Below are 113359 nucleotides of genomic sequence, written 5' to 3' on the forward strand. Positions count from 1 at the left end.
ACGATCCGGCCACCGCCAGACTGGTCTATGACAGCGACTTCGGCGCAACGCTGGTCGAACCGTCGCCGCAGGGTTTCGGCCGCAATTACCTGGGCTACTGGGAAACCCGCAACCTGCGCATGGTCGCCAACATCCGCGACGTACTGGGCCAGTACCCCGGCACGCGCATGCTGGCCATCGTCGGTGCATCACACAAGTGGTACTACGAGGCCTACCTGGACCAGATGCACGATGTGCAGCTGGTTGATAGCACGCCGCTGCTGCGCTGAGGGCCGCGTAACCGTGGCGTCGAGCGTGCTCGACGTCGCGCTCCGTAGAGTCGAGCTTGCTCGACTGCTTTTCCCGAAGCAGTCGAGCAAGCTCGACTCTACAACGGCGGATTCAAGCACGTTCGACGATTCAACGGCGGGTTCAAGCACGTTCGACGATTCAACCGCGGGTTCAAGGCACCGTCGAGCAAGCTCGACGCTACGAACGGCCGCGCCGTGCCAGCATCGCGCTGGCCGCCACGATGCACCCCAGCGTGACCAGCAGCGCACTCACCACGCCCCATTGCAGCACCGGCACCAGCGCCTGGGCCTGCGGATCGATGCGCAGCTGTTCCAGCCGCAGCCAACCGGCCAGCGCCAGCACCCAGCCAATGAAAGCCGGCGCGTAGGCGCCGATGGTGTTGCCGATCCAAGCATTCATGCCGTACTCCCATGAGAACTGCGATGGCGGCATTGTTCCGCCCCGCCCTCTCACAGGGTGAGACACCCTCAGTCGCGCGCGTCTGCCGCCACCGACCAGCCCTCGCCCAGGGCGGCCATCAGGGCGGCGCTTGCCTGCAGCTGGCGGCTCTGGATGTCCTGCAGCCCCAGTTGCGCCTGCCGCGCGTCGGTCTGTGCGGTCACCACGTCCAGATAGCTCACCGCACCACCGGCGTAGCGGTCACGGGCGATCTGCTCGGTACGGCGGGCGGCCTGCACGGCTTCTTCCTCGTGGCCGCGCTGGTCGGCCAGGCCATGCAACTGCACCAGCTGGTCCTCCACCTGACGGATCGCCGCCAGCACCGTGGCCCGGTACTGCGCCGAGGCCGCATCGAATTCGGCATAAGCCTCGGCCTTGGCGGCCTTGCGCCGGCCGCCGTCGAACACCGGCAATGCCGCCAGCGGGCCCAGCGCCCAGTAGCGGTTGCCGGCATCCAGCAGCGCGCTGCTGCCCGAGGTCTGGCCACCGAACAGGCCGGTCAGGCTCAGCTGCGGGAACCATGCCGCGCGCGCCACGCCGATGCCAGCGTTCGCAGCGAACACCCGGCGCTCGGCAGCGGCAATGTCCGGGCGCTGCTGCAGCAGGGCGCTGGGCAGATCGGCGGGCACCTGCGGCAGGGTCGGCGCCTGTGCCATTGCCGCCACGCTGAAGCCACTGGCCGGCGCCCCCACCAGCTCGGCCAGCGCGTGCCGCAGCATGGCCTGGTGCACCTGCAGCGCATCCAGATCGGCCTGCGCGCTGGCCAGCTGATGGCGTGCGCGCGCCACATCCAGCTCCGAGGCGATCTCGCCCTGGAAGCGGTCCTGGGTCAGGCGCAGCGCCTGCTGGTAGTCGTCGATGCTGTCGCGCAGGATGGCCTGCTGTGCCTCGGTGTTGCGCAGTTGCAGGTAGGTGGCGGTCAACTGCTGGGACAGGCTGAGCCGTGCCGCGGCCAGGTCATCTGCACTGGCCTGCGCGCGCGCATGCCCGGCCGCCGCCGCGTTGCGCAGCCGGCCCCACAGATCCAGATCGAAGGACAGCGAGAACGTGGCCGCATTGCTGTCATACACCGCTGGCTGGGTGGCACTGCGCAGCGGCTTGTCATCCGACTGGCGCTGGCGCATCGGGCCGGTACTGAAGCCGACCTGGGGTGGGCGTGCCGAGGCGGCCTCGCCCGCGGCAGCGCGTGCGGCATCGTAGTGCGCCACGGCCAGCGCCAGGTTCGGGTTGGCCTGGCGCAACTGCACCTGCAACTGGTCCAGCACGGGGTCGTTGAATGCCCGCCACCAGTCCCGCGCCAGTGCCGGCTGCGCCGCAGCAGCGGTCGGCTGCTCGTAGGCCACCGGCACATCGACCGCAGGCACCTGGTAGGTTGGCGCCAGCGAACAGCCAGCCAGCAGCAAGGCCAGCGACGCGGCAACGCCGCCCTCAACCGCGCGCATGGGCCGGCTCCTTGACCGCGGCCACCACGCGCACGTGATCGCCCTCGCGCAATGCATCGGGTGGGTTCGGAATCAGCCGCTCGCCGGCCTTCAGGCCATGGTCGATGCGCAGCGTGCTGCCCAGGTCGCTGGCGATATGGATGTCGCGCAGATGCACCACGTCGTGCGCATCCAGCACCGCCACCTGGGTGCCCTTGGCACGGAAGATCAGCACCTCGGCCGGTACGCTTACGCCGTCGGCGCCGCCCTGCAGCGGCAGGGTCACCTCGGCATAACTGCCGGGCAGCAACGCACCGTCGGCGTTGTCCACCACGAACTGCGCCAGCAGCGTGCCCGAGCTGCGGTCGATCGCGCTGGAATCGCCCTGCAGCGTGGCGGTGAAATGGCGGCCGGCCAGACCGGGCACCTGCAGCGTGGCCTGCAGTCCCGGCTGGATGCTGGCCGCACTGTTCTGCGGCACCGGCACCATCAGCCGCAGGCGGCGGGTATCGGCAATGTTGAACAGTTCGCGGCCACTGTCATCGGCGCGGATCAGCTGGCCCACGTCGGTCAGGCGTGCGGTAACGGTGCCGTCGAACGGCGCGCGCAGCGTGCGGTAGCGCCCCAGTTCCTGCAGCCGCGCATAGTCGGCCTGCGCCGCTTCCACGCTGGCCTGCGCGGCCACGGCATTGGCCTGCTTCTCATCGGCTTCCTGGCGCGATACCGAGTGGCTGCCCAGCATGCCCTGCCAGCGCTCGGCACTGACCTTGGCCAACGCTGCATCCGCCTGCGCCTGCAGCAGGTGCGCATGCGCCTGGGCAATCTGCTGGTCCAGTTCCGGGCTGTCGATCACCGCCAGCACCTGGCCGGCCTTCACCGACTGGCCGATATCGGCGTTCCAGGATTTCAGGTAGCCGCCCACGCGCGCATGGATCGGCGCCTCGGTCCAGGCCCCCAGGTGCGCCGGCAGGGTCAGCGTGCCCGCTTCGCCCTGCGCACCGGCGGTGACCACCTGCACGGCCGGTACGGCCTGCTGTTCGGTCCATTCGCCCACCGCATGGGCCTGCTGCGCACGCAGCGCCAGGCCAGCGGCCACGACCGCCACGGCAATGGCAGCCCCCAGGATCAGACGGCGGCGCAGCGGCGCCTGCGGCAAGGAAGCATCAGACATGCAGGGGCTCTCCGGCGGGGGCGGTTTCGGACTTGCGGGAATGGGCCAGGGCAAACACCACCGGCACGAACAACAGGGTGGCGCAGGTCGCCAGCAGCAGGCCGCCGATCACCGCGCGGCCCAGCGGCGCGTTCTGTTCGGTGGACAGTGCGGTCGGCAGCATGCCCAGAATCATCGCCAGGGCGGTCATGCACACCGGGCGGAAACGGGTGAAGCCTGCTTCCAGCGCGGCCTTGGCGGCATCGCCATGCTCGGCCAGGCGCTCGCGGCAGAAGCTGACCACCAGGATCGAATTGGCCGTGGCCACGCCCATGCACAGGATGGCCCCGGTCAATGCCGGCACCGACAGCGTGGTGTGGGTCAGGAACAGCATCCACACCACCCCGGCCAGGCCGGCGGGCAACGCGGTGATGATCACGAACGGATCGGTCCAGGACTGGAAGTTGATGACGATCAGCAGGTAGATCAGCACGATCGCGGCCAGCAGGCCGTAGCCCAGGCCAGTGAAGGCCACATGCAGCGCATCGATCTGGCCATGCAGGCCGACCTGGGTACCCCGCGGGCGCTGGCCGGCCATGCCATCGATCACGTGCTGCACGTCGGCCGCCACGGCACCCAGATCGCGGCCCTGCACATTGGCGTACAGATCCAGCGTGGGCTGCACGTTGTAGTGGCTGACCACCGCCGAGCTGGAACCGCGCTGGATCTGCGCCAGGCCGCCCAGTACCTGCGGCGTGCCACTGCTGCCGGTCACCGGCAGTGCCTGCAGCGCCGCCAGGCTGTCCATGCGGTACTGCGGGGTGGCGGCCACCACGCTGTAGGAGATGCCGTTCTTCGGGCTGAGCCAGAACGTGGGCGCCACCTGCCCGCTACCGGCCAGGGAGGCCACCATGCTGTTGGTCACATCGCGTTCGGTGATACCCAGCCCGTTGGCACGCAGACGATCCACGTCCACCTGCAGGGTCGGGTAGCCATCGGGCTGCTGAAGGCGCAGGTCCACCAGCCCCGGCACATGCCGCAGGCGGCGCTGCAGTTCCTGCGCATAGGCGCGGTTGCCGACGGCATCGGGCCCGGCAATGCGTACATCCAGCGGCGCGGGCGAACCGAAGTTCAGGATCTGGCTGCTGGTATCGGCCGGCAGGAAGGCGAAGCTGGTGCCGGGGAAGGCCGACGGCAGTACTTCGCGCAGACGCTTCTCGTACGCGGCGGCATCGCCGTGGCCCGGCTTCAGTGAGACCTGGATGTCACCGTCCTGCGGCCCGATGGTGCCGCTGGCGCTGTAGGCCATGTTGATGCCGGTCATCGGCAGGCCCAGGTTGTCGACGATGGCGTCGATCTCGTGCGGCGGTACCACCTGCCGGATGCGCGCTTCGATGCGGTCGAAGGCCGCTGCGGTTTCCTCGATGCGCGTGCCCAGCGGCAGCCGCACGTGCAGCGACAATGCACTGGCTTCGGTGGCCGGGAAGAACTCCTGGCCCAGGGTGGGCAGCAACGCAAAGGACACCAGCACGCAGGCCATGAAGCCGACCAGGAAGCGTCGGCGGTTGGCCAGGGCCAGCCCCAGCAGCGCGTGATAGCGATCGCGCACGGCGGAGAACCCGGCCTCGAAGCGCTGCTGCCAGCGCACCAGCATCGCGGCCAGACGTGCGCGGCGATGCTGCGGGTGGTCGCCCTCATGGTGGTTCAGGAAGGCATCTTCGGGGTGGTGCCCCACACCCCCTTCCACCCGGTGCGGCTTCAGCAGGTACAGCGCCATGGTCGGCACCAGGGTGCGCGACAGCACGAACGAACTGGCCATGGCGAAGATCACCGCCAGTGCCATCGGCCGGAACAGATAGCCGGCAATGCCGTCCAGCAGGAACATCGGCACGAACACGATGCAGATGCACAGCAGCGACACGAACGCCGGGCCGACGATCTGCGCGGCGCCGTCCAGGATAGCCTCGCGCACGCCCTTGCCCTGCTCCAGGTGCCAGTTGACGTTCTCAATGGTGACCGTCGCATCGTCCACCAGGATGCCCACCGCCAGCGCCAGGCCACCCAGGGTCATCACGTTCAGCGTCTGCCCCGCCGCCGAAAGCAGCGCGATGGCCGACAGCACCGCCAGCGGAATGGACGCGGCGATGATCACCGTCGAGCGCCAGCTGCCCAGGAACACCAGGATCATCACGCTGGTCAGCAGTGCGGCAATGATGCCCTCGCGGGCCACGCTGCCGATCGATTCGCGCACGAAGGTGGAGGCATCGCCCAACAGCGAAATCTTCAGGGACGGCGGCAGGGTCTCGCTGATCTGCGGCAACATGTCGCGGATGCGGCTGACCAGGGTGAGCGTGGATGCATCGCCGTTCTTCAGGGCGGCCATCAACACCGAATGGCCGCCGTTCACCCGCACGATGTTGGTCTGCGGCGGTGAGCCGTCGCGCACGTGCGCCACCTGGCCGATGGTCACCACTGCACCGTTCACCGTGCGGATCGGCAGATCATTCAACGCCTGGATGTCAGTGGGGCTGTTGTTGAGCAGCACGGTGAACTCATTGCTGCCCAGCTTGGCCGTACCCACCGGGGTGATCTGGTTCTGCGCCGCCAGCGCGTTGCCCACGTCCTGCGCCGACAGGCCCTTGGCGGCCAGCGCCTGCGGGTCCAGATCCAGGGTGATCTGCCGCTGCTTGCCGCCGTAGGGCGCGGGAATGGCCAGGCCGGCAATGGAGGTGAGCGGGGGGCGCACGCTGTTCTGCGCCAGGTCGCGGATCTGCGATTCACCCAGCGTGGGGCTGGAGAACGCCATCTGCAGCACCGGCACGGTGGAGGCGCTGTAGTTGAGGATCAGCGGCGGAGTCATGCCGGCCGGCATCTGCTTGACGATGGTCTGCGAGATGGCGGTGATCTGCGCATTGGCCGTACGGATATCCACGCCCGGCTGGAAGAACACTTTGACCACGCCCATGCCGGCCAGCGACTGCGATTCGATGTGCTCGATGTCATTGACGGTGGTGCTGAGCGCGCGCTCGTAGGGCGAGATCACGCGCCCGGCCATCGCATCGGGCGACAGGCCGGTGTACTGCCAGACCACGGCCACGACCGGAATGCCGATATCGGGAAACACATCGGTGGGCGTGCGCAGCGCGCTGAGCGGGCCGACAATGCAGATGAAAATGGCCATCACCACGAAGGTGTAAGGCTTGTTGAGCGCGGTCCTGACCAAGCCGAGCATGCAGCTCTCCAACAGTGCCACTGCCCACCGCGGGCAGCGCAGGCCGTGAAGTATCCGTGCTGGCGCCTAAAACAAGGCTGTGCCGCGCATGAAACATATTTCATGAAAGGGGTGTTCGGCAGGGCTGCGCCCTGCACCCGCTCAACGTCAACTTCAACGTCAAAAGCGGCATTCCGTGGGATGGCGGGGCGGTGTCGGATTACGGGGACGCCGCAAGTACGTCCTTGTAGGCTTGGCAGCCGCATCCATGCGGCTGACACCCCGCAATCCGACACCGCCTCACCTTTGACAGATTCCGGCGATCTGGTAGATCCACGCCATGCGTGGATGAATCTCAATCGGAATCGAAGATTTCGAATTGAAATCGAAAAGCATCCACGCATGGCGTGGATCTACTGGCCACCGGCCAACTGTCGAAGGCGGGGTGGGTCCGGTTGCGGGGGCGTGAGCGCCATGGATGGCGCGACCGAGGCTACATGGACGTACTTGCGCCGTCCCCCGCAACCGGACCCACCCGGCCAACCCACGGATACCCAGCTTTTGACGTTGCCGTTGCATGGAGCGGGTGCAGGGCTGCAAGCCCTGCATAAACACTCCCCCCTACAACACCTGCGGCCGGCACAGCAGGCTGAAGCTGGCGCCGCCCAGTGGCGACTGCCCTACCCCCAGCCGGAAACCGTGCAGGCCGGCGATGGCCGCCACGATCGACAGCCCCAGACCGAAGCCGCCGCCCTGGCTGGCCTCGCTGCGATGGAAACGCTGGAACACCAGCTCACGCTCGGCCTCGGCGATGCCCGGCCCGGAATCTTCGACCACGATGCACGTCGCCCCGGCCTCAGCACGCGCCGACAACTGCACGCGTCCGCCTTCGGGCGCAAACCGGATCGCGTTGTCCAGCAGGTTGCCGATGGCTTCGAACAACAGCCCGCGATCACCCACCACGCTGGGCAGGTCCGGCGCCAGTTCCAGCCGCAGCCACTGCCCCTTCTCCTCGGCCAACGGCGCGTAGAACGCATGGATTTCCTGCAGCAGCGCTTCCGGCGCCAGCTCGACGAAACCGGAGCGCCGCTGGTGGTCCTCCAGCTCGGAAATGCGCAGCAGCGCGCGGAAGCGCGCCATCAACGTATCGGTTTCATCCAGCACCTGGTCCAGTGCCACCGCCTGCGCATCGCCCTCGCCCAGCTGCTGGCGCAGCCGATACAACTGCGCGCGCATGCGGGTCAGTGGCGTGCGCAGGTCGTGGGCAATGTTGTCGCAGACCCCTTTCACCTCGGTCATCAACTGCTCGATGCGGTCCAGCATGGCGTTGACGATGGCCGCCAGCATGTCCAGCTCGTCACGGCGATCGGCCACCGGCAGGCGTTGCCCCAGGTCACCGGCAACGATGCGCGCGGTGGCCTGCTCGATCGCCTGGATGCGCCGCAGCGGGCGCCGCCGCAGCAGATGCCAGCCCAGCAGGCCCGGCAGCAGGGTCAGCGATACCCCCCACAGCAACGCGTCCAGGATCAGGTGGTTCACTTCGTTCAACGGCCCGCTGTAGCGCACCAGCACCAGCACGCGGTCATCGCGGGTGGGCATGGCCAGGCCGAAGCCGCGCTTGCCCACCGCCGTCGGATCGGACAAGGGCAATCCGCTGACCCGGTGCACCTGGCCATCGAGCGGCAGCTGCGCGGGCAGCGCCTTCAGCGGGCCCGCCAACGGCGTGCCTGTTGCACTGAACACCCCATAGGCATCGATGCCGTGCACGTCGTAGCGGCGGTTCTCGCGCAGCGCCTCGCACAGTGCATCGCCGGTGAAGTGTTCGAACAGATGCGCACGCTGCAGCAGCGCCGACTGCGCCAGGTCATCCAGGTAATGCGACACCCGCCAGTACAGGACACCCAGCAGCACGCTGCACCACGCCACGAACAGCAGGCTGTACAGGCCCAGCAAGCGGCTGCTGGACGAGCGCCAGCCGTCAGACAGCTTCGCTGAGGACATAACCCGAACCCCGCACGGTGCGGATCATGGAAGGGCCGCCGGGCAGGTCGAGCTTGCGCCGCAGGCGGCCGATGTGGACATCGATCAGGTTGGTGCCCGGGTCGAAGTGGTAACCCCACACTTCCTCGAACAGCATCATGCGGGTCAGCACCTGGCCGGCATTGCGCATCAGGTATTCCAGCAGCTTGAACTCGGTCGGCAGCAGGCTCAGGGTGCGCCCACCGCGCTGTGCGGTGCGCGCCAGCAGGTCCAGCTGCAGGTCACCCACGCGCAGCGCGGTATCGTTGCCGGCCGGTTGCTGGCGGCGGCGCAGCAGCACCTCCACCCGCGCGGCCATTTCATCGGAGGCAAACGGCTTGGTCAGGTAATCGTCGCCGCCCGCGCGCAGGCCGCGCACGCGCTCATCCACGTCCGACAGCGCACTGAGCATCAGCACCGGCGTGTTCACGCCGATGCGGCGCAGGGTGGTCACGATCGCCAGGCCATCCAGCCCCGGCAGCATGCGGTCCAGGGTGATGGCGTCGTACTCGCCACTGGCCGCGCGCACCAGGCCTTCGCGCCCATCGGCCACCCAGTCCACCTGCAGGCCATGGCTGCCCAGCTCCGCCACGATTTCCTGGGCAGTGATGGCATCGTCCTCGATGGTCAGTACGCGCGACATGGGGTCCTGGGGTGCTCAGACCCGCCCATGCTCGCCAAATCGGCCGGGGCGGGCAAATGAAACATCCTTCATGCGGGCCCTTGGTACGGGCCGGTTCAGCCGCCGTCGCCGTCTTCGGGTGGCAGATCTGCAGTCAGGCCCTGCACCTGCACGTTGTTGCGGCCCAGCGCCTTGGCCCGGTAGCACTGCGCGTCGGCGGCGGCCACCGCCTGGTCCACGCCCATGCCCGGCGCCAGCGGCGCAATGCCGATGCTGGCGCCGATGCGCAGCACCGCCTTGTCCCACGGAATGGCCAGCGCGGCCAGGGTGTTCAGCAGTTCACCGGCAATGCGTGCAGCGCGACGCGGGCCGCAGCCGGACAGGATCACCGCGAATTCGTCGCCGCCCAGCCGGGCCACGACGTCCGAATCGCGCACGCCATGGCGCAGCACGCTGGCCACCGCCCACAGCACCGCATCGCCGGCCAGATGGCCCCAGGTATCGTTCACCGGCTTGAAGCGGTCCAGGTCGATGTACATCAGCGACGCGGCCTGGCCGGTGCGCTCGACATGGGTGATCGCCTGCTGCAGGTGCACCTCGAAGCCACGGCGGTTGCTCAGTTCGGTCAGCGGGTCCATCTCGGCCAGGTGCCGGGCCTCGCGCTGGCGGGCGCGCTGCTGGGTGTCATCGCGCAGCACCCACACCGCACCGCGCACATGCCCTTCATCGTCGCGCAGCCAGGCCCGGGTCAGGTCCACCGCCACCGTGGCCGTGCCCAGGCGCAGCAGCAGGTCGGCATGCAGGTCCACCGCATTGCTGTCCGGGTCCAGCAGCACCGCCACGTCCAGCACCGAGTTCGGTGCGTATTCGGTGGTCAGCGCCAGCACGTCCTTCACGTTGTGCCCGGCCAGGGTCAGCGCGCCATCACCGGACAGCATGCGCACCGCGGCGGCATTGGCGTATTCGATGCGCCCCTGCAGGGTCACGCTCAGCACCAGGTCGGCCACCGCGTCCAGGGTGATGCGGCTGCGCTGCTCGCTTTCAAACAGGCGCTGTTCGCTGCTGCGCTGGCCGGTGATGTCCTGGATCTGCGACACGAAATGCAGCGGCTCGCCACGCTCGTTGCGCACCAGCGAAACGGAAAGGCGCGCCCAGATGGTGTTGCCATCGCGGTCCAGGTAGCGCTTTTCCAGGTGGTAGTGGTTGCGCCGGCCACTCAACAGGTCCTGCACCAGCTGCAGGTCGGTCTGCAGGTCGGCCGGGTGGGTCAGGCGCTGGAAGTCGACCTGCAGCAGTTCTTCGCGCGGGTAGCCCAGGATGCGGCACAGCGCATCGTTCACATCCAACCAGCGCCCTTCCAGCGACACCAGGGCCATTCCCAGCGCCGCGGAGGTGAACGCGCCGGCGAACTTGTCCGCCGCCAGCCGCGCTTCGGCACGCGCCTGCAGGATCTCGGTGATGTCGATGGCCATGCCGACATAACCGATGCGCTCGCCGTCGGCGCCGTCCATGCGGCTGATCGACAGGCGCACCTGGCGGCGCTGGCCGTCCTTGCGCAGGAATGTCCACTGCCGCGAAAAGGTCTGGCCCTGCGCCTGTGCGGTCAGTGCCTGGAACACCGACGGTGGCTGGCCATCGGCGTCGGCCAGCGGGGCCAGGTAGGCACGCATTTCGTCCGGCTCATGGAACACGCCGGGGTTGAGCTTGCCGACCACCTCACTGGCGGCATAGCCCAGCAGGCGTTCGGCGCCGGTGTTGAACAGGGTGATCAGCCCCTCGGTATCGGTGGCGATCACCGCCACTTCGTCGGAGGCATCGACCACCGCCTGCAGCCGATGGCGCATGTCGGCAGCGTCCTGTCGCGCCATCTGCAGTTCGGTCACGTCGGCATGCGCGCCGGCCATCCACAGCGGGCGCCCCTGCCCGTCCCATTCGTACACGCGGCCACGGTCGTGGATCCAGATCCACTGGCCGTTCTTGTGGCGCATGCGCAGCAGGCAGCGGTAATGGTCGCTGTGGCCCTGGAAGTGCGCCTCCAGCGCCGCGTCGGAATGGGCCAGGTCGTCGGGGTGCACCAGCGCGATGAAGGTTTCCTGGCAGATCGGCTCCAGCTCGTCCAGGCGGTAGCCGACGATCTCGGCCCAGCGCGCGTTCACCCGCATCTGCCCGGTCTGCACGTTCCATTCCCAGGTGCCGGCGGCGGTGCCTTCGATGATCATCGCCAACCGGCGGCGTTCTTCGGACAGTTCCTGCAGGCGCCGCTCCAGCAGCGCGTTGGCGTTGGCGTCGTGGACGTGCCCGGTCATCGGCGCCCCCGCGCGGAACGGCGGGCACAGCGAAGCGGCAGCCCGGCGCTGCAGCCTGCGGTCGCGTTGGCGGCTCGTGCTGGCGTCATGGCCCTCCCCGGCGCCCTGCAGGGCGGCCCGCGGCCCCCCATGGGCGCCAGTGTGCGCACGCCGGGGAGGGCCGACAAGTCCCCCCGCCACGGCAGGCGTGGCCGGGGGGCGATGGCTCAGCTGCGCTTGGCCCGGGCGAAGGCCTCGGCCAGGGCATTGTTGGCCGGCGGCGCCGAGCTTGCGGGACGCGCAGCGCCCTGCCCCTGGCCGCGGTTGGGGCCGCGGTTTGCGCCGCCATCGCGCCGCGCCGGCCCGCCCTGGCCGCGCTCATCGCGCGCACCGGGGCGGCTGGTGGCCTGGCCCGGGGTATCGTCCAGGCGCCGGGTCAGGGCGATGCGCTTGCGCGCCACGTCCACTTCCAGCACCTTCACCTTCACGATGTCGCCGGCCTTGACCACCTCGCGCGGGTCCTTCACGAAGGTGTCCGACAGCGCCGAAATATGGACCAGGCCGTCCTGGTGCACGCCGATATCGACGAACGCGCCGAAGGCGGCCACGTTGCTGACCACGCCTTCCAGCACCATGCCTTCGCGCAGGTCCTTGATGTCTTCCACGCCCTCGGCAAAGCGCGCCGCCTTGAACTCGGGGCGCGGGTCGCGGCCCGGTTTTTCCAGCTCTTTCAGGATGTCGCGCACGGTCGGCACGCCGAAGGTGGCGTCGGTGAACTGTTCCGGCTTGAGCCCACGCAGGAAGCTGCCATCACCGATCAGCGCCTTGATCGGGCGCGCCGTACTGGCCACGATGCGCTCGACCAGCGGGTAGGCTTCCGGGTGCACGGCCGAGGCGTCCAGCGGCTGGTCGCCATCGGCAATGCGCAGGAAGCCGGCACACTGTTCGAAGGTCTTTTCACCCAGCCGCGCGACCTTCAGCAGGTCCTTGCGGCGCTTGAACGGCCCGTTGTCATCGCGGTGGCGCACGATGTTCTCGGCCACCGTGGACGACAGCCCCGACACCCGCGACAGCAGCGCGGCCGAGGCGGTGTTCACGTACACGCCCACCGCGTTCACGCAGTCCTCCACGCGGGCATCCAGCGCGCGCGCCAGGCGGTACTGGTCCACGTCGTGCTGGTACTGGCCCACACCAATCGCCTTGGGCTCGATCTTCACCAGTTCGGCCAGCGGATCCTGCAGGCGGCGGGCAATGGACACCGCGCCACGCAGCGACACGTCCAGGCCCGGGAATTCCTTGGCGGCGAATTCCGAGGCCGAGTACACGGATGCACCGGCTTCGCTGACCACCACCTTCTGCAGCTTGGGGTTGCCGATGGCCTTGATCGCCTCGCCGGCCAGCTTGTCGGTTTCGCGGCTGGCAGTGCCGTTGCCGATCGCGATCAGTTCAACGTTGTGCCGGGCGCACAGCTGCTTGATCGTCTGCAGCGACTGATCCCACTGCCGCCGCGGCTCATGCGGGTAGATGGTTTCGGTGGCCAGCAGCTTGCCGGTTGCGTCGACCACGGCAATCTTGCAACCGGTGCGGATGCCGGGGTCCAGCCCCAGCACCGTCTTCGGGCCCGCCGGGGCAGCCAGCAGCAGATCCTTCAGGTTGTCACCGAACACCGCGATCGCTTCGGCCTCGGCCTTTTCGCGGGCCTGGTTGAACAGGTCCAGCAACAGGTGGGTATGCAGCTTGGCCCGCCAGGTCAGGCGGCAGGCGTCCAGCAGCCAGCGGTCGGCCGCGCGGCCCTGGTCGGCGATGCCGGCCTTGCGCGCCACGCGCCCTTCGGCGTACTGGTGGCCGGCCTCGGCATCGCTGCCCGGGTCCAACTCCAGGAACAGGATTTCCTCGCGGCGGGCACGGAACAGCGCCAGCAGCCGGTGCGACGGAATCTTCGCCAGCGCTTCGGCATGTTCGAAATAGTCGCGGTACTTGGCGCCCTCGTTTTCCTTGCCCTCGGCCACGCGCGCGCGGATCACGCCGGTATCGCCCAGCCAGGTGCGCAGTTCGCCCACCAGCGCAGCATCCTCGCCCCAGCGCTCCATCAGGATCGCGCGTGCGCCTTCCAGCGCCGCCTTGGCGTCGGCCACGCCCTTGTCGCTGTCGATGAAGGTGGCGGCGAAGGCCTGCGGGTCCTGGCTGGGGTCGCCCAGCAGGCCATCGGCCAGCGGTTCCAGCCCCGCTTCGCGTGCAATCTGCGCGCGGGTGCGGCGCTTGGGCTTGTAGGGCAGGTACAGATCTTCCAGCCGGCTCTTGGTATCGGCGGCCAGGATGTCGTTGCGCAGCGCGTCGCTCAGCTTGCCCTGCTCGTCGATGCTGGCCAGCACCGCGGCACGGCGGTCTTCCAGCTCACGCAGGTAGGTCAGGCGCACTTCCAGGTTGCGCAGCTGGGTATCGTCCAGGCCACCGGTCACTTCCTTGCGGTAGCGGGCGATGAAGGGGACGCTGGCGCCCTCGTCGAGCAGGCCGACGGCGGCACGCACCTGGGCGGACTGGGCACCGATCTCGACGGCGATGGTCTGGGCGATCTGCTGGGCGAGCGCGCTCTGGGCGTTCTTGGCGTCGTGCATTGCTTCCGGTCTGTGCCGCGTTACGGGAAAGACCCATTCTTGCCATGCCCGCCACGGGCATACAAGCGTTGACAGCAGCAGGGTTCAGGCGGCAGCACCGGGTGGGGACGCCGGCATCCTGGCGGAAGGGGCCGTGCTGGCCCGGCTGGGATGCCGGCGCGGGTGCGCGCGCGTGGGCGCACCCTGCCGCGTGTAGCGAAGGTCAGCGGTAATGGCGGGCCGCACGCTGCATGACGATCTCGTCACGCATGCTTTCCAGTGCCATCAGGCGGACCTTGCCGACACCCTGCAGTTCCATGAACCGCTCTGTGTAGAACTCCGGCCCCAGCGCGGTGTCGGCGCGGGATTTGCTGAAGCCGTAGGGCACCACGCCCTTCTCGCCGTCCTTGCTACCACCGACATAAAGAACAATCGCCATGTGATGTCTTCCTCCAAATTGCTACTGCGTACTGCGCACGATGAGCGGTACTTGTGGGCTCATCGGGGTAGAGCTTACCGCGACCAAGCTGACTGGAACGTCACGAAGGCTAATGACGATCGGTTGCATGCAGATGACGACCCGATCACAGCAGAACGCTTACGGATCTTTAACCTCCAACTAACAAACGAGGGTTTCCAGCCAACGGCGCAGCCCCTCGTGGGTGGCCGTAGAACGCGGCTCATGCGATTGGGCCGGGCGGATTGGGGCCGCGGGACACGCCGTAAACCCGTCCTTGGGGGCTCGTAGGCGCCATCCATGGCGCCTGCGGTCCCGCGCCCCCAACCCGCCCGTCCCCCGACAGTTTCCGGGTGCTCACGCCCACGAAGAGAAAAAAGAAGATCAAGAGCAGAGCAGCTTGGCCGGCGGCTCTTTGCTTCCTGTAGAGCCGAGCCATGCTCGGCTGCGAGCAAGCGCAGCGCGCGACCCGCTTCTGCTTTTCTTTTTCTTTCCCGTGGCTGGACGCCGCAGGAACGTGTCCGTGGCCGGGCAGGTGGGTTGCGCAGGGGCTTGAGCCGCATGGATGCGGCGACCGAGCTTACATGGACGTACTTGCAGCGTCCCCTGCGCAACCCACCTGCCCGGCCAACCCCGTGAATCAGATGCAGCGCCCCAGCCACGAGGGGCTGCGCCGTTGGCTGGAACCTACGGCCACCAGCCGTGCCCGAACCGGGCGTAGTGATCGGCCGCGCGCTCGAACGGATTACGCGCGCTCACGCCCCCGCACAGCAGATACACCGGCAGGTACAGCGGCCCCAGCACCAGGTACTGGTACACGTGCGCCCGCTCGTGGTCATCCAGCCGGATCAACGGCTCCACGCCCCACCCCGCCTGGTGCGCGTAGGTGCGGCAGCACATGCCCAGATCGTGGCCGGTGTGCAGGATCACATTGCCCAGGGTGATCGCCCCGCCCGGGCCCCAAGGCCAGCGGTCGAACACCACTGCGCAGTCGCGGCCGCTCCAGCGCGGCCTGGCGCCACCCAGCAGGCCCGCCAGCCCGGCCAGCAGGCCGATCAACGAATTGGGGAGGGTCCACAGCGCGCCCAGCACCTGCACGGCGCGCAGCCACAGCGGCACCGGACCGGACGCGGCCGCGTTCAATCGGCCTCGTTGGGAATCAGCAGCCACAGGATCAGGTAGACCAGGATGCCGGGGAACGCGGCCGACGCCAGCGACACCAGCACATAGACCACCCGCAGCAGCGTGGGACTCCAGCCGAAACGGTGGGCGATGCCGCCCATGACACCGGCGATCATGCGGTCGTTCAGTGAACGCGACAGCGTTTTCGGCGTGGTGTTCATGGCGGTTCTCCCAGATTACGGAAAAGGCAGTCGAGCGTGGCCCGACTCTACACCGCCCCTTGTCTACGGCGTGCGTTGGCGCAGGGCCTGCAGGCGGGCGCCGAACCAGGCCGCTGCGGTCTGCTCCGGCTGGCCCGGACAGCGGATCCGGTACGGCTTGCCGCTCATGCTGCTCTGGCTGGCGGCCCGCTCGATGAACTGCTCGGGGGTATCGACCAGCTTCTTCTTCAGCAGGTAATCGTACTTGCGCTGCAGGTGCGCGCGGGCGGCGGCGGCGTCATGCCAGCTGCCGTTGCGCTGGAACTGGCAGGTCGAGCCGTCCAGGCTGCCGATCAGCTGGGCGATTTCACGCTGGGCCTGTGGGCTGGGGGCGGCATGGGCCAGCGGGGCGGCCAGCACTGCAGCGAGGATCAGAAGAGTTCGTCGGGACATCGTGGTTTCCGGTTCATCGCCAACGGCAGTCGAGCAAGCCCGACTCTACAACGATCGGCGTTGAATGTTTGCGCAGAAGGCGAGGAAGTCGGGCGCAACAGGAATCGCCTCATTCGCGCGAATACCGTCCCATGAAACCGTGAACTTCACAGCACCTGTCCGAAGGTCAATCCAGTAGTCATTGTCGCCGCAGTCACCCGCGAAGGGGATATGGAATTCAAGGAAAGCCCGCGCCTCAGGATGGTGATCCCTCCTCCACTTCATCACTTCACCCATCGACACAAGTCGCGGATTGGCAGGCATGTGCGGCGCCTCGATGTAATGGAATGCTTCCAACTCCAGTCGATTGAATTCGTCTGAGGCCGCTTCGTAGAAGGCATTTCGATAGAAGACGGCGCCGCCGTCGAAATAGCCTCCATTGTGCGCTGCATAGAACGCGATGAAACCGTCTCGGCCGGGGAAACTGCCCGGCACCATTGCTGCGACCAGATCAATCGGGACCGATGGCGCCGAGTCGTTGAAGGCTACGTTGTTCCGGGCAAAAACTGGCGGCTGGGCCATGCACTTGTCCGTCGACTGGGCATTGGAGCTTACCCGTCTTCGGCAGTCGAGCAAGCTCGACTCTACCGGTCGTGGGCGTTCAGCCAGCCGTCGATGGTGGCCGGGACTTCGCGCTGGGCGCGGCCGGAGACGTAGATCCCGATGTGGCCGCCGCGGAAACTGGACTCGGTGTAGTCCTGTGTGCCCAGGCGCCCGCGCATGGCGCGCGAGGCATCCGGCGGCACCAGGTGATCCTGCTCGGCATAGATGTTCAGCACTGGCAGCGTTACTTGCGACAGATCCACCGCCTCTTCGCCGATGCGCACGGTGCCGTTCACCAGCCCGTTGCCCTGGTAGAACTGCTTGATGAAGTCACGGAATGCCTCACCGGCCAGGTCCGGCGAGTCGAAGATCCATTTCTCCATGCGCAGGAAATCTTCCAGCGCCGCCTTGTCATCCAGGATGTCGAGCAGGCCCACGTATTTCTGCACGTTCAAGCGGAACGGCTTGAGCATCAGGTAGCTGGCGTTCATCAGATCGGCCGGGATGTTGCCCAGCGTATCGACCAACAGGTCCACGTCCACCTGCCGGGCCCAGTGCGACAGCATGTTGTCGGCGGTATGGAAATCGACCGGGGTGACCATGGTGATCAGGCTGGCCAGCTTCTGCCGGCGCAGTGCGGCGTAGCACAGGGCGAACACACCGCCCTGGCAGATGCCCAGCATGTCCACCGGCTCGCCGCTGCGCGCGCGCAGCGTATCCACGGCGCCGTCGATATACCGCAGCAGGTAGTCTTCCAGCGTCTGGAAACGCTCGGAGCGGTCCGGATAGCCCCAGTCCAGCACATACACATCCTGGCCCAGTGCCAGCAGTTTCTGCACCAGCGAGCGGTCGGCCTGCAGATCGACCATGTAGGGCCGGTTCACCAGCGCGTAGACGATCAGCAGGGGCCGGCGCCGGGTGGGCGCGTGTTCGCCCACGAAGCGGTACAGCACCACCTTGCCATCGCGCCAGACTTCCTCGCGGGCGGTGGCGCCGTAGTCCACGTCCTCCACCTGCGGCAGCAGCTTCAACCCTTCCATCAGCTTGCGCTGCATGGCCAGGGTTTCCTGCATCAGATCGTCGGCATTGAAGCCCAGCGGCCCTTTCATCGCCCACGTACCTTTGGCGTCGCGCGCGCGGTGGTCTTCTTGGCCGGTGCCTTCTTTGCAGGCGACTTCTTTGCCGCCGCCTGCTTCACCGGCGCCGCCTTCTTCGCTGCCTTGCGCGGCGCCGGCTTCACCTTGGCCGCCGCCGGCTGTGCCACCGGGTCCACGGCTGCAGTCCCGGCCAGCACCGCCACCTGCGCCTGCAGGCGGCGCAGGCTGCGCTCCAGCTCGGCAATGCGCCGGTGCGCGGTATCCATCTCACTCCGCGTCGGCAGGCCGATGCGTTCACTCATCTGTTCCACCTCGCGTTGCAGGCCTGCGCGCAGGCGCATCTGCGCGTTGCCCAGCGAGGCGTACACCTGCTGGAACGGCTCGGACAGGGCGACCTTGGCATAGGCCTCTTCGGCCACTTCGATCCACAGGTCGAACATCGCCCGCGCACTGGTCAGCTGGCTGCCGGGCTGTTCGTGCTCGGCCAGGCGTTGCTCGAACAGGGTGAAGGCTTCTTCCAGCGCCTGCTTGATCTGTTCCACGTAGGCGCGCGAGTGCTGCTGGTACTCCTCCTGCGCGCGCAGCAGGGATTGCCAGCGCGCCTGGTGCTCGCGGCCCGGGCCGAACGCCGGGCTCTGCAGCCAGGGGCCGGCCTGCAGCTGCCACTGCTGCAGCCAGGCGGCGAATTCGGGCACCGACGCACCGGCCTGGGTGCTGCCGCGCGCGCCCTGCAGCATCCACTGCAGCATGCCCTCGCCCTGCCCGTTCACCGCCTCGCGCCAGGCCTGGGCCACATCGGCGCTGCTGGCATCGCGGCCGGCAAAGCGCGCGGCCACTTCCTGCATGGTGCCGTACCAGCTGCCGGCCTGTTCGCGGAAGCGACGCAGCGCGTCTTCCGGCGCGCCCTGCCCCTGTTCGGGCAACAGCTGCCCCCACCAGTCGAACAGGCGCTGCCAGCTGGCCGGGTCATCACCGGCCGGAGCGCCCGGCGCGCCGGCGTGGCGCAGGGCATCGCCCCAGGCGCCGAAGTACTGCCGGGCCAGGGCTTCGAAATCGCTGCTGCCGGCGTCGTGGGCCGAGCTGGTCATCGTGCGCCTCCGCGGGGCTGCATCAGGGCTTGGGAATGCGCAGGGTCTTGCTGATCATCAGCGAACCGGACAGCGCGAACAACAACACCATCGGGTGCAGCTGCCACGGGCCGATCTGCCACTGCCCGAACCACAGGTCATGGCCGATCGCGTCGGTGCCAGCGGCGACGGCCAGCACGATCACCAGCGCCAGGCTGGTCGGAATGGGCGTGCCCTCGAAGAACTTCACCTTGCCCTCGTCACCGGCCAGCGCCTCGGCGGTCACGTTGTAGCGGGCCAGGCGGCTGACGCCGCAGCAGACGAAATAGCTCAGTACCAGCCAGTCCCAGCCACCCTGCATGCCGCAGGCATAGGCCAGCGCCGCCGGCGCCACGCCGAAGGAGATCACGTCGGACAGCGAATCAAGTTCGCGGCCCAGGGTGGAACTGGATTTGCGCCAGCGTGCGATGCGGCCATCCAGCGCGTCGAAGATGAAGGCCAGCGGGATCAGCGCCATGCCAAACAGCAGGTAGCCACGCTCGCCGTCCTGCAGGAAGCGCATCGCGGCAAACACCGCGCCGGTGCCGCAGAACGCATTGGCCAGGGTGAACCAATCGGCCAGCTGGAATTCGCGCAGCATCGAGAAATGACGTTTCATGGAATCTCACGGGGCATCAAGGGCCACAGGGTACCGCGACCACCGGCGCGGACAACAGCGCGGCGATGACCCGCCTTCACCCGGGCATCACGCCTGCTCACCTGCGGTGAATTTTTCGCCACCCATCTTGACAGCCTAGGGGGGTGGCGCCTGCCACGGCTTATCCACAAAGTTGCCCACGCGTAATCCACACCCCCTGTGGACAACCCGGTCGCAGGGGCTGCGACGCTGGCTATTTTCTCATCACCACGCTGCGGGGTTTTCCTACTTCCCAACCTGGGCGCGCAGCGCTATGGTCAACGGCGGACCCGCCGCCGCCACGTCCGAGCTCCCCCCTTGACGGACGATGTTGATGCTGGATGCACGTACGCTGGCCGCGCAGTTGCGGCAGCCCCATGGCGAGGCCGCGCTGGCCGTGGGCGAATCGATGAACCGCAGCAATGCGGCGCTGAACCAGGCCGCCATCGCACTGCTGGCCGTTGCCGATCACGAGCAGGTTCTGGAAATCGGCCCCGGCAACGCAGCCTTCGTGCCGCTGCTGCTGCAGGCCCAGGGCAGCCGCTATCTGGGCATTGAACTGTCCACGGCCATGGTCGAGGCCGGCAACCGGCGCCTGGCGTCGGCAGGGCTGGACGGCCGCGCCGCGCTGCGCACGGGCGATGCCCACGCCCTGCCGGTGGCCGATGCCAGCATCGATGCCGCATTGGCAGTCAACACGCTGTACTTCTGGCCGGACCTGGCCCCGGTACTGACCGAGCTGGCCCGCGTGCTGCGCCGGGGTGGCCGCGTGTGCCTGGCCTTCGTCGATGCCGCCTTCATGCGCACCCTGCCCTTCACCGATGATTTCCACCTGCACGAACTGGACGCGCTGGAGCTGGCCCTGCGCGTGGCCGGGTTCAGTGTGTGCGGCTGGCGCGCGCACCGCGAGACGGCGGCCGGCAATGATGGGCAGACGCGGGACAAGTATTTCCACCTGCTGCTGGCCCAGCGCCGCTGAGCCACCCCGCCGGGCATGGCCCGGCGCTACCTCAGGGGGCGCGGAATCGTAGCGCCGGGCCATGCCCGGCGAGCACTGCGGCGCCCGACCGCCTCACAGCCGGCTGAACGACCAGCTCTGCATGCGCCCGTCGCGGTAGGGCATCACCCCGTGGAACGGCCGCGGGTCGGCATCGAACACCAGCGGCAGGAAGTTGCGGTCGCCTTCCCACATCGGCAGCGTGTCCAGCTTGTCCACGTCCACCCACTCCAGGGTGCCTTCGTGGTTGCCGCCGTGCGGGGTGCCCTCGAAGCTGTCGATCACGAACACGAAGCCGAACCAGTCCTCGCCGTGCTTGCCGAAGCCCGGCCAGCTGATGGTGCCGCGCAGGCGCATGGCCGTGCAGTCGATGCCCGCCTCCTCGGCGATCTCACGGCGCATGCCGGCGGCCACGTCCTCGCTGGGTTCGACCTTGCCGCCCAGACCGTTGTACTTGCCCAGGTGGTGGTCACCGGGCCGGGTATTGCGGTGGATCATCAGCACCTGGCGGCGATCGGGCGACAGCACATAGCCCAGGGTGGCGACGATCGGGGTATACGGCATGGGGCGGATCCGGCGGCGGGTCAGCCCACGATTATGGCCGATCAGCGCACCAGCGACAGGCGGCGCTCGGCCGAAACCGCTGCCGGGCCGTCCGGGTCGCGGCTGAGCGTGGCCACGCCATGGCCGCGCTCAGCCAGGTATTCCAGCCACTTGCCCAGGAAGGTGTTCATGCGCATGCGGTGGTTGATCAGCTCGGCCGGTGGCGGGTACAGCCCCATGGTGTCCTGCCAGCGCCGGCCCACGTAGCAGTGGGTGGTCTCGGCCTGGCGGGCATCCCGGTACAGGCGCACATAGGCCGAGGGGTCCGGTTCGCCGGTCACCGGGTCGGCCAGGTCGTAGGTCAGGCGCAGCTCCACCGTGTAGCGGTGGCATTCGATCACGTCCAGGCGCACGTCCAGGCCGTCGCCCACCGAGGAAACATAACTGCCAGCGGTCAGTTCGGCCGGCGCGAACAGGCGCACCAGGTGCCGGTAATTCTCGGCGTACAGCCCCATCAGCCAGCTCAGCCGGCTGAGGCGGGGAATGCGTTCGGTTCGGGGCGAGGCGTGGGCCATGGGTCGATCCTACACGTTGGCCATACAACGTGGGGGCTGACACGCGCAGGCCAACCCCTGGCAGCGCCGGGCCCGGCGGACCGCACCGGTCAATACAGCTCGCGCTGCAGCCCCAGCGTGGCCAGCACCTTGCTGGAAATCTCCTCGATCGAGGTATGGGTGGTGCTCAGGGTCGGGATCCGCTCCATCTGGAACATCACCTCGGCCGCGGCCACCTCGCGCTTGCAGGTGTCCAGGTTGGCGTAGCGCGAATTCGGCCGGCGCTCCTGGCGGATCTGCTGCAGGCGGTCCGGGTCGATGGTCAGGCCGAACAGCTTGCGCCGGTAGTTGCGCAGGCGCGGCGGCAGGCGGTCGCTCTCCAGGTCTTCGTCGGTGAGCGGGTAATTGGCCGCGCGCACCCCGTAATGCAGGGCCAGGTAGATGCAGGTGGGGGTCTTGCCGGCCCGCGATACCGCCACCAGGATCACGTCGGCATCGTCGTAGTTCACCGCGATCCCGTCATCGTGGGTCAGGGCGAAGTTCATCGCATTGATGCGGCGGTGGTAGGTGTCGAAGTCGACCATGCCGTGGGCCTGGCCGACCCGGGCCAGGCGTGGGCTGGCCAATTCCCGCTCCAGCGGCTCGATGAACGGGGCGAACACATCCAGCATCAGCGCCCCGCTTTCGGCCAGGATCAGGCTCAGGCTCTGGTCCACGCAACTGTTCACCACGATCGGCCGAACCTGGTAGCGCTCCCCCGCCGCCTGGATCCGGGCACAGGCTTCACGCGCTTTTTCGGGGTCATCGACAAAAGACATTCGGTCGGTAATGAAGCTGAACCCGGTGAACTGGGTGAGCAGGCTATGCCCAATGGTTTCAGCGGTGATACCGGTTCCATCGGAAACGTAGAACACCGGTCGGATGGTCGACATGCGCGCTTTTATCCCCTACGAAGCTTAAAAGGGCCGCCAGCACAAGCTTGTGCCGACGGTGGTCTGCCCGGCATCATATCGACTTCTTCCTACGGACGCGGCCACTCAGCCCGCCTCGGGCGATGGCCAAACGGAGCATCGCGCTTGAACGAGAACATCCTGTGGTTGCACGAACTGCGTCTGGCCGATCTGGCCCGCGTGGGCGGCAAGAATTCCTCGCTGGGCGAGATGATCGGCAACCTGGCCGGTCTGGGCGTCTCCGTCCCCGGGGGCTATGCGACCACGTCTGAAGCCTTCAAGGACTTCATCGCACACAACGACCTGTCCAAGCGCATCTTCGACAAGCTGGCCACGCTGGACGTCGAAGACGTGACCGCGCTGACTGCCGCCGGCAAGGAGATCCGCAGCTGGGTGATCGATGCGCCGCTGCAGCCGCAGCTGGACCAGGACATCCGCAGTGCCTACGCCAAGCTGAGCGCCGACAACGGCGGCGGCGATGTGGCCGTGGCCGTGCGCTCCTCGGCCACCGCCGAAGATCTGCCCGATGCCTCCTTCGCCGGCCAGCAGGAAACCTTCCTCAACGTCACCGGTGCCGATGATGTCGTGCACAAGGTCAAGGAAGTGTTCGCCTCGCTGTACAACGACCGCGCCATCGCCTACCGCGTGCACCACGGCTTCAAGCACGAAGACGTGTTCCTGTCCGCTGGCGTACAGCTGATGGTGCGTTCGGGCGTCGGTTCCTCCGGCGTGCTGTTCACCCTGGACACCGAATCGGGCTTCCGTGACGTGGTCTTCGTCACCTCCTCGTTCGGCCTGGGCGAAATGGTCGTGCAGGGCGCGGTGAACCCGGACGAGTTCTACGTCTACAAGCCCACCCTGCAGGCCGGCAAGCCGGCGATCCTGCGCCGCTCGCTGGGCAGCAAGGCGATCCGCATGGTGTATTCGGACGTGCCCGGTGAGCGCGTCAAGATCGAAGACACCCCGGCCGAACTGCGCAGCACCTTCTCCATCAGCGACGAGGACGTGCAGGAACTGTCCAAGCAGGCGCTGGTGATCGAAAAGCATTACGGCCGCCCGATGGACATCGAGTGGGCCAAGGACGGTGTCAGCGGCAAGCTGTTCATCGTGCAGGCGCGCCCGGAAACGGTGAAGTCGCGCAGCCACGCCACCCAGATCGAGCGCTTCGCGCTGACCGAAAAGGGCGGCAACGTGCTGGCCGAAGGTCGCGCCGTCGGCGCCAAGATCGGCTCGGGCGTGGCCCGCGTGGTCAAGACCCTGGACGACATGAACCGCGTGCAGCCCGGCGACGTGCTGATCGCCGACATGACCGACCCGGATTGGGAACCGGTGATGAAGCGCGCCTCGGCCATCGTCACCAACCGTGGCGGCCGCACCTGCCACGCGGCCATCATCGCCCGCGAACTGGGCGTGCCGGCCGTGGTCGGTTCGGGCAACGCGACCAAGGTCATTGAAGATGGCCAGCCGGTTACCGTCAGCTGCGCTGAAGGCGATACCGGCTTCATCTACGAAGGCCAGCTGAAGTTCGAGCGCACCACCACCGACCTGGGCAACATGCCGGCGGCGCCGCTGAAGATCATGATGAACGTGGCCAACCCGGAACGTGCCTTCGACTTCGGCCAGCTGCCGAACGCCGGCATCGGCCTGGCCCGCCTGGAAATGATCATCGCCAGCCACATCGGCATCCACCCGAATGCGCTGCTGGAATACGACCGCCAGGATGCGGCCACCAAGAAGAAGATCGACGAGAAGATCGCCGGCTACGGCGATCCGGTCAGCTTCTACGTGAACCGCCTGGCCGAAGGCATCGCCACCCTCACCGCCTCGGTCGCACCGAACCCGGTGATCGTGCGCCTGTCGGACTTCAAGTCCAACGAGTACGCCAACCTGGTCGGCGGCAGCAGCTACGAGCCGCACGAAGAGAACCCGATGATCGGCTTCCGCGGCGCCAGCCGTTACGTCGATCCGAGCTTTGCCGCCGCCTTCGCGCTGGAATGCCAGGCCGTGCTGCGCGTGCGCAACGAAATGGGCCTGGACAACCTGTGGGTCATGATTCCGTTCGTGCGCACCCTGGAAGAAGGCCGCAAGGTGGTCGAGGTACTGGCCCAGAACGGTCTGAAGCAGGGCGAGAACGGCCTGAAGATCATCATGATGTGCGAAGTGCCGTCCAACGCACTGCTGGCCGATGAGTTCCTGGAAATCTTCGATGGCTTCTCGATCGGTTCCAACGATCTGACCCAGCTCACCCTGGGCCTGGACCGCGATTCGTCCATCGTTGCGCACCTGTTCGACGAACGTAACCCGGCGGTGAAGAAGCTGCTGTCGATGGCCATCAAGTCGGCGCGTGCCAAGGGCAAGTACGTCGGCATCTGCGGCCAGGGCCCGTCCGACCATCCGGATCTGGCCGAATGGCTGATGCAGGAAGGCATCGAGTCGGTGTCGCTGAACCCGGACACCGTGGTCGACACCTGGCTGCGTCTGGCCAAGCTGAAGGCCAACGGCTGATGCCGTAGTGGCATGGGCTGACGTCGTGTTCATCGTCGTCGGCCCATACTGGCGCTGCACGCAAACCCCGCTACTGCGGGGTTTGTTGTTTCTGGCGTGCGCGCACGCCGATGCCGTCCCTGCCAAGGAGCCCCCATGACTGCCACTGCCCCGTCCGCCCCCGCCACCGCTTCCTGGTTCCACTCGCTGGACTGGGAGCGCCTGCTGGAAACGTATGGGGTGCCGCTGCTGGCCGCCATCGTGGTGCTGTTGATCGGCATGTGGCTGGCCCGTCGCCTGTCCAACGCGATGCCGCGCGCCACCGCGCGCATGGGCGTGGACCCGATGCTGGGCAGCTTCCTGCGCAACGTGGTCTACGCCGCCTCGCTGGTGATCGTGGTGATCCTGGCCATCGGCACGCTGGGGGTGCAGATCACCCCGCTGCTGGCCGTGCTCGGCACCGCCGGCCTGGCCGTCGGCCTGGCATTGAAGGACTCGCTGTCCAACATCGCCTCCGGGGTGATGCTGGTGACCCTGCGCCCGTTCCGCGTGGGTGACGTGGTTACCGTGGCCGGGCAGACCGGTACCGTGCGCGAAGTGCGCATCTTCCAGACCGTCATCACCGGCGCCGACAACCAGCACACCACCATTCCCAACACGCTGATCACCGCCGCGCCGATCATCAACCTGACCGCCGAACCCACCCGCCGTGTGGAGCTGGTGGTGGGCATCGGCTACGAGGACAACATCCAGCAGGCGCGCGACACTGCATTGGCGCTGATGAAGGCCGACCCTCGCGTGCTGGCCACGCCCGAACCGGACGTGGTGGTGTACGAACTGGGCGCGCATGCCATCAACCTGGGCATCCGCTGCTACGTGAAGTCGGCCGACCACTTCGGCACCAAGGTCACGCTGCTGGAGCAGATCAAGCTGGGCTACGACAAGGCCGGCATCAATATTCCCTACCCGCAGCAGGACATGCACCTGTACCTGCACGGCAAGGACGGCGGCGTGCTGGAAGCCGACGCGCTGGTGCGCGACAAGCCCTGATTTCCAGGTTCCCGCCGGGCATGGCCCGGCGCTACCGATGCCGGTGAGTGCCGACCGTTGGTCGGCACCTCTGCCAGCATCAGGCCTCGACAGCCTCGCCCAGCACCGGGTAATCGGTGTAGCCCGCCGCTCCGCCACCGAAGTAGGTCGCGCGGTCCGGTGCGTTCAACGCCGCCCCGGTACGCAGCCGCTCGGGCAGATCCGGGTTGGCAATGAACGGCCTGCCGAACCCGATCAGATCGGCCCAGCCCTCGGCCAGCGCCTGCTCGGCGCGCTCGGCACTGTACTTGCCGGCATAGATCAGCGTGCCCGGGTACACCATCCGCAGCGCCTGCTTGAACGCCACCGGCATCTCCGGTGCGTCTTCCCAGTCGGCCTCGGCAATGTGCACGTAGCCCACGCCAAGCTGGCCCAGCAGATGCGCGGCAGCCAGATAGGTCGCCTGCGGCGTGTCATCCACCGCACCCTGCAGGGTGGTCAGCGGCGCCAGTCGCACGCCCACGCGATCACCACCGGCCACCGCCACCACCGCATGCACCACCTCGCGCAGGAAGCGCAGGCGGTTCTGCAGCGCACCACCGTAGCCATCGGTGCGCTGGTTGGCCTGCGAATCGATGAACTGGTTGATCAGGTAGCCGTTGGCGCCGTGCAGCTCCACGCCATCGAAGCCGGCGGCGAGCGCATTGCGGGTGGCGTGGGCGTAATCGGCGATGATGCCGGGAATCTCGTCCTCGGCCAGCGCGCGCGGCATCGAGTGCTGCAGCATCTCGCCCACCCCGGCGTCCGGGCCGGCACCGGTCGGGTCCACGAACACCTTCACGCCCTCGGCCAGCAGCGCCGACGAAGACACCGGCGCGGCGCCATTGGGCTGCAGGGCCACGTGCGAAACGCGGCCCACATGCCACAGCTGCGCGTAGATGCGGCCACCGGCGGCGTGCACCGCATCGGTCACCTGCCGCCAGCCCTGCACCTGTTCGGCGCTGTGGATGCCCGGCGTCCACGCATAGCCCTGGCCCTGCGGGCTGATCTGCGTGCCTTCGCTCACGATCAGCCCCGCGCTGGCACGCTGCGCGTAGTACTGCGCCATCTGCGCAGTGGCGACATTGCCGGCCGCCGCCCGCGAGCGGGTCATCGGCGGCATCACGATACGGTTGGGCAGGCGCAGCGGGCCCAGGCGATAGGGGGTGAACAACATGGCGGCATCTCGTGCGGGGGACTGCCCACAAGGATGGGGATCGGCCGGGGCACGCAACAGACGCAGTCTGGCAAAACAGTTGTGCCGTGAAGGCAAGGATGAAGGCCGCCCCCGCGGTAGAGTCGACCGTTGGTCGACTATCGCGCGCAGCGCGGGCGTTCATGACGGGTCGGCCAAAAGCAGTCGACCAACGGTCGACTCTACCCTCTACGATGCGCGGTTACAGCGTTGGTTCGATCAACGCCCCGCCATGGGCAATGCGGTCGTAGCACGCGCGCACCACGTCCTCGCCGTACTTCAGCTCCAGCCGGCGCACGATGAAATGGCCACGCGCCATGTCCTGGTAGTAGTCGGTGAACATCGTATTGAGCGTTGCACCCGCCGCGGCGCCGACAATCGGCACCGCCTGCGCGGCGAATTTTTCAGTCACCACCACGCCGAAGCGGGCCGCCACTTTCTCCACCAGCTTGGCCAGCAGCTTGCCGGCCTCCTTCGGTGCCACGCCCAGGGTCAGGTCGCGCCCGGTCACCACGCGCCCAGCCAGTTCGGCCGACAGATGCCGCATCACATCGGTGGTGAAGCCGCGCGCCAGGTAATAGCCGGTTTCGCTGGCATCATCACGCGGCGAATTGCCGCCCAGTGCGAACACCTCCAGGCAGGCCTGGCGCGTGCTGAACTGCGACAGGTCGAAGCCTTCGCTGCGGGCGACATCGGCCACCGCGCGCATCATGATCGTTGTCGATACCGGCAGTTCAATGAACAGCGCGGCGAAGCCGAACGCACCGCCCACCGCGCCGGACGTGGCTGCGGCCAGCTTGTGCCAGCGGGTGGACGCGGATTTCCCGGGCGTGTTGCCCATGCTCCACAACGCCGCCTGCGCGGACTTGGACAAGGCGGCCTGCACGGCGCCGTGGATGCGACCGGACACCGCAGTCGGCAGCGCCTTCACCGCGAACTCCAGCGGCGTGCCCACCAGGTTGGCCATGCGCGCGGTGATCGTAGGCGCCTCCAGCAGGGCGACCGCCCGCTGCAGGTCGCCCCAGTCCTGGGCATCGTGGGCGATATCGCGCGGCAGCAGGATCGGCTCGTTCATGAGGCCGATCATAGCGCTGGGAAGTTGAACGGATCGTCGCGGGCAGGTGGCCCGGCGTTACTGGGGTCAGAGCCCTTTCCGCTGGAAAGGGATCCGACCCTGCTCAGGCGACCGGCAGGCCCGACAGCTCACCCATGAACTGGCGGTAATGGCGCAGTTCGGCGATGGAATCATGCACATCGCTCAGCGCGGTGTGGCTGCTGTTCTTGGTCAGGCCCGCGGCCACGCTCGGGGCCCAGCGCTTGGCCAGTTCCTTCACCGTGGATACGTCCAGGTTGCGGTAGTGGAAATACTTTTCCAGCCGCGGCATCTGCCGGTGCAGGAAGCGGCGATCCTGGCAGATGGAGTTGCCACTCATCGGTGAAGCGCCGGCCGGAATCCACTGCGCCAGGAAGTTGATGGTCTGCGCTTCGGCCTGGCCCAACGTGGTGGTGCTGTCCAGCACGCGCTGCCACAGCCCGGAACGGCGGTGCTGGTTGCGGTTCCATTCGTCCATCGCCTCCAGCGTTTCCAGCGGGTGGTGAATGGCGAATTCCGGGCCTTCGGCCAGCACGTTCAACTGCGCGTCGGTCACGACCGTGGCGATCTCGATGATCGAATCGTTGTCGGTATCCAACCCGGTCATTTCCAGGTCGATCCAGATCAGTCGCTCGTTGCTCGCGCCGTTGTCGGCCATCGTGTCGTCTCGTTGCCGGGCTGGCACGTGGCCCGCCGCAGGAATAGGAAAGGGGCGACCATCATACCCTTTCGCTGCTCAGGCCTCGTCGGCGTGGTTTTCCAGCAGCAGCGGTGGCTTGCCACGCTTGGCGCGGAAGTAGTTGGTCAGGCGCAGGCTGGCCTCCTTGGCCAGCACGCCGCCATGGATCTCCACCCGGTGGTTGTGTCGCGCATCGCCCAGCAGGTTGAACACGCTGCCGCAGGCGCCGGTCTTCGGGTCGCTGGCGCCATAGACCAGGCGCGACACACGCGCATGTACGATGGCCATGGCGCACATGGCACACGGCTCCAGCGTCACGTACAGGGTGCTGCCCACCAGGCGGTGGTTGGCCAGCACCCGACCGCCCTCGCGCATGGCGACGATTTCGGCATGCGCGCTGGGGTCGTGGCTGGCGATGTTGAGGTTCCAGCCCTCGCCCAGCACCTGGCCGTCGGCGCCCACCAGCACCGCGCCCACCGGAATCTCATCGAACACGTGCTGCGCGCGCTCGGCCAGCGCCAGCGCGTGGCGCATCCAGTGTTCGTCAGCATCGTGCACGGGCACGCCCAGGGAATCGCTCATGGTGGTTCTCGCAGTGAAGACCCGGCCACGCCGGACGGCCGGCATTGTACGCCCCGGGCGCGTGCAGGCCGGGTGGCCGGCCGCTCACAATGCTAGATTCGACGTTTTCCCAAGGAAGGAGTGCCCGCAATGGGGGGTCAGATTCTGTTCTTCATCTTCGCCACCGTCATGAGCGTGGTGTGGATCCTGGTGCCGTTCGCGATCTTCGGCGTGCGCAGCCTGATGCGTGAACTGCTGGCCGAACAACGCCGCACCAATGAACTGCTGACGCACATCGGTGGTTACCGCATTCCGCCGCCGGCGCCGGAACCGCGCCCGTGGCAGGCGCCTTGACGCCGGGGGCAGAGCTGCGCTGCGTCGGAAAACGGATCTGGCCCCATCACAACGGCGCAGTCGCCTCGAACGCCGGCGAATAGCGCACCTCGCCCTGCGCCATCGGCGGCTGCAGGCACAGGGCCTGGAAATACTCCGCAGGCACCCCCGGCAGGATCAGCCCCGGTTCGGCGCGGAAACCAAACCGACCGTAGTAGGCCGGCTCGCCCAGCAGCACGCAGCCGTGCGCCTGCTGGCTACGCAGTGCATCGATCGCGGCCTGCATCAACGCCGCGCCCACACCCTGCTCCTGCCGGGCCGGCAGCACGGAAATGGGCCCCAGGCCAAACCAGCCGATACTGCCGTCGCTCACCGCAACTGGCGACACCGCCACATGGCCGACCACCTCACCGTCCTGCTCGGCAACCAGCGACACCGTCAGTTCGCCGCGCGCCCGCAGTGCATCCACGATGAACTGCTCGGTATGGCTGCTGTGCTCGGCCTGGCGGAAGGCGGCCTCGGTCAGGGCGTGAATGGCGGCCACGTCGGCCGGTTGTTCGGGGCGGATGAAAGGCATTTCAGGGACTCCAGGGAAGCGCGCACACGATGGCGCGGCGTGCGGATTCACGCAACCGCAACGTTGGCGGGCCTGCACACTCCATGTGAATTGTTGACCCACCTCACGAATTGAGACACCCGTCCACAGCGGGTTCCAGCGTGCTGCAGCATGCGCAAGCCCTTGTGCAAACAGGCATTTCCACGGCACCGGCTGGGCTGCTTGCGTCAAATTCATGACGGAACCAGGCCGCAAGCGGTGGCAGCGTGTCGTCATGGCCTCCCATAATCAAAACTCCCGTCCCCAAGGAAAGGAGACCTGCCGTGCACATTGCGTTGGCGTTCGCGCGCACGGCTGTACATCTGCAGACGCTGCCTGCCGTGTTGCCGCACCGTCCCTGCCCCGCCCCACCGGCGGCCTGAGGATGCGCGGCCGCACATTTCCCTGCGTTGTTCTGTCGCTGCTGATCGCCTGCAGCCCGGAGGCTCTCATGTCACAGGAGTTTGATTCCGCCGCCGCCAACGTCGCCCAGGGAGGGCGCGGCCTGGCAAAGCTCAACCCCGCCCCCCGCAAGGCCTATGAACTGGTCCTGCGGCTGGCCAACCCACCCGGCGATTTCGCGGTGGTCGAAGGCGTGGCCCAGTACGACGTCACCAACGAAGACCAATGCGGCTACATCGAGCCGGAAACCGGCACCCCCGCGCGCATCACCAGCCAGGAGCCGGTGACCCTGCGCAAGGTGGCCGACAACGAGTATCGCGGCACGGTGTACCTGGACCGCATGCTGGACGAGGACTACTACGGCCGCGGCGTCTGCACCTGGTCGTTCAGCGGTGCCGGCGCCATGCTCAAGGCCACCGGCGCCGACGGCGAAACCCGCTTCCTGTCCTTCCTCGGCGCCGATCCGTTCATGGGTGGGCGCACCGAAACCCGCCACTACCCGCGCGGCGACTACCCGCGCGTGGATGACATGCCCGACTACGGCGCCAGCGGCCAGCAGGACCCGAACCGCTTCCGCGCCGAACTGCGTGATGCACTGTTCTCGGCCACCCTGAGCGCGCACGAGGTCAGCCCATGACCGTGACCAGCCAGGACTACGCCGCGCTGGCCAGCGATGCCTACCGCGACGAACGGGTCGGCCGCCACGATCCAGCACAGGAACAGCCGGTCATCCTCAATGGCAACGCCTACCGCGTGCTGGAACACGCCAACAACCGCCTCAACGGCTACCAGGGCACCATCTATCAGCGCGTGGATACCCACGAGATCGTGGTCGCCCACCGTGGCACCGAACAGATCGGCCGCGACGGCATCCTGACCGACGGCGGCATGGTGCTGGCCCGGCGCAACCTGCAGGCCAACGACGCACTGGAACTGACCCGCCACGCCCTGGCCTACGCGCAGAAGGAAGGCCGCGACCTGGGCCAGACCCCGGAAGTAAGCGTGACCGGGCATTCGCTGGGCGGCACGCTGGCGCAGATTTCGGCCCATCACTTCGATCTGAAGGGCGAAACCTTCAACGCCTACGGCGCGGTCAGCCTGACCTACCGCATTCCCGAAGGCGGCCACAACGTGCTCAACCACGTAATGGCGGCCGACCCGGTCAGCGCGGCCTCGCAGCACTTCGGTGACGTGCGCATGTACGCCACGCAGAAGGAAATCGACACGCTGGGCAGCTGGGGCTTCAGCAACAGCCGCTTCCGCGCGCTCATTCCGGACAGTGCGCTGGGCGCGGCCGCCTCATCGCTGGGCTCGCACAAGCTCAGCAACTTCCTCGGCGACGATTCAGTACTGAACACCGCGGGCACGCAGGAGCTGGCCCGCGACAACAGCCGGATGATCGGCGAGTACCGCAACGAGGTGGAGCGCGTGCGCCGCGGCATCACCATTGGCGCGCGTGGCATCACCGGCAACCTGTACGACATCTACGACCACAGCCGCGGCCCGCTACAGCCGGGCGAACCGGCACGGCGGGAGGCCCCGGTGGCGCCGTTGCCGGGCATTACCGAACGTGACCATGCCGGCAATCCACTGTTCAACGATGCCCTGCGCGGCGTACACGCCCTGGACGCACGTGCCGGGCGCACGCCCGATGCGATGAGCACGCAGTTGGCAGGTTCACTGGCAGCGGAAATGCACGCCGCCGGCGGCCAGCGCATCGACGAGGTGGTGATGAGCGGCGATGCCGCGCGCAGTTTTGCGGTGCAGGGCCAGAGTGGTGATCCCGGCCATCTGCGGGTATCGGTGGATACCGCAGTGGCCACCCACACGCCGCTGGAACAGAGCACCCAGCGCATCGAGCAGCAGACCGCGCAGCGCCAGAGCCAGGAACGCGACCCGCAGCAGGAGCTGGTGCAGAGCCAGGCACGCGCCCTGCCCTCCTGACGGGCGACGGCTTGCGCAAACGGGAGCCGGACCTGCCGGCTCCCGTTGGTGCAGCACGCAATGGCGCCGTTACGGGCTGGAGATTGCCGCGGTGCTGTCGCCGGCCGCGTTGTCGGCCGTCACGTAGACATCCGGGCCTGAATCCGGGAAGCCACCGCAGGCGCGATCGCCGGGCGCGACCGGATCACACGGCCACTGCCTGCGCGCCACGCGCTCGCGCAGTTCGAAGTTCTGCCCGTTCCAGACCACGAAGGCCAGGTGTTCGCGATTCCAGTCGCTGAATGCGTGCGGGCCGGTCTTCTGCGGCGATTCCGGATACTGCACGTACCAGCGCAGCGCCGGACCGTACTGCAGCTTGCTGTGGTCGAGCAGCACCCGGCCTTCGCGCGCCTGCTGGCGGGCGCGGTCGGCCTCGGTGATCGACGGTGCCGACGGCATCACCTTGGCGGTGACGTCCTGGGCCACGCCATCAGCCCCCATCTGGTACACACGCTGGCTGACGTAGGCCTGCTGGCAGGCACCGGCCGGCACGCGCACCGGATCGGGGCGGGCATCGGTCGGCAACGCCCGGTCGGCGCACTCGAACGGCGCCTGCACCAGATAGGTGGTGATCGCCGGATCGGCGCCTTCGAACGAACGCACCCAGATATCGCCCAGGCGGGCGATGAAATCCGGCCGCTCGCCGAAGCCAGCAACGGCCTTGAACCACACGCGCTGGCGCACCTCGCGTTCGCGCCAGGCGCGCGGCAGCAGGATGTCCTGTTCCGGCACGGCCACCAGCAATGCGGCCAGATGCGCGGGCAGCGTGCCCTGGCAGGCGCCGATCATCAGATCGCCCTGCGGCGCCAGGCGCCCGGCCAGGTCGACCGGGCAACGCGCGCCGAGCTGGCGTTCGGTGGCCTGGTCCGGCAGCAGCGGCACTACGGCCAGTGCCGGCGGTGCGGGTGGCGCGGCGGGTGCCGGCGGAGCCACGGCAGCGGCCGGCGCCTCGGCTACCGGCGCGGCAGGCGTTTCCGCCGGTGCGACAGTCGGTGCGGGTGCGGGCGCAGCTTCGGCCGCCACGGGTGCGGCCGGCGCTACCGCTGCCGCAGGTTCCGCTGCCGGTTCGGCAGCCGGGGCATGCGCCGGTGCCTGTGCCGCCTCGGCCACGGGCGCCGGAGCCGGTGCGGCCTCAGCCGCCACTGCCGGTGCGACTTCAGGTGCAGCGACCTCCGCAGCAGCAGGCGCGTCCTGTGCCTGGGCCAGCGTGGCGGTCAGTGCCAGCGACAGCGCCCACAACGGCGCCAGGCGCACGCCGCAGCGCGGGCGATGCGCGGCAGCACGCCGCGCGGGTGATTCACGATTCTGCATGTTGTGTCCCTACAAGGAAGTTCCATGAAGGCGCCCGCAGGCACCCAACCCATGCGATCCCACGCCTGTGCCCAGGCGGACCGCGCTTACAGCGATCGCGAGCGCTGCTGTTCCTGCTCGCGGTTGATCGAAGCCGACTGTTCCTGCCGTGCAGTGGCATCGGTCGCCAGTTGCCGGCTGCTTTCTTCCAGCGGTTGCTGGGCGGCCTGCGCGCGCTCCACCGCACAGCGCTGCATGGCGGGGTCGCCCATGTTGCCCTGCACCGCAAACAGCATGCGCCCGTCCGCGCCAGCGACCACGTGGTCAATCTGCTGCAACCCGGCCTTGTGCGCGCCTGCGGCCAGGGCCGCAGCGGCATTGTCCAGTTCCTGCGGCGTACGCAGGCCACTGCCCGGCCCAAGCTGCTGCAACCCGTTGCGCGCACCCAGGAACAGGCCATGGCCTGCGTGGCTGGGATCGGTCATGTCACGCGCCACCGCGGCGCGTTCGCCCACCTCGCCACGCCCCAGGCGCTCCATCACGTCGGGGGTCAGCTTCTGCTGCCAGCCGTCGAAGCGGCGCAGCCGATCCTCCACCCCGTTCATCGCACCATTGATGGCATAGGTTGCCTCGCGCACGTCCTCGCGCGCCTGCTCCGGTACGTGCTGCTGCCACTGCCAGACCGCGATGCGACCAGCGTGTTCGGGCTGCGCGGCCAGCTCGGGGTGGTTCAACAGATCCAGATCCAGCGCCTGGCCGGCGCGCGCGTAAGCGTCCTTACCGGTCAGCGGCAGATAGCCGCGCCCGTGGTAGGTCAGCGCATCGCCTGGCGCATCGTTGCCCAGCCGGCCGCCGTACATCAGCTCGGCCAGCGCCTGCGGGCGCCCACGCAGGGCCTCCTGGCGCGCCGACTCCAGTGCGTCGTTGCCGTTGCGCCACGCCGCTTCCACCGGAATCTGCGAGATGCCCCGGGTGTAGTTGAAGCTCTCGTTCAGACGCGACAGGCCGCGCGACTCGTGCCCCGCCTGGGCCATGAAATTGGCCAGTTCGCGTGGCGAATCGATGCCTGCCGCAGTCGCCTGCCGCAGCAGTTGCGACTCCCTATCCCTCGACACGGTGCCACTCCTGGGTAGTCATCAGCGCGGGGTCCGTCCCGCCGGTTGAAGCCTGGCTCATGGAAGCGTCACCTCTGCGACGCTGGCCGGATCGAAATCCTCGAATCGCACCCGGCCGATTTCGGCCGCCGAGAATTCGCGGATGTTGGTCGCCTCGGTTTCGATGTCCACCACCTTGCGGCGCACGGTATCGACCCAGCAGTCCCGCTCCGCCGAGGCATAGCGGAACGTGTAGGTGCTGCTCCAGCGCTGCCGGCTGCCGCCGTTGGTGATCACGCTGAACGTGTCTTCCTCAACCATTGCATACGCAAAAGGGTCGCCGGCCAGGCCACCCCGGGTCGAACACGGCACCAGCTTGTCGTTGCGCGCGGCCAGCTGCCAGCGGCCGCCGCCGTCACCGCGCAGCAACAGCAATACCCGGTTGGGACCGTGCTGGCCGGCCACCAGGCCTTCCGGCGCGGGCTGGTCGATCACCAGCAGCTGATACTGCACACCGTCGCCGTTGCACACGCCCCTGACGGCTTCCAGCAGGTTCGCGCCAGACGGAACGAATGCCAGGGCATTGTCCATGTGCGCGCCACTCCGGTTCTCCATCCCCTCCCACTCCTTCAATGTCATGCCGCCGGTGCCCACCCGCTCCGCGGGCACGGACGCCAGGTCCACCTGCACCGGGCTGTCCGTCGAAACGGATCATAGCCCCGGCACCGTCGCCGCGGCGATGGTGGCGAGCGTCACCCTGGGACGGGACAGACAGAGTCCTCATGGACGGGAAAGCTCCTGCATGCAGTGCACCGACGCGTCATGTTTCTGACGCAAAGCGAGCTTACCGCGAGGGCATTCGTTACGTCGAAGGGGTAAGCGCTGAAAGAGCGGTTTCAGTCACAAAAAAAGTGTGACTTTCGCGAAGCGGGTGCGCTGTAGGCGACACCGTCAGTACGGTCTGAAGATCTGCTCGGTGCAGTTCTCATACACAAGCGCACACGCGCCGGGCATGTCGTTCTGGCAGATCCCCTGTGCCAGTTCGGCCGCACGCTCCAGCGTCGGGCCGGTGCCGATACCGGACCTGCCATTACCTGTGCGACCACTGGGCACGACCCAGGACATGCATTGATTGAAGTAGGTGACGCTAACCTTGCAGTCGCGAGCACCGCTGTTCGCGCACTTGGCCATGGCATCGCGCTCGGCATCCTTCTTGGTCAGCTGCCCCGTGGACACGCCTGCGTCCGATGTGGTCTCAGACACCGCCACTCCGCCCCACGTACGGATCCACTCGCCCGAAGGCCGGGGCGGTGGCGAGGCCATCTGCTGTGACGTGGAACCTGCTGCGCCCCCCATGGGCGCACAACCCTGCACGCCCTGGCCACCGATGGGGTACATGCCCGATGGGCAGCCGCCCTCGGCATAGGCTGCGCCCACACCTGACAAACCGACGAACACAGCGAAAACGCGCGCGGCGATGCTTTTCATTGATTCACCCTGCTACGAATGGCGCCGGCCCCCTGCGTGGTTCGCAGTCGCCGAGCGGATTTTCGTTACCCACGCCCGCGGTTCAGAATCTGCTGAATTCAGGAAGCGAGCACTCCGCATACACAACGTGGCACCTGCCGCCACCGGTGTCCTTGCAGTTTCCGATTGCGTTCTGTGCCACGGTCTCCGTGTCCGCCGCAGTATCAAGCGACCCTTGGCCCTTGCCGGAAGACGGGACAGCAAAGGCAACGCACTGGTTGTAGTAAGTCACCGTAGGCTTGCAGCCCTGCGCTCCCTCCGCGGCGCACTTCCGGGTGGCCACAGCCACCGCGCGCTCCTCGCTGGATTCGTTTGCCGAAGTGCCAACGAGATTGGAGGACGGCGATTCCACCACAGCCCCCCAACGTGTCAGCCATTCCCCCAAGGGACGCGCCGGCGCAGCGCTTGCGGCCGGCCCGGCACCGCCGGAGGCCCCGGGAATCGGCGCACAGCCCTGCACCCCCTGGCCGCCGATGGGATACATACCTGATGGGCAGCCGCCCTCGGCATGGACGGCGAAGGCGGCCAGATGCAGCAACAGCAACAGCCCGATGCGCAGAACGTGGATATTCATGACCTTGTTACTCCTTTCATTTGCCACCGCACCGCACGGCCCCGTGCCCGGGCATCGGCATGCCCTTCTGCAAACGCGCTCAGAAGCGCTCGAATGTCGGTTCGGCACAGTCTGAATAGAAAGGCTTGCAGGCATCGCCAGCACCGTCCCTGCATTCCTTCTGGGCAAGCGCTGTGGCCTCTTCCAAGGTCGGCGCCTGTGCCATGCCGGACTGGGTACCCGGTCCAACCACACCCGGGACCACCCAGGCAAAACACTGATTGGAATAGGTCATCACCACCGTGCAGTCGTCTGCGCCCTCGACAGCGCACTTCTTCAGCGCAGTCCGCTCCGCAGAGAGACGCGACGTCTCCGCGGTTGCAGTGCCAACCAGCGACGTTGATCTGGAGTGCGCAATTGCGCCCCAGGCATCGTGCCAGCGCCCAGTGGGGCGCGGCGGCGCGGGCGGACTTGCACCGCCCTGCCCTGCTGACGCCCCTGGAATCGGCGCACAGCCCTGCACGCCCTGGCCGCCGATGGGATACATGCCGGATGGGCAGCCGCCCTCGGCATGGGCGGTCCCCGTCACGGCCATGCCACCCAGCAGCAATGCGAAAAAGAAACGTGCGCGCATGGCACTAGTACTCCCTGAAAAATGGAACTGCACAAGCAGAGTAGATGGACCTGCACTCCTTTCCGCCGGCCGCTGTGCATGCCTGGACCGCGAGTCTGGTCGCTGACTCCACCGACCCTGCGCTGGCGTACTTGGTACCGGTAGAGACCAGTTCAGAGTTCACTGCGGACACGCATTGGTTCTGGTAGACGAAGTCAACTTTGCAGCGCCCACCACCTTGGCGCTCACAGTTCTCAACAGCCTTCAGACGCGCCGCATCCTCAGTAAGCTGGTTCACCGACGCACCGCCTGCGGTACCGTCAACTGCGCCGGCCAGCGCGCCCCAGGTCTTGATCCACTCGCCGGTAGGACGCGGCGGCAGGGGCGTGGACGACGCCCCACCTCCAGCCCCTGCTTGGGCCCCGGGAATCGGCGCGCAGCCTTGGACGCCCTGCCCGCCAATGGGATACATACCCGGCGGACAGCCGCCTTCAGCGTAGGCGGGTGTGACAGCGAAAGCCGTCAGGAGCAACAGGGCAACGGGGATGATGCGAATGACCATGGCACACCTCAATCTCACTCGTTTCCGCCATGGAGCAAAACGCGGCGGATGACCACTGGCGCTCGTCAGTACTTCTTGAAGAAAGGAACGGTGCAAGCGGAATAGATGGACCTGCACTGCTTGCCACCGGCTTTTTCGCAATCTTGAACAGCTAGCTTCGTCGCGATTTCCTCGCTCGCTGCAGTCACATACTTTGTGCCAGTTGAAGCGAGCTCGGAAGTCACTGCCGAGACGCATTGGTTCTGGTAGACGAAAACGACCTTGCAGCGCCCTCCACCTTGGCGCTCACAGTTCGCTATCGATTTTTCGCGGGCCGCTGCCTCCGTCAACTCACTTACCGAAGCACCGCCTTCCTCTCCTTCGATTGAACCGGCGAGCGCCCCCCCAGGTCTCGATCCATTCTCCCAGCAGGCGGGGCGGCAGGGGCGCGGGTGAGGTTCCGCTGGCTCCGGCGCCTTGCGCGCCAGGAATGGGGGCGCAGCCTTGAACGCCCTGCCCACCAATCGGGTACATGCCGGCGGTGCATCCACCTTCCGCGTATGCGACGGAAATGGCGAGATAAAGCAGCGGCAACAGTGCAACTCGTAGAAAACAAACGTTCACAAGATCACTACTCCCTTGTCCTGGCTGCATCAGCGTGGCGCGAACCGCCCGGAGCCAATGCGCCTGCGCCCCAAGCCGCCCCATACCAGGCGTCCCTGTCAGAATCTCTCGAACCGCGGTTCGCTACAGTCAGAATAGACGATCTCACACTGCATGCCTCCCTCTTCCCTGCAGGACTTCATTGCAGTTTCCGAGGCACTCTCCACGGTTGGACCCCCTGAAAAGGATGAGCCGGTGCTTGACGCCTTGGGGGTGGCTATTGCAGCGCATTGATTTTCGTAGGCAAGCATGACTTTGCAGTCATCCGCTCCCCAGGTTGCACACTGCGCAAGCGCCACCTCCTCGGCTTCTCGTTTCGAATCTCTGCCCTTCGAAACGCCGGTATCCCCACCTCTGCCGATGGCCATGGCGCCCCATGTCTTATGCCATTGCCCAGTCGGCCGCGGCGGAAGGGCCGGAAGCTGCTGAGAGGTCGAGCCACTCGCACCTGGAATCGGCGCACAGCCCTGCACCCCCTGGCCGCCGATGGGATACATGCCAGCAGGACATCCTCCCTCGGCATAGGCCAGGAAAGCCGCGAAACAGAACACTGGAATGGTGGCAAAACGCACAATGCGAATCGACATATGAAACCTCAACCTCGTTCGTTATTTGCTGCCCCACGTTGGCCGGTGCTCTGAGCTGGTTCCGCGAACCCACCAAGCCGGGACCCCGAGCCACCACTCCTGCACTGTGTCCCGAACGCGGGCAACCATTTCCATCGCGATGCTTGTCATAGCGGCCAGCACGGCCATCGAGAAGCTGATCGATTGGGACGCACGTCAAACCGAACCGGGGTGAATCGACTGCGCCGTCTAAAACCCCATGAAACATGCGGCGCACGGCTGAACAACGCACTCCACCGCCTCAGTGAAGAACAGCAGAAAGTGGCCGGACTACGAACTGCGGCTAGTACTTCTTGAAGTACGGAACTGTACACGCCGAATAGATCGACCTGCACTGCTTCCCGCCGGCTTTCCTGCAATCCTCCAAGGCCAATTCTGTCGCCGCCTCTACCGTCGCCTCACTGACGTAAATAGTTCCGGTTGATTCCAACTCAGACACTACTGCCGCCACGCACTGTTGATGATAGACAAATTCGACCCTACACCGCCCGCCAGCTCGTTTCTCACAGTCTTCAACTGCCTTACGCCTGGCTTCACGCTCGGTGAGCTCGCTAACCGAAGCCCCCCCCCTGCTTTCCTTCGACGGCGCCCGCGAGCGCCCCCCAGGTCGTGATCCACTCGCCGGTCGGACGCGGAGGAGCCGGTGCAGAAACAGAGGAACCGGGGCCGCCGCCTTGAGCGCCCGGAATGGGGGCGCAGCCTTGAACGCCTTGGCCGCCGATGGGATACATGCCCGGAGGACATCCGCCCTCGGCGAAGACCACGTTTGTTCCAAGCATCGCAATGCCTATTACGACAGTACGGGCGAGCAGCTTCATTGAACCACCTCCACGGCCATTGAAGAGATCCGTAGGCCGCTCATCAGCAGCACACATCCCAAAGCGCAAGCGAAATCACCATCTCGCCGTCCCCGATACTGCGATGGCGCAGACGTAACACCATCCAGAAAACACGTGGGCACGTGAGCACTAGAATTCCCTGAACACTGGCTCCGAACATTCAGCGTGAGAGATAACGCACCGCCCACCACCCGTATCACTGCAACTGTCCAGCGCATCCTTCTTGGCGGTGGGCAGATCTACGGCCGTATTGACCGAGCCCCTGCCTTTGCCAGAATTCGGCACGGAGAATGCCACGCACTGGTTGTAATAGGTCAGCGACGTCTTACAGTCTTTCGCGCCTTCGGATGCGCAAATGCGCAGGGCCTCAGACTCCGCAGCACGCTCACTCGACATGTTCGCCGCCGTCCCTACAAGATCGGAAGTAGGCGACTGCGCAACTGCACCCCAGGTCGTCAACCACTCACCCGACGGTCTGGGCGTCGCGACCACGGCACCTTGGGCCGGCGATCCACCGGACTGACTGCCGGGAATTGGAGCACAGCCTTGCACACCTTGGCCGCCGATGGGGTAGTAGCCCGAGGGGCAGCCGCCTTCAGCAAAGACTGGCCACGCCAACACCAGCGCCAGCACCAGCACCAGCACCACTGTGGCTGGCTTGATCAGCCACGCGAAGTAGCTGGTGCGTGAATGGAACATCATGCGAACTCCCTTCCGGCGCGCAGCACACGCCTGCCATGTACATGTACCCTGGATAGGCAACCACACCTGCCACCATTCCAGTCAGAAGCGCTCAAACGTGGGTTCGGCACAGTCTGAGTAGAAAGGCTTGCAGGCATCGCCAGCACCATCCTTGCATTCCTTCTGGGCGAGCTCATTGGCCAACTCCATCGTCGCCGCCCTTGCCATACCTGATTGTGCCCCCGGCCCGCCAACGTTGGGGATGACCCAGGCAAAACACTGGTTCGTGTACGCCATGACCACCGTGCAATCTTTGGCCCCCTCAACCGCGCACTTCTCCAGCGCGGTGCGCTCGGCAGAACGGCGGGAAGTCTCAGCGCTTGCAGTTCCCACTACTGACGTCGACTTGGAATGAGCAATCGCGCCCCATGCATCGTGCCATCGCCCGGTTGGCCGAGGAGGTGTCGGAATAGTGGAACCGTTCTGTCCACCGCCGGCGCCCGGGATCGGAGCACATCCCTGCACGCCTTGCCCCCCGATCGGATAGGAACCGGGCGGACACCTTCCCTCGGCATAAGCAGTTGTGCCGCTGCCCCCAGCACCCATCAACAGCACGGCAACGAGAAACCGACGAATCATAGGCACCCGAGCGTTTGGACGGCAGATCGGACGAGACTAATACTTCTTGAAGAACGGTACAGCGCACGCCGAGTAAATAGACCGGCACTGCGTGCCTCCGGCCTTTCTGCAATTACGCATGGCGGCCTCTGTCGCCTCATCTGCCGTCGCGGCGCTGGCATAGTTGGTGCCGGTCGATGCGAGCTCAGACACCACTGCTGCCGCGCACTGTTGGTGATAAACAAATTCAACCTGGCATCGTCCACCAGCGCGCTTCTCGCAGTCCTCGATCGCCTTGCGTCTCGCAGCGCGCTCGGTGAGTTCACTCTCCGACGCACCACCTTGCATTCCTTCGACCGCCCCCGCGAGCGCGCCCCAAGTCGTGATCCACTCGCCCGTCGGGCGCGGAGGAGCTGGAGCAGAAACCGAGGAGCCCGCGCCACTGCCTTGAGCACCAGGAATAGGAGCACAGCCTTGGACGCCTCGGCCGCCGATCGGATACATGCCCGGAGGACATCCCCCCTCGGCATGAGCAGTGGAGAGGGTCAAGTAAACCAGCGGCAAAAGTGCGATGCGCAGAAAGCGAATATTCACAAGACCATCACTCCTCCGACGCTTGCTCCCCACCGTTTGACCATTCTGGCACCTACCCCGCGGTTCGCGCGCGAAAAACCTTGTCAAATCGTATGAATATGTACTCACTGCGGCAATGTTTGGTGACCTCGCATTGCGCAACCAGCTTACTTCACCGCCTCGGCGTCTACCTGTAGGTCCATAACCTCGGAAGCGCGGCTCCTGGCGGAAGCATGGGCAGCTGATGTCACTCGACACTTGGCCACGATCTCTATTCGACCAAAGACACCGGAGCCCCATCCGACGAAAAGGAAGCGTACAAGTGGGACTTGCAGGTGCACGCCCGAGGCCTAAGTAGTTACGCGCCAGACAGCGCAAGCACCCTATTTCCAACTGTACTACTGCCACAGGCTCCGTTCGCTTAATCAACAAGCCAGTGGAGTCTTTGCAAAGCAAAGCTGACCAACTCAGAAGCTAGCACTAGTACTTCTTGAAAAAAGGAACACTACACGCCGAGTAGATACTCCGGCACTGTTTACCGCCAGCCTTCTTGCAATCCTGCAGAGCGACCTCGATCGCTTCGTCCTCAGTTGCAGCGCTGACATAATTCGTCCCACTGGAAGTCAACTCTGGGGAGGAGACAGCGGAGACACACTGATTCTGGTAGACAAAATCAACCTTACAATCGCCCCCCCCGTTCTGCTCGCAGTTCTCTACTGCCTTCCTCCTGGCAGCAGGCTCGGTAAGTTCGTTGGCCACAGCGCCCCCCATGTTTCCCTTGGATGGCCTTGCCAAAGCACCCCAGGTCTTGATCCACTCGCCGAGTGGACGTGGCGGCATAGGCGTTGTTGAGGGGGCACTCACGCCCCCGCCCTGCGCTCCCGGTATTGGCGCACAGCCCTGAACCCCCTGCCCTCCTATGGGATACATACCTGGAGGACACCCCCCCTCGGCATGGGCCAGGAAAGCCGCGAAACAGAATAATGGAATGGTGGCAAAACGCAGGATGCGAATCGACATGTAAAACCTCAACCTCGTTCGTTATTTGCTGCGCCACGTTGGCCGGTGCTCTGAGCTGAGTCCGCGAACCCCCCAAGCTGGGACCCCGAGCCACCACCCTTGTACTGCGTCCCGGTGGCAACCGGCGCTTGAGGAATGAATACACCACCACCACCGCCACCACCATGCGAGCCCGGCGGCTGACCCTGCGGGCCAGGTGCAGCCGCACCCGGACTTCCGCCTATCTGCGAATATGCCATGAAGGTACCCAGCGTACCCTGGAAGAACATCGCAGCCATTGGGGGTGCAGTCAGAATCAGCGTCGTCAGGATCAGGCCCATGCCACCCTGCTGCAGCGCCATGCTGCTCATGCCTTCGGTCAGGTTCGTGCTCAGCAGCGCGCCCAGTGCGGCAGCGCCCCAGAACGAGGCGGCAACGCGTGCCACCATCTCCATGGCGATGCCTGTCATGGCGGCCAGCACCGCCATCGAGAACATGGTGCCGATGCCATAGAACAACCAGCGTTGGAACAAGGATTTGGTCTGCTCGAACAACAGACACAGAATGAACAGTGGACCGAAGCCGATGAACATGGCCATCGCGACCTGGTACAGCAGCAGCATGGCGCCGGCGGTGACCGCAGGACCGCCCGTGCCCAGGCCGATGAACCACATCGCACGCGTCTTCGCGCTGTCCAGGGTGACGTCGCCGGCAACGTCGAGCACGCTCACCGACGTCAGCGCCAACTGCATGTAGCCCAGGTTGCGGTCGATCAGTTCTTCGGCCGTGTCATCCTTGCCGGTCACCACGTAGGTGATCTCGTCCTGGACGTCCTGGGTCAGGAAGGACTGCAGATCCTTGCCGAACATCGCCATGGACGTGGCCACCGTCACGATGAGCGCCGCGCGCGCCATGTTGGTGGCCAGCGCCGCCATCGAATCGCGGCTGCGCCCGGTCACGATGCGGAAGCCCTGGATCAGCACCCACAGCGTCATCAGCACCAGCGCGATCGAGCCCACCCAGGTCATCATGCGACCGAGCACGCCTTCGCCGAAGTTCGCGATTTCCTCTCGCAGGTACTCCAGGATCAGCTTGAAGAACACGAAGTCGCCCACTGAGGCGAACAGCGTTCCGTGCAGCAGATCCCCGATCACCATGCCCTGCATCATTCCCTGACTCATCACATCACCCGCCCCGCGTTGGGGCCCTGCTGGAGTGCGTTACGCACGTGGTTCACTTGGAGAGCGCGGTTTTCAGCGCGGCAGCCTTGATAACGGTGCCAAGCGGGTTGCTCTCGCCCTTCAGTGCGCGCTCGGTCAGGTTGCGCTGACGCCCCTGCAGGGCCGCGATCTGCTGGTCGTAGACCTTGATCTTGGTCTCCCATTCCTTGAACGCCTTGTCCATCGCAAGCTGGCTGGCAGTGTTATTGGAAATATCCTCCTGCAGCGCGCCCTCGTTACGGAACGCGTTGCGGATCTTGCGCAGCGTGCCCAGCATTTCTTCCATGGCCGGCAGCGACTTGGTCACCACGTCCACGGTTTCGTTGTACTTCTTGTTCTCAAGCACCTGGATGTAGGCGCAGATCGAGCGCTGCTGTGCGCCGATGTCGCCACCCGGGCTGACACCCAGCAACGACATCAGGCCTTCCTGGCTGACCATCGAGCCACCACCGCACTTCTCGGCGACGTTCCAGCTTTCGGGAATTCGGGTAAGCACCGGCGTGACCGGCATCAGAGGGGAGGCAATGATCTGGTACCAGTTCTGCAACCTGGAAACCCAGTTCTCCACCGTCTTCATGTACTGCCCGGCCGTCTCGCTCCAGCGCCCGGCTTCGGTCACGTACTCGCCGGCAGACTTGTATTCCTGCAGGAAGTTCATGATCCAGTTGGCCGGGTCATACACGGTCATGGCCTGCGCCTGCTGCGTACCGGTGCTGAAGCTCATGCCCAGGGTCAACATGGCCGCGAACAGCGGCGCCAAGCGCCGACGACGCGGCGCGCTCTTTCGGGTTTCAATGCCCATGGCAGTTTCCTTTTGCAGTTCGGTGATGGTTTTCATGCCGCCTCCTCCTGGTCCTTGTCGGCTCGCTTGCCCGAGCCCTTTCGATTCTTGTAGAACGCGTCCAGCCACTGGTCCGGGGTCAGTTCGTCCACGGTCACGCGGGCGCGCACCGCCGCGGTCTGCAGCACCCGGTGCATGACTTCGATGTTGTCGGTCGATGCCGAAATGACCGACAGGATGTCGTCCATGCCGCGCAGGTTGAGCTGGCACACGCTGGAGGCGTGGCCCTGCTTGACCAGGAAGCAGCGCGAGCGCTCGTCCAGCGCAGTCACCACCTTGAACTCGGCCTCGGTCAGCTTCAGGCCGTCCATGTAGTCGCTCTTGCTGGCGTTCGGGTTCGGCAGCAGGATCAGCGTAGCGGTCTGTTCGATCAGGGCAGCGGAGATGTCGCTCTTAAGCGCGTCTTCCGGGCTCTGCGTAGCGAAGATGCCCAGACCATTCTGCTTACGGATGGTCTTCTGCTTGTTCTTGGCGAACTCCTTCAGGCCACCCTCGCCGTCCAGAATCTTCCAGAACTCGTCCATCACATAGATCAGCGGACGACCGTCGATCAGCGATTCCAGGCGGTGCAGCAGGTAGTTGATGACCGGCACGCGCACTTCGGGGTTGTCGATGATGTCGGTGTAGTCAAAGCCGATGATGTTGGCCTTGCTCAGGTCCACCGTATCGACGGGATTGTCGAACACCCAGCCCAGCGAGTTGCCCGAGGTCCAGCGGCGCATGCGCGCGTACAGACCGTCGTCGCCCATGTTGGGCAGGCTCTTCTGGAAGTTGGTCATGCTGCGCAGGTGCATGGGCGTGTCCAGCATGCTTTCCACCGCGCGGTAGATGTCTTCCTCTTCGCGGGCACTGTATTCGCGCTTGCCAGCCAGCACCTTGATCAGGTCGGCCAGGAACTGCACGTTGGCTTCGCTGTTCTCGCACTGGAACGGATTGAAGCCGGTCGGCGCGCCGTTCTCCAGGGCCAGGTAGTTGCCGCCACAGGCACGCACGAAGATCTCGGCGCCGCGGTCCTTGTCGAAGAAGAAGATGGTGGGCGACGGGTCGTACTTCTGCACCTGGCTGAGCAGGAAGTTGATCAGCGCGGTCTTACCGGTACCGGACTTACCGATCACCATGGTGTTGGCGATGGCCTTTTCACCCAGCGAATTCTCGGACGGATGCGTGGCGTGGAAGTTGAAGTAGTACGGCTGGCCGTTGGTGGTCTGCAACGTGGTGACGCAGTCGCCCCAGGGGTTGTTGTGCTGCTTGCCGGTGGCGAAGTTGTGCAGCGGCGACAAGCCCAGGAAATTCAGCGAGCTGACGTTGGCCAATCGCGTGCGGTAGCGCCAGTTGCCCGGCAGCTGCGAATAGAACGACGAGGTGATGGCCAGGTCTTCCTTGGTCGACACGAAGCCGGCATTGGACAGCTCGGCGCGCGTGGTCGCCACGTTCTGCGAGAGCTTGGCCTGGCTGTCGCCGTAGACGGCCATGATGAAGTGGTATTCACCCAGCACGAAGTTGCCCGAGGACAACTGGTCCATGGCGTAGTCGAGCTCGGCAATCTGGCTGACTGCCTTGTCGCCGGAGGAAATCATCATGCCCTTGGTGCGATCGAGCACCTTCAGTGCGTCCTGGCGGCCCATCGGGCTGAAGGAATGGGTGATGACGTACTCGTAGTCCAGGTACTTCAGACCATTGAGGATGCCCGGGTAGGTACCCTCGGCATACTCCTTGATGTTCAGGATGGCGCCGAAGTGATTGGCGCCATTGGGCGTGTTGATGACGTAGTCACCGGTCTTGGCCGAGAACATGTGGCGGCTGATCGGCAGATAGTCCTTCACCGGCGCGGGCAGCACCGGCACCGGCTCGTCCACGCGGTTGATCAGGTAGCCGAACAGCTCCAGCGTCTCGGAGAACACCACACCATTCTTGGCTTCATACATGCCCAGGCGGTACGGTGCGTAATCGCGGATCACCGCTTCGACGTTGCCGGCCAGCTCCAGCAGCTTTTCAACGGCCTGGTCCTGCTCGCCCTGCAGCTTTTCGATGCTGGCCGACTTTTCCACGAAACGCTTACCGGCCACGACCGGGCGGTAGATCATGGTCAGATACAGCTCGTTCTGCATGATGCGCTGCGAGGACAGCATGCCCATGTACTGGTCAGCCACGTCCTGGTTGAAGCGCTGCCCGTAGTGGCTCTTGCCCTTCAGCGTGCGGCGCCGGCGGATGTCGTGCACCCAGAAGGCGACGTTGACGAAGTCCGGCGCACGCAGGGTCTGCAGCAGGCGGTTGAAGGTGTTGTGGCGGTGCTCCAGTTCCCACTCTTCGCGGCCGACGAAGGGCAGCCCTTCCAGGTACCAGGTCAACAGATAGTCACCGCCCGTGGTCTTGACCACGTTCGGCGCCACATGCGACGACAGGGGAATGAATTCGCTGATGGAGGTATCTGGAGAGAACATGCGACTGCTTCCAAAAGGTAAGCCGGGGAACTACGAGGTGGCCGGGCAGGTTCGTACACCTGCCCGGCCGTTGCCCGTCAATCCATGCGGGCGGGTTTCTTGCGGTAGTGGTTCGGGCTGAACACCCACATTCCATCGTGGTCCTGCAGGTTGCGCGCCTTGAACTTGAACAGCAGGCGGAGCCCCAGCAGGCGGAAGATCAGCTCGTCGCGCTTGGCCATCTGCCGCATGATGAAAATGGCGACAGGAATGGTGAGCAGGAACCAGAAGTTCGTGTACACACTCAGCAGCAGCAACCCACCTGCCACCATGAAAAATGGCAGGTAGGGAACGCCCAGGAACATCGCCGGGCGCGTGCAGCCGCGGAACAGCACGTTCTTATGCACTGTAGTACTGCAGCACGTTGTTGATGATGGCGGCCGAGCTGCCCGAGCAGTTGCCGTCGCTGCCTTCACCCAGCAGCATGCGGGCGATCTGGCCGGCAGCGCCGATCAGCACGCCACCGATCAGGATCGGGGCCACATCGGCAATGCGCTTGTGGGCGAAGGCAATCTGGTAGCCCGCGAAGATGACCGCGATGGTGACCACGGCGATCGAGGCAATGTTCAGCAGACCATTGATGTTGTTGAAGAAGCCGCAGACCTTTTCATCGGTGCCGCCGAAGTCGGTGCCGCTGGCGATGGCCTGCGGAGCAAACACCAGGCCGACAAAGGCAACGGCCATCAGCATGGTCTTCAGCGTGCGCTGGGCCTGGGCCAGATCGAGATTGAATCGCTTCATGGATTGATTTCCTTGTTGATGGACTAACACAACTGAATCGGCCAGCCGGGGGTCTGGCCGTACCACGACTTCGTCAGAACACGAAGGCCGCATCCCCTGCGGGAATCTGTTGCACCGGCGCTCCCTGCGCAGGCACGTTGTATGCATTTTCTGGTGCGGCCACCGGCTGGTTGCGCTCGCTCCACGGGCGCAGCATGACCGGCTGCCCGTTCCCCGCTGCCACGCCGGGCAGCTGCTGCGGCATGGCCTGGTCGCCACCAGCCTGCGGCAACTGCTGCGGCATCTGCTGTGGCATGGCCTGGGGCTGGGCCTGCGGCTGCATCATGCGATCCACCGAACCCAGCACCACGCGCGACAGCGCCTGGTCGGCCAGGTTCAAGGCACTGCTTCGCGCCATGGCACCCGCCGAGGGGTAGACCGTGTAGGCACGGGCCGGATCATTGGACGGCACGTACACCGGCGCGTCGGCCTGGGCGACGATGCGCGACTGCACCGGCGACAGCGTCTGCGGATGGTGTTCAACCTTTACCGTGCGACGCTCGCCACGGCTGACCACATCGATCGGCACTGCGCCATTGCTGGCCACCTGCTGCCCACGGCGCATCGAATCGTAGATCTTCTGCACGTAGCCATGGCGGAAGCCGGTGGTGAAATTGCCCGAGTAGTAGCAGCTGAACGACTTGCCCCAGTCCTGCCCGGAACGCTTGTAGCACTCGGCCAGGATGCGCGAGCCCGCCTGCAGGTTGGCGCACTGCTGGAAGGCTTTTTCGTAGGAGTCCAGGCCGTACTTGGCCAGGTTGTAGCGGTTCACCTGGGCCAGGCCGACCGAGAAGTTGTAGCCCTTCTCTTCCAGCATGCGCACCGTGGCCAGCGCTTCATCCAGCGCCTTGGGCTGGCGCACCAGCGCACCGCCCACCACGCCAATGGCGAAGGGGTTGCGCGAGGATTCCACGTTGATGACGTGCTGCATGACGTCCATGGACACGGCCATTTCCGGGCATGCCATCATTTCCAGGCCTGGCAACATCGTTCAGCCCTCCTGCCCCTGGGCACGCCCAGGATTGAAATCGATGCCGGTGATGTAACGCGAACCGGCATGCGCCTTGATATGCACGACGATATCGATGGTCATCATCAGCAGGCGCTTGATGACCTCGAACTCCAGGCCGGAGCCTTCGTTGGAGGCCTTCACCATCAGCGCCAGCTGGTCCCAGGTCTGTTCCGGGCTGCCGGCATGGCAGCTGGTGATCGAACCCGGGTGACCGGAGGCGCAGTTACGGATGAAGTAGAACGCTTCGTCGCCGCGCAGCTCGGCCAGGATGATGCGCTCGGGCTTCATGCGCAGGCAGGCTTCCATGCAGCTCTTGGCGGTGACGTTGCTGGTGCTCTGGCCACCCTTGGAGTACAGCAGGTGCACCACGTTAGGCTGGGTCAGGAACAGTTCGCGGGCGTCCTCGATGGTGACCAGGCGCTCGTTGTCCGGAATGTGGTTGACCAGCGCCTTCATGAAGGTGGTCTTGCCGCTACCGGTGGCGCCGGACACCACGATGTTCTTGCGATACATCACCGCACGCCGGAAGAACTCGGCGTATTCGCGCGAATGCCGCAGTTCCAGCAGCTCGCGGTCCTGCTCGCTCAGGCTGCCGTCCTGTTCCAGGATCTGGTTGAAGAACCCGTCTTCGTGATACTGGGTGAGCGACTTGGTGTGCTTGGACGGCAGACGAATGGTGATGGACACCTTGCCGGCATCGCACGCAGGCGGGATCACGAACTGCGCACGCTGCCCGGTGGGGAAGGTGAGCGAGACCACCGGATCGGCATCGGTGATGCGCTGGCCGGTGTTGCTCTCGTTCACCACCGCGGTGCAGAACTGCCGGGCCCGCTCGAAGGTCAGGCCCGGCACGTCCACGCGCTGCCACCCCGCCCGGGTTTCCAGGTACAGCTCGCCCGGACGGTTGATGCAGATTTCCGTCACGTCGGGCGAGCTCATGTACTCCGCGATGCCCAGCACTTCGTACTGATAGCGCAGGAATTCGCTGGAAACAAGGGCGATGGGAGACACTTCGGCGTCCATGATCGTTCTATGAATTACCGGCGCGGGTGGAGCACGTTGGTGAAGTCGACGTCCTTTGCGACGTAGACGTTCACGATGGTGCCCTGGTTAATGGTGACCGTCGGCGGGCGACGACCTTCGCTGAGTGCTTCGTTGGCCAGGCGCTCCATGGTGCGGGCGGTCGCGCTTTCATACGGCGACTGCACGGCGAACCCGTTGCTGGCCACGGTGGTCGACTCCGGGCCGTGCTCGGCTGCGGCGTATTTGAACGCATCGGCGATCAGGCTGATCATCAGCGCCGACGCAATGCGGCTGCCCCAGTGCGCGGTGTACTGGCCAGGATGGCCCGCACCGCCCAGCCCATCGATACCTGGGCTGGACATGGCCACGTCGATACCGTTCGGCGTGGTGACGCGATCCCAGATGACTTCCACGCGCTTGCCGTTGGGGCCGCCACCGTAGGAGCCATAGATCTTCGAACCCTTCGGCAGCAACAGGTTGCGGCCGTTGATCGAGTAGACCGGTTCGGTCAGCAGGCACGAGGTGTAGCCGGCAATGTCGGTGATGATGCGGGTTTCCAGCACGCAGCGCAGGTAGGTACCGCGCACCAGCAGGGCATCCGGACTCTGGATGAAGCTGGCGTTGGACACGTCTTCCACGTCCGGACCACGGCGCACTTTCTGCTGCTGCTGGGCCTGCGGGTTGGCGGCCTGCATGGCGGCGATCATCGCCTGGCTGTAGTCGGTGCCCTGCCCTTGCGGCTTGGCGTTGCCATCGCCGGCGCCGAAGCCGCTGCTGCTGCCAATACGGCGGTCCAGCAGCGACGGACCCTGCGGCTCGGACGACTGGCGCAGGCGCGCACGATCAGCGTCCTGCAGGCTGACCATCGGAATGTCCTGCTGCGGCGGCGGCGGCAGCATCGGGATCGGATCGGCCGGCGCGACGGGCGCCGCTGCACTCGGCGCAGGCGCAACGGTCGGCAGGTCCGGCGTCGATACCCGGGCCTCCTGACGGTTGGAGGGCGCTGCGTTCTTGTCATCCTGGCCCTTGCGGAACAGCAGGAAGCCCATGGCCACCAGCAGCACCACGATGCCGCCGAGGAACATCAGCGCCTTGCGGTTCAGCCGCTGCTCTTCGGCCGAGCGCAGCTGCGGAGCCGCCGCATCCAGGTTCGGTGCGGACTCGGTCTGCTGCGTGCCGAAGTAAGGATTGGAGGTCGACTCGGCCGGTCCTTGGCCCTGGCCACCGTAGGGCGACTGCCCGTCGTCGCGGGCGTTGTTCGGATCGTTGCCGGGGGTGTTCTGCTGGCTCATTTCTTCACGTTCCTTCGCAGGCCAACGACGTACTCGCCGTGGCGGATGACCAGGTACGGGTAGGTGCCGTGGACGATCAGGGTGTTGCCCTCGACCGTGGTGTTGACCACGAAGTCCTCGCCGTACTCTTTCTCACGACCGAACACGGCCGGGAAAATGCCGGTCTTGTATTCGGGCGAGTTGGGCAGTTTCAGGTACGTGAAACGGCCATCGTCATAGGCATTGACGGGGATCAGCCACCCCATCTTCTTCGCCTTGCTGGTCGAATAGGAGTAGTTGAAGTTGTACTGGCGATCCTTGGCCAGTTCGCTGCTCAGCAGCGGCTGCGCTTCTTCTTCCACCGCCTGCTGGGCCACGCCGAACACCGTGTCGTTCGGGTAGGAGAAGGCGATCTTGTACTGCACGCCGGCGCGGCGGGCCTGTTCCAGCTGGCGCCAGTCGGTGGCCACCACCTTCAGTTCGAAGATGTAGGAATGGGTTTCGGTGCGCACCATCATGTTGGTGTCCACGTCCACATTCTTCGGCTTGATGTAGAACACGTTCTCGCGACGGGTCAGCTCCCAGCCGTTGCTGAAACCGGTGCTGTAGTCGAGGATCTTCTCGTTCGGGCTCAACTCGATCTGGGTGGTAAGGCCCAGGCCGGTGCGAACCGGATAGATGCGATCCTTTTCATACTCGTAATGGTCCACTGCCTGTGCCATGGCGCCGGTGGAGAACACCAGCGACAGCAACGACAGCAGCGCCAATGCGCTCCCCCTGACTTTTCGACTACTCATCGGTTGCTTGCTCCATCAGCATTTCCGGTGGATTGGTTCTGCGCCGGCCTCATGGCCGGCTGGCCGGGCATGGTCTGCCCGGGCATGGGTTGGCCCTGCATCGGTTGGCCTTGCTGCATCGGCTGAGCCTGCTGCACGGGCTGGCCGGGCATCGGCTGCCCCGGCATGGGTTGCTGCCCCGGCATGGGCGGGGTGACCTGCACATCGCCCGGCACCGCCAACGGCTGGCCGGTGGCCGGATCGATCATGGTGGCCGCAGCAGGATTGTTCGGGTCGTAGACCCCCTGCTGTGCCTGCAGCGCCTGCTGTTCTGCCTGCTGCTGCAACTGCGCCTCGTCCGGACCCGGTACGCCGCGCGAGTAGTCGTTGTCGCGACGGTACTCGAACACCTGCATGCCCAGCGGATTGAGGATGCGCTGCTGCTCGTTCAAGGCAAGGTTGCTGTCGTAGCGGAACCGCAGCGTGATGAGCTGGTTGTCCAGGTACGAGGTGGTGGCCTTGTTCTTGTCGTACACGCTGCGCTGGATGCGCACCGAGGCACCGCGGAAGCCACCATTCACCTGTGCTTCCAGCGGGGTGATGCTGAGAATCTTCACCCGGATCGCCCGATCCTTGCCGTACAGCACGACAGGGCTCTGCGGATTGTTCTGCGAATAGAAGGCCCGGATGGCCGAGCTGGTGCGCGTGTCGGACATCACATGCACCAGGGCCCAGTCGCGCAGGCCCATGACCGCGAAATCGTAGGATTCACGCGCCATCACGTACTGGGCGACGTTGCTGCGGTTGATCGCATCGCTTGCGGTAATCGACTGGCCTTCGAAATTGCCCGTCAGCCGCGCCACCGTGGCCGTGCCGGTGTAGGCATCGGCCATCACCAGGAACGGCACCTTCTCTTTCAGCGGCAGCATGTAGTAGTAGCCGCCCGCCAGCGCCAGCGACATCAGCAACGAACCGGTGGCCACCCACCAGGCGCGGCGCTCGCTGCGTCGTGCCATGTCGGCCACGGTGATCTCGTAGCTGACCGCCTTGGCGACCGACTGCTCGACCTTCTGGCTGTTGCCTGCATCCTTCTTGCGGAACATGGATTCTTCCGTACTGCTGAAACATCAATGGGCGTGTCGCCCCTGCGGCGGGCGCGGGGTGCGGCACGTTCGATGATTTCGGTGGGGCTCAGCTGCCGCTGTTGGCGTCAGCCGCCGGAACCGCCGCAGTGGGCGTCGATCCGGCGTTCTGCACGACAATCTGGTTGCCCACGATGGAGACGGAAACACCTTGTGCCGCATAGGCTGCCGTGAGGTCGATCACGGCCTGCTGTGCGTTGGTGGTGTCGATGTCCGACACCGCGCCATACAGGGTGAAATCCGAGCTGAGGCGATAATCCAGGGTGCGGCCGGAGTCCTTGGCCCAACGCTCAAGCATCGCCTTCAGCGTGCCGTCCATCGGCGACGCCTGGTACACGTAGCTGGTATAGAGCGGGATTTCGGTCGGGGCCGTGGCAAACCGGTTCACCGGCTTCCAGCGTCCGCCGAAATCGGGTGCGGGCTTGGTGGCGCAACCTGCCACCATCAACGCCGCGGCTGCGGCGATGGACATTTTTACGATAAACGCCTGATTCATACGGGCTTCACTTTGACGTACGAAAAAGCAGTCCCGATGTTGGTCCCCTGGTCGTCCGGCGCTGCATGGCGCACGCCGGAATCGTCACAGTAAGCGCACTTAACAGGGCACAACTGTCACGGTTCCCCTGCAACCCGAAGGCTGCCAACCAGGTCGCAGACCACGGCTTTTCCAAGCCGCACTCATGCGCCCTCACCAACGTCGGAACCATCCCTGTTCCAATGGCTGAAACTCCTGGCCACTCTGAAAGCAAGCAGAATCACGAGGATTCCCAAGCCGTGCATAGAGTCGCACAACCGCACGTCAATTCCATGTCAGACAAGTCTGAATTCCACCAACGTATGGTGTTTTTTTGACGCACTTCACCAATTCACATCCATGAATTCGTGCATGCGTCACATTTATCGACGGAAACTCAAATGTCGAGCACCGGCGCGTCAACTTTCGGAAGTAGACGCGACGTGAAATAGCGATCCTTGTAATAGCGGATCTTGTCGCACTTCACCGGATGCGGGATGCCTTCGTACAGGAACACTTCGTGGTCCGGACCCATCGCCTTCAGTTCCTGCGGCAGCATCAGCGCACGCCGCTCTTCGCTGTAGCTGTGGGTCTTCTCACGGGCATGGGTCACGTTCTTCTTGCGGATGGTCGTGTAGCCCAGCATGTCCGAGTAGTCGTTGGCGTCCTGCTGTTCGCGCGGCGCGTACAGGATCTGCAGCGCGTGGTTGGTGATGATGGTGCGCGAGGTTTCCCGGCCATAGGTGGCATCGAGCTGGGACATGCTCTGGATGATGGGCAGCAGGCGCACGTTGTAGCCGGCCATGTAGGACACCGCCGAGGCGATGATGTCGACCTTGCCGATCGATGTGAATTCGTCCATCAGCAGCAGGCACTGGTACTTCAGGTCCGGGTTGGACTTGGGCAGTTCCTTGGTGTTGAGGTTGATCAGCTGGCTGAAGAACAGGTTGATGATCAGGCGGCTCTCGGCCAGCTTGTTGGGCTGGATGCCGATATAGATGGTCATCTTCTTCTTGCGCACGTCGGTGAGCAGGAAGTCGTTGGTGCTGGTGGCCTTGTCCAGCACCGGGTTGATCCAGGCGTTCAGCGGCTCCTTGAAGGTGCCCAGGATCGAGGCGAAGGTCTCATCGGCCTGGGACAGCATGTTGGCGAACGCCGAGCGCGCATTGCTGCTCAGGAACGGCCGCTCGGACAGGCCCTTCAGGAACTTCTTCAGATCGGTGCCGTCACCGGAGGACAGGCGGTAGACCGCACCCAGCGTGGGCGTGCCCATGCCGCCGGGGAAGCCGCTGGCGCGCTCGTCGTCCCAGTTCTCGAACAGGTACAGGGTGAAGGCGATGAAGGCATTGCGGGCCTGGCTGACCCAGAACTTCTGGTCCTCGGCGCCATCGGGGTACAGCATGGCGGCGATGCTCATCAGGTCCGAGACGCGGAAGGCCGGATCGTCGGACACATAGCTGAGCGGGTTCCAGCGGTGCGTGCGGCGGTCTTCGGCGAAGGGATTGAACAGGTAGATTTCCTGGCCCTGGCTGGCGCGCCAGCCACTGGTCAGGTCGAAATTTTCCTGCTTGATGTCCAGCACCACCAGCGATTCGCCGTATTCCAGCAGGTTCGGAATGACCACGCCCACGCCCTTGCCCGAACGGGTGGGCGCAGCCAGGATCACGAACTGCTGGCCGTCCAGGCGCACCAGCTTGCCGCCGTGGCTGCCGACCACGATGCTCTGCCCGGTCTTCTTGAACATGCCGTGCTTGGCCAGGTCGGCGCTGGTGGCAAAGCGGGCATCGCCGTGCAGCGAGCGCTTGTCCTTCTTCAGCAGCGCCACCAGCGCGATCACCGCCAGCAGCAGCAGCGGCACGCCGAAGCCCAGGTAGCCGGCCCACTTGATCTTGCCCACGAACGGGGCGACCTGCGGCTGGTCCAGGGCATTGAAATACTGGTAATAGGTGTTCCAGGTGAAGAGCTTGGTATCCAGGCCGAGCAACAGCAGGGTCAGATAACCGGACAGCGCAAACCCGAGCACCAGGGTCGCCAGGGTGGCGATGGCGATGAGCAGATACTTCTTACTGGGCAACACCCGAATCCTCCATGATGCGCCCAAGGGCGCGACGAACTAGCGGCGGCGCCAGCGTGACGCCTTCTTCCGCAGGTGGTTTTCATCCTCCAGCCCGGGCTCGATGCCCTCTTCCCGCAGCAGCCCTTCCAGGTAGTGCCGCGCCTCGGCCAGCGACATCAGATCGGACAGACGTTCCCCGTCATCGGCGATGACCGCATGCCCGATCACATCGCCGGGAGCGTACACCGGCGCGTGGGTCACCGCTACCAATCGGTAGCGCCCGCGTAGTTCAAGTTGATGTGTGTACTGCTGCATTGCTTCACTCCGTGACGGCGTTCACATGTCGTTCCCACGACGGTCCCGTGCGTCGCCCCGATCAGGGCTGGCAACGCGCGGGTGCCACCCCTGACAATACACGCCTGCGCTTCGGAGACCACCATGGATTGGATTGCACGCGCCCGCGCACTGGCTGCTGACGCCCACGCCGGGCAGATCGACAAGGCCGGTGCGCCCTACATCGGGCATGTGGCCCGCGTCGCGGCACGGGTACGCGGCGATGACGACGCCGAAGTGGTGGCCTGGCTGCACGACGTGCTGGAGGACTGCCCGGGGTTCGCCGCCCAGGTGCAGGACTTCCCGCCGGCGATCCAGCACGCGGTGCAGCTGCTGAGCCGCAACCACAGCGCCGACACCGCTCATTACTATGCAGGCATCGCGGCCAACCCGCTGGCACTGAAAGTGAAGCTGGCCGATATCGCCGACAATGCCGATGAAACCCGGCTTTCGGCCCTGGATGCGGCCACCGCCGAGCGCCTGCGCGGGAAGTACCGGGCCGCACGGGCGCAGCTGGGGCCAACGGCCGTCTAGGCGCGCCACCGGCCGAACACTGATTTTCCTGAACGCCGATGCCGCCTGCTGCAGTGCAGCAGTACAATGGCCCGTTCCCCTGCCCCATCGCGCCCCCGCATGAGCCCCAATTCCTCCCTGGCCGCACGGCTCACGCCCCGCCAGCGCACCCTGATCATCATCGCCCTGTCGCTGGGCGGCTTTGCCATCGGCACCAGTGAATTCGCCAGCATGGGCCTGATGCTGGAAATCAGCCGCGGCCTGTCCATCAGCGAAACCCAGGTGGGCCACCTGATCAGTGCCTACGCCATCGGCGTGGTGGTCGGCGCCCCGATCCTGGCCTTCGTCGGCGCCAGCTTCCCGCGGCGCAAGCTGCTGCTGGCGCTGATGGGCTTCTACGCCGTGGGCAACCTGGCCAGCGCCCTGGCGCCCAACTACGCCACCATGCTGGTCGCCCGCTTCGTCGCCGGCCTGCCGCACGGCGCCTACTTCGGCGTGGCCATGCTGGTAGCCGCGGCAATCAGCCCGGCCGGCCAGCGCGGCCAGGCCATGTCGCGGGTACTGCTCGGCCTGTCGATTGCCATCCTGATCGGCAACCCGCTCACCACCTGGCTGGGCCAGCAGGTCAGCTGGCGCACCGCCTTCGCCTTGGTCAGCCTGCTGGCCATCGCCACCGTGGTGATGATTGCCCGCTTCCTGCTGCCCGACCCGGACGAGGTGCGCACTTCCCCCATGCGCGAGCTGCGCGCGTTCAACACCACCCAGGTGTGGCTGGCGCTGGCGATCGGTGCGGTCGGCTTTGCCGGCATGTTCTGTGTGTTCACCTATCTGGCCCCGACGCTGGTGCAGGTGACTGGCGTGGCCGAATCGTGGATGCCGCTGGCGGTAGGCGTGTTCGGCATCGGCGCGATCATCGGCAATATTGCCGGCGGCTGGCTGGTGGACAAGTTCCACTTCAAGGCCGCCGCCGTGGTGCTGGCCTGGTCGATCGTGATGCTACTGCTGTACCCGATTGCAGCGCAGTCGGTGTGGTCCATCGGCCCGATGATCGTGACGGTGGGCACCATGGGCGCACTGGCGGCCGTGCTGCAGACCCGCCTGATGGACGTGGCCGGCGAAGCGCAGACCTTGGCCGCCGCGTCCAACCACGCTGCCTTCAATACGGCCAATGCACTGGGCCCGTGGCTGGGCGGCATGGCCATCAGCGCCGGCTTCAGCCCGGCCACCACCGGTTACGTGGGCGCGGCGACCGCCATCGGCGGCCTGCTGCTGTGGTGCATATCGGTGATGGTGGACCGCCGCCGCAAGGCGTCGCCCGTCACCGCACACTGAGTCGCCACCCGCTGGAACCTGCGCAGACGCCCCTCACCGAGGGGCGTTTGTGTTTCCGCCACGCGCATGCGTTGACAGCAGCACCGCACGCCACAGACGAAGCCGTCACGGCCCGAACCGGACGATGGAATCTCCTCCACTTGCCGAGCTTCCCCATGCCGGACACCGGTCGCTTCTCGATCCTCGCCTTCGACGCCATCTTCAACCTGTCCGGCGGCATCGAGCGGATCACCGCGCTGACCATCAGCTGCCGCCACTGCTCGACCACCACCACCTCAGCCGACCACAACCTGCTGCATCTGCCCGGCGGCACCCTGTTCCGTTGCGAAGCCTGCGGCTGCCACCAGGCCGTGAGCAATTCGCGCCTGGCCGATGGGCAGGCCTGGGCCGGCGCGGCAGAGGCGACCGCCCAGCTCTGATGGCACCGGTACCGCGCGACGTCGGGCGCCCGCGGCAGCCAACCCTATCCGAGGGACCCCATGCGACGCTTCGTACAGGCCTTCGCTGCGGAAGATGCCTTCGCACCCGGCCTGCCGGCTGACGTGGCGGAAGCATTCGCCGCTGCGCCTGCCCACTTCAACATCGGCAAGGATGCGCAGGCCTGTGTCTGGGCTGCGGGCAGCGATGATCCCGCGTGGGTGGCCCCCATGCACTGGGGCCTGGTGCCGCGCTGGTCGAAGGAACCCAGCACGCCCTACACCACGGTCACCGCGCGCGTGGACCGCGCCGCGCGTAGCCGTTTGTTCGGCGATGCCTGGAAGCATCGGCACTGCATCGTGCCCCTGACGGGGTATTTCAAATGGGACCGGCAGCGCCGGCGCCCCTGGCCGATGTACGTGCAGCGCGCCGATGGCCTGGCATTGCTGGCCGCCGGCCTGTGGGAGCGCTGGCGCGACGCCGACAGCGATGAACCTCGCGATGCATTCACCCTGCTCACCCACGCCGACGCCCACATTCCTGCCCCGCTTTCGCCCGACGGCCCCGTGTTCCTGGACCCTTCCGCAGCGGGCGCCTGGCTGCTGGGCAAGCGCATGACCGCCGCAGACCTGCTGGCGCAGGCGCAGACACCCGACCTGGAAGCGTATTACGTGGCGGCGGCGGTAGCCGATCCCCGCCGCGACGACTACACCCTGCTGGATCCCGTCGAGCCCCCCGTCAACGATGACGATGACGATGCCGTGTCGAGCGACGATTCCGCCGAAGACGACTGAACCCGCAGCTGGCCCAGGTGAATGCCGGAAAAACACACCGCGTGGATATCGCCTGCGGCACAGTAGCGCTGCACCCACTGCATAGCCGCCTTTCGCCATGCGCCAGACCGCACCCCCAGCCCGACATGATGCGGTTGCCCTGCAGGCGGGCATGCTGGGCAGCGTTCTGGCAATTGCGCTGCTGAAGGCACTGGCCCTGGCCACAGGGCTGTCAGGTTCGCCGTTGGTCACCGGGCTCTGGCTGCTGGCCTGTGCCCTGCTGGGCGCCTGGGCGCTGGCCGCGCTGGTGGCCTGCCTGGCCCTGAGCCGGCGCGTGTTCGCGCTGACGCTGGCGCTGTGCGGCGTGTTCCTTGCCTGCATGGTCTAGCGCGCCAGCGGTGCGCGCCCCACGAAAACACTACTGAAATCGGCGCTAAAGCTTCGGCCTGCAGCGCCGCTACCGTCTTACTGCCTGCCGGGACTCTCTCCTGTGCAGACACGCCCGGCAGTCGGGCTTACGACGACTACCGGACTTCACAAATTGAACACACTTCGCCGCTTCAAGGTAGGCACCCGCCTTACCGCTGGTTTTTCCATCCTGCTGTTGATGATCGCCAGCATTCTTGCGATCGCCCTGCACAGCAACTACAAACAGCGGCAACAGTTCGACAACGCGGTGAACGTACGCGTGACCCGCATGGGCGAGCTGTACGACATGCTGATCATCAACAAGGAACTGTTGCTGCTGCGCCGCGATATGCTGCTGCGCCGCGGCCAGGCACTGGACCGCGACCTGGCTGCCGTGCAGGCGCAGACCGCGCGCTACGATCAGATCTGGCAGCACTTCACTGCACGACCGGCCACCAGCCCGCTGGCACAGACCATGCGCGACAAGGTGGCCGCGCACCAGCAGGCCACACAGGCCGCACTGGCCGAGCTGGACGCGCGCATGCGTGCGGGCGACTTCGATGCCGCCGACACCCTGCTGCTGGACAAGGTGGCGCCGGCCGCAGCGCAATGGAACACAGCACTGAGCGAGTTCGCCGATCTGCAGCAGAAGCTCGTAGCCGAAGCCGCGGCGGAGATGCAGTCGCTGGCCGCGCGCACCACTGGTCTGCTGACCCTGTTCGGCGTGGCCAGCCTGGCGCTGGGCATCCTGGCCGCGTGGCTGATCTCGCGCAGCCTGACCGTGCCGCTGGCACGCGTGCAGGCCTCGATCAATGCGGTGACCCGTGGCGACCTGAGCGTGCGCGCCCAGGATGACAGCCAGGACGAGGTGGGCCAGATGCTGCGCGCCACCGATGGCATGGTGCAGCTGCTGCAGCGCTTTTCCCAGCAGACCCGGCAGATGATCGACAAGCATGCCGCCGAGGACATCACCCATCGCATGCCGACCGACTTCCCGGGCGTGTATGGCGAACTGGCCGAGGGCATGAACACCATGGTGTTCGAGCATCTGGACGCCATCGTCGATGCGATCGAGGTGCTGAACGAGTATGCACAGGGCGATCTGCGCCGCGACGCCCGGCGCCTGCCCGGCAGCCGCGCGATGCTGCATGAATCGATGGATGCGGCCAAGGCCAGCCTGTCCGCGATCAACCAGGACATCCAGCGCCTGGCCCGCGCGGCAGCGGCCGGCGACTTCAGCGCACGCGGCGATGCCGGTGCCTACCGCCATGACTTCCAGCGCATGATCGTGGATCTGAACCAGTTGATGGAAACCGCCGATGGCAGCCTCAAAGCCTTGTCGGTGGTGCTGGGCGCGATGGCCGAGGGTGACCTGAGCCGACGCCTGCAGGGCGACTACCAGGGTGTGTTCGCGGCCATGCAGCGCGACACCAACCGCACCGCTGAAAACCTGTCGGGCATCGTGCAACGCATCCAGACAGCGGCAGCGTCCATTGCCAGCGGCTCGGACGAAATCGCCGCCGGCAACGCCGATCTTTCGCGCCGTACCGAGAGCCAGGCGGCCAACCTGGAGGAAACCGCCGCGTCAATGGAAGAGCTGACGTCGACGGTGCGCCAGAACGCCGAACACGCCCAGCATGCCAACGCCGCATCGCGCAGCGCCGGTGATGCCGTGCAGCGCACCGCCCGCGCGGTGCAGGATGTGGTGCAGGTGATGCAGCAGATCGATGCCTCGTCCCAGCGGATCGGCGAGATGGTGGGCCTGATCGATGGCATCGCCTTCCAGACCAACATCCTGGCCCTGAATGCCGCCGTGGAAGCGGCACGCGCCGGGGAACAGGGGCGCGGTTTCGCCGTGGTGGCCAGCGAGGTGCGTACCCTGGCGCAGCGCGCGGCAGCGTCGGCCAAGGACATCAAGGCGCTGATCGAGACCTCCGGCGAGAACGTGCAGGCCGGCATCGGCATTGCCCGCCAGTCGGAACAGGCCATCGACCAGCTGCGTGCCGCCGCTGCCCAGACCGATACGCTGATCCAGCAGATCGCCCAGGCCAGCAGCGAGCAGGCATCCGGCATCGAGCAGGTGAACCAGACCATCGCGCAGATGGACGAGGCCACCCAGCAGAATGCCGCGCTGGTGGAAGAAGCCAGTGCGTCGGCGCGTGCCATGGCCGAGCAGGCCAGCGCGCTGGACCAGGCCGCAGCGACGTTCAAGATCGCAGCCGCTGGCGCACCGCACGCGACGTTGCAGCGCGCAGCGTAAGCGCATGCCCTGCCCTGCCCAGCTGAAGGATTCAGTGGGCAGGATCGCAGGGGCGCACCATGCAAGCCGACGCCACACCGCCTTCGCGCCGCCTGCGGCATGCTGGCGGTGTAGCGCCCCGACCGCCGTAACGATGTCCCGTACATGCCTGCCAGCCGTGATGAAGAACGAATGTCCACCCTCGCCGGCCTCAATGCGCTGGGCGAGATCAGTGGCGCCTCGCTGGACAGCCTGACCGAGCTGGCCACGCACACCTTCAACGTGCCGGTGGCGTTTGTTTCGCTGCTGCAGATCGACCGCCAGCGGCTGGTCTCGCGCCGTGGCCTGGCGATGTCGCAGACCCATATCCGCGATTCCATCTGCGCCAGCACGATTGGTTCAGCCGAAACGCTGGTGATCGACGATCTGCTGCAGCACCCGCGGCATGCCAGCAATCCGCTGGTGGCCGGCGAGCCCCACCTGCGTTTCTACGCCGGGGCGCCCCTGGTGGCGCGCAACGGCGTGGCCATCGGCGCGTTCTGCGTGATGGACGATGCACCACGCACGCTGTCCGAGGCCGAGCGGCGGCAGCTGGAAACGCTGGCCCGGGCGGCCATGAACGAACTGGAGCTGCGGGCGATGAGCGGACGCACCGACCCGGTGAGCGGCCTGCCTGATCGCCAGCAGTTCATGCTGGACCACGATGCACTGGCCGAACGCGAGCCGGGAACCTTCATGCATGCGGTGCTGGTGGATGTGTTCGATACCGCCATTTCCACCGAGGCGGGACAGGTGCTGGGCATGGCGCCGCTGGAAACGCTGATACGGCGCACCGGCGTGCGCCTGAAGGTGGCACTGGACGGGCTGGCCCAGGTCTACCACGTAGGCGTGGCGCGCTTTGCCTTCGTGCTGGAGCTGGAGCAGGCCAGTGCGGTGGAGGCCCTGCTGGCCGAACTGCAGGCACGGGTGACCCGGCCGATGATGGCCGCCGAAGTGCCGATGTCACCCGGCTTCCACGCCGGCGTTTGCGAGCTGACCCTGGGCCAGCACAGCGCCGGGGAAGTGATCCGCCGCCTGCTGGTGGGGCTGAGCGCGGCGGTGTCTGCCCGCGCGCCCTTCCGCTGGTACTCGCAGGGCCACGATGCCAGTACCCGCCGCGGCTACCGGTTGGCCACCGACGGGCGCACGGCGCTGCAACAGGACGAGTTCCATCTGGTCTACCAGCCCCGCTTCCGCGCCCGCGACCTGCAGCCCGTCGCGGCCGAAGTGCTGATCCGCTGGAACCACCCGCAACTGGGTCCGGTCAGCCCGGCCGAGTTCATTCCGGTGTTCGAACGCACCGCATTGATGCACGGCATCACCGACTGGGTGGTGGACCGCGCACTGGACCAGCTTGCCCGCTGGCACGCCGATGGCCTGCCGCTGAACCTGTCAATCAACTACTCCGCCCGCGACATGGCCCGCGAAGGCGCGACCGAGCGCTTGATCGCCGGGATCGACCGGCGCGGCCTGGCCTGCACGCAGGTCGAGGTGGAGATCACAGAAAGCCAATGGCTGCGTGCCGATTCGCAGCAGGGCTTACAACTGAAGCGGATGGCCGATGCGGGCATCCGCGTGGCGGTGGACGACTTCGGCAGCGGCTACAGCAACTTTGGTTACCTGACCGAACTGCCGATCAGCACGCTGAAGCTGGACAAGTCGCTGATCGATCGCCTGTGCCTGGACAACCGGTCCAGCGTGAAGGTGGAAGCGATCATCGGCCTGGCCCATCGCCTGGGCTACAGCGTGGTGGCCGAAGGCGCCGAGAGTGCCGACCAGGTCAGCCGCCTGCGCGCACTGGGCTGCGATGAGATCCAGGGATTTGCCCTGGCCCGGCCGATGGATCCGGATCAGCTGTTCACCGGCCACAGCCGTCCGCTGCTGGATACCCACGTGGCCGAGTGAATCGCTGGCGCACCGCGCGTCGCTATACTGCCCCTGCCCAGACGCGATGCCGGATTGCCTGCGATGCCCTCACGAATCGACTTCCGCACCTCGCTGGACCTCGCCTGCCAGTTGACCGGCATGCGCGTGGCGCTGGTGGGCGAAATAACCGATGCGCACTGGCGGGCCGTGCAGAGCGTTGACCGCGCCGGCCTGGGCATCAGCAACGGCATGGTGCTGGACATCAACAAGACCTTCTGCAGGGACGTGAAGGCCCAGCAGTGCCCGGTCTGGTTTGCCGACGCACACGCCCACCCGGATTTCCAGCACAGCCCGGTACCCGGCCTGTATGGTTTCCGCAGCTATATCTCCGTGCCGATCACCCTGGCTGACGGCAGCATCTTCGGTACGCTCTGCACGCTCGATCCGCTGCCCCGGCCGGTGGACGAGAGCCATGTGGCGGCGCTGACGATGCTGGCGCGGCTGGTGGCCGCGCAGATCGATGCCGTGCACAGCCACGACGCCGATGCGGAACTGATCGATGGCCTGAAGCGTGATGGGACCAGCCGCGACGTGAAGTTGGCCGAATCCGAGCACAACAATGCCGAGCTGCTGCGGGTGGGCAAGGAGCGCGAGGAGTTCATCGCGGTGCTGGCCCACGATCTGCGCAACCCCGTGCAGGCCATCCGTGCCGGCGCCGACCTGCTTTCGCTGGGCGCGCTGAGCGTGGCGCAGCAGAAGGTGCTGGAGCACATCAACGACAGCACCGACCGCATTGCCGAGCTGATCGATGTGACCCTGGATTTCGCCCGGGGCCGGCTGGGCACCGGCATTGCCCTGAAGCTGGAAGACTGGTCCGATCTTTCCGGGGTACTGGCCGTGGCCTGCCGCGAGGCCATGCGTGCCTATCCGCAGCGCCGTTGCGAGGTGGATCTGCAGTTGCCGCCGGTGTTCCGCTGCGACGGTGCGCGCCTGTGCCAGCTGCTGGCCAACCTGGTCATCAACGCCGCCGTGCATGGCACCGCCGGGGAACCCATTCGCGTGACCGGCCGCAGCGAGGGAGACGGCCTGCGCATCGAGGTGGCCAACGCCGGGGTGATCCCGCAGGCGCAGCTGGCGGCGTTGTTCGAGCCGTTCTCGCGCCCGCAGGAGAAGCGCCTGGATTCCGGCCTCGGCCTGGGGCTGTATATCGCCTCGCAGATCGCCAAGGCCCATGGCGGCACCCTGTCGGTGGCCAGCGCCAGCGATTCGGGCACGGTACTGACCCTGCGCCTCTGAAACGAAACGGCATTGCCCGAACGGGGGATGCGTGTCGAAGTGTTGCAAATGCTAATATTTCTCATTTGCAACCACCCCACGCTGCCCATGCCCGTCAACTTGCCCCGCCGCCGCGTCCTGTGCGCCGCGCTCGCCCTGCCCTTGGCTATTGCCGCACACACCGCCCACGCCGCCGACAGCCCGCCTTCCAGCGTCCAGGACCTGGACAAGGTAGAGGTGCGCGGCCGCGCACAGACCCTGTACCGGGCCGACGACGCCGCCGTCGGCACCCGCACCGACACGCCCCTGGCCCTGGTGCCGCAGTCGATCCAGGTGCTGCCGCGCGAACTGATCGATGACCAGGCCGCCCGCCAGGTGACTGATCTGTACCGCAGCATCAGCGGCATCAGTTTCTTCAGCTACGCCGGCGTGACCCTGCGCGGCTTCCGCCAGGAAAACGTGCTGTACGACGGCCTGCGCGGCGATCCCTACGCCGGCTTTTCGGTGCCGCAGCTGTTCAACATCGAACGGGTGGAAGTGCTGAAGGGCCCGGCCGGCGCCCTGTACGGCGGCGGCGATGCCGGCGGCGTGATCAATTACGTCACCCGCAAGCCCAAGGCCAGCGCCGAGCGCCGCATCGAGCTGCAGGTGGGCAACGAGGACTTCCGCGCCGCCTCGATCGAAGGCACCGGCCCGTTGAACCGCAGCGGCAGCGTGCGCTATCGCGCGGGCCTGTATGGCGATAGCGAATCGGGCGTGCGCTGGAACACCGACAGTGAAAGCGTGATTGGCGATGCCTCGTTGGCCTTCGACGTGGGCGACACCGGCGAGCTGGTGCTGCAGTTCACCGATATCACCCAGAATCTGGGCGGCAACCGCCTGCGCGGCGTGCCGGTGGACGACAACGGCACCTTCCTGACCGACCGCCGCTGGAACCACAACGAGGCCAGCGATTTCCTGGACATGCGTGCCAAGGTGGCGCTGGCGCAGTACCGCTTCGCCCCCACCGACGCGCTGGACGTGGACGTGGCGGCGCGCTGGTTCAAGAACAGCGAACACCAGATGTACCACGAGCCGATGGGGCTGATCGACCGTGACGGCGACGGCGTGGCCGAGTGGATGACCCGCCAGCTGCGCAACCAGTTCCGCGACAACGACGCGGTGACCGCAAATGCCAATGCGGTGTGGCGCACCCGCACCGGCGGCATCGAGCACAAGGTGCTGTTCGGCGCCGATGTGTACCAGACCGATGCGGACTTCACTGCGCAGACCGCCAACAGTGCCGACCTGGCCCGCGGCGCAGGCCCGGTGCAGGGCATCGACCTGTTCAACCCGGTGTACGGCGCCAGCACTTGGCATGACTACAACCTGGCCGCCCTGCCCTGGCGCAGCACGTCCACCCGCAGCCAGCGCTACGGCGGCTACCTGCAGGACGAGCTGACCCTGACCCCGCGCTGGCACGTGCTGGCTGGCCTGCGCTGGGACGGCTTCAAGGACGAAGACCGCATCGCCCACAGCAGCGTGGATGGCAACGACATCAGCTGGCGGCTGGGCAGCACCTTCATCGTGCGCGACGGCCTGAACCTGTACGCCAACGTGGCCAGCGGCTTCGTGCCGCAGACCGCGGCGAACCAGAATTCAGCCGCCGGCGGTCCGTTCGATGCCGAGCGCAGCAAGCAGTGGGAGGTTGGCATGAAATCGCTGCTGGCCGACCGGGTAACCCTGAACCTGGCCGCCTACCGCATCGACCGCAGCAACATCGTGCAGGCCACCGGCGAAGTGGTGGGCGGGGTGAACCAGCTCGCTGCGCTGGGCCTGGTGCGCAGCACCGGCATGGAAATGGACCTGCTGGCCGACGTGACCGAACGCTGGGTGCTGAACCTGACCTACGCCTACAACGATGCGCGGGTGAAGGATGCCGGCCCGAACGGGATCACCAATGCCTCCGGCGATCGCTTCGCCAATGCGCCGCGCAACAAGCTGGGCCTGTGGACCCGCTACGACCTGCCCGCCCTGCATTCGGCCATCGGCTTCGGCGCCGATTACGTGGGTGAGCGCGTCAGCCTGGACGGCCAGCGGGTGAAGCCCTATGCGGTGTTCGACATGAGCTGGAAGACCACCTGGCAGCAGTGGCAGTTCCAGGCCAACGTGAAGAACCTGTTCGACAAGGTGTATGCGGCCAGCGGCTTCATCGAGCGCAACGGCCACTTCCCCGGCGAACCGCGCCGGGTGTACCTGCAGGCGGCGTACAGCTTCTGATGCCGCAGTGACCACCCGGCGGCGTGTAGAGCATGCACACACGCCGTCGGGTACGCTGTGCCACCTTCCTGCCCTGAGCGGCCATGCACGCCTTTTCCCTTCCGGTCTCTGCGCCCGAGCAGCTGGCGTACCGTCTGCTGCAGGACAGTGACTGGGCACAGACCGCGCAGGCCGCACAGATGCCGGACGAACTGCGCACCGTGCTGGCCATGGTGTTCGATTCACCCGAGCCGATGTGGATTGCCTGGGGACCGCAGGACAAGGCGTTCTTCTTCAACGACGCCTACCTGCCGCTGCTGGGCGGCAAGCTGCACGGCGCCATGGGCGCACGCCTGGATCTGGTGTGGGCCGATGTCTGGGCCGACGTCAGCCAGGCCATCGACGATGCCTTCGCCGGCACCGCGCGCAGCTTCCAGAACCTGCGCCTGATGATGGACCGCGACGGCGCGATGAAGGAAACCTGGTGGACCTTCTCGTATTCGCCGCTGCGGCTGGGCAACGGCGAGATTGCCGGTCTGCTGTGCGTGGTGAGCGAGCAGACCGAGCGGGTGATCGAGCGCGACCTGCACAGCCGCCAGGTGGCTGCCATTACCCAGGAAGCACGCGAGGCGCACCTGGAACTGGTGCGCGCACGCGAGCAGCTGCGCCAGGCACAGAAACTGGAAGCCATGGGCCAGTTGACCGGTGGCGTGGCGCACGACTTCAACAACCTGCTGCAGGTGATCACCGGTTCGGTGGACATGCTGCTGTACGGCTGGCCCAGCGATGACCCGCGCCGGCGCTACGCCCAGGCGATCGAATCGGCGGCCGAGCGTGCGACCAAACTGACCGCCCAGCTGTTGGCATTCTCGCGGCGGCAGAGCCTGTCGCCGGAAGTATTCGACCTGTGCGAGAGCGTGCTGGCGCTGGCGGACATCATCACCACCGTGGTGGGCGCGCGTATCGATGTGGACCTGCACTTGCCCGACGTGCCGCTGCCGGTGCTGCTGGACCGCAACCAGCTGGATACCGCGCTGATCAATATTGCGGTGAACGCGCGCGATGCGATCGAGGGCCACGGCAAGGTGACACTGGCAGTGCAACGGGTCAGCACCGTGCCATCTGTGCGCCAGTCGATTCCGCTGAAGGGCGACTTTGCTGCGATCAGCGTGACCGATTCCGGCAGCGGCATTGATCCTTCGGTGCTGGAACGCATCTTCGAACCGTTCTTCACCACCAAGGGCGTGGGCGCCGGCACCGGGCTGGGGCTGAGCCAGGTATTTGGCTTCGTGAAGCAGTCCGAAGGCGAAGTGGATGTGCAGAGCCGGCCGGGCGCGGGCACCTGCTTCACCCTGTACCTGCCGCTGACCCAATGCACCGACAGCGTGCCGCGCCCTGCCCCGCACCCTGGCCTGGCCAGTGGCGACGGGCTGTGCGTGCTGGTGGTGGAAGACAACGTGGACGTGGCCGACTTCGCCGTGGGCGCGCTGCGCGAGCTGGACTACGGCGTGGTCCTGGCGCGCAATGCGGCCGAGGCCATGGCCGAACTGGAACATGACGCCGCGCGCTTCCAGCTGGTGTTCACCGACGTAGTGATGCCCGGCACCAACGGCCTGGAGCTGGCACGCACGATCCGCACGCAGTTCCCGAAGCTGCCGATCATCCTGACCAGCGGCTACAGCGAATTGCTGGCGCGCGACCCGGGCCATGGCTTCACCCTGCTGCGCAAGCCGTATTCGCTGAAGCAACTGGCCCAGGTGATGACCGAAGCGGCGCACGGCAGCGCCCGGTAGATGCCCACCTTGGTGGGCATTGCTCTCTACCTACCCCTTGTGCCCACCAAGGTGGGCACCTACCAAAATGCCTTTGGTAGATGCCCACCTTGGTGGGCATTGCTCTCTGCCTACCCTTCGTGCCCACCAAGGTGGGCACCTACCGGGCACGCAGCGGATCGTGGGTTGTCACGGAACCAGACACCGTTCCACCTGCAGCGACAAGGCTTCGCAGGCGTCGAACAACCCATCGACCACGGCCGCTGAGGGGCAGCCCGCCGGATCATCACTCTCCCGCGCCACATGGGCGGCATGCAGCACGGCGGTCAGTGCCGTAATGCCCGACGCGCAGCGTGTGGCCAGGGCCAGATCGAATGCGCGGGTGGGAGTCAGGCGATGCTCGCCCCACGGTTGGCCGTCGGCACGCAGGTTCCTGCCGTGGCCTTTCAGGTGCGCGAAGAAGGCAGACGGCGCGAGGCTGTCGGGCGAATCGCAGAGCGCGTCTTCCAGCTGTTCGGCGATGGCATTGGGCAGATCGCGCGTGGCATTCCCCAGCAGCGCGTGCAGGCGGGGATAGTCGGGAAGCAGGTCGGACATGGCGGCAACCTCACGGTGTGGCCACCTGCGAAAGCAAGGTGGCGGACGGTGCGGGTTGGCGTGCCGGATACGAGATACGAGAAGCCGGCGGATCGGAAGATCCCCACGCACCGTCCACCATGGACTGGCAGGCGGTGCATTGTCGGGACTGCACGTTGCAGTGCAAACCCGACGCCGTGTATCTCGTAAGTTCGGGACGCCAATCCCGGCCAGGGCGAGTGCCTTGGCGTGGCGATGATTGCCGCAGTCTTTCGTGGATGAAAAGTAGGGAAATACGCCGCCATGGCGTGGTCAAGGCACATGCGTCATGCGGTGACGGGCGCCCCCTTCAATGGCGCTGCCGGCTTGGAGCCTTCATCCACGCCAGCCGCAATTCAACTCGCCCCTACAGGCCAATCGCGACACCTCACCCGTCAACTGTCATCGCGCGCGCTCTGATAACCGCGATAGGTTTCGCCCCACTCGCGCATGGCCAGCAGCACCGGCACCAGCGTGTGGCCGAACTCGGACAGTTCGTACTCCACCTTCGGCGGCACTTCTGGATAGACATGGCGGATCACCACGCCATCGGCCTCCAGCTCGCGCAGTTGGCTGGTCAACATGGATTGGGTGGCATTGGGCACCCGCCGCGTCAGTTCCATGAACCGGCGCCTGCCCTTGATCAGGTGAAACAGAATGATCGGCTTCCACACGCCACCCATCACCGAAAGCGTGACTTCCACGGCGCAACCACTTTTGTTGTCCCAACGCCTGCTACGCATGAATACTCCGGAAAACCATAGTACCTACGAAAAACCATCGTTCTTGTTGCAATAACGGTGCGAGCCTAGCATGGGCGCATCCATTGACCGTGAGGCCCGCGATGACATTCAAGGCACTACTTTCCAGCAAGACCGACGACCGCGTCGTCACTGAACTGGTCGATTTTGATGAGGCCGACCTGATGGACGGCGATGTGCTGGTGCAGGTCGATTATTCGACCCTGAATTACAAGGACGCGCTGGCGCTGACCAACAGCCGCCCGGTCATCCAGAAGTTTCCGCTGATTCCCGGTATCGACCTGGCCGGCGTGGTGCTGGAATCCAGCAATGCCGATTTCAAGACCGGTGATCGCGTGGTACTGAACGGCTGGGACCTGAGCATGGGCCACCACGGCGGCCTGGCCCAGCGCGCGCGCGTGCGTGGCGAATGGCTGAACAAGATTCCCGGCAACCTGACCACCCGCGATGCCATGGCCATTGGCACTGCAGGCTATACCGCCATGCTGTGCGTGCTGGCGCTGGAAGATACCGGCGTGACCCCGGACAAGGGCGATGTGCTGGTGACCGGCGCCAATGGCGGCGTCGGCTCGATTGCCGTCGCCATTCTGTCCAAGCTGGGTTACCGCGTTGTGGCCGCGACCGGCCGCCCCGAACATGCCGACTACCTGCACAGCCTGGGCGCGGCGGAGATCATCGACCGCGCGGAGCTTTCCGAGCCGCGCAAGAAGCCGATCAGCGCCGAACGCTGGGCGGGCGTGGTGGACGTGGCCGGCGGCCCGACCCTGGTCAATGCCCTGGCCGAAACGAAGTATCGCGGCGCGGTGGCGGCCTGCGGCCTGGCGCAGAGCGACGCCCTGCACGGCTCGGTGCTGCCGTTCATCCTGCGCAACGTGACTTTGGCAGGCGTGGATTCGGTGAACGCACCGCAGCAGGTGCGCCAGCGCGCCTGGGATCGCCTGGCCACCGATCTGGACCCGAAGAAGCTGGAAAGCACGGTGCAGCAGATCGGGCTGGCTGAAGTGCTGGATGTGTACGAGCAGATCATCCCGGGCAAGGTGCGCGGGCGGATCGTGGTGGATGTGAATGCCTGAGGGCGCGTAGATCGGCGCACGCCGGTGCCCATCCAGGTTCGCGCACCCATCTGGCCCACGTCGACCCAATCGACGTGGGCCGCGTCGAGCCCGATCTACCCTATCCGCCCACCATGGTGATCGGCATCTGGCATTCCTTGCGGAAGTTGGCGGCCTTGCGGTCCAGCGCACGTCGCAGCTTTGGAATCGTGCCCACCTTGTTACGTAGTGCCACTACCGAAATCGTCCCCGCAGCGATGGCCGACGTTCCCCCAAGGCTGTTGGGTGCGCTACGAATGTTCCAGGCCAGCGCATCCCATCCCGTCCCGAACGCCAGCACGCTATCCAAGGGCATGAATGCCGTCGCGCCGACGTTACCGTTGTTATGTTCACCCCAGTGCAGAGACGTGGTCAGGCTCGTGGATGACGAGCGGAACTCCTTCTGCGGATCCGAAGACCTGTACAGGTGCAACGCCGCATCTTTAGACGCGCGCATTGGCGTCCCGGCTTGCTGCGCGTCGAACCAGAAGTCCATTTCCGCGACAACGTCACGTTCCGCAACGGCCTTCACAGCATCGCCTGCGCCCGGCCGGATTTCATAACTCAGCGACCACCTGAACGTCGCACCTGGAGCAAAGGATGCCTTCTCTGCAGGCGTCCACGTATAGCTCTCCGACAGCCCGACCGCCGCGCCTGTACTTTCGCTCACGTACCTTGTGGCGAGCCAACGCCCATCAACACCCTTTTCTTCCACGGTACAGGTGAGCCAAGGGCCAGATGACTGGGCCATCACTGTCGGTGCAAGCACCAGCAGTAGGCTCAGCAGACAACGTCCCTTCTGATTCACAGGCATGGCATTCCTTCCTTGTCGAGGATTGTCCGTTGGACCGCAGCGTACCCCGGTCCGGCACGGAGGTAAAAGCCACACGCGACGCCAAGCCCCCTTATCATTGGGCTGTAAGGGCGCTTTACGCCCAGTGACGTACGCAAGGCAGTATCTGGATGTCTATGGAATGGCGCCCCTCGGGCTGGGGCCAACGTGTGACCCGCTCGCCGGACTGGCGGCTGCGGCTGGATGGCGAACAGGTCGAACTCTCGATTGGGAGCACGCTGTACCAGCAGCACGTAGATGGCGCCGCGCGTGTGCGGATCATTCCGGGCCTGTTCTGGGCCCGGATCGAGCTGCAGCGCGACGACGGTGAAACGCTGTCCGTCGATGGCCTGCCCAACCGCCAGGCATCGCAGCTTTCGGCCGCCGTGCAGCAGGTCTTGCTTGCCTGCACCACCCGTGGGCGCAAGGCGCTCTTTCAAGACATCCTGCCGCAGATTCAGGGCTGGCTGGCCGAGGCAGACGCGCTGACCGACCGCGGCAGCGCCGGCCGCCGCTGGATCACGCACGAACAACAGCAGGCACTGGTGGCCGAGCGGCCCGCCCTGCCGTTGCAGCCGTCCGCGCTGCAGCGGCTGTTCCTCGACGAGGACGTGCACGACGACCTGCAGTCGCCCAGCCACCGTGCCGCGCTGGACGCCCTGCACGATTGGGAACTGGATTGGCCGTCCGTCTGGGCCGAAGCCAACGCGACCATGGCAACACGCGAGCTGGTGCTGGCCCGCAATTTCCTGCACCGGGTCGAAAGCAAGCCACTGACCGAAGAACAGGCGCGCGCGGTCATCTGCTTCGACAACCACGTGCAGGTGGTCGCCGCGGCCGGCTCCGGCAAGACCTCGACCATGGTCGCCAAGGCCGCCTATGCCATTGATCGCGGCTTCGTTGCGCCCGAACGCATCGTCATGCTGGCCTTCAACAAGGATGCCGCCAAGGAACTGGAGGACCGCGCGCAGCGATCGTTCGAACGGCTGGGCATGGGCGATACCGTGGTGGAGGCGCGCACCTTCCACGCACTGGGCCTGTCGATCATCGCCAAGGCGACCGGACGCAAGCCTGATATTCCCGACTGGGCCATCGACGCGACGCTGGGCTTCAACAAGCTGGCCGAGCTGGTGGACGACCTGAAGGACCGCTCGACCCACTTCCGCACCCAGTGGGACATGTTCCGGCTGGTGTTCGGGCGCGATCTGCCGCCGCTGGGCGCGCAGATGCTGGCGGACGGCTACGACCGCGATGGCACGCCCTATATCCGCACGCTGCAGGGCGAGCGGGTGAAGAGTCTGGAAGAGTGCGTGATTGCAGATTGGCTGTTCTACAACGGCGTGGCCTACGACTACGAGCGGCGCTACGAATTCGATACCGCCACCGATATCCATCGCCAGTATCGGCCGGACTTCTATTACCCGGATGCCGCGCTCTACCACGAGCACTTCGCGCTGGATGCCGACGGCCAGCCGCCGCAGCAGTTCGCCAACTACGCCGAGGGTGTGCGCTGGAAACGCGAGCAGCATGCCGCACGCGGGACCGCACTGATCGAGACCACCTCGTTCGGGCTGCGCAGTGGCGAGGCCCTGCACCACCTGTCCGAGCGGCTGGGCGAATCGCGCGTTGAACTGGACCCGAATCCGGACCGCGAGCTGCCCGACGCCGGCGCCAAGCCCATGCCCGATGCCGATCTGATCGGCTTGATGCGCACCTTCATTGCCCATGCCAAGAGCAACTGCCTTAGCCTGGAAGACATGGCCGAGCGCCTGCGGCAGATGCCCGAGGACCAGTTCAAGGAACGCTACCGGCGCTTCCTGGAAATCGCCGGGCCCGTATTCCAGGCCTGGGATGACGCACTGGCCGACGAGCGCAGCATTGATTTCGAAGACATGTTGAACATGGCCGCCGGACTGCTGGAACAGGGCCACTATGAATCGCCCTACGACCTGGTGATGGCCGACGAATTCCAGGACGCCTCGCGCGCCCGCGCCCGCCTGTGCCGCGCCCTGGTCAACCGCCCGGGACGCTACCTGTTTGCGGTGGGCGACGACTGGCAGTCGATCAACCGTTTCGCCGGTGCCGATGTTTCGGTGATGACCGGTTTCCGCGAATGGATGGGGCACGGCCAGGTACTGAAACTGGAGCAGACCTTCCGCTGCCCGCAGGAACTGTGCGATATCTCCAGCCGCTTCATCAGCCGCAACCCGGCGCAGATTGCCAAGGCGGTTCGCTCTGCCGCGCCGGCAATTGGGCCGGTGCTGCAGGCCTTCCAGATGACCCGGCGCGAAGAAGTGCAGGATGGCGTTCGCCAGTATCTGGCCGCGCTGCATCAGCAACTGCTGTCTGGCGCCGTGCCTCGCGGCCGCAACGGGCGCGTGACGGTGTTCGTTCTGGGCCGCTACCGGAATGAGCGCAGCGCACTGCCAGCGGACTGGAAGGCAGCGTTCGGCAGCACGATGGACGTGGAGTTCCTGACCGCGCACCGTTCAAAGGGCCGCGAGGCGGACTACGTGATCCTGCCGGGAATGGTGAACCGCGGCTTCCCCAGCCTGCGCGCGGATGATCCGGTGCTTTCGCTTGCGATGCCCGAAGGCGATACCTTCCCGCTGGGCGAAGAGCGGCGGCTGTTCTATGTGGCGCTGACGCGTGCGCGGCGGAGTGTTGCGATGTTCACGCTGCAGGGAAAGCGTTCGCCGTTCCTGGATGAGCTGGTGCAGGATGGCGTGGTGGAAGTGACGAGCGTGTCGGGTGTGGCGATCAATGAGGAGCGCTGCCCGGTGTGCAAGGTGGGGGTGTTCGTGGAGCGGAATGGGCCGCATGGGGCGTTCCGGTCGTGTTCCAGTTATCCGTTGTGCCATAACAAGCCGAAGGGTGGGCGTCGGGGGTAGGCCTGGCCAGAGCGGATCGTATGGTCAGCGCACGCCTTGCAATGGCGCGCCGATGAACGTGAAGCTGAGCGAGCGCGAATTGTCGCATCTGCCCAAGAAGCCAGTCTGGGCTTCATCTTTCAAGGCGACACGCTCTGCCCAGCTGATCTACGATCTGGGCAGTCCTGCGAACTGCGTCACGCACTGATGGCCATGCCTTGTAGTAAGCCTGTACTGGCGCCGGCCGGAAGCACCTCAATCAGCGACATGGATCGATCATGCTGACATTCCTCCAGACCCTTCCTCGTGTAGTTCTCATCGCCTTGGTCACCGTCGTCGCGCCTGGCTGCAGTGAGGACCGTTCGTACCCGGCCTACCGCGAGAATCCTGCTCCCACGGACGCGCTTGCTATCGTGATTCGGGTACAGGATGCGCCCGTGGACGTCCCTGCTCCCAAGGTCTTCGTCTCCTACGAAATAGACCCGCTCTGTCTCCCGCCGATCGACAACTACGAGGGCGTGCAGTACGCACCGCAACGCCAGTCAGTTGTGTTTCCAGTGCAACGCGTCAGCAAGACCGAATTCACTGCAACAGTGTTCAAAGATGGGATGGAGGTCGCCGACTACTATGGCCGCGGACCATGCAACTGGACGCCACGCTTTGTGCAAGCATCGTTCATGATGGACGTCGAAGGCCGCCCGATAAGAGTAGCTATTCCCGCCTTCTTTCCAGAGATCGAAGATAAAGCGCGCTCTACTACATACGTGGAGAAGGCACTTAGACCGCTGATTCCAGGACAGACACCCGAGCGAGCGGGCATCTGGCCAGACAGCCAATTCCAGAAGATCCCCGAAGGTGAGCACTCAAAGTACTTCCCTATCGAGATTTCCAGAAATGCTGAAGGAGAGATTCGATGAATCCTGTTACCGCCGCCGCGCTCTCCAACAGCACGTATGAATCCCCTCCCTTGGAAGATGCGTTCATCACCGTTGCGGGCATCAAGTACGAGATTCTGGCCAGACGCGACTCCAGTACCGGATATCAAGGCACCGTCTATCGCAGCCTAGCAACGAACGAAGTCATTGTTGCCCACCGCGGCACCGAGTTTGATCGCGAGCCACTGCTCGATGGCGGGATCGACGCCGCCATGGTTGCTGCCAGAATCAACCCTCAGCTCGACGATGCCCTCGCGCTGACCAAACAAGCCATCAGAATGGCGAATGAAATGGGGTACGGCCCTGTACACGTCACCGGCCACTCCCTGGGTGGCGCGCTTGCGCAGATCACCGCACACCACTACAACCTCCCCGGCGACGCGTTCAATCCCTACGGCGCTGCCGGATTGGCGTACCGCATTCCCGAAGGCCAGCCCGCCAATGCGGCACCCTTCACCAACCATGTCATGGCAGGCGACCTGGTGAGCGCAGGCGGCCCCCATTACGGCAAGGTTGAGATGTATGCGCTCCCCAAGGAACTGGAGGTTCTGCGCAACGCCGAACAGGGCCAACGCGTCGGGTCCCTTCTGGCACCTGGATTGAGGAGCGGGCACGCCATCTCCGCGGCGGTGGCGGTGCAATTAGGCGACTCCCATCGGGTAGTTCATTTCCTTGATCGCATGACCGACAAAGGGCCGGTGCAGTCCGTCCTTGACGATCCCAGCGCACGGATCACCGCCCCCGACGACCTGCGCCGGGTCGCTGAGTACCGCAGTGACATCCATCAAGTACGCATGGGAGCCACCGTTGTTGTAGGTGGCGGCCCAGGGCTACTACGTGACGGGATCAATCATCTGCGAGGCACCGAGGAAGCCGGCGAGTACGCTCGCCGCGAGGCCGAAGCGGAGCAACGGGCACACAGTGCACTCAAACCTGGTGAGCGACTGACGCAAGAAGCAACCGACAAGGGCTCGCCTTCGCTGAGCAACCCGGGCTTCGCACCCAAGAGTCCACTACAGGAAAGCATCGAATCGACCCTGGACAAGATGAATCAAGATCCCAGGGACAAAGGGCACCCTGATCATCCGCTCTATCAACAGATCCGCAATGGTGTATCGGCCGTGGACTCCACGCATGGGCGCAGCTTCGACGAAACCAGCGAACGCGTCTGTGCCAGCCTGTTGGCATCGGCCAAGAGTGGCGGCCTGGATCGGGTCGATCACGTCGTCTTGGGCAACCCATCTTCCGACGGCTCTGGCCCGCGCATGTTCGTTGTGCAAGGTGAGCTCGACAACCCGGCACATCTGCGGGCATCGGTAGCCATCAGCGACGCGATCAACACCCCAGTGGAGCAGTCACTCGCCAAGGCAGAGCAGACCTCACAGGCGCAGCAGCAGGTTGCCCAGAAAGAGCAAGCCCACGAGCAGGCGCGAGATGCGATGCGCATGGGATAATTGCTGCGCAACCGAACCCCATCTGTTCGTTGCTCTCACGTGATTGCGCAGCCAGATGACGGATGAAAATGCCCCGCCAGGGGTCTTTCATACGCCGGCACGGCAAAAAAGAAAGCCCCTGTTTCCAGAGGCTTTCCAAATATTCTGGCGGAGAGAGTGTCTGATTCTAGGGAGTTCCCTAGCTTCCGTGCGCTTCCGTGGAACCAGTCTCAGCCCTTGCGCCAGCTATGTTTCACCATCCGGACTGGTTCGCACGCCTTCGCGGGAAACCGCGTCAACTGGGCGGGTACATGGATGGGTAGGAATGGGTCTGAAGATCAATCGCTTGACGGTGAGACGGGTGGCCACGGTCACGGAGCCGGGCTACCACGCGGACGGTGGAGGCCTGTATCTACAGGTTACCGCTTCCGGAGCGAAGAGCTGGGTGTTTCGGTATCGCTTTGAGGGGAGACGCCCAGAGATGGGACTTGGCCCGCTGCATGTGATCGCTCTCGCCGATGCACGGGTGGCGGCTGATGCCGCGAGGAAGTTGATCCAGGCCGGCCAGGACCCTCTTGCCGGTAGGCGCGCCGCCGCCATGGCCACGTCATCCATCCCGACCTTCTGGGAAGCCGCTGTGACCTACATTGCGGAGCGCCAGGCCGGCTGGACCAACCCGAAACATGCCGGTCAATGGACCAGCACCTTGGAAACCTACGCCAAGCCGGTGCTGGGCGACCTTCGGGTGGACCGTATCGAGACGGATCATGTGCTTGCTGTGCTGAGGCCCATCTGGTCAACCAAGACAGAGACGGCCAGTCGCGTCCGGCAGAGGGTAGAGGCGGTGCTGGACTCGGTCACTGTCCAGAAGAAACGGACCGGCGAGAACCCGGCCAGGTGGCGCGGTCACCTGGCCATGATCCTGCCCAAGCCGACGGCCGTAACAAAGGTGGAGAACTTCGCTGCCCTGCCCTATGCAGAACTTCCCGCCTTCATGGCCGCGCTGGCGCGCCGGCACGGCGAAGCGGCACGGGCATTGGAATTCACCATCTTCACTGCAGCCCGCACGGGAATGACGCTCGGGGCAGTGCCAAAGGAGATCGACCTCCAAGCCGGCACCTGGACCGTTCCCGGTAGCCGGATGAAGGCAAAGGTTGACCACACGATTCCTCTAACGCCGGCGGCGCTGGCACTGGCCAAGCCCCGCATGCAGCGCGCGCTATTGTTCCCTAACGACCTCACAGGCGATCCGCTCAGCGAGAACGCCATGTTGGCGTTGCTCAAGCGCATGGGGTTTGGTCACATCACCGTTCACGGGTTCAGGTCGACCTTCAAAGACTGGGCTAGCGAAACCACAGACTTCTCTGACGACCTCTCAGAGGCCGCTCTGGCTCACAGAATCCGGGACAAGGCGAAGGCAGCCTACAAGCGAGGTACGATGCTGGAAAAGCGGCGAGTGTTGATGCAGAGCTGGGCAGATTTCTGCCTCCAGCTGCTTTTGGCAAATTGAGATATTCACCAGCTATGCAACGCCGGCCCTCTTGGCACGATGGAAAATCAGGTTCAGAAGCAAGAGCGTTGTATGGAGAAATGCTGCGCGGACTTCATCATACCTGGTGGGCGAGGGATCAAAATCAGTAGGGCCCAAAACCAGACTGACTAGCACTGCACCGTCAGTCCGTGGAGAACTACCGTCGTGCTGCTGCAATAGCTGCTTTATATGAAAGTCAGAAAAATGGATGGCGCCAGAAGTCGTGCGATAGACGTCTTTGATCCAAGACTCAAGCGGGGCTATCTGCTCAATCAGCCACCTATCACTGGCTTTTTCCGTCGCGCCCCGAAACTTGAAATCTTTGATGCTCTCACCTTCAGCAACCCTGCGTGCGAACGACTCGGCCGTCATGCCCGGCGTCTCTTCCGCCCAGTACAGAGCATACGAACGAGCAACGGTGTCAAGATTCAATCGAACCATTGTCATAGCCATCTGGCCGTTGTGGTCATCAACTGCCTGCAGAAACGCCCTCTCCAAAGAAAGGGTCCGCCTGACAGCGGCAAGCAGGAAGTGCCTCTCGTTCTCCCGCTGAGGAGGGAAGGCAAAAAGGAGGTTCGAGACGTCGTAAAGGCTCTTGCGGGCTCGGTCGTAGTCACCCGCATCCCCAAACTGATCCGCGCTATTGACATCCATTCGGATTCACTCCAAGCAACGGCTTAGAAGTCTGCCTGACTGTGAACCGAAATCAAAGACTTGCTTTGACTTCATTTCTGGAGCATGCCGGTCGGGACCATTGCGCCACAACACGGAGTGCCCGAGTTTTCTGGAGGCAGAAGAGTCAGACCGGGCGGCACCAGGGCGGAGCCTGCCCTCACCCGCGCCTTCAATTGATCTGGTGCGCAGTACCTGGCAACGGTGAGCCGGGCGGGAGCATGCTCCGCCCGGCACCCGCTTTAGCCTTGCACTTCCGCCCGGAAGGCAATTTCAATGAGCTGCTCCGGGAACGCCAGGGCGGAGACACCGATGAGGTTGCTGGCAACCTGCGGCACCGGCTGGCCATACACGGCAGGCCGGACCTTACCACTGGCTGCGAAAGCCGCCGGAACGTCGATGACGAATAGGGTTTCTTCGACCACGTCAGCAAGCGACCCGCCGAGCTCGGCCAGCAGCACCTGCGCGTTCTCATAGGTGCGCCTCATTTGGGCTTCCATGGTGTCGAAGTTGGCAGGCCTGCCGTCCGCACCAAGGTCGGCAGGTGCGACCAACTGCCCGTCCGGTGTATGCGAAAGCTGGCCGGAAACGAAGATCGTGTTGTTAACGCGGACTGCTTGAACGTACCCGTAGGCCGACTCCCACGGCACGCCGAAGCTGGCGGTCTTGCGATTGGTTGCGGTCATCGTCGCTCTCTCTGTTGAAAAGGCGAGTCTGGCAAGCACGCACCGTCCCCCGCCTCCCCTGAAAGGGGGATCAGGCGTGCGCTCGCGGCAACTGGCTTCTCCCTGCCCTAACCCACGCCTTCATCGGATCCTTAGCCCTGGGCTTGGTCACCATCGGCGCCTGCCGTGGTTCCAGCGCCGCTTTGACTCTGGCGGCGGCAAGCCTCGTCCAGGCGCTGGGCCTGCTGCAGTTGCTCGCGCGTGGGCGGCAGGCCGGGGAGCAGAGACGCTGGCTGAATGGGCGTGCTATCGGTCAGGCGGGCCACCGCTTCTCGCAAGGGCACGCCCGGGTAGAGCCTGGCCGCACACCAGCGTTCGGCAAAGCGCTTGCCCTGCCGCACGCTATCAGCTGTCACGAACCGTCCCTGCTCGGCGTCCCTACCTTTGAGTGGACCGACTCCGGCCCACACTTAGAGGAAAAGGACGTTAGAAATGAACCGAGCGAACTGGTTTGTGGTCTCTCCGGAGGGTGCCAAAGCGGTTGGACAGCTCCATCACTTTGTGACCAACGGCACATCGTTGCCCTCAAAATTGATCCACCTAGTGTTCTTGCGCGTTTCTCAACTGAACGGATGCGCGCACTGCATAGACATCCACACACGCGATCTGCTCAAGGAAGGCATGCCCTTCGACACAATCACACTTCTGCCTGTATGGCACGAAGCCGCGTACCTCTTCTCGGAGCAAGAGCGCGCCGCATTGGCATGGGCTGAGGAAGTGACGCTTGTCAGCGACACCCACGCATCTGACGAGGCGTACCAAGCCGTGGCCGCGGCCTTCAGCGAGAAGGACCTTGTAGATCTCACGCTCACCATCGCGGCAATGAACGCGATCAATCGGCTAGGGGTGAGCTTTAGGCTCAAGCCCCGTGCCAAGCCCGCTACCGAGTAACGGCACCCGCGAGCGCTGGGCATTGGCCCAGCGCCGCGTCAGCGCCGCTTTGATCCGACTTTTGCCTCCCTCAACCGAGCCTTAGCGGGATCCGTCAGTCTGGGCTTGGTCTCCGCCGGCGGCCGGATCGGCTCCAGTGCAGGCATCACTCGGGCGACCGCAGCCGCAGCCGCCTCGTCCAGGCGCTGGGCTTGCTGCAGTTGCTCGCGCGTCGGTGGCAGGCCGGGGGGCAACGGCACCGGCTCAATGGGCGTGTTATCGGTCAGGCGTGCCACCGCTTCGCGCAAGGGCACGCCCGGGTAGAGCCTGGCCGCACACCAGCGTTCAGCGAAGCGCTTGCCCTGCCGAACGCTGGCCACGCGCACATCCTTCACCTGCCAGAACTTCTGGCCTTCCATCCACAGACGGAGGCCTGGCTGGCCATCTGGCACCACGCTTGCCGTCTCCCGCCCGTTGTACCAAAGCGCCCAGCGATCCCCCGTCTGGACCCATCCAGACGGAATCGGGGCGGAGCGGATACCTTGGTAGCTGCTGGGGGTGAGCATGGCCAAGAGAATACGAACGTTGGTCGCACACCCTGCGAATGCCACTTTTATGAATCGTTCACGGCGACGTGAGAGACTGCCGACACTTGGCTCTTCTCCGACACGAAATCCTTCGTGTCCGTGTCCAGCCCCTACCTGGCTAGACACATGTCCCCCCAAAGCCCTTTCCAGATCCTCAGGATCCGCTCGACATTTTGTCTGAATGGAAGCTTCGATGAGATCGAAGCAATCTTCTGCAAGTGCTCGGCCTGTGACTACGTCGCTCGCCTATCGAAAGGAGAGGGGCTAGCCCATGATCCGAATGTGATCGTGCTGACCTGCCCCGCCTGCGACGCCACAGCAGACGTGCCTATTTCTGAACTTCGGGAAAAGTGGGCCGAGCAAGTACGTCGCGACCGGCTACTTTGGAACGCCGGCATTGATCCAGACGATCTATACGGGCCCTAGGTCTGAGATCAGCGCCTGAGTGGACTTAAGGCTGGCAACGAGAAGTCGCCCTCCTGCCACCGGACGGCCAGCCTTTTCATTCAGCCAGACCGATTGGGCGCGCCCAGCAGCCAGCACTGCCTCGGGAGCGAAGCTGTCGGGTCTCCCCTGTAGTGGCTCCCCAGGGGACGCGAGACCGCCGGCCAACGGTTGGACCACCGCGGCCGTGCCGCTGTCGCTTTTCGCATAGGCGGTGGCCACCATGCGCCCCGCGCGGGGTGACCAGCCCCCCAGTACCAACTCGGTGCCGAGTGCCTCCCGCGGTATGCCGGCGTCAAGAGCCGCCCTCTCATAGGCCGGCCACAGCTGATCCACCACCAGGCCCAGTTCTTTGCCCAGCTGCTCCATGGTGAAGTCCGCTCGGAAGCTGGCCTGCAGCGCAAGCTCATAGATGCGCAGGAAGAACTGCGTGCTGCCCCGGGTGGCGAGCACCAGGTTGTGTTGGGGGATCAGGAGCAGCTTCGCGCCCGAGGATTTCGCCCCGGTAAGAGCGTCTTCGGCGAGGGTGTCAACGGCGACCAGCAGCTGGTCAGGACGCAGTAGAACGTTGAGGATGCTCATGTCGCGCGCCGGATGGCCTGCGCAGACTATCCGTCCTATTCATTCTCAAGTCGAGCCTGTCATGACACCCACGGTAGAGCAGTTGTCTGAGCGACTGGACGCATGTGAGATGGAGCTAGAAGCGCATCGTGCCTATATCAAGGCGATGGAATATGCACTGCGAGCGCTTGTCTTGACCCATCCGGCGTCCGTGCGGCTCTCCGAAACCTGGCAGCGTCTTTTGCCCAGCATTGCTGCGAAGCATCGGGACAGCGGCGGCGATCTATTCGCCGCCGCGTTCCAACAATCGCTGGCTGTGCTCACCGAGCAAATCGGAGAACACGGGCCAGGGGATCAAGCGGCCACAGCGTAGGGCTCTACCAGCGCGACCAGCAGGTCCATCGCTGTAGGGTTAGAGTCTTCGGCATCTCCGCGCTGACTGAACCCAGTCCAATCAGCGTGCGCTACCCTACGAAGATCGTCAGCCTCGACAGGCAGCCACTTCATCGGCCAGAACGGCAGGCGTCGCTGACCAACCCTACCCCGCTGCAGCTCTACGACGCTGTGGTGACTGCTGGCGCTAAGCACTCGAGAATAAGCGACTGACAGCCCGTCCTCTGGACCCTCCAAGTACTGGCAGAAGCGTTCACCATCGAAGAGGAGCACCCCCGTAACTCCGGCATTACGGTTGAACCGGGCCGCATCGTCCACTATCTGATCAAGCTTTCCGTTGGACAGGCCCAGCTTGTCGCCGGCAATCTCCTCGCCGGCGGTGCTCACGTATACAACTGCCCTGATGGGCATTGCGCACCTCCTTGGTAAGGCACGACCCTATCAGGGTCAAGGCCACGTCAACGTGATGTAACGAACCTTTGCACAACGATGCAGGAACTAATCTTGCTGAATGTGGGCCTTCATCACAGAATGCGGGCGCCCATAGCGGCAGCATTTCAAAAAAGAACCGGTACTTCGTAATGCCCGACACAGGCCTTTTCTACGTTCTCGATCTTGATGCGACGCGTAACGCAAGCGGCAGCTTGGAGCGTGTGAACGCAATCACTGTCCGGTGCAATCATTGCCAACACGTCACGCAGTCTGCGGTGCCGCAGCTGGAGACGCTGCCAGGGGGCACCCTGCTAGTGTGCGTGGGATGTGGCGAGCGACAGGCTGTAAGCAATGCACGTTTGGTTGAGTGCGAACACGTTCTCTCTCCAACACCCTCTCCCGCAATGTCCGCCTAACTCGCGCCGTACGCGGGGGGATCTTTAGTCAGGTTAAGGCCGAAGCTAGCATCGCGTGCCCTGCAGATGTAAGCCCGATCTCGCCTTCTTTTGAGCCGGCCGCGTAGCCCTCCCCTACCGCCCAACCTCGTTCTACTGGCGAAACGACCCGGCTGGCTTCAATAGCCCGCAAGATGGCGATCTGCACGTCGGTCAGGCTCATGGCGAGACGCTCCGAATGTTGTCGCCGCAGGCTACGAGGCTAACCGTTAGGCCTGTGTCACGCGGCCTTTCGGGTGCCACGGTACGGTAGCGCCATGTGCGGCCGATTCGTCCAGCTTCCCGTTGTGAACTTCGGCCAGCCGGGCATGGCGGACCTTGCTCCCGGCCTGGCCGAGATCCAGTCCAGCTTCAACCTTGCGCCGACGCATCGCGCGTCGCTGATCCTGGACCGCGGCGACGGGCGGCAGGTCACCCGGATGGCCTGGGGCCTCCTGCCCTTCTGGGCCAAAGCCAAGGGTCTGCAGGGCTCAACGATCAACGCCCGCATCGAAACGGTGGCCACCAAACCCGCCTTCCGCTCTGCCTTCAAGAAGCGCCGTTGCGTAGTGCCCATGGCTGGCTACTACGAATGGTCCATCAGCCCCGAGGACGGAAAGAAGGATCCGTGGTTCATCCACGCAGCCGGGCCACTGCTGGCCGCAGGCCTGTGGGAAGACACCAGCCCGCTTCTACCCGACGGCAACCTGGGCACCTTCACCATCATCACCGGGGACAGCAGCGGGGTGTCGGCAGATATCCATGACCGCATGCCGGTTTGGCTGCAGGCCGGCCAGATCGATGAATGGCTAGCCGCAGGGCCAGACGATGCCATGGCCATGCTGCTGGCCAGTGAGCCGCCAGCGATGGAAGCGTACCGCGTCAGCCGCGCGGTGAACTCCCCCAAGAACAACCGCGAGGATCTGCTGCAGGCTGTGGCTTAGGAGATGGCCACCGGCGGCGCGGCCTCAGCGCCCAGAGGCAACTCCACCGCACCAGGCCACGGGTAAGCTTCCGGTTGCGGCAGCATCGGGCGTACCTGATCCCACGTTTCGATTCCCTCTGGCGGATTCTGCACCAACGCGACCAGCGCCAGGTTTACGTCGTCGCGCCATGCCGACATTGCCTGCGCTTCCTTTCGATACTGCTCTACGCTGCTGTTGAAGTAGCTCACGCAGCTTTCGATGCTGTCGTAGCCACGCGCCACGGCCACGTTACGCATCCATGCGAACGCTGCATCACGAATCGCGCGGTAATGCTCAGGCGAGTGCGGAGCCGGGCCAACCAGCTCGACCTGGGCAGGTTCGTTGCCTTCGGCCAGCCACGCTTCGTATGCGTCCCAATCACGATGCCCGCGAGGGATATGGGCGCCAGTTTCAATGCAAAGAATGCTGTCAAGGTTTTCAGTAAGCTGATACATGATTAAATCTCAGCGTCTGCGGTGAATTGGAAAGATGCGCCCCAACTACCTGCGCCGGGGGTGTAATTGACCTGTGCGCCGCTAGTACCAGCATTAACAATGCTGTTCACTGTGCCCGCCGCACCGGTATTGCCACTGGTGCGGTTAGTCTCTCCTGTGCCATCCGAATAAATCACAAGTGCAGGGATGGCCCGCTTGGTTACACGGAAGCGGATATCGGACGTGCTGGCACCGCTGGTGCTTCGGTCATAGAACGTATTAATCCGACCCAAGCCGCTGACACTACCTGGATTAATTTCCAAGTTGTAGCTTTTTTCATAGTACCGCTGGCACAGCGTCAATTCGTACCCCAAAGGGCGGAAGTCGAATTCCGTTGCTTTCTCGCCGCTTTCAAACTGCACCTGCGCGAGTTCAAAAAGACCAGTCTGATTGATAAGCTGACCGCCGAACAGTTCGGGGCGATTGTCAGAGTAGAAGAAGCACAACAGCAAATTATCGTTGGCGCCGTATGTCTTCCCAGCAACAGCCGGCACATCAAACGTAGCCGTGAACTTCTGAAAGGCGGTTCCGAGGGTGAGCAATGGCCCGTCCACCTGCACAATCGCCGAGCCACCAGAACCGAACACCTGTTGGATAAGAAGGCCCACCTTCTTTCCCGCTACTCCGCTCCGCGCCCAGAACGAAACAGTGGCCTTACCACCGGCAAAGGTGCTGGCGTTCTCAATTCGCTGCCCCACCCATGCAGACGTTGTGCCCGCCACGATGTTAAAGCCAAGAAAACGGCGTGCCCAGGGAATTTCACCAACAGCCGGGGAGCCAATGCCCCAATTGCATTGGACACCGCCAGCCGCCGAGCAAATCCAGCGGTCTGCCGTGTAAAGCGCGGCGCTACTGACGATGCCCGAATTGCCGCGCTGACTGAAATCGAAGTTGCCATTGACCAAACGATTTCTACCAGTGATGCGGGCACTAAGGCTCTCCGCCTGCTGCTGCCGCGCAACTCGCTCAACGTCGAGCTGCTCACTAATGGCCGCGTCTGCCGCCCGACGTTCCTCGGTATCCTGCTGCCGCTCTAGCGCCTCCTGCTGCAGCTCAGCGCGCAGATCGCCAATGGCCTCGCCGGCGCCGCCACTGTCCGCCTCCAAGGCTTCCAGCCGCTGGCCAATTTCCGTAGTGTTCGCGTTGACCTTGATGTGGGTCGAGCGGGCGGACTCTCCGGTTTTTCCGTTCGGCGCAGGCGCGTCAATGTCGATGAGTTGAAGGGCCATTTCTTCTCCGATTACTGCTCTACCGAGATCATCGATAGGCTCTGCATGAGGGTTTGCCCCTGGAACGAACCAGAGGTGTGCGTCACGGTCTGCTCGGTAAAGCCGGTAATCACCGCGCGATACTGGACCGTGTCGGAGCTGGGGCTGGTGTCGTTGATGGTGAAAGCTCCGCCCCAGGACGAATCGGCCTCGTCTGGACCGTCGCGCTCGTTGTTGATGACCACGCCACCAGCGGCGTTGAGCACTTGCCACAGCGTCTCGTCGGCGTTGCCGATCTTTCGATAGACCTCCACCCGCGCGGTGTTCTGGCCTGCACCGGCAACGAAGCCTGTAGAGCCAGATGTGGTTTGCGTCCGCCGGTGGCGCCTGGTGAAGCTGACGGTGACGGTGCGTACGCGTCCATTGGTGGAGAACGGGCCGTTGACCAGCTCGGTTCCTATTGCCTGGGTGGTCGTGGTCTGCACGGCGTTTCGCAGCACGCCGGCTGAGAGCTGCCCACCGAAGTACGCACTGCCGCTTGCGTCCATCCACATCATGGCGTTGGCCTTGGAAGCGGCGGCGGCACCGACGTTCGGCCCGAAGTAGTCCACCAGGTTGTCACCGGCCGCGCCGAAGCCAGGGCCGATGATTCGCTGCGCCGCCCCCTTCCATACCCGCAGGTAGCCGGAGCGCCACTCCATGCCCTCGGCTGCGCCGTTGGGCGCGACGATCTCCATACTGTTCGTCAGGAAGCGCAGGCTGACCACGTTGCCGTCATTGCCCAGCTCCATGCCGCCGATCAGCGGCCCAGCCCCGCTATCGGCAATCAGGTGCAGAAAGGCCTTGGCCATTACTTGCGCCAAGCCGCCTTCCGTTTCCTGCACGCGGGCCTCCATGCCCTGCACAACTTGAGCACTGGCTTTCTCGCCCAGCTCGACCTTCACCCCCTGCAGGGATTCGGACACGGCTACGATCCCATCGGCGTTCTGCTCGACCGATGCCCGAAGCTGGGAGACGGCCTCGGCGGATGCCTTGCCCTCCAGCTCGACCTGCACCGCGTCCACGCGCTGCGCCTGCGCCGACACGTCGGTGGCGACAGCTTCAATCTGCTGCGTGGCCAGCGCCTTGAACTGCCCCACCTCGGCGTCCAAGCGGCTGAGGTTCATGGCCTGCGCCAGGTCACCCTCGGCGATTGCCGAATAGACCGTCCTTGTGCCGGCGTATACGTCCTCATCGCCGGCATACCAGTCCTCGTCGCCTGCGTGCGGACCTTCCAGCTGCGCAGTGACCGAGCTGACCCGCTCACCGACGGCGCGCAGTCCATCCTCGGTTTCCTCCACCCTTGCCGATACGGATTCCAGCGCCGCTGCGGACGCCACGGCCCCGTCGCCGTCCGGCATGCGGGCCTGCACCAGCTGGAAGGCCTCAGCGTTGGCGCTGTCACCGTCGGCCCTGGCCTGGCTCTCTTCCGTAATGCTGGCCTCGGTGGCCAGCACCCCGTCACCCAAGGGCATGCGGGCCTGCAGGACTTCAATCGCGGTGGCGCTGGCCTCATCTGCGCTTACGCGGGCATCCCGTTCAGCAGCGAAAAGCCCTGTGGCTACTTGGGAAATGTCCGTGCCGTCATAGTCGCCGCGCAGCTGCGCGGCCAGCGTCTCCCTTCGGCTGGCCTCGGCGCTGTCAGCGGCCACTCGGGCCCGTGCCTCATCCTGCACCAGGGCCACCCCGGCGCCCGGGGTCGGACGGCCGATGGCCACCCAGTCCAGCAGGAAGTAGTTAGCCACCGCCTGCTCATCGCCGAACTGCAACCGGATGGCATCGATCTCGCCCGGCCACCAGGCGATATCGGCCACGTCCACAGTCGCCACGCCGTGGTCGTCCCACAGCGGCTCAGGCACTGGCACGCGCTTCTCATCGTCCCAGGCCTGGTCGTCTGCTGTAATCCACTGCAGGGTGCCGTTCCACGCCGGCATGCCTACGCGCTTCACCCGCAGCTTGGCGAACCGATACGCGCTGCCATCAATCGCCAGAGCGGGCGGAGACTGTACCCACGGGGAATCGGCGCCGTTGGCCGGCCGCAGCCAGCCATCCATCACCGTTGGATCAGCGCCATTGCCGATCCATCCCTCGACGGTCGTGTCGAAGTACCAGATTTTGCGGCTGTCGAACTGCGTGCCGCTGCCGGCCACGACTTCGGACAGCGCGCGCGACAGCGATTCCACATCGCTCTGCCGCGTCTCTGCCTCCAGGCTGATTGCCGCCTCGCGCTCCAGCCGCTCATTGAGCACCGCATCGGCGCGGTCCTGCGCCTCCTGCGCGATCGCGCCCATGGCATCGGCCACGCCCTGCTCTCGCAGCACGGCCTCGGCCAGCAGATCGCGGGCAGCATCGGCCAGGCCATCGGCACGGGCTGCCGCTTCCAGCGCCTCGGCCTCGATCCGGTCTGAAATCTCCTTGCTCAACCGCAGCTGCTGCTCGATCAGGTCGGCGGTGGCCGGCGTCGGCGTTGCCACCACCACCGTGCCACCGCCCGGCTTGCCTCGCACCGTCGGGGTGATCCGGAACCACCACTGCGTGCCGCTGGCGTCGCTGTAGACGTAGCGGGTTTCGGTGGTCCGGTAGATCTCCGTCCACGGCCCATCCTCGGCCGGGCCACGCTCGATCACGTAGATGACGCCGGCCTGGTCCACGGCAGGCCATTCGAGCAGGACACCATCGGCCACCGGCGTCGGGGTCACCCCTTCCACCGGCGGTACATCCGGTGCCCGGTAGGCAACCGGGAACCAGTTCGAGAAGCGCGGCGCCGGCGGCATCGGGGACGGCAGAGCGCCCACGCCGATTTCCACCAGCGTGAGTTTCCGTTGCAGCATGGAGTTACCTCGTTAGGCGTTGAGCGAGTTGCGCAGCGCAGAGCTGGCCGAGTTCCGGACGCCCTGGGTGGTGGTCGAAAGCAGGTCCTGCAGCAGCCCCTTCACATCTGTCAGCAGCGCGTTGCTCTGCTGCACGGCGGCCGTGGTTTGCGCCTGCCCGTTGCTGTCCACCACCAGGTCGAACACGGCGCGGCTGAAGTTGTCCGGAAGCGCCTCGATCACATCGGCCAGTGCGCCCATGCTGGTGCCGTCCTCCATATCGAGGTCGCCCACCTTCATGCCGTCGATCAGGCCGGTGATCTGGTCGTACAGGCCGTTGTAGTCCTGGCCACTGGCGTAGAGGTTCCGGCCGAAGCCCAGCGCCGCCTGCGCGGCCGCCTGCGCGGCGCTGGTGTCGCCGCCCGCCACAGCCCGCTCCAGCTCCTTCATCGCCTCGCCCAGCTTCTCCTGGTCCGTCAGCGGCGACAGGTCGCTGATCGAAAGGCCGTACTGCATGGCCTTCTTGTCCTTGTCGATCTGCGCCTGCAGCTTGCCCATGTTCATGGCACGCAGGGCTTCGATCTTGGCCAGATCCTCAGCCCTTGCACCGGACAGGCCCAGCGCCTTGGCGTAGTCGTTGGCCGCCTTCACCTGCTGGCGGTAGGTCCGTTCGATGGTCAGCGCCTGCTGCTGGTAGCTGGACAGGTCACCGGTGAGCAGCTGCGTGGACACGTCCGCCATCAGCGTGGCGTAGTTCCCAAGCAACCCGGTCACCTTCTGGATCTGCGTGGCCAGGTCCGTGCCGGCGACGCTGGCCAGATCCTGGAAGTAGTCCACGGCCTTGTTGACCTTGTCGATTTCCAGCCCGGTCAGCGCGCGGCCAAGGTCGTCCGCGTTGCCGACGGCCAGCTCAATGGACGCGCTCAGGGCGTTGAACACGTCCGCCGAACCGAAGTAGCCATCCAGCTGCCCACCGAAGCCGGACGCTTTCACCGCCTCGGTGAATAGCCGATCCTGCATGTCGGCCAAGTAGGCCTCCAGCTGCTTCTGCGCTTCCTCCGAATCGGAAGACAGCTGCAGCTTGCCCAGGTCCACCCTCACCGATGCCAGCTGCCGGGTCAGATCCACGCCCAGCTGCTTGGCCAGGTCCGTGGTTGCCCCACGGATCTGCCGAGCCGCCATGTCGAACGTGCGATCAATACCCGGATCCAGCGTGCCGTACTGCGTCCACTTCTTGTCCGAACGGAACCAGCCGCCCTTCTGCTTCACATCGGCGTAGCTCTGGCCGTCCAGGCCACCGAACCCATACGAACCGGTGATGCCCTGTCCGGTGATCTTCGGGGCGCTGCGCCCGAAGGCCTTACCCATCAGGGAACTGCCGGAGAAGATGGCCGCGGTCTTGCTGTTCATCCCCAGCGCGCGGCCAAGGTAGTCCAGCGACATGCTGTCGATCATCACCGGCGTGAGCAGGCCGCCAGATGCCAGATGGCCGCGGTTCAACAGGTCCATCTTGTTCTGGTTTTCCAGCCCGAACCCTTCCTTGTACGCGCTGCCGGCCATCTGCATGCCCATGGCGATCAGGGCGGCATACGGCGCGAACGCCGCGACGCCAGCCAGCGCCCCCGTTGCCGCGCCGGCGGCGCCGGTCGCCGCACCGGTGGAGGCAGTGCCGCCGCCCGTCAACGCGGCCAAGCTCGCCATGCTGCCGCCCAGCGAGCTCGCTCCGGTCGCACTTGCGGCCGACGTGGCGCCGCCGAACAGGCCCTGGCCCTGCGAGAGCAGGCCAGCGATGGTGCTGGCATTCTGGCCACCCGCCGCGGTGCCGTTGCCACCGAACAGGCCCATGATGCTCTGCAGGCTCAAGCCGCCGCCCTGACCGCTGATCCCGTTCATGATCTGGGTTTGGATGGGGATGATCAGCTTCTGCTTGGCGATCTCCGCAATCATGTCGCGCAGCCCGCGCTTGGCGACGTTCTTGAGGTCATCCCAGAGGTTGTCGAAGTTGCGCAGGCCATCGGCAGCGAAGTCGGCGAATGCATCGACGCCATCGGACAGGCCGGACACGATCACGTTCGCCAGGGCCTCTGCATGGGCCGCCGATTCTTCGACCTGCAGCGACAGCTCGGCCGCCGCTGCAGCGGCGTCGAGCATGGCCCGCTCGTACTCCGCATAGCTGGAAGCGCCCTTGGCCAAGGCCAGCGCCCCCTTGCTGCCCGCAGCCTCCACGGCCTTCTGCAGCTCGTCGCGCATGTCCTTCTCGTTGACGAGCTGGCGGCGGTACAGCTCGCGCGCCCGGCCAACCTTGCCCAGCATCACCAGCTCGGAATCGAACGTGGCCAACAGCTGTTCCGGCCCGCCCATGGCCTTTTCGACCTCGGCCGCCACCTTCGCGTATTGCAGGGCGCTCTGCCCCATCAGCACATTTGCGTCGGCCTGGGCAATGTTGCCCTTCGACAACAGGTCGTTGTACTCGGCCATGTTGCCAAGATGCTTGGCCATCGCCTCGGCCAGAGGACCATCCATGGCGCCGGCGGCTTCTTCTGCCTGCTGCCTGTAGCGCGCCATCTCCTCGGCGCGCCGCTTGGCCTCATCTGCGGCTTTGTCTCCAGCGCCCTTATCGATATTCCCGGTTGGCTTGTAGCCAACGGACGCCGATTTCAGCGCGCTGTCGGGGAGCATCTGCCCGTTGTCGATCAGCGTGACCTGGGGGCCATACCTGCGCGTCAGCTCGCGCTGGATGCGCACCCTCTCGGCCTGCAGTCGTTCGGCCTCTTTGTCACGCTCCGCAGAAGGCGATTCCACGGAAAGCAGTAGACGACGACGCGCCCCCAACTCGCCCATCTTTTCGTTGAGAGCGTCTTCGGTTGCGCTACTGAGCGAGTCGGACGATGCACCCTCCAGAGCCTGCAGCTCGGCATAGCGGCCAATCAGGTTGACTATCTGAACAGCACCGTTCGCCATTTCCCCCGTCAGCTCGGCTACCCACTTGGTAGCGGAGGCAAAAGCGTTTCGCGTCTGCTGCGACGCCATGAACTCGGTGAGGTTGTTCAGTGTCGGCAGCAGCTCTTCGGCAACGCTGACCTTCAACCCCATCATCGCGAGATCCGCTTCCTGCGTAATCTCGCGCAGACGCACTGTCGCCTTCGTGGTCTTTCCATCGATGATCGCGCCGGCCGCCTCAGCCGCGTCACCCCATTGGCGGAACCCGGCGCTGTTGTTCCGCAGCAGGGGCATCAGCATTGAGGAATCGCTGGCAATGGCCTCCATGTAGAAGGTCATTTCGGACTGCGACAGGTTGGCCCGCTCCAGGCTGTTGAAGTACAGCCCGAGCGCATCTGGACCAGACAGCTTTCGCATCTGCTCCGCAGTGACGCCTGTGCGCCGTGCGATGTTGTCGAAGAAGTCGGCCATCGCGCCGCCGCCCGTCTGGACGTAATCACCGATCTTGTCCTGCACATCCTTGAGGATGTCGGCCAGCTTCTCGTGGCTGATCCCTACAACGTTCGCACCAGCAGCCATTCGCTGGAAGGCTTCGGAGCTGGTCCCAGCCAGCGTGCCCATGCGCTCGTACTGCACACTGAGGTCCGCGACCTGGCGCGACCAAGCAACAGCAGCTGCGCTGGTGCTTGTTATGCCGGCGGAGATCGCAAGCCCGATTGCGGTCCCGGCACGCTTCGCAGTGGCCTGCATGCGATCCATCGACTGCTCGAACTGGCGGGCGGCCTTGCCGGTATCCTTCACGAAGGATCCGGTCTTCATCAGCAGATCGACGGTGAGGGTGTACAGGGACATGTCGGCTCCAGAAACGAGAAAGCCCCGCACAAGGCGGGGCTTTTGACGGGCGCCGGGGATCCGGCTTACTTACCGAGCAGTTGCGCCTGGTGGCGCTCCGCCTGAATGATACGAGCCAGGGCGGCCAGGAATATTCCGAAGGCAATCACACCAACGCCCATGGTTGCTTTGGTGAGCATCAAGGCCCCCACAAGCGCGGCCAACAGACCCACAACGGCCAGAAAGATGTACATCCACGTCCCCCTATGATCGGTCATTCGGGGCATGATGCCATTGTTCTGCGGCTGGGTCAGGCCGGGACTTCCTCGTACTCCAGCGAGCCGGTGAAGTAGTTGCGGCTGATGTTCTCCGCGCTCGGCAGCTGGGTGGGATACCCATACATCGCCGACCTCGCCGCTAGCACGGGGTCGAACACCTTCGAAGCGATATCCCTGAACTGCGGCACCAGGCAGGACCGCCGGCGCCCGGCCATTGCGGCAGCAATCGTCTCCCAATCCACGCCACCGGCCAGGCCGCCGCCGCGCACCAGCTCGGTTGGCCGGCCCGACAGGTTGCAGGTCAGGCGTCGATACGTGGCGCCAGGCACCGTGTTGAGCTGCGCCCCTTTGGTGCGGGTGTGGCCGCTGGTGTCGATGGTGACGACACCCCAGCCATCGCTGATACCCACATCGACTGATCGGAAGATGGCGATCTCGCCGATATCGACGTTGAGGGCGGCGGTGGCGATCTCGACCGACACCACGCTCAACGGCGCACCGCCAAGCGGGAAGAGCCACGCGCACACGCTGCCGTCCGGCAGCTGGATCGTCGTAGCGGTTGCGCCGGCGGCGCGGACCTCGACGCCCGCCGGCACGCTCAGGCCCAACACCGCGATGATCCCAGGCACGATTGCCTGGGCAAGCGTGATGGTGATCGCGAGATCGCCCGTGCGCCTCACGCGGGTTGCGCGTGCGGGCTTGCCGTCGAAAAGCGCACTGCCCTGATCGGCGGTCAACCAGGTGCCACCAGTCAGGGTGGCAGTTTCCACCGCCGGCATTCCGAATCCAATAAGCACGCCCTTACCCCCACACCGTCAGCACCACGTCACCCGTGGCAGGGTTGCGCTCCACGCGCCGCACCAGCACCGGCTTGCCATCGGCAAGGCCGTAGCGACCGTAGGTCAGCCGGCCAACTTGACCGGGGAGCGGTGCCAGCTGCTGGTCGCCTCGCACGGTCACCTGGTAGAAGAACCGTTGCCGCTGGTAAATCGCCACCACGCGGTCGATTTCCGCTTGGGCGTCGGCCGCATTCCAAAACAGCGAGATCACCGGGTCGGCCGCATCGGCCCGGCGATAGTGCGGGTCCAACGGGCCAGCCGAGTACACCTGGCCCCGGTACAGCCCCGTCAGTTCGTCGCGGCGGGCCTGGGGAACGTCAATCACGTCCGTCACCAGGTCGGACGCACCCAACGCCTGCGCGTTCGGCCGGTAGGCCATGCGGCGGGTAAGGTTCGGCGCCTCGTCCGGCACCCCCACCAGATCGCTGGCCATATCGGCTTCGGACAGTTCAAACGCCATCTGGCCAGTGAACGATTCCGGCGCAACCACCTGGACGAATCGAAGGATGCCGGCCGCGTCTTGGTAGCACCCCACCCCGAAGCTGGGCAGGATCGCGTTCAACGCATCCCGGCCGGTGATCGAGGTGCCAGCGTAGTACCCAACGCCCGCATAGCCAGTGGCGGTGTCCACAGCCCCACAGTCAGCCGCCGACCATGCACCCTGCCCCAGCCTACGCATCACATCAGCGACGGCAGCAGTAAGCGTCGCAGGCGCCATGCCGGGCCCGATGCTGGAAAGGTCGGCCACCACCGGGGTTACCGGTGGCGACTTCATCAGCAACTGCTGCCCGTCCGGCGTGGTGCTGAACGTGCCCGGCTCCATCAGGTCGCCGCGGTCCATGACCGCTTCGACGAACACTGGCACGTCGGCCAGAAACATCGCCGTTGCGTCCGAGTTGCCGCCGGCGGCCGGCACGCTGGCCACCGCGCCGATCACGACCGGTTGAGGCTTCCATGCAAGAGACTCGATGTTGGGCAGGAACACGCCACGGTTCAGCGTCTGGCTCAGGTAATCGTGTGCGTCCCGCAGGTGCAAGGTCTTGCTGCCGTCGTCGTTGATCTCGATCTGATCGATTGCGCAGCGGAACGCTGGTTCCGCATCCGCCAGCATGGCGGACTCATCCACCATCAGGATTCGGACAGATTCGCCCGAACCACCGGAGAGCGCCAATGCGTCCAGCACCCCGTCGGCATCGGCCACCAGGCACTGCGCGGCCGCCGTCTGCGAAACCGGATCGCCACCCCAAGGCCAGAAGCTCAGCTCTTGCACCAGGCTGACACCCTCGGCGACAAGGCCTTCGTATCGAGCATTGGCCGGGCTGTCGCCAGGCGCGCTGAGCCAGTCGGCATCGGCCAACCTCACCGGGGGCGTGGCCGAGGCATTGGCATCGAGCTTCCACCCCGCCAGCGCCGCCTCGCTACGCGCGCCCCACTGCCCCGCATTCACCGCCAGACACAGCCCACCTGCCTTGGATGCAGCCAGACCCGCCGCGAAGTGCAATGGACCGGCCAGCAGCAGATCGCGCTGGTGGACCAGGACGCCATTGAGATACAGGTTCAGCCGCGAGGGGCTGCCGAAGGCAACGCGCAGACCCACGATATCGCCGCGGGCCACCACCGGCAGTCCGGTGGCAATGGCGCCGATTCCCTGCACCAGCCGCCCGGTGGCCAGCTCCCAGCCAATGCCATCCCCGTTGGAGCCGGGGGATTCATCCAGGGCCGCCGCCGCGGTCACGAAGCCGACCACTGCCGCCAGGTCGTCATCGCCCCACAGCGCGAACTCGACCCCCACTAGGCCATCGGCCAGCGCGAAGTCGGAGCGAGCGCAGCGGTTGGTATCGGCAGCCGCAGTAGTTGCCAGGGTGAGCCCTCCGTCGCGGGCCGCGAGCAGAGGGCCAATTGGAAGCGCGGCAAAGCGCCCGAAGGTATCGGCCATGGGTCATCCGAGTGATTCGAACCAGTCGTTTGCCTCGTCCTCGTCGGATCGTGGCACCAACGTGTCCAAGAAGTGCTGCATGTTGCGCTTGGTGCCACCCTGGCTGTGCGCAGCAGTGACGTACGCGATCAGCGCGGCCGGCTTCTGGTGGATGCTCACCGGGTCGATGGGGTTACGTTTGTGGAACTCCCACCACCACAGGAACTCCCGCCGAGACATGGTGGCGCGAAGCTCTGCCACCGTACGATGCAGGTGCCCGGCGAGGACGTGCCAAAACCAATCCTCGCCGCGCTTCCTTAGTCGTTTCCCGCTTCTTCCAGCAGGGCGTCGGCATCACTGCCGAAACCGGCGTGCTTGAGCGCGATGGACTGCAGGCTGGCCGCCACCTTGGGTTTCAGCTCGCCGGCCTGCTTTTCGGTGAGGACGCGCTGGCCGTCCTCGTTGCAGATCGTGGCTGCGATCAGCTTGGCGCGGTCGCCGGAAGCGTAGAGCTTGCGGAACTCCGTATCCGGCAGAGCACGCACGTAGAACTGGGCCTTGCTGCCATCCGGCAGCTCGATGGTATCCGGCTGCACATCCTTGGCCGCGAACATGCCCGCGTTGGTGAAAGCCTGCAGGATGCTCACCGGCTCCACCTGCTGTGAGTCGTTGGTTTCGTTGGTCTTGCTCATTGGCCGTTTCCAGGTATGGCGGCAGGGCGCGCGGACCGCGCACGGCTGACACGCGGTGGATCCGCGCGCCCTGCCAAAGAGAGTGGCCCGCTCGCGCGGGCCAAAAGAGAGAGCGCCGTTCGGCCGATCAGTCCGGGCGGTGCGTGGTGACGGCACCGGAACCACGAATGGTCAGCGTCGCCTTCCAAACGTCGTTGTCCGCCACGGTCACGGCGAAGTTCTGAACGAAGCCGTTGAACTGCTTGCAAAGCACGTTGTCCGGCGGGGTGATGACGCCAGCGACAGCCGCCGGCTTGGCAACGCCGGCCGTCTCCGACTCCGGCGCCGTCACCAGGAAGTTCACCACCGCGCCGGTGCGGTGCAGCTCTTCCAGCGCTTCGGAATCCTCGGCGTCGTAGATGACCTCGATAGTGGTGCTGCCGGTAGCCTTGCGACCGGCAACGTACTGATCCCAGTCATCGTCGAAGTCGGAGATATCGATCTCCGACGCTTGGCCATCAGGGAAGCCGACGGACCGCACGCGGGTCACCTTGATGACCTCGGCCGCGCCGATGGCAATGAACAACTGGGTGTGCTTGGACTTAAGAACCTGTCCCATGATCTACCTCTGCTTGGGGCCCGTTCTGGGCGATGGAAATGGGCAATCTCGGCTCAAGTAAAAAGAACTCCCGCCGATAGTCTGCTAACTGAGGGCAATGGACTGCGAGTAATGAAGAAGCTTTTTCACGCGATAGGATGGTTCTCCACGGCGGTCGCACTCGCGGGGTTTGTGGTTCTAACCATCAGCGAGGATCCCGAACAGTATCGACAGCCCTTCACCGATTTTTGCTTTGGGTACTCACTGGCGTTTATTGGCGCCGCCTGCATTACCACAATGACAAGCTATGTCTACGGCCTTACGGGAGCCGAACTAAAAGAGCAACTCAAGAGAAATAGGCCAGTTCTTGAGTGCATCGTCATCGCAATAGGAGCTGCCGTGTTCATCTCCTATGGAGCCATGGGACTGATTGGACCGCTGTTCTTCAAGAACCCAAGCAAATCAGTCGCAATCGGACTTGTTTTGGGGAACATTCTTTGGGCAGAGACAGCATCACGGCTAGCGATCGACTGGCTGAGGAAGCGCGCGCCGGACACTGGTGCTGTTGTACAGCCGATCGCCAGAATAGCGGATAAGAATTTGCGAGTTGAGCAGCGCCGAAAGAAGCTGCCCAAGTAACTACCGACGGGAAAGTAGACGCACGTCGAAGGAAATGCCTACAGCATCGGTGTCCTCGCTGTCGGGCGTCGGATTGTACGACTCGATGCAGCCAACTCTCTCGACCACATCGCGGATGGCAACGGCCACGTCATTGGCTTGCGTCAAGCTGTCGCCCCATACGGTCAACCGAACCCGCCAAGCATCGGCCGGAGACGGCTCGGACAGCAGGGCAGTGGGCGAACCGCCGACGACCTCCCAGGTCGCGTAGGGGAGCGACGTATCTTGGGGCGCATTCCCCAGCCACGCCCGGACGGGGTCGCCAAGAACCTGCCGGACGGTCGCGGCGTCCTGCAACAGCGTTTGGATCAGGGGCACCATCATTTCCAGCCGTCCTTCTTCAGTTGCTTCTCGAGCGCCGCCCAAGTCTCGTTGATGACCACCTGTGCAGCCTCCGGGCCCTTGGCTTCGCCAGCGGGGGTCAGGAACGGGGAGGCCCGAATCTTCTTCGTCCCGAACTCGACAAAGCGCCAGTAGTAGGCCCAGCCGGCTTCCTCGTACGTTCTTCCGACGCGGCCGTTGCGGCGATTACGTTTGGTGTTGGCGTACTTGCGACGGCGGCCAGTCTTCACCCCAACGGTGAAGTACTCGCCGCCCGCACCCACACCTGCACGCTGCCGGTTTCTGGCATTGGCCCTGCGGGTCACGATCTGCGAGGCCATGAACCCTGATTCTCGCGGCGCCCGCCGCCGGGCATCATCCCTGATGATGTTGCCGCCCTTGCGCATCCCCCTCTGCACCGATTTGCCTTGGATCGCCTTAGGCAACTCCCCTAGCGAACGCAGCAGGCCCTCCAGGCCCTGAATCGAAATCTGGTCAGCCATTGCTCAGCCCTGCCACGGCGATGATCGCCATCTCACTGCCGTCATTGCTGGGGGCGATGCTCTTGATGTCGAAGTTCCGGCCCCGGAACACGATTCGCCACAGCGGATCAACGTTTCTCGGCCGGATATCGAACCGTACCTGCTCCCTGTAGCGCTCCGCACCTGCAGCCACAGCCTCGGTTGTCGCTGCAAGGTTGTTGATCGCCTTCGCCCAGACAGACACGACCTCAACCCAGGTCGCCTTGTCCGGACCGCCAAGCGGGTCGCGCGTCACGGTCTTGCGCTCAAACCGGATGCGATGCTGCAGGTCCCCATCTTGAAGCGTCATGGCATCATCACCCTTCGATAGGGGCGCAGGAGGCTCCTGGCGCCAAGGGGAAGCTCGACCGCCGTGGCTCCAACGACCACGTCAGACCGGTTGGCGTACAGATGGCCGATGGTGAGCAACACCGCCGAGACAATGCTGGGGTTGACGACCGCCCCGTGGACGCTTGCCCCAGCGGCCAGCACGGCCTCCTGATAGGCAACTTTCGCAACCCGAATGGTCGCTGCGCGCTCCTCGTCGCTCTCGATGAAGACCGCATCGGCCAGGGCCTGGTCCCTGGCAGCCGCTGCCGCCCTCACTGATCCCGGGTACAGCGCCCTCGCAGCAGCCAGGTCGTCGGCACTCTCGTAGACCGTGCGATTGAGGTACGCCTGCGCGGCGTCGATTGCGCCGGCAATAGCATCCTGCAACTGCTCCACCGGGTAGTCCGCCTCCACCCGCACATGCGAGCGGGCCTGTGCGATAGAGACGATGGCCATATCAGTCCTTCTTGCCCTCGGCCAGTGCGACAGCCAACTTCTCCACGCCCCAGCGCTTGTCGAAGGGGATGTTCGACGCTTCCAGCTTCACGATCAGAGCGGCCTTCGCGTCGGTCGGCGTTTCATCTGCAACCGCCGCTGCTGCGACAGCCGCGGCAGTGGCTGCGGCCTTCTTCTCGTCTGCCTCAGCGGACAGGCGCTGCACGACTTCGGCGATTGCCGATTCGCGCGTGGCCGCACTCAGCGCGTTCCAGTCCTCGGCAGAAAGGCCGGAGGCGCCATGCGCGAGCGCAATCACGTCGCCAAGCAGGACCTCGACACCATCTTCGAAGTAGAACTGTGCAGGCTGCAGATCCGATCCCAAGAGGATCGTCGCGGGGGCCGGGCTCAGCGTAATTGCGCCGACGGAAAGCGCGCCGGCTTCCAGCTCAGGCGGGCAAGGATCACCGGTAACGAACTGAACAGGATAGATCTCACCTTTCGGCACTCCGCGAAAGGGCTTGATGAAGTTTGCCATTGTGGCTCCCAGATCAAAGGTTGGAAGCCGGGCGGCGCAAGGCCGCCCGGTCGCTGTAATGCCGATTACTCGGCGATCTTGAGGGCGCGCATCGGCTCGGGGTTGTGCACGCCGCCGCCCACGCGCTTGGTGGTGTAGAACATCACGTACGGCTTGTTGGTGTACGGATCGCGCAGCACCCGCACGCCCTTGCGGTCGTACACGGTGTAGGTCTGCTTGAAGTCGCCGAACAGCACCGCTGTCGCATTCGCGGCCACATCCGGGATGGCAGCCACGTCCTGCAGCGCGAAACCAGCCAGGGTCGACGGCTGACCCGCCACCAGCGACGGCTGCCACAGGTAGTTGCCCTGCGCGTCTTTCAGCTTGCGGACCATGCCCTGAGACTTTCGGTTCATCGCGAACCTGGCGCCGGCGGTGAACGCGGACGGCAGGTCGTAGACCAGATCCAGGATGCTGTCACCGTTGATGCCCGCAGCGACGCCGCTGTTCACAGCCTTGATCGCGCCGAACGGATGCTTGGCCGCGTTGGCGCCGCCTTCCACGTAGGTCAGGATGCCGAACGGCTTGTTGACACCGTTGCCCGAGAAGAAGGCATCACCCTCCTGGCGAGCAAACTCCAGCTCCACTTCGCCGGCGAGCCAGGCTTCCAGGTCGATCTCGGCATCGTCCAGCAGCTGCTGGGTCGCGGCCGGATTGGCGTAGATCTCTCCCCAGCCGAAGCCCAGAGGGCGAAGCTTGGACGTGGCGGTTTCCGGTCGCGCATCTTCCTCACCGACCCAGCCCGAGGACGTGCCGCCGGTGTTGTAGAGCTTGGTCAGGCCAGCACCGGAGCAGGGCTGTACGTTCGCCAGCTGACGCATGTCCGAGACGATCACCAGGCGGTCGGTGATCGATCGGTCCCATTCAATCGGCGCCAGGTAGCCGCCTTCGTCGGCCGCACCCTTGTTAAGGGCGGACTGCACTTCACCCTTCCGGAAATGGGCACGGAACGAATCGGTGTATTCGGCATCCGCGACACCACTGCCGGCGCTTCCGCCACCCATCTGGAATGCGGCCATCTGGGTATTGGCCTGGTCCACGGCGGCCTGCAGGCGCGTGATATCGGCGTTGATGTTGTCGACCTTCAGGGCCTGCAGCGCATCAGCGTTGCCCTTCTTGATCTCGTCCAACTGCTTGTTGTGCTCGGCCTTGAAGTCGGCGAAAGCCTTGTTCAGGCTCTCCACCAGCGCCTTCACGTCCGGCTGGTTGCCGCCGTCGGCGTGCACGGAAACGAGGCCGCGCGGGATGCGGCCGTGGGTCATCTTGGTCATGTGTCGGCCCTTTAGGCTTTGAGATTGTCGAGAAGGCCCTGCAACAGGGCCGAGGTTTCGTTGACGCTAGCGCTCGGCGTAGCGGATCCGGCAGCGCTCGGCTTGCCGTTGAACAGTGACTTCAGGGTGTCGCGTCGCATGGAACGGGAGTGGCCCGCCTTCGCCATTGCCGCCTCGACCAGGGCCAAGGCCTTGCGCCCACCAGATGCCTGCTTGGCATCCTTGGTCGCGGCCGCCCCGTCCAGCAGGCCATCGGCAAAACCATCGTCTACCGCATGGGCGGCGCCGATCCAGGTCTCTTCGTCCATCATCCGGGCAGCTTCGCTTTCGGAGATGCCCGAGCGGGCGGCGTACACCTTGGCCATGGCTGCGTCGAACGGCTCCAGAAGCTTTGCTGCGTCAGCCATATCGTGGCGATTGCCGATGGCTACTGCCCAAGCGTTGTGGATCATCAGGAACGACCCGTCTCCCATCAGGATCTCGTCGCCAGCCATCGCGATCACCGACGCGGCCGAGGCAGCCAGACCCATGACTTGCACGGTCACGCGGCCGGGGTGCTCACGCAGCAGGTTGTAGATCGCAACGCCCTCGAAGAAGTCTCCACCGGGCGAGTTGACGTTCACCACCACGTCCTTATCGCCAATGGCTCGCAGGGCAGCGCTGATCCGCTTGGCGGTGATGCCAGTCCCCTCCCAGTTCTCGCCGATGGAGTCATAGATCGAGATGCTGTTCGCGTCGTTGCCTGCGGCGCGTACTTCGGGCTCCCAGCGCTCCAGCGCGTCGGGGCGCATATCGAACTGGGCGGCGCCGAGTCCTCGCTCGGCTCGGATTTCAGGCAGCTGCCGAAGGCTCATTGCTCTTTCCCTTCTGTGTCATGGGGTTGACTAGGTCGTTGGCCCCTGGCTGATCCGACTCCGGATAGTCCAGTAGATCGCGGACCTCGTTCTGAGAGTGGAACGGCGCAGTACCACCCGAGCCAAGAGCCGCCTTGAAGAACTCCGCCTGATCCTTGAGCGTGCCGCGCATCAGCGCACGCACGTTGAACTTCGGCTGGAATCGCTCCAAGTCATGCTCAGCGACCAGCGAACGCGCGACGGCCTGCTCCCAGTTGGTGAAGTGCTCCAGCATCGTGTACTGCAGGAAGAAGATCCCCAGCTGCTCGATGCCTGTACCCCAGCTGGTGTCGCTAAGGAACAGAAGCGGGCGAGGAACGCCGTACAGCCTGGCTACTTCCTCCACCTGCGCGCTGCGGTTCTCAACGTGCTGGGCTTCCTGGGCGGTGCTGCCGAACTTATTGGCCTTGGCATTCTCTTCCAGCAGCATCCAGCGCTGTGCGGCGGCGGCGCCGGCGTAATCGGTGTCGAGGGAATTGCGCATCCGCTCATACGCCACGTCACTGAGCGCATTCGGCACCTCGATGGCGCCGCCAGCCATGTTGCCGGTCTCAAAGATCCGGCTCGCAGCATGTTCCGCATCTAGCGCCAGGCGGATGGCCCGGTCTGCCAGTTTCATTCTGGACAGGCTGGTCACGCCGTCCACGGACAGATCACGGATGTGAAGCACTTCCTCCTGCTTGAGGATTACCTCGCCGCGCTTCTTGGTGTTGTACCGATAGACCATCCGCCAGTCGTCGCCAAGCTCAGCGCGAACAGCCAGGGAGTCCAGCGGTATCAGGTGGATAGGCCTGCCGGCCGACCAGATGATCCTCGCGTACCCATCGCCGTGCCTTTGGCGGGCCAGCTCCATCTGCCGTTTGAACTCCAACGGCGTCTGCCATGGATTCGGCTTAATTTTGAGCAGGCGGTGCGCGGGGTGCTCGGTCGCAATCCGCTTCTTGCCGCCCGACTCAACCAGGTTCAGCGGCAGCATGCCGATGGTCCCGCAGATCAGGGACAGGCACCTCAGCACCGCCATGTTGCGTAGCTGGTAGCCGCCACCGCCGTGGCCACCGCGGGACCGCATGAATTCCAGCAAGGCCGGATCATTCATCCCGGAGAACTGTCCGGCTTCAGCGCGCGCGCCCGGCGTTGGAGGCGACTCAATGGCGGCTGGTGGGTTCCAGTACCGATCCAGAGACGCCAGAGCTTCGGCATTGAAACGAGACATGTGGTTCCTTATAGGAATCGGATGCCGCGGCTCTCATACACAGAGGGACCGCGAGCAGATGGATTGAGTGCCATCAACGACACCGCGTTGAACAGCGCCATCAGCGGGTCGATCTTTGCAGTACCGCTGACCTGCTTGGTGATCGTGATGGCGTTCCCGGCAGGAACCACCTTTGCATTGCCAACGCACCACGCCATAAGCGGCTGCCCGGCATGGATCAGATCGCCACCAGCCAATGCGCGCTCGGTCGTTTTGATGGCGCCATTTAGCTTCCAGCCCTGAGACACCGCTACGATCTGCTTGAGATCAATCCCGCGGGCCTCCGTGGTCAGTTCATCGACAATCGCACCGATGCCGGCCGGATCAACGCCGATGGCGTTCTCGTCCGGCATCAGTCCTGCTGCTTTCATCTTGCAGATCGCATCAGCGACCTGGTCAACATCCTGGCCAGGCAGCTTCACGATTGTCAGATCACCTGCCACCTCAAACTCTTGAAGCTTGGTGACAATGTCCTTGCGGCGCTGCAGGACGATCTCATGCGCCCATGCATGGGCCCAGGCCAGCCACTTTCGTGTTTCGCGCTCACGCCCCACAGCAACTAGGCCGAGAAGGTCATCGAGGCCGCCGCCGTCGATACCGCAGGTGACCACCTCGCAGCGCTGTAGCAGGCCCTCCAGGGTGGCCACCCGTTCCGGCCGGGCCTGTTGCAGCCAGAAGTCAGCACCCGCCCATCGGTCAGATCGCAGGTTCAGCCCCACCTCGACGTTGGCGTGCTTGGCCAAGAAGCCGCGCAGGGAATGCTCTCCAGCCTGGTCGGCCTTCTCGTACTCGCGCCGCAGGAACTCCGAGTCCACCGAGACCCCAAAATTGGGGTTCACCAGCGGCATGTTCTCCAGCTTCAGGTGATCACCTGCGCTGACCATTTCCGGTGGATGCTCGTACAGCACGGGCAGCGACTGGGGATCCAGGATCTTGCCGTCGCGCACGTCCCGCATGCGCTGCAGGTCCTGTCGGAACACGCCAGCAGGTGGCTCGTCGGACTGAGTCGTCAGTTTGATGACGATCCCTTCAGGCCTTGAGGCCAACCCACCGACCGCCTCGCGGAACATGGCCTCAGCATTCGGTCGCTTGCCGAAAAGCCATTCCTCGTCGATCAGAACCCAGCTCGCCTTCTTGCCACCGACAGTTTCACTGTCAGCGGCAACCACCTTCAGGGTGGCCCCCATCGTTCGATGGGTAATGGTTCGCACATGGTCTTGCACATGGAACAGCTCGGACAGGTCTTCATCGACCTTGATCATGTCCCGCGCTGGAGCAAAAGCGTTGTTCGCAATCTCGACCGTCGGCGCCAGGATGATCATCTCCGCCGACACGCGCCAGTTCAGGATCAGCGCGGTCACCATGATCCCCGCCGCCAGCGTGGACTTGCTGTTCTTCTTGGGGATAAGCATCAGCACTTCGCGAATCAACCTGCGCCCGGTCTCAGCGTCGTATGCGCCGAAGATGGCCGCGACGAAGTCGAAAACCCATGACTCGCATGCCTCACCAAAGGTCGGGCTGCCGGGCGCATCGACGATACGCAGTTGCTTGAATACCGACAGAGCCTCCTGGGCCTGAACCGGATAGATCGGGGGCGGGATGATCGACTGCCCGGCCACCAACCTCTCGGCCCAGTCGGGGCATGCGGTCGTGTAAATCGGCACGCCCATGTCAGTTCATCCTCGGCCGCGGTGGCGCAGAGGGGGCGAACCGACCCGCCACCGCCTCGGCTTTCTTTTGCCGCTCCTCCTTCTTGCCGCCCTCACCCTTCTTCGCGTGGGTATAGGGCAATGCAGCAGAGGCCGCCTTTACCTGAATAGCCGTCGCCGCCACCTGGCCGAGGGCAATCCGCTGGAGCAGGGTGAGCATGTCCGTCTCTTCCTGCTCGACAGCGACCGCCTTGGTTCGCTTCAGAGCGCCGCCTTTCGGTTGCGGCTCCAGCTGGACCTCTACCGCAGCGGCCTTCTTGGCCGGTGCCGCAGCAGCCTTCGTATTTGCTGATTTCTTTGGCGGCGCGGGCGTTGAAAGCTTGGGCTTTCGACCGGCGCCAGGCCTTGCGCCGCCTGCATTCTTGCGCGCGCCGCCGCTCTTGCCTTTGACACCTGCCATTTGCTGAATTCCATTCCTGCGGGATTTTTTTCCACGCGTGCGAGGGGGCGCGGTCTAGGTCCGAATCACTTCCATACTTTTGATACCCCCTCCGTATGTTTCGAGCCAAATCGTGGAACACACTAAGCCCTAATGCCGAAATGAGCTTGTTCCACGATTATGGGATGCCACGCTCAATTCGCTGCTTGGCTCCGTCGTGGCAGGGCTTGCAAAGCGACTGATGGTTCTTCGGATCCCAGAAGAGGCGGTGATCACCCCTATGTGGAGTGATGTGGTCTACCACCGATGCGGCCATCACTAGGCCGCGCACCCCACACATCACGCACAGCGGATGCGTCTCCAGAAAGCTCGCTCGATACTTCTGCCAGCGGTATCCATAGCCACGCTTGGCGCTGCTCGTCTCGGCACCGCGCCAGCTTCCCGGAGTCACGCTCTTGATACGCGTCGACACTGCGCCGATGCGCGGTGGGACCGTGCGTAGGCGAGCCATCAGTAGGGGTTCCCGTCCAGGTCGACGCGCGGCGATTCAGTGCCCTCGTCTTGGACTGGCATGTCGGCCTCTTCACCCAACAGCTGCGCAACTGCCTGGACCAGCAAGCCGACGTGCATGCCAAGCTCCGCGATCTGTTTGCCTTGCGCGACGTTCTGCCTGCCTTGCTCCACGATGGTGGCGTGCTGTTTCTCTGCTAGGGCCAGCAGCTTGTCGAGCCGATCATCCACCACGATCCACCTCGATCACGGCTTGGCAGGCGCGGACCTGGTCGTCTGCGTCTCGTCCGACTTGAACAAAAGCGCCCGCAACCTCTGCTCGTAGTTGGGCTGCCTGGTCACGTTCGACGGCGCCGGCGACGGCTTGGGACAGGAGGCTGGTACTGCAGGTGGCGAGGTCGTCGCGCAGCTGGAGACGACCATCGCGCAGGTCAGCCACAACAGCAGCAGGGACGGCCTGGGCCGCCGCGCGGTCTTCTTCATGCTTCGCTCCAATGATGGCCAGGTCTTCGGCCTGCTGTTGTTCGGTGGCGCGGGCCTGCTGCTCAACCTGTAAGGCCTGCTTGCCAATTGCCACCTTGCCCAAGGCCTCGCTGCCCTCGGCGCGATCACCGCGCCACGCCCAGCCAGCGCCGAACATGGCTGCCGACCAGACAGCGAAGGCGGCGATCACTACCACCTGCCGGCTCACGACCTGCCCTCGCACATCGCACGCTCAGCGGCGCGTCGATTGGCCAACCCCTGCACACGCTTGCCACCCGCATAGACCCAGCGGTCCAGTTCGGGGCACCACACCGCAGGGGGCCGGCCGTCGTTGATCTTGCGCACCAGGGTCGAGTTGCAGGCTGCGGCCACACCGACGTTGTAGGTCCAGCTCAGCACCGCCGCCCACTGGCGTTCGCCCAGCGGCACCTTGATGCACTGGCTGACTCCGGTCAGGTAGATACCGAGACGGCTGTTGAGCTTTGCTGCGCACTCCTGCTCGGTGTAGACCGCCTTCTCCGGGCGGCTGGTGTCGCCGTAGCAATGCGTGGCCACGCCAACAATGTCGATGTATGGCGTGGGCGACCAGTCTTCCCAAGGCTTCACCAGGGCCGTTCCGGCCAAGGCGATCACCGCAGCGGCGCTTACGCCGATCAGCTTGACCTTCATGCCTGAGCCCTTTGGCGCCACTCGCGGATCCAGCGCCACCCCAGGTAGCTGATCTGGCCGACCAGGTAGATGATCGTCAGCACCACCACCACGCGGTCGAGGTTTGCGCCGGCAGCGACCGCGCCGGCGACCGTCACCGGTGGCGCAGCCTTCGCCACAGCACCTGCGGCGGTGCCAATGATTTCGTCCTTCATGGTGGCCCCGTTGCTTGTCCGGTTCGGCATACGCCCCTCCCGGTTGATAGGTGCCCGCCCCTAGCGCCGGCTGGGCACGAGAGTTAGTCCGGCTGGGACGCGGGCAAAGAAAAAGCCCCGGCTGGGCCGGGGCTTGCGATTGGATGGTGGCAAGAATGCCCCCTTTTCCGATGACCTAGGAAGTCATCGCTACGCAGCCTTCAACAGGGCATTCCTGAACTCCACTGCAGCGCGCGCCTCAGCCGCGCGGAAGTTGGCCAGCATCCATTCGTAGACGGGGCGCCAGAAGCGGCTGTACGCCGAGCAGTCGGCCCCGATTGACGTGCCACGCCGGCGGCCGCTGAACGGCTCGTAGCCGGTCCCGCCACAGCGCGCGCAGTTCACAGCCCCGGCAACCGCGGGGTCTTGAACCACCCGCCGCCCCTCACAAGCCGGGCACTCGCAGCATTCCGCCATTTCACCCATCACTGCACCAGCCAAAACGCCGAGCTGCTCCATGGTGTTGTTGGGCCATGCCGCAGCGCGCGCATCTTCCAGCGCCTGCTCGGTGCGCTGCAGCTCCCGCCGCTGCTTGTCGGTGGTCTGCCCGGCGGTCCAGCTAATGCAGGCCTTGGCAATGCCGAAGCTCGTCCTGGCGTCTGCAAGGGCATGCATCTGGCGAGTGAACTCGGGGGCCACCAGGGCGATTACCTCCTGCCGCAGCTGCTCACGGCGCCGCGAGCCACTCTCCGGCCACCACAGCGCCTCCAACAGTTCACGCCCCAGCCCGTGGTGGACGTATGCCAGGGCGGCCAGAATCTCTTGCGTGGATGGCCCACCGGTGCTGCCGTCAAAACTCATTGCCTTCGGGCCCGTCCCGCTGGACAGCAGCTCGCGCGCGTCTTTCATCCCTTCCCCCTTAATCGATCTCGTCGGTTGATTTCGCGGCGCAGCGCGCGTGATCGGCGCAGCGCCTGCTCGGCCTTGCCGCGTTGGCCCGGTGCCGTCCACGCCCGGGTCCATCGCATTTCGGCTATCTCCTGCTGGAGGCTGCTCAGCAGCTCCAGCGCCTTGTCGTCATAGCGGGTCAGGTCCATCCAGCCAGCTTGTTCCCCATCCGTCGCACAACCCGCGACCTACCTGCCCGGCTCGGGCCCACCCGTGATGCGGATCACAACCTGGCCACCCGGCCGGCGCTCGTCGTGGACGAACGGCCGAGACAGGAAGCGTCCGTCGTCTATCCCCAGGATCTGCGCGATGCCGTCCCGATACGGCTTGCAGCGGCCGACCATGTTGTCGTCGTCCGGCAGCTTCTTGCCCGGCGCCTGGTAGCAATCGATCCAGAGATACAGACGGCCGGCGGGCAGCTGCATGCCCTTCCAGCCCGCGTTGTACGCAAGCACCGCGGCCAGCTGCCGGGCACTGGCTGTTGCCTCAGCCTTCCGCCACCGGTTCACGCGGGCATTGGGCGACAGATCCTTGCTCGGCCAGGGAAGCACCAGGTCCAGACCGAGGTCATCCTTCATAGACGGCCTCGTAATGCTCGATTGCATCGCGGAAAGGCGCGCACCTACGGGAAATCGTTGCCCGGCTAACCTTCAAGCCTGCCCGAGACCGGGCATTCGACGGGATGCGCTCGCCATACATGCAGGCCGTTGGCAGAGCAGCCGTCAGCGAGACATATTTCGGTTCCCACCTCATCCAGCCGGGTGACCTGTTGCTACGGCGCGCAGCGGATTGATTATTCATGGGACGTCCCTCCCAGCAGATTCCTCCGTGCCTCGCTCGCTCAAGCCTTGCCCGGAAGTGATTCTTCTACGCCGACGCTGCTCGCTGACACAGAGGGCCATTGCAAGCGCCACCACGTAGTCTTTTCGTTGACTTTCAGAGCATCGTTCATAATGCTCAAGAAGTCGGCCGGGGGTCCTGCAGTCGACCGATCTCATCTCGCCTAGGACTTTCTTTGACTGAAGAGCGACATCATTCATGGCAAATACCTTCGTAGATACCTGCCCTCACTGCCGAACCGAGTCTGTGGGAATGAGTTATGTGGTGACATCTGCGCCACGCGGAAAAGATCCCACTGTCGTATTTCGCTGTAATGCCTGCAATGACTTGATCTGCGTCGCAACGAGATATGCAGCATTCGACCACAGCTGGATCACTCAGAGTCACGGGGAGTTTAGTGCCGAATGCAGAGCGCGTGGAGCGGTGATAACAAAAATTTACCCAACACCAAAGCGAATGGAGGTTCCAGAGCACATCTCCCCATCCGTCCAAAGGGCGTATACGCAAGGATCGGATAACGCAGCCCGAGGCCATGCTGACGCTGCGGCAGCCATGTATAGGAAGGCTCTCGACGTTGCCACCAGAGAGCTCGATAGCAGCCTCGCGGGAAAGAACCTCGCGCCAAGAATTGATGCCCTTCATAAGGCTGGGAAGCTGACCGATGACCTGAAGGAGTGGGCGCACCTGATCCGGCTTGATGGCAATCAGGGAGCGCATGACGACGATGAGCTGAGCTCGGAAGAAATCTCCCAACTCGCAAGCTTTACTGAGCTTTTTCTCACCTACACGTTCACACTTCCAGCTCAAGTCGCCGCTAGAAAGGCAGCTGCTGCTTCCGGCTCGGAGTAACAGTGCGCTGGCGCAGGGTGCACTCATGCTGCCTGCTCCCAGCTGGCCGTCAGGCGTTGCACCTGCCCGCCCCGCGCCTGGAACTGCTCCACCGTCTCCGGCGGCCCACCAGCCACAGGCCGGACCTTCACCCGCCGCGGGCGGGAAACCGTGTTGTGGTCCATACGCCGCTCGCGGGGCGCCACCTGGGGATTCAACCTCGGCGCCAGGGCCTTTGGATTCTTCATGCTGCTGCCCTCAGTTCGTTGATGTAGGTCTGCTGGTCAATCAGCTCGTCGTCTGAGCCGTACGTCTCGTGGAACGTCCGCGAGCCGTCCAGCAGGCTCGGGCCGTAGATCTGGCGCATCGTCGCGAAGGTGTTCCCCTCCATCGGGTAGCGCATGTGGTGCCATTTGCAGAGGGCGAAGCCGAGCATGTGGCCACGCCGCAGGTTCCCGCTCTTTGCGTGGTTGTAGTCGCAGCCGTATACGACCAGCTCCGGTTCCAGCAGTGCCTGCATCTGCAGCGCCAGGCAGGCCATGCAAGGGCCTGTCTTGGCCAACTCAATCCGGGCCGCTTCTTCCCTGGTCGGTGGTGGTGCCTTCGACCACATCAGTTCTTGTTCCTATTCGTGTTGCGGCGTGCCGCCTTCATTTCGTGGTCCCGGCCATCCCAGCCGGCCTGCCAGCGCCGGCGGCGCCTCAGCCCGTCCATGCCCATCTCGTATCGCGGGGCCGATTCCCGATCCCGGCAGGCCTCACGCGCCCACCGGCCGGCCTGCTCGGCCTGAGCCAGCTCCGCATCAGTGACCACCGAAGTTCAGCTCCTCAGCAGCGCGAGCCATCGCAGCGCGCGCCGCATCGCGGTCACGGACCGGGCGCACGCCGTGCTGTTCATGGGCCACGGCCAGTACGGGCTGCGGAACCGGCTTGCCATCAACCACGTGGCGCACCGCGCGGTCGTAGGCTTCCTCCAGCATCCGGCGCTGCTGGAACCCGCTTTCCGCCGTGGCGTAGACGTGCAGGTCCAGCATCGAGCGGACCAGCACGGTGAACGCGCTCTGTGGCCGGCCAGGCGCCATCTCGCGCTCCACCGCCGCCATGACCGGAATGTCCAGGCACATGGTCAGGAAGCGGCCCGGGTTCGGCGGCCATTCCCGGCCCTCGGTCAGGCAGCACTGCATGCCACGCGCGTGCTGCGCCACCGTGCGGCCCTTCAACACCTGGAACCACGTCGTGCCGGCGATAGTCAGGCTGCCGTCCCGCTTCACCGGTGCAGCGCCGTTCTCGCGCTCCCACTTGCCGGGAAACATGGCCGTCATCTGCTTCCAGAACTCCCAGAGATACGACGTGGCCTGCCCGCTCACGGGCTCAGCCGACGACAGAGAACTCTGCGTCGAGGACTGCGGCAGGGTCGAAGCCAGGGCCGCCACCGTGGCCGCTTCCGCGGCGCTGGGCGTCGAACTGCTGCTGGAGCTGCTCGATACGGTCGGCAGAACTGTGCTGAGGGTTTGCATGGGCGGCTCCTGCGGATTGCTGGGCAACAGGGGTGACGGGCAGCGACAGGCCGGCGGCCATGGTCTGCATCAGGGATTCGTTCGGGTCGTGGCCTACGGCGATCAGGCCGACCAGCTGGTTGCGCACCTGGAACCAACCCTGGACGGACAGCGGGCGGCGGATCGCAGCGCGGTGGCGGACGAACCGGGCAAG

At 65.1% G+C, this 113359-nt stretch carries 116 protein-coding genes (2 of these 116 only partly in view); 28 read left to right on the plus strand and 88 right to left on the minus strand.

What is annotated here, in order from left to right; all coding sequences use genetic code 11:
- A protein-coding gene (locus C1933_RS11470; RefSeq protein WP_108754823.1) for a DUF5694 domain-containing protein crosses the window boundary here: on the plus strand, window positions 1-269 show its 3' portion. 826 nt of this gene lie to the left of the window's left edge; 269 of the gene's 1095 nt are visible here — the last part of the coding sequence; its start codon lies off the left edge, out of view; it ends in the stop codon at window positions 267-269.
- A 199-nt stretch (window positions 270-468) separates the two neighbouring features.
- Here C1933_RS11470 and C1933_RS11475 read toward each other — a convergent pair whose 3' ends face one another.
- The 16 genes from C1933_RS11475 to C1933_RS11550 form a co-directional block, all read right to left on the minus strand.
- Window positions 469-690 carry a hypothetical protein gene (locus C1933_RS11475; RefSeq protein WP_108753366.1) on the minus strand — a complete coding sequence of 74 codons (222 nt, stop codon included), beginning with the start codon at window positions 688-690 and terminating at the stop codon, window positions 469-471.
- 68 nt (window positions 691-758) lie between these two features.
- Complete coding sequence (locus tag C1933_RS11480) at window positions 759-2171, minus strand: efflux transporter outer membrane subunit (protein WP_108753367.1); 1413 nt, start codon at window positions 2169-2171, stop codon at window positions 759-761.
- Window positions 2158-3321, minus strand: coding sequence for an efflux RND transporter periplasmic adaptor subunit (locus C1933_RS11485; RefSeq protein ID WP_108753368.1), 1164 nt, complete (start codon window positions 3319-3321; stop codon window positions 2158-2160). Before C1933_RS11485 ends, C1933_RS11480 begins: the two co-directional genes overlap by 14 nt.
- The gene (locus tag C1933_RS11490) at window positions 3314-6532 is read right to left on the minus strand and encodes an efflux RND transporter permease subunit (RefSeq protein ID WP_108753369.1); all 3219 of its coding nucleotides are present in this window, start codon (window positions 6530-6532) and stop codon (window positions 3314-3316) included. Before C1933_RS11490 ends, C1933_RS11485 begins: the two co-directional genes overlap by 8 nt.
- A gap of 600 nt (window positions 6533-7132) precedes the next feature.
- Window positions 7133-8512 carry an ATP-binding protein gene (locus tag C1933_RS11495; protein ID WP_108753370.1) on the minus strand — a complete coding sequence of 460 codons (1380 nt, stop codon included), beginning with the start codon at window positions 8510-8512 and terminating at the stop codon, window positions 7133-7135.
- Window positions 8490-9173, minus strand: coding sequence for a response regulator transcription factor (locus C1933_RS11500; protein ID WP_108753371.1), 684 nt, complete (start codon window positions 9171-9173; stop codon window positions 8490-8492). Before C1933_RS11500 ends, C1933_RS11495 begins: the two co-directional genes overlap by 23 nt.
- Window positions 9174-9268: 95 nt before the next feature.
- A complete protein-coding gene (locus C1933_RS11505; protein WP_108753372.1) occupies window positions 9269-11458 on the minus strand; it encodes a PAS domain S-box protein in 2190 nt (729 codons plus the stop codon).
- Window positions 11459-11664: 206 nt separating this feature from the next.
- A complete protein-coding gene (locus tag C1933_RS11510) occupies window positions 11665-14052 on the minus strand; it encodes a Tex family protein (RefSeq protein ID WP_108753373.1) in 2388 nt (795 codons plus the stop codon).
- 202 nt (window positions 14053-14254) lie between these two features.
- Window positions 14255-14470: a hypothetical protein gene (locus tag C1933_RS11515; RefSeq protein ID WP_006374014.1), complete on the minus strand. Its 216-nt coding sequence runs from the start codon at window positions 14468-14470 to the stop codon at window positions 14255-14257.
- A 705-nt stretch (window positions 14471-15175) separates the two neighbouring features.
- Entirely contained in the window at window positions 15176-15631 is a 456-nt protein-coding gene (locus tag C1933_RS11520) for a hypothetical protein (RefSeq protein ID WP_108753374.1), read from the minus strand.
- Window positions 15628-15831, minus strand: a complete 204-nt coding sequence (locus tag C1933_RS11525; protein WP_108749910.1) for a PspC domain-containing protein — start codon at window positions 15829-15831, stop codon at window positions 15628-15630. The genes C1933_RS11520 and C1933_RS11525 overlap by 4 nt, the downstream gene beginning before the upstream one ends.
- 63 nt (window positions 15832-15894) lie before the next feature.
- The gene (locus C1933_RS11530; protein ID WP_108753375.1) at window positions 15895-16263 is read right to left on the minus strand and encodes a YfeK family protein; all 369 of its coding nucleotides are present in this window, start codon (window positions 16261-16263) and stop codon (window positions 15895-15897) included.
- A 45-nt stretch (window positions 16264-16308) separates the two neighbouring features.
- Window positions 16309-16824, minus strand: coding sequence for an SMI1/KNR4 family protein (locus C1933_RS11535; protein WP_159093983.1), 516 nt, complete (start codon window positions 16822-16824; stop codon window positions 16309-16311).
- A 62-nt stretch (window positions 16825-16886) separates the two neighbouring features.
- Entirely contained in the window at window positions 16887-17954 is a 1068-nt protein-coding gene (gene phaC, locus C1933_RS11540) for a class III poly(R)-hydroxyalkanoic acid synthase subunit PhaC (protein ID WP_108753377.1), read from the minus strand.
- Window positions 17951-19030 (minus strand): class III poly(R)-hydroxyalkanoic acid synthase subunit PhaE, encoded by a 1080-nt coding sequence (phaE, locus tag C1933_RS11545; protein WP_108753378.1) that lies wholly within the window; start codon window positions 19028-19030, stop codon window positions 17951-17953. Before phaE ends, phaC begins: the two co-directional genes overlap by 4 nt.
- 22 nt (window positions 19031-19052) lie before the next feature.
- On the minus strand, window positions 19053-19667 hold the full coding sequence (locus C1933_RS11550) for a phosphatidylcholine/phosphatidylserine synthase (protein WP_108753379.1): 615 nt from the start codon (window positions 19665-19667) through the stop codon (window positions 19053-19055).
- A gap of 346 nt (window positions 19668-20013) precedes the next feature.
- On the opposite strand from C1933_RS11550, the gene C1933_RS11555 reads away from it, so the two are divergent.
- On the plus strand, window positions 20014-20664 hold the full coding sequence (locus C1933_RS11555; protein ID WP_108753380.1) for a class I SAM-dependent methyltransferase: 651 nt from the start codon (window positions 20014-20016) through the stop codon (window positions 20662-20664).
- Window positions 20665-20757: 93 nt separating this feature from the next.
- On the opposite strand, the gene C1933_RS11560 is transcribed toward C1933_RS11555, so the two are convergent.
- From C1933_RS11560 to C1933_RS11570, 3 genes are all read right to left on the minus strand, one after another.
- The gene (locus tag C1933_RS11560; protein ID WP_108753381.1) at window positions 20758-21246 is read right to left on the minus strand and encodes an 8-oxo-dGTP diphosphatase; all 489 of its coding nucleotides are present in this window, start codon (window positions 21244-21246) and stop codon (window positions 20758-20760) included.
- A 41-nt stretch (window positions 21247-21287) separates the two neighbouring features.
- Entirely contained in the window at window positions 21288-21800 is a 513-nt protein-coding gene (locus C1933_RS11565) for a DUF1249 domain-containing protein (RefSeq protein WP_108753382.1), read from the minus strand.
- Window positions 21801-21889: 89 nt separating this feature from the next.
- The gene (locus C1933_RS11570) at window positions 21890-22711 is read right to left on the minus strand and encodes a pyruvate, water dikinase regulatory protein (protein ID WP_108753383.1); all 822 of its coding nucleotides are present in this window, start codon (window positions 22709-22711) and stop codon (window positions 21890-21892) included.
- Between the two features lie 144 nt (window positions 22712-22855).
- Here C1933_RS11570 and ppsA point away from each other — a divergent pair, with 144 nt between their 5' ends.
- Both ppsA and C1933_RS11580 read left to right on the plus strand, forming a co-directional pair.
- Window positions 22856-25234: a phosphoenolpyruvate synthase gene (gene ppsA, locus C1933_RS11575; RefSeq protein ID WP_108753384.1), complete on the plus strand. Its 2379-nt coding sequence runs from the start codon at window positions 22856-22858 to the stop codon at window positions 25232-25234.
- A gap of 135 nt (window positions 25235-25369) precedes the next feature.
- On the plus strand, window positions 25370-26263 hold the full coding sequence (locus tag C1933_RS11580) for a mechanosensitive ion channel domain-containing protein (RefSeq protein ID WP_108753385.1): 894 nt from the start codon (window positions 25370-25372) through the stop codon (window positions 26261-26263).
- A 79-nt stretch (window positions 26264-26342) separates the two neighbouring features.
- On the opposite strand, the gene C1933_RS11585 is transcribed toward C1933_RS11580, so the two are convergent.
- The 4 genes from C1933_RS11585 to tadA form a co-directional block, all read right to left on the minus strand.
- Window positions 26343-27458: an alkene reductase gene (locus C1933_RS11585; RefSeq protein WP_108753386.1), complete on the minus strand. Its 1116-nt coding sequence runs from the start codon at window positions 27456-27458 to the stop codon at window positions 26343-26345.
- Window positions 27459-27678: 220 nt separating this feature from the next.
- Window positions 27679-28551, minus strand: a complete 873-nt coding sequence (locus C1933_RS11590; protein ID WP_108754824.1) for an EcsC family protein — start codon at window positions 28549-28551, stop codon at window positions 27679-27681.
- Window positions 28552-28654: 103 nt separating this feature from the next.
- On the minus strand, window positions 28655-29227 hold the full coding sequence (gene orn, locus C1933_RS11595; protein WP_108753387.1) for an oligoribonuclease: 573 nt from the start codon (window positions 29225-29227) through the stop codon (window positions 28655-28657).
- 78 nt (window positions 29228-29305) lie between these two features.
- Complete coding sequence (tadA, locus tag C1933_RS11600) at window positions 29306-29830, minus strand: tRNA adenosine(34) deaminase TadA (RefSeq protein ID WP_108753388.1); 525 nt, start codon at window positions 29828-29830, stop codon at window positions 29306-29308.
- A 129-nt stretch (window positions 29831-29959) separates the two neighbouring features.
- On the opposite strand from tadA, the gene C1933_RS11605 reads away from it, so the two are divergent.
- Window positions 29960-30163, plus strand: coding sequence for a hypothetical protein (locus C1933_RS11605; RefSeq protein ID WP_108749926.1), 204 nt, complete (start codon window positions 29960-29962; stop codon window positions 30161-30163).
- A 46-nt stretch (window positions 30164-30209) separates the two neighbouring features.
- On the opposite strand, the gene C1933_RS11610 is transcribed toward C1933_RS11605, so the two are convergent.
- Entirely contained in the window at window positions 30210-30719 is a 510-nt protein-coding gene (locus C1933_RS11610) for an N-acetyltransferase (protein WP_108753389.1), read from the minus strand.
- 403 nt (window positions 30720-31122) lie between these two features.
- Here C1933_RS11610 and C1933_RS11615 point away from each other — a divergent pair, with 403 nt between their 5' ends.
- On the plus strand, window positions 31123-31776 hold the full coding sequence (locus tag C1933_RS11615) for a hypothetical protein (RefSeq protein ID WP_108753390.1): 654 nt from the start codon (window positions 31123-31125) through the stop codon (window positions 31774-31776).
- Window positions 31773-33083, plus strand: a complete 1311-nt coding sequence (locus C1933_RS11620) for an XVIPCD domain-containing protein (protein ID WP_108753391.1) — start codon at window positions 31773-31775, stop codon at window positions 33081-33083. Before C1933_RS11615 ends, C1933_RS11620 begins: the two co-directional genes overlap by 4 nt.
- 69 nt (window positions 33084-33152) lie before the next feature.
- Here the strand turns inward: C1933_RS11620 and C1933_RS11625 are convergent, their stop codons facing one another.
- From C1933_RS11625 to C1933_RS11755, 24 genes are all read right to left on the minus strand, one after another.
- Window positions 33153-34433: a hypothetical protein gene (locus tag C1933_RS11625; RefSeq protein ID WP_267896383.1), complete on the minus strand. Its 1281-nt coding sequence runs from the start codon at window positions 34431-34433 to the stop codon at window positions 33153-33155.
- Window positions 34434-34519: 86 nt separating this feature from the next.
- A complete protein-coding gene (locus tag C1933_RS11630) occupies window positions 34520-35527 on the minus strand; it encodes an XVIPCD domain-containing protein (RefSeq protein WP_108753392.1) in 1008 nt (335 codons plus the stop codon).
- A 57-nt stretch (window positions 35528-35584) separates the two neighbouring features.
- Window positions 35585-36121 (minus strand): hypothetical protein, encoded by a 537-nt coding sequence (locus C1933_RS11635; protein ID WP_108749931.1) that lies wholly within the window; start codon window positions 36119-36121, stop codon window positions 35585-35587.
- A gap of 336 nt (window positions 36122-36457) precedes the next feature.
- The gene (locus tag C1933_RS11640) at window positions 36458-36994 is read right to left on the minus strand and encodes a DUF4189 domain-containing protein (protein ID WP_108753393.1); all 537 of its coding nucleotides are present in this window, start codon (window positions 36992-36994) and stop codon (window positions 36458-36460) included.
- 82 nt (window positions 36995-37076) lie between these two features.
- Complete coding sequence (locus tag C1933_RS11645; RefSeq protein WP_159093984.1) at window positions 37077-37607, minus strand: DUF4189 domain-containing protein; 531 nt, start codon at window positions 37605-37607, stop codon at window positions 37077-37079.
- Between the two features lie 79 nt (window positions 37608-37686).
- Window positions 37687-38220, minus strand: a complete 534-nt coding sequence (locus C1933_RS11650) for a DUF4189 domain-containing protein (protein WP_234414516.1) — start codon at window positions 38218-38220, stop codon at window positions 37687-37689.
- A 4-nt stretch (window positions 38221-38224) separates the two neighbouring features.
- Complete coding sequence (locus C1933_RS20470) at window positions 38225-38998, minus strand: DUF4189 domain-containing protein (protein WP_325051498.1); 774 nt, start codon at window positions 38996-38998, stop codon at window positions 38225-38227.
- A 464-nt stretch (window positions 38999-39462) separates the two neighbouring features.
- Complete coding sequence (locus C1933_RS20475) at window positions 39463-39990, minus strand: DUF4189 domain-containing protein (RefSeq protein WP_108753396.1); 528 nt, start codon at window positions 39988-39990, stop codon at window positions 39463-39465.
- A gap of 1007 nt (window positions 39991-40997) precedes the next feature.
- Window positions 40998-41570: a DUF4189 domain-containing protein gene (locus tag C1933_RS11675; protein WP_108753398.1), complete on the minus strand. Its 573-nt coding sequence runs from the start codon at window positions 41568-41570 to the stop codon at window positions 40998-41000.
- A gap of 81 nt (window positions 41571-41651) precedes the next feature.
- Window positions 41652-42188 carry a DUF4189 domain-containing protein gene (locus tag C1933_RS11680; protein ID WP_325051499.1) on the minus strand — a complete coding sequence of 179 codons (537 nt, stop codon included), beginning with the start codon at window positions 42186-42188 and terminating at the stop codon, window positions 41652-41654.
- 36 nt (window positions 42189-42224) lie between these two features.
- Entirely contained in the window at window positions 42225-43040 is an 816-nt protein-coding gene (locus tag C1933_RS20480; protein WP_108753399.1) for a DUF4189 domain-containing protein, read from the minus strand.
- A gap of 728 nt (window positions 43041-43768) precedes the next feature.
- The gene (locus tag C1933_RS11695; RefSeq protein ID WP_234414726.1) at window positions 43769-44908 is read right to left on the minus strand and encodes a type IV secretion system protein; all 1140 of its coding nucleotides are present in this window, start codon (window positions 44906-44908) and stop codon (window positions 43769-43771) included.
- A 64-nt stretch (window positions 44909-44972) separates the two neighbouring features.
- Window positions 44973-45797, minus strand: a complete 825-nt coding sequence (locus C1933_RS11700; RefSeq protein WP_234413305.1) for a hypothetical protein — start codon at window positions 45795-45797, stop codon at window positions 44973-44975.
- Window positions 45794-48241, minus strand: coding sequence for a VirB4 family type IV secretion/conjugal transfer ATPase (locus tag C1933_RS11705; RefSeq protein ID WP_108753401.1), 2448 nt, complete (start codon window positions 48239-48241; stop codon window positions 45794-45796). Before C1933_RS11705 ends, C1933_RS11700 begins: the two co-directional genes overlap by 4 nt.
- A 77-nt stretch (window positions 48242-48318) precedes the next feature.
- The gene (locus tag C1933_RS11710) at window positions 48319-48627 is read right to left on the minus strand and encodes a VirB3 family type IV secretion system protein (protein ID WP_108749937.1); all 309 of its coding nucleotides are present in this window, start codon (window positions 48625-48627) and stop codon (window positions 48319-48321) included.
- Window positions 48620-49021, minus strand: a complete 402-nt coding sequence (locus tag C1933_RS11715) for a TrbC/VirB2 family protein (protein ID WP_108749938.1) — start codon at window positions 49019-49021, stop codon at window positions 48620-48622. The genes C1933_RS11710 and C1933_RS11715 overlap by 8 nt, the downstream gene beginning before the upstream one ends.
- Window positions 49022-49094: 73 nt before the next feature.
- Entirely contained in the window at window positions 49095-50048 is a 954-nt protein-coding gene (locus C1933_RS11720) for a lytic transglycosylase domain-containing protein (RefSeq protein ID WP_108753402.1), read from the minus strand.
- A gap of 3 nt (window positions 50049-50051) precedes the next feature.
- Window positions 50052-51095, minus strand: coding sequence for a P-type DNA transfer ATPase VirB11 (virB11, locus tag C1933_RS11725; RefSeq protein WP_108749940.1), 1044 nt, complete (start codon window positions 51093-51095; stop codon window positions 50052-50054).
- Between the two features lie 14 nt (window positions 51096-51109).
- Window positions 51110-52387: a TrbI/VirB10 family protein gene (locus tag C1933_RS11730; RefSeq protein WP_108753403.1), complete on the minus strand. Its 1278-nt coding sequence runs from the start codon at window positions 52385-52387 to the stop codon at window positions 51110-51112.
- A complete protein-coding gene (locus tag C1933_RS11735) occupies window positions 52384-53163 on the minus strand; it encodes a TrbG/VirB9 family P-type conjugative transfer protein (protein ID WP_108749942.1) in 780 nt (259 codons plus the stop codon). Before C1933_RS11735 ends, C1933_RS11730 begins: the two co-directional genes overlap by 4 nt.
- Window positions 53160-54245 carry a type IV secretion system protein gene (locus C1933_RS11740; protein WP_108753404.1) on the minus strand — a complete coding sequence of 362 codons (1086 nt, stop codon included), beginning with the start codon at window positions 54243-54245 and terminating at the stop codon, window positions 53160-53162. Before C1933_RS11740 ends, C1933_RS11735 begins: the two co-directional genes overlap by 4 nt.
- Before the next feature lie 88 nt (window positions 54246-54333).
- A complete protein-coding gene (locus tag C1933_RS11745; RefSeq protein ID WP_108749944.1) occupies window positions 54334-54780 on the minus strand; it encodes a hypothetical protein in 447 nt (148 codons plus the stop codon).
- A gap of 415 nt (window positions 54781-55195) precedes the next feature.
- A complete protein-coding gene (locus tag C1933_RS11750; RefSeq protein WP_108753405.1) occupies window positions 55196-56875 on the minus strand; it encodes a type IV secretory system conjugative DNA transfer family protein in 1680 nt (559 codons plus the stop codon).
- Between the two features lie 36 nt (window positions 56876-56911).
- A complete protein-coding gene (locus C1933_RS11755; RefSeq protein WP_108753406.1) occupies window positions 56912-57169 on the minus strand; it encodes a hypothetical protein in 258 nt (85 codons plus the stop codon).
- Between the two features lie 123 nt (window positions 57170-57292).
- Between C1933_RS11755 and C1933_RS11760 the strand changes: the two genes are divergently transcribed.
- From C1933_RS11760 to C1933_RS11805, 10 genes are all read left to right on the plus strand, one after another.
- Window positions 57293-57721 (plus strand): HD domain-containing protein, encoded by a 429-nt coding sequence (locus tag C1933_RS11760; protein WP_108753407.1) that lies wholly within the window; start codon window positions 57293-57295, stop codon window positions 57719-57721.
- 99 nt (window positions 57722-57820) lie between these two features.
- Window positions 57821-59032, plus strand: coding sequence for an MFS transporter (locus tag C1933_RS11765; protein ID WP_108753408.1), 1212 nt, complete (start codon window positions 57821-57823; stop codon window positions 59030-59032).
- Window positions 59033-59172: 140 nt separating this feature from the next.
- The gene (locus C1933_RS11770; protein WP_234414517.1) at window positions 59173-59451 is read left to right on the plus strand and encodes a hypothetical protein; all 279 of its coding nucleotides are present in this window, start codon (window positions 59173-59175) and stop codon (window positions 59449-59451) included.
- Window positions 59452-59511: 60 nt separating this feature from the next.
- Window positions 59512-60243, plus strand: a complete 732-nt coding sequence (locus C1933_RS11775; RefSeq protein WP_108753410.1) for an SOS response-associated peptidase family protein — start codon at window positions 59512-59514, stop codon at window positions 60241-60243.
- 97 nt (window positions 60244-60340) lie between these two features.
- Window positions 60341-60610 carry a hypothetical protein gene (locus C1933_RS11780; RefSeq protein WP_108753411.1) on the plus strand — a complete coding sequence of 90 codons (270 nt, stop codon included), beginning with the start codon at window positions 60341-60343 and terminating at the stop codon, window positions 60608-60610.
- A 153-nt stretch (window positions 60611-60763) separates the two neighbouring features.
- The gene (locus C1933_RS11785; protein WP_108753412.1) at window positions 60764-62890 is read left to right on the plus strand and encodes a methyl-accepting chemotaxis protein; all 2127 of its coding nucleotides are present in this window, start codon (window positions 60764-60766) and stop codon (window positions 62888-62890) included.
- Between the two features lie 171 nt (window positions 62891-63061).
- Window positions 63062-64813, plus strand: coding sequence for an EAL domain-containing protein (locus tag C1933_RS11790; RefSeq protein WP_108753413.1), 1752 nt, complete (start codon window positions 63062-63064; stop codon window positions 64811-64813).
- A gap of 63 nt (window positions 64814-64876) precedes the next feature.
- Window positions 64877-66070, plus strand: coding sequence for a GAF domain-containing sensor histidine kinase (locus C1933_RS11795; protein ID WP_108753414.1), 1194 nt, complete (start codon window positions 64877-64879; stop codon window positions 66068-66070).
- Between the two features lie 87 nt (window positions 66071-66157).
- Complete coding sequence (locus C1933_RS11800) at window positions 66158-68308, plus strand: TonB-dependent receptor (protein ID WP_108753415.1); 2151 nt, start codon at window positions 66158-66160, stop codon at window positions 68306-68308.
- Between the two features lie 83 nt (window positions 68309-68391).
- Window positions 68392-70080, plus strand: a complete 1689-nt coding sequence (locus C1933_RS11805) for a PAS domain-containing sensor histidine kinase (protein WP_108753416.1) — start codon at window positions 68392-68394, stop codon at window positions 70078-70080.
- A gap of 168 nt (window positions 70081-70248) precedes the next feature.
- Here the strand turns inward: C1933_RS11805 and C1933_RS11810 are convergent, their stop codons facing one another.
- Entirely contained in the window at window positions 70249-70656 is a 408-nt protein-coding gene (locus tag C1933_RS11810) for a hypothetical protein (RefSeq protein ID WP_108753417.1), read from the minus strand.
- Between the two features lie 413 nt (window positions 70657-71069).
- Window positions 71070-71417 carry a helix-turn-helix domain-containing protein gene (locus C1933_RS11815; RefSeq protein ID WP_108753418.1) on the minus strand — a complete coding sequence of 116 codons (348 nt, stop codon included), beginning with the start codon at window positions 71415-71417 and terminating at the stop codon, window positions 71070-71072.
- Window positions 71418-71518: 101 nt separating this feature from the next.
- On the opposite strand from C1933_RS11815, the gene C1933_RS11820 reads away from it, so the two are divergent.
- The gene (locus C1933_RS11820) at window positions 71519-72508 is read left to right on the plus strand and encodes an MDR family oxidoreductase (RefSeq protein ID WP_108753419.1); all 990 of its coding nucleotides are present in this window, start codon (window positions 71519-71521) and stop codon (window positions 72506-72508) included.
- A 100-nt stretch (window positions 72509-72608) separates the two neighbouring features.
- Here the strand turns inward: C1933_RS11820 and C1933_RS20110 are convergent, their stop codons facing one another.
- Window positions 72609-73340, minus strand: coding sequence for a hypothetical protein (locus tag C1933_RS20110; RefSeq protein WP_159093988.1), 732 nt, complete (start codon window positions 73338-73340; stop codon window positions 72609-72611).
- Window positions 73341-73495: 155 nt separating this feature from the next.
- On the opposite strand from C1933_RS20110, the gene C1933_RS11830 reads away from it, so the two are divergent.
- The 5 genes from C1933_RS11830 (at window position 73496) to C1933_RS11845 (ending at window position 80106) form a co-directional block, all read left to right on the plus strand.
- The gene (locus C1933_RS11830; protein ID WP_108753421.1) at window positions 73496-76249 is read left to right on the plus strand and encodes a UvrD-helicase domain-containing protein; all 2754 of its coding nucleotides are present in this window, start codon (window positions 73496-73498) and stop codon (window positions 76247-76249) included.
- 52 nt (window positions 76250-76301) lie between these two features.
- Window positions 76302-76436, plus strand: coding sequence for a hypothetical protein (locus tag C1933_RS20440; protein WP_267896386.1), 135 nt, complete (start codon window positions 76302-76304; stop codon window positions 76434-76436).
- Between the two features lie 70 nt (window positions 76437-76506).
- Window positions 76507-77145: a hypothetical protein gene (locus tag C1933_RS11835; RefSeq protein WP_108753422.1), complete on the plus strand. Its 639-nt coding sequence runs from the start codon at window positions 76507-76509 to the stop codon at window positions 77143-77145.
- Entirely contained in the window at window positions 77142-78617 is a 1476-nt protein-coding gene (locus C1933_RS11840; RefSeq protein ID WP_108753423.1) for an XVIPCD domain-containing protein, read from the plus strand. The genes C1933_RS11835 and C1933_RS11840 overlap by 4 nt, the downstream gene beginning before the upstream one ends.
- Before the next feature lie 304 nt (window positions 78618-78921).
- On the plus strand, window positions 78922-80106 hold the full coding sequence (locus C1933_RS11845; protein ID WP_108753424.1) for a site-specific integrase: 1185 nt from the start codon (window positions 78922-78924) through the stop codon (window positions 80104-80106).
- A gap of 12 nt (window positions 80107-80118) precedes the next feature.
- Here C1933_RS11845 and C1933_RS11850 read toward each other — a convergent pair whose 3' ends face one another.
- Both C1933_RS11850 and C1933_RS11855 read right to left on the minus strand, forming a co-directional pair.
- Window positions 80119-80781, minus strand: coding sequence for a hypothetical protein (locus C1933_RS11850; protein WP_108753425.1), 663 nt, complete (start codon window positions 80779-80781; stop codon window positions 80119-80121).
- Window positions 80782-81041: 260 nt separating this feature from the next.
- A complete protein-coding gene (locus C1933_RS11855) occupies window positions 81042-81485 on the minus strand; it encodes a Rid family hydrolase (protein ID WP_108753426.1) in 444 nt (147 codons plus the stop codon).
- Window positions 81486-81956: 471 nt separating this feature from the next.
- Between C1933_RS11855 and C1933_RS11865 the strand changes: the two genes are divergently transcribed.
- Window positions 81957-82415 (plus strand): carboxymuconolactone decarboxylase family protein, encoded by a 459-nt coding sequence (locus tag C1933_RS11865; protein ID WP_108753427.1) that lies wholly within the window; start codon window positions 81957-81959, stop codon window positions 82413-82415.
- A 38-nt stretch (window positions 82416-82453) separates the two neighbouring features.
- Here C1933_RS11865 and C1933_RS11870 read toward each other — a convergent pair whose 3' ends face one another.
- Together C1933_RS11870 and C1933_RS11875 are read right to left on the minus strand one after the other, a co-directional pair.
- The gene (locus C1933_RS11870) at window positions 82454-82813 is read right to left on the minus strand and encodes a hypothetical protein (RefSeq protein WP_325051500.1); all 360 of its coding nucleotides are present in this window, start codon (window positions 82811-82813) and stop codon (window positions 82454-82456) included.
- Between the two features lie 579 nt (window positions 82814-83392).
- On the minus strand, window positions 83393-84007 hold the full coding sequence (locus C1933_RS11875) for a hypothetical protein (RefSeq protein WP_108753429.1): 615 nt from the start codon (window positions 84005-84007) through the stop codon (window positions 83393-83395).
- Window positions 84008-84068: 61 nt separating this feature from the next.
- Here C1933_RS11875 and C1933_RS11880 point away from each other — a divergent pair, with 61 nt between their 5' ends.
- On the plus strand, window positions 84069-84359 hold the full coding sequence (locus tag C1933_RS11880) for a hypothetical protein (RefSeq protein WP_108753430.1): 291 nt from the start codon (window positions 84069-84071) through the stop codon (window positions 84357-84359).
- On the opposite strand, the gene C1933_RS11885 is transcribed toward C1933_RS11880, so the two are convergent.
- Window positions 84341-84790, minus strand: a complete 450-nt coding sequence (locus C1933_RS11885; RefSeq protein WP_108753431.1) for a BLUF domain-containing protein — start codon at window positions 84788-84790, stop codon at window positions 84341-84343. The two genes, C1933_RS11880 and C1933_RS11885, sit on opposite strands and share 19 nt — an antisense overlap.
- Before the next feature lie 465 nt (window positions 84791-85255).
- Window positions 85256-85429 (minus strand): hypothetical protein, encoded by a 174-nt coding sequence (locus C1933_RS20115; protein ID WP_159093989.1) that lies wholly within the window; start codon window positions 85427-85429, stop codon window positions 85256-85258.
- A gap of 94 nt (window positions 85430-85523) precedes the next feature.
- Between C1933_RS20115 and C1933_RS11895 the strand changes: the two genes are divergently transcribed.
- Complete coding sequence (locus tag C1933_RS11895; RefSeq protein WP_108753433.1) at window positions 85524-86189, plus strand: SOS response-associated peptidase; 666 nt, start codon at window positions 85524-85526, stop codon at window positions 86187-86189.
- On the opposite strand, the gene C1933_RS20120 is transcribed toward C1933_RS11895, so the two are convergent.
- The 10 genes from C1933_RS20120 to C1933_RS11945 form a co-directional block, all read right to left on the minus strand.
- Window positions 86186-86665, minus strand: a complete 480-nt coding sequence (locus C1933_RS20120) for a hypothetical protein (protein WP_159093990.1) — start codon at window positions 86663-86665, stop codon at window positions 86186-86188. The genes C1933_RS11895 and C1933_RS20120 overlap by 4 nt on opposite strands.
- Before the next feature lie 2 nt (window positions 86666-86667).
- Window positions 86668-87933, minus strand: coding sequence for a hypothetical protein (locus tag C1933_RS11905; protein WP_108753435.1), 1266 nt, complete (start codon window positions 87931-87933; stop codon window positions 86668-86670).
- Between the two features lie 11 nt (window positions 87934-87944).
- A complete protein-coding gene (locus tag C1933_RS11910; RefSeq protein WP_159093991.1) occupies window positions 87945-90782 on the minus strand; it encodes a hypothetical protein in 2838 nt (945 codons plus the stop codon).
- Window positions 90783-90794: 12 nt separating this feature from the next.
- Entirely contained in the window at window positions 90795-94553 is a 3759-nt protein-coding gene (locus C1933_RS11915; protein WP_108753437.1) for a phage tail protein, read from the minus strand.
- A gap of 65 nt (window positions 94554-94618) precedes the next feature.
- Complete coding sequence (locus tag C1933_RS11920; protein ID WP_159093992.1) at window positions 94619-94786, minus strand: hypothetical protein; 168 nt, start codon at window positions 94784-94786, stop codon at window positions 94619-94621.
- A 56-nt stretch (window positions 94787-94842) separates the two neighbouring features.
- Window positions 94843-95589 carry a hypothetical protein gene (locus C1933_RS11925; RefSeq protein WP_108753439.1) on the minus strand — a complete coding sequence of 249 codons (747 nt, stop codon included), beginning with the start codon at window positions 95587-95589 and terminating at the stop codon, window positions 94843-94845.
- 22 nt (window positions 95590-95611) lie between these two features.
- Window positions 95612-97585 (minus strand): hypothetical protein, encoded by a 1974-nt coding sequence (locus C1933_RS11930; protein ID WP_108753440.1) that lies wholly within the window; start codon window positions 97583-97585, stop codon window positions 95612-95614.
- Window positions 97586-97588: 3 nt separating this feature from the next.
- Window positions 97589-97825, minus strand: coding sequence for a hypothetical protein (locus C1933_RS11935; RefSeq protein WP_234412123.1), 237 nt, complete (start codon window positions 97823-97825; stop codon window positions 97589-97591).
- 56 nt (window positions 97826-97881) lie between these two features.
- Window positions 97882-98256 (minus strand): hypothetical protein, encoded by a 375-nt coding sequence (locus tag C1933_RS11940; RefSeq protein ID WP_108753442.1) that lies wholly within the window; start codon window positions 98254-98256, stop codon window positions 97882-97884.
- Between the two features lie 127 nt (window positions 98257-98383).
- Window positions 98384-98854: a hypothetical protein gene (locus tag C1933_RS11945; protein WP_108753443.1), complete on the minus strand. Its 471-nt coding sequence runs from the start codon at window positions 98852-98854 to the stop codon at window positions 98384-98386.
- Between the two features lie 111 nt (window positions 98855-98965).
- On the opposite strand from C1933_RS11945, the gene C1933_RS11950 reads away from it, so the two are divergent.
- Window positions 98966-99472: a hypothetical protein gene (locus tag C1933_RS11950; RefSeq protein ID WP_108753444.1), complete on the plus strand. Its 507-nt coding sequence runs from the start codon at window positions 98966-98968 to the stop codon at window positions 99470-99472.
- On the opposite strand, the gene C1933_RS11955 is transcribed toward C1933_RS11950, so the two are convergent.
- The 18 genes from C1933_RS11955 to C1933_RS12040 form a co-directional block, all read right to left on the minus strand.
- Window positions 99473-99835 carry a DUF3168 domain-containing protein gene (locus C1933_RS11955; RefSeq protein ID WP_108753445.1) on the minus strand — a complete coding sequence of 121 codons (363 nt, stop codon included), beginning with the start codon at window positions 99833-99835 and terminating at the stop codon, window positions 99473-99475.
- Window positions 99832-100335: an HK97-gp10 family putative phage morphogenesis protein gene (locus tag C1933_RS11960; RefSeq protein ID WP_108753446.1), complete on the minus strand. Its 504-nt coding sequence runs from the start codon at window positions 100333-100335 to the stop codon at window positions 99832-99834. Before C1933_RS11960 ends, C1933_RS11955 begins: the two co-directional genes overlap by 4 nt.
- Window positions 100328-100663: a phage head closure protein gene (locus C1933_RS11965; RefSeq protein ID WP_108753447.1), complete on the minus strand. Its 336-nt coding sequence runs from the start codon at window positions 100661-100663 to the stop codon at window positions 100328-100330. The genes C1933_RS11960 and C1933_RS11965 overlap by 8 nt, the downstream gene beginning before the upstream one ends.
- Window positions 100660-101139 (minus strand): head-tail connector protein, encoded by a 480-nt coding sequence (locus tag C1933_RS20245; protein ID WP_108753448.1) that lies wholly within the window; start codon window positions 101137-101139, stop codon window positions 100660-100662. Before C1933_RS20245 ends, C1933_RS11965 begins: the two co-directional genes overlap by 4 nt.
- A 1-nt stretch (window position 101140) precedes the next feature.
- The gene (locus C1933_RS11975; protein ID WP_108753449.1) at window positions 101141-101656 is read right to left on the minus strand and encodes a hypothetical protein; all 516 of its coding nucleotides are present in this window, start codon (window positions 101654-101656) and stop codon (window positions 101141-101143) included.
- Window positions 101657-101721: 65 nt separating this feature from the next.
- A complete protein-coding gene (locus tag C1933_RS11980; RefSeq protein ID WP_108753450.1) occupies window positions 101722-102966 on the minus strand; it encodes a phage major capsid protein in 1245 nt (414 codons plus the stop codon).
- Window positions 102967-102977: 11 nt separating this feature from the next.
- Complete coding sequence (locus C1933_RS11985; RefSeq protein ID WP_108753451.1) at window positions 102978-103820, minus strand: head maturation protease, ClpP-related; 843 nt, start codon at window positions 103818-103820, stop codon at window positions 102978-102980.
- A complete protein-coding gene (locus C1933_RS11990; protein ID WP_108753452.1) occupies window positions 103798-105072 on the minus strand; it encodes a phage portal protein in 1275 nt (424 codons plus the stop codon). Before C1933_RS11990 ends, C1933_RS11985 begins: the two co-directional genes overlap by 23 nt.
- An 8-nt stretch (window positions 105073-105080) precedes the next feature.
- Window positions 105081-106781 (minus strand): terminase large subunit, encoded by a 1701-nt coding sequence (locus tag C1933_RS11995; RefSeq protein WP_108753453.1) that lies wholly within the window; start codon window positions 106779-106781, stop codon window positions 105081-105083.
- A 1-nt stretch (window position 106782) separates the two neighbouring features.
- Window positions 106783-107220 carry a hypothetical protein gene (locus C1933_RS20130; protein WP_159093993.1) on the minus strand — a complete coding sequence of 146 codons (438 nt, stop codon included), beginning with the start codon at window positions 107218-107220 and terminating at the stop codon, window positions 106783-106785.
- Window positions 107221-107377: 157 nt separating this feature from the next.
- Window positions 107378-107710, minus strand: a complete 333-nt coding sequence (locus tag C1933_RS20485) for an HNH endonuclease signature motif containing protein (RefSeq protein WP_108753455.1) — start codon at window positions 107708-107710, stop codon at window positions 107378-107380.
- A complete protein-coding gene (locus C1933_RS12010; protein WP_159093994.1) occupies window positions 107710-107940 on the minus strand; it encodes a hypothetical protein in 231 nt (76 codons plus the stop codon). Before C1933_RS12010 ends, C1933_RS20485 begins: the two co-directional genes overlap by 1 nt.
- Window positions 107933-108382 (minus strand): lysis system i-spanin subunit Rz, encoded by a 450-nt coding sequence (locus C1933_RS12015; RefSeq protein WP_234414518.1) that lies wholly within the window; start codon window positions 108380-108382, stop codon window positions 107933-107935. Before C1933_RS12015 ends, C1933_RS12010 begins: the two co-directional genes overlap by 8 nt.
- A 14-nt stretch (window positions 108383-108396) precedes the next feature.
- A complete protein-coding gene (locus C1933_RS12020; RefSeq protein ID WP_108753457.1) occupies window positions 108397-108861 on the minus strand; it encodes a lysozyme in 465 nt (154 codons plus the stop codon).
- Complete coding sequence (locus C1933_RS12025; protein WP_108753458.1) at window positions 108858-109055, minus strand: hypothetical protein; 198 nt, start codon at window positions 109053-109055, stop codon at window positions 108858-108860. Before C1933_RS12025 ends, C1933_RS12020 begins: the two co-directional genes overlap by 4 nt.
- A gap of 189 nt (window positions 109056-109244) precedes the next feature.
- Window positions 109245-109943 (minus strand): hypothetical protein, encoded by a 699-nt coding sequence (locus tag C1933_RS12030; RefSeq protein ID WP_108753459.1) that lies wholly within the window; start codon window positions 109941-109943, stop codon window positions 109245-109247.
- On the minus strand, window positions 109940-110131 hold the full coding sequence (locus C1933_RS12035; RefSeq protein WP_108753460.1) for a hypothetical protein: 192 nt from the start codon (window positions 110129-110131) through the stop codon (window positions 109940-109942). Before C1933_RS12035 ends, C1933_RS12030 begins: the two co-directional genes overlap by 4 nt.
- 39 nt (window positions 110132-110170) lie before the next feature.
- Window positions 110171-110560: a hypothetical protein gene (locus C1933_RS12040; RefSeq protein WP_108753461.1), complete on the minus strand. Its 390-nt coding sequence runs from the start codon at window positions 110558-110560 to the stop codon at window positions 110171-110173.
- 718 nt (window positions 110561-111278) lie between these two features.
- Between C1933_RS12040 and C1933_RS20135 the strand changes: the two genes are divergently transcribed.
- Complete coding sequence (locus C1933_RS20135; RefSeq protein ID WP_267896397.1) at window positions 111279-111671, plus strand: DUF4145 domain-containing protein; 393 nt, start codon at window positions 111279-111281, stop codon at window positions 111669-111671.
- Between the two features lie 223 nt (window positions 111672-111894).
- On the opposite strand, the gene C1933_RS12055 is transcribed toward C1933_RS20135, so the two are convergent.
- From C1933_RS12055 to C1933_RS20250, 3 genes are all read right to left on the minus strand, one after another.
- Window positions 111895-112263, minus strand: coding sequence for a Ref family recombination enhancement nuclease (locus C1933_RS12055; protein WP_108753464.1), 369 nt, complete (start codon window positions 112261-112263; stop codon window positions 111895-111897).
- A gap of 189 nt (window positions 112264-112452) precedes the next feature.
- The gene (locus tag C1933_RS12065) at window positions 112453-112971 is read right to left on the minus strand and encodes a hypothetical protein (RefSeq protein ID WP_234414519.1); all 519 of its coding nucleotides are present in this window, start codon (window positions 112969-112971) and stop codon (window positions 112453-112455) included.
- A 49-nt stretch (window positions 112972-113020) separates the two neighbouring features.
- Window positions 113021-113359, minus strand: partial view of a helix-turn-helix domain-containing protein gene (locus tag C1933_RS20250; RefSeq protein WP_199911368.1) — the final stretch only. The gene runs 558 nt beyond the window's last position; only the last 339 of its 897 coding nucleotides appear in the window; its start codon lies beyond the right edge, outside the window; the stop codon is at window positions 113021-113023.

It is taken from the genome of Stenotrophomonas sp. ZAC14D2_NAIMI4_6 (assembly GCF_003086875.1).
GTDB lineage: Bacteria > Pseudomonadota > Gammaproteobacteria > Xanthomonadales > Xanthomonadaceae > Stenotrophomonas.

Coding starts and splice junctions, on each gene's coding strand:
- C1933_RS11475 (WP_108753366.1), bottom strand. CDS start 690: ATGAATGCTTGGATCGGCAACACCATCGGCGCCTACGCGCCGGCTTTC.
- C1933_RS11480 (WP_108753367.1), bottom strand. CDS start 2,171: ATGCGCGCGGTTGAGGGCGGCGTTGCCGCGTCGCTGGCCTTGCTGCTG.
- C1933_RS11485 (WP_108753368.1), bottom strand. CDS start 3,321: ATGTCTGATGCTTCCTTGCCGCAGGCGCCGCTGCGCCGCCGTCTGATC.
- C1933_RS11490 (WP_108753369.1), bottom strand. CDS start 6,532: ATGCTCGGCTTGGTCAGGACCGCGCTCAACAAGCCTTACACCTTCGTG.
- C1933_RS11495 (WP_108753370.1), bottom strand. CDS start 8,512: ATGTCCTCAGCGAAGCTGTCTGACGGCTGGCGCTCGTCCAGCAGCCGC.
- C1933_RS11500 (WP_108753371.1), bottom strand. CDS start 9,173: ATGTCGCGCGTACTGACCATCGAGGACGATGCCATCACTGCCCAGGAA.
- C1933_RS11505 (WP_108753372.1), bottom strand. CDS start 11,458: ATGACCGGGCACGTCCACGACGCCAACGCCAACGCGCTGCTGGAGCGG.
- C1933_RS11510 (WP_108753373.1), bottom strand. CDS start 14,052: ATGCACGACGCCAAGAACGCCCAGAGCGCGCTCGCCCAGCAGATCGCC.
- C1933_RS11515 (WP_006374014.1), bottom strand. CDS start 14,470: ATGGCGATTGTTCTTTATGTCGGTGGTAGCAAGGACGGCGAGAAGGGC.
- C1933_RS11525 (WP_108749910.1), bottom strand. CDS start 15,831: ATGAACACCACGCCGAAAACGCTGTCGCGTTCACTGAACGACCGCATG.
- C1933_RS11530 (WP_108753375.1), bottom strand. CDS start 16,263: ATGTCCCGACGAACTCTTCTGATCCTCGCTGCAGTGCTGGCCGCCCCG.
- C1933_RS11535 (WP_159093983.1), bottom strand. CDS start 16,824: ATGGCCCAGCCGCCAGTTTTTGCCCGGAACAACGTAGCCTTCAACGAC.
- phaC (WP_108753377.1), bottom strand. CDS start 17,954: ATGAAAGGGCCGCTGGGCTTCAATGCCGACGATCTGATGCAGGAAACC.
- phaE (WP_108753378.1), bottom strand. CDS start 19,030: ATGACCAGCTCGGCCCACGACGCCGGCAGCAGCGATTTCGAAGCCCTG.
- C1933_RS11550 (WP_108753379.1), bottom strand. CDS start 19,667: ATGAAACGTCATTTCTCGATGCTGCGCGAATTCCAGCTGGCCGATTGG.
- C1933_RS11555 (WP_108753380.1), top strand. CDS start 20,014: ATGTTGATGCTGGATGCACGTACGCTGGCCGCGCAGTTGCGGCAGCCC.
- C1933_RS11560 (WP_108753381.1), bottom strand. CDS start 21,246: ATGCCGTATACCCCGATCGTCGCCACCCTGGGCTATGTGCTGTCGCCC.
- C1933_RS11565 (WP_108753382.1), bottom strand. CDS start 21,800: ATGGCCCACGCCTCGCCCCGAACCGAACGCATTCCCCGCCTCAGCCGG.
- C1933_RS11570 (WP_108753383.1), bottom strand. CDS start 22,711: ATGTCGACCATCCGACCGGTGTTCTACGTTTCCGATGGAACCGGTATC.
- C1933_RS11580 (WP_108753385.1), top strand. CDS start 25,370: ATGACTGCCACTGCCCCGTCCGCCCCCGCCACCGCTTCCTGGTTCCAC.
- C1933_RS11585 (WP_108753386.1), bottom strand. CDS start 27,458: ATGTTGTTCACCCCCTATCGCCTGGGCCCGCTGCGCCTGCCCAACCGT.
- C1933_RS11590 (WP_108754824.1), bottom strand. CDS start 28,551: ATGAACGAGCCGATCCTGCTGCCGCGCGATATCGCCCACGATGCCCAG.
- orn (WP_108753387.1), bottom strand. CDS start 29,227: ATGGCCGACAACGGCGCGAGCAACGAGCGACTGATCTGGATCGACCTG.
- tadA (WP_108753388.1), bottom strand. CDS start 29,830: ATGAGCGATTCCCTGGGCGTGCCCGTGCACGATGCTGACGAACACTGG.
- C1933_RS11605 (WP_108749926.1), top strand. CDS start 29,960: ATGGGGGGTCAGATTCTGTTCTTCATCTTCGCCACCGTCATGAGCGTG.
- C1933_RS11610 (WP_108753389.1), bottom strand. CDS start 30,719: ATGCCTTTCATCCGCCCCGAACAACCGGCCGACGTGGCCGCCATTCAC.
- C1933_RS11615 (WP_108753390.1), top strand. CDS start 31,123: ATGCGCGGCCGCACATTTCCCTGCGTTGTTCTGTCGCTGCTGATCGCC.
- C1933_RS11620 (WP_108753391.1), top strand. CDS start 31,773: ATGACCGTGACCAGCCAGGACTACGCCGCGCTGGCCAGCGATGCCTAC.
- C1933_RS11625 (WP_267896383.1), bottom strand. CDS start 34,433: ATGCAGAATCGTGAATCACCCGCGCGGCGTGCTGCCGCGCATCGCCCG.
- C1933_RS11635 (WP_108749931.1), bottom strand. CDS start 36,121: ATGGAGAACCGGAGTGGCGCGCACATGGACAATGCCCTGGCATTCGTT.
- C1933_RS11640 (WP_108753393.1), bottom strand. CDS start 36,994: ATGAAAAGCATCGCCGCGCGCGTTTTCGCTGTGTTCGTCGGTTTGTCA.
- C1933_RS11645 (WP_159093984.1), bottom strand. CDS start 37,607: ATGAATATCCACGTTCTGCGCATCGGGCTGTTGCTGTTGCTGCATCTG.
- C1933_RS11650 (WP_234414516.1), bottom strand. CDS start 38,220: ATGCGCGCACGTTTCTTTTTCGCATTGCTGCTGGGTGGCATGGCCGTG.
- C1933_RS20470 (WP_325051498.1), bottom strand. CDS start 38,998: ATGCGTCTCGGCAGTGACTTCCGAGCTCGCTTCAACTGGCACAAAGTA.
- C1933_RS20475 (WP_108753396.1), bottom strand. CDS start 39,990: ATGTCGATTCGCATTGTGCGTTTTGCCACCATTCCAGTGTTCTGTTTC.
- C1933_RS11675 (WP_108753398.1), bottom strand. CDS start 41,570: ATGATGTTCCATTCACGCACCAGCTACTTCGCGTGGCTGATCAAGCCA.
- C1933_RS11680 (WP_325051499.1), bottom strand. CDS start 42,188: ATGATTCGTCGGTTTCTCGTTGCCGTGCTGTTGATGGGTGCTGGGGGC.
- C1933_RS20480 (WP_108753399.1), bottom strand. CDS start 43,040: ATGGGGCTCCGGTGTCTTTGGTCGAATAGAGATCGTGGCCAAGTGTCG.
- C1933_RS11695 (WP_234414726.1), bottom strand. CDS start 44,908: ATGATGCAGGGCATGGTGATCGGGGATCTGCTGCACGGAACGCTGTTC.
- C1933_RS11700 (WP_234413305.1), bottom strand. CDS start 45,797: ATGAAAACCATCACCGAACTGCAAAAGGAAACTGCCATGGGCATTGAA.
- C1933_RS11705 (WP_108753401.1), bottom strand. CDS start 48,241: ATGTTCTCTCCAGATACCTCCATCAGCGAATTCATTCCCCTGTCGTCG.
- C1933_RS11715 (WP_108749938.1), bottom strand. CDS start 49,021: ATGAAGCGATTCAATCTCGATCTGGCCCAGGCCCAGCGCACGCTGAAG.
- C1933_RS11720 (WP_108753402.1), bottom strand. CDS start 50,048: ATGTTGCCAGGCCTGGAAATGATGGCATGCCCGGAAATGGCCGTGTCC.
- virB11 (WP_108749940.1), bottom strand. CDS start 51,095: ATGGACGCCGAAGTGTCTCCCATCGCCCTTGTTTCCAGCGAATTCCTG.
- C1933_RS11730 (WP_108753403.1), bottom strand. CDS start 52,387: ATGAGCCAGCAGAACACCCCCGGCAACGATCCGAACAACGCCCGCGAC.
- C1933_RS11735 (WP_108749942.1), bottom strand. CDS start 53,163: ATGAGTAGTCGAAAAGTCAGGGGGAGCGCATTGGCGCTGCTGTCGTTG.
- C1933_RS11740 (WP_108753404.1), bottom strand. CDS start 54,245: ATGTTCCGCAAGAAGGATGCAGGCAACAGCCAGAAGGTCGAGCAGTCG.
- C1933_RS11745 (WP_108749944.1), bottom strand. CDS start 54,780: ATGAATCAGGCGTTTATCGTAAAAATGTCCATCGCCGCAGCCGCGGCG.
- C1933_RS11755 (WP_108753406.1), bottom strand. CDS start 57,169: ATGCAGCAGTACACACATCAACTTGAACTACGCGGGCGCTACCGATTG.
- C1933_RS11760 (WP_108753407.1), top strand. CDS start 57,293: ATGGATTGGATTGCACGCGCCCGCGCACTGGCTGCTGACGCCCACGCC.
- C1933_RS11765 (WP_108753408.1), top strand. CDS start 57,821: ATGAGCCCCAATTCCTCCCTGGCCGCACGGCTCACGCCCCGCCAGCGC.
- C1933_RS11775 (WP_108753410.1), top strand. CDS start 59,512: ATGCGACGCTTCGTACAGGCCTTCGCTGCGGAAGATGCCTTCGCACCC.
- C1933_RS11780 (WP_108753411.1), top strand. CDS start 60,341: ATGCGCCAGACCGCACCCCCAGCCCGACATGATGCGGTTGCCCTGCAG.
- C1933_RS11790 (WP_108753413.1), top strand. CDS start 63,062: ATGTCCACCCTCGCCGGCCTCAATGCGCTGGGCGAGATCAGTGGCGCC.
- C1933_RS11795 (WP_108753414.1), top strand. CDS start 64,877: ATGCCCTCACGAATCGACTTCCGCACCTCGCTGGACCTCGCCTGCCAG.
- C1933_RS11800 (WP_108753415.1), top strand. CDS start 66,158: ATGCCCGTCAACTTGCCCCGCCGCCGCGTCCTGTGCGCCGCGCTCGCC.
- C1933_RS11805 (WP_108753416.1), top strand. CDS start 68,392: ATGCACGCCTTTTCCCTTCCGGTCTCTGCGCCCGAGCAGCTGGCGTAC.
- C1933_RS11810 (WP_108753417.1), bottom strand. CDS start 70,656: ATGTCCGACCTGCTTCCCGACTATCCCCGCCTGCACGCGCTGCTGGGG.
- C1933_RS11815 (WP_108753418.1), bottom strand. CDS start 71,417: ATGCGTAGCAGGCGTTGGGACAACAAAAGTGGTTGCGCCGTGGAAGTC.
- C1933_RS11820 (WP_108753419.1), top strand. CDS start 71,519: ATGACATTCAAGGCACTACTTTCCAGCAAGACCGACGACCGCGTCGTC.
- C1933_RS20110 (WP_159093988.1), bottom strand. CDS start 73,340: ATGCCTGTGAATCAGAAGGGACGTTGTCTGCTGAGCCTACTGCTGGTG.
- C1933_RS11830 (WP_108753421.1), top strand. CDS start 73,496: ATGGAATGGCGCCCCTCGGGCTGGGGCCAACGTGTGACCCGCTCGCCG.
- C1933_RS20440 (WP_267896386.1), top strand. CDS start 76,302: ATGAACGTGAAGCTGAGCGAGCGCGAATTGTCGCATCTGCCCAAGAAG.
- C1933_RS11835 (WP_108753422.1), top strand. CDS start 76,507: ATGCTGACATTCCTCCAGACCCTTCCTCGTGTAGTTCTCATCGCCTTG.
- C1933_RS11840 (WP_108753423.1), top strand. CDS start 77,142: ATGAATCCTGTTACCGCCGCCGCGCTCTCCAACAGCACGTATGAATCC.
- C1933_RS11845 (WP_108753424.1), top strand. CDS start 78,922: ATGGGTCTGAAGATCAATCGCTTGACGGTGAGACGGGTGGCCACGGTC.
- C1933_RS11850 (WP_108753425.1), bottom strand. CDS start 80,781: ATGGATGTCAATAGCGCGGATCAGTTTGGGGATGCGGGTGACTACGAC.
- C1933_RS11855 (WP_108753426.1), bottom strand. CDS start 81,485: ATGACCGCAACCAATCGCAAGACCGCCAGCTTCGGCGTGCCGTGGGAG.
- C1933_RS11865 (WP_108753427.1), top strand. CDS start 81,957: ATGAACCGAGCGAACTGGTTTGTGGTCTCTCCGGAGGGTGCCAAAGCG.
- C1933_RS11870 (WP_325051500.1), bottom strand. CDS start 82,813: ATGGAAGGCCAGAAGTTCTGGCAGGTGAAGGATGTGCGCGTGGCCAGC.
- C1933_RS11875 (WP_108753429.1), bottom strand. CDS start 84,007: ATGAGCATCCTCAACGTTCTACTGCGTCCTGACCAGCTGCTGGTCGCC.
- C1933_RS11880 (WP_108753430.1), top strand. CDS start 84,069: ATGACACCCACGGTAGAGCAGTTGTCTGAGCGACTGGACGCATGTGAG.
- C1933_RS11885 (WP_108753431.1), bottom strand. CDS start 84,790: ATGCCCATCAGGGCAGTTGTATACGTGAGCACCGCCGGCGAGGAGATT.
- C1933_RS20115 (WP_159093989.1), bottom strand. CDS start 85,429: ATGAGCCTGACCGACGTGCAGATCGCCATCTTGCGGGCTATTGAAGCC.
- C1933_RS11895 (WP_108753433.1), top strand. CDS start 85,524: ATGTGCGGCCGATTCGTCCAGCTTCCCGTTGTGAACTTCGGCCAGCCG.
- C1933_RS20120 (WP_159093990.1), bottom strand. CDS start 86,665: ATGTATCAGCTTACTGAAAACCTTGACAGCATTCTTTGCATTGAAACT.
- C1933_RS11905 (WP_108753435.1), bottom strand. CDS start 87,933: ATGGCCCTTCAACTCATCGACATTGACGCGCCTGCGCCGAACGGAAAA.
- C1933_RS11910 (WP_159093991.1), bottom strand. CDS start 90,782: ATGCTGCAACGGAAACTCACGCTGGTGGAAATCGGCGTGGGCGCTCTG.
- C1933_RS11915 (WP_108753437.1), bottom strand. CDS start 94,553: ATGTCCCTGTACACCCTCACCGTCGATCTGCTGATGAAGACCGGATCC.
- C1933_RS11920 (WP_159093992.1), bottom strand. CDS start 94,786: ATGTACATCTTTCTGGCCGTTGTGGGTCTGTTGGCCGCGCTTGTGGGG.
- C1933_RS11925 (WP_108753439.1), bottom strand. CDS start 95,589: ATGCCGGCGGTGGAAACTGCCACCCTGACTGGTGGCACCTGGTTGACC.
- C1933_RS11930 (WP_108753440.1), bottom strand. CDS start 97,585: ATGGCCGATACCTTCGGGCGCTTTGCCGCGCTTCCAATTGGCCCTCTG.
- C1933_RS11940 (WP_108753442.1), bottom strand. CDS start 98,256: ATGAGCAAGACCAACGAAACCAACGACTCACAGCAGGTGGAGCCGGTG.
- C1933_RS11945 (WP_108753443.1), bottom strand. CDS start 98,854: ATGGGACAGGTTCTTAAGTCCAAGCACACCCAGTTGTTCATTGCCATC.
- C1933_RS11950 (WP_108753444.1), top strand. CDS start 98,966: ATGAAGAAGCTTTTTCACGCGATAGGATGGTTCTCCACGGCGGTCGCA.
- C1933_RS11955 (WP_108753445.1), bottom strand. CDS start 99,835: ATGATGGTGCCCCTGATCCAAACGCTGTTGCAGGACGCCGCGACCGTC.
- C1933_RS11960 (WP_108753446.1), bottom strand. CDS start 100,335: ATGGCTGACCAGATTTCGATTCAGGGCCTGGAGGGCCTGCTGCGTTCG.
- C1933_RS11965 (WP_108753447.1), bottom strand. CDS start 100,663: ATGACGCTTCAAGATGGGGACCTGCAGCATCGCATCCGGTTTGAGCGC.
- C1933_RS20245 (WP_108753448.1), bottom strand. CDS start 101,139: ATGGCCATCGTCTCTATCGCACAGGCCCGCTCGCATGTGCGGGTGGAG.
- C1933_RS11975 (WP_108753449.1), bottom strand. CDS start 101,656: ATGGCAAACTTCATCAAGCCCTTTCGCGGAGTGCCGAAAGGTGAGATC.
- C1933_RS11980 (WP_108753450.1), bottom strand. CDS start 102,966: ATGACCAAGATGACCCACGGCCGCATCCCGCGCGGCCTCGTTTCCGTG.
- C1933_RS11985 (WP_108753451.1), bottom strand. CDS start 103,820: ATGAGCCTTCGGCAGCTGCCTGAAATCCGAGCCGAGCGAGGACTCGGC.
- C1933_RS11990 (WP_108753452.1), bottom strand. CDS start 105,072: ATGTCTCGTTTCAATGCCGAAGCTCTGGCGTCTCTGGATCGGTACTGG.
- C1933_RS11995 (WP_108753453.1), bottom strand. CDS start 106,781: ATGGGCGTGCCGATTTACACGACCGCATGCCCCGACTGGGCCGAGAGG.
- C1933_RS20130 (WP_159093993.1), bottom strand. CDS start 107,220: ATGGCAGGTGTCAAAGGCAAGAGCGGCGGCGCGCGCAAGAATGCAGGC.
- C1933_RS20485 (WP_108753455.1), bottom strand. CDS start 107,710: ATGGCTCGCCTACGCACGGTCCCACCGCGCATCGGCGCAGTGTCGACG.
- C1933_RS12020 (WP_108753457.1), bottom strand. CDS start 108,861: ATGAAGGTCAAGCTGATCGGCGTAAGCGCCGCTGCGGTGATCGCCTTG.
- C1933_RS12025 (WP_108753458.1), bottom strand. CDS start 109,055: ATGAAGGACGAAATCATTGGCACCGCCGCAGGTGCTGTGGCGAAGGCT.
- C1933_RS12030 (WP_108753459.1), bottom strand. CDS start 109,943: ATGAAAGACGCGCGCGAGCTGCTGTCCAGCGGGACGGGCCCGAAGGCA.
- C1933_RS12035 (WP_108753460.1), bottom strand. CDS start 110,131: ATGGACCTGACCCGCTATGACGACAAGGCGCTGGAGCTGCTGAGCAGC.
- C1933_RS12040 (WP_108753461.1), bottom strand. CDS start 110,560: ATGAAGGATGACCTCGGTCTGGACCTGGTGCTTCCCTGGCCGAGCAAG.
- C1933_RS20135 (WP_267896397.1), top strand. CDS start 111,279: ATGGAGGTTCCAGAGCACATCTCCCCATCCGTCCAAAGGGCGTATACG.
- C1933_RS12055 (WP_108753464.1), bottom strand. CDS start 112,263: ATGTGGTCGAAGGCACCACCACCGACCAGGGAAGAAGCGGCCCGGATT.
- C1933_RS12065 (WP_234414519.1), bottom strand. CDS start 112,971: ATGACGGCCATGTTTCCCGGCAAGTGGGAGCGCGAGAACGGCGCTGCA.